This is a genomic window from Streptomyces sp. NPDC005004 (assembly GCF_053600675.1).
Genome location: NZ_JBSGAH010000013.1, coordinates 112,753 through 224,350 on the forward strand (window position 1 = coordinate 112,753; position 111,598 = coordinate 224,350).

The following is a 111,598-nucleotide window of genomic DNA, read 5'->3' on the forward strand; positions in this document are numbered from 1 at the left end:
GCCGTAGTCCAGGAAGATGCCGCGGCAGCCGTCGCACTGCTCGATCTGGATGCCGTTGCGGTTGTAGGTGCGCATGGGCGCGTGACACTTCGGGCACTGCATGGTCGGCTCAACTCCTCGCCGTAGGGTCCTGCTTGGTGTTTCCCCAGGGACAGACTCCGTCCTGCCCCGGGCGGTTGCATCGTGTTCGGGAAAATCGCAGCTCAACCGGTCGGGGACCGGCGCTCATCGAGCGGAGGCGATCATGCGGGCACAGGCGTCGACCACGGCCTGCTCGACCTCGTCCGGCGAACGGCCCGCGGCGAGCGCCTTGGTGAGCGCGAGGGCGGCGGTCTGCACGGTGAGGGCGCGGGCGGGCACGTCGAGGACCGGCCAGGGGTCGCCGTCGGGCGGTACGGCGGGGCCGCCCGCGGCGCGGTAGGCGTCCAGGAAGCGGGTCCACTCCTCGGGCGGCAGCAGCCCGCAGGCGTACCAGGCGGCGGGCCGGGCGAGGTCCCAGGCGGGGATGCCGGTGCCGAGGTCGTCCACGTCGATCAGCCGCCAGCCGCCGTCCGGCGCGGGACGGCGGACGAGCTGACCGAGATGCAGATCACCGTGGCAGAGGGCCGGAACGCCCGGAGCGGGTTCCTCGCCGCGGGCCCAGCCGGGCAGCGCGGCCCAGGCGTCCAGCACCGGCGCCGCGTCAGAGCGGGAAAGAGCCTTGGGGGACTTCTTCAGCCGGGCGATGGCGGCGGCCGCCTTGGCCGGGCCGCGCATCGGGGGCAGCCGGGTTTCCAGGGGCGCGCGGTGGAGGCGGGCGAGGAGGGTGGCGGCCGCTTCCCAGGGGGCGGCGTCGGGGTCGTCGCGGTCGACGGGGGTGCCGTGCGGCCAGTACGTGACGAGGCGGCCGTCCACGGTCTCGGGGGTGGTCCAAAGCGGGGCGAGCAGCACGTCCGGGAGACGGGCGGCCACCGTCAGGCGCCGGACGAGTGCCTCCGGGTCGGTGCCGGGGGCGTGGGCCTTCGCGACGGTGTCGCCGTGCCGGAGGACGGTGGCGTCGGGACGGTCGGCGAGGAGTCCGGTGGGGCAGGGGCAGTTGGCCGCCGCCGGGCCGGGGTGCGCGGTGGAGGTCAGGCGGGCGGTCAGGGCGTCTGGGGTCACGGTCACGGGGTCTCGGGGCTATTGGGCTGTGCGGCGAGGGTACGGGCAGTACGGGCAGCGGGCGGCGACAGCCCGCGTGAGTCCTGGCGGAGACGTGGACAGCGCAATGCCGGCGTAGCTCCCCAGCTACGCCGGCATTCGTGCCGTCCGCCGCACCCCCGTCCCCACGGGGTTTCAAGGATGGATGGATGTGCCCCGGACCGCTCTTCCGGGTCTGGAGCGCCGGTCAGCGCCCCAGCATCGCACCCACGGACGACGCCTGTGTGGCCACCGTCTCCCACCCGTCGAAGACGAGGAGGAGCAGCAGGGCCAGGGGCAGGGCCATGAGGGTCGCCACCGCGGGGTGGCGGCGGCCGGTCCGGCGGGTGCCGGGCGGGGTGCGCCTCGGTGCCGTGTGGGCCATGATCCCTCCAGGCTTTCCCTGGTCGTGCTCGGTGGTTCCTGTGTAGTTGCGCTTCGTGAGCAGCGGCGGGTGTGTGACCTCGGGGGACGAGTACCGCACCCGCCGCTTGACCTCAAATGTAGGCGCGGGGCGGTGTCCCCGGCGTCATGCCCTCGTATCGAATGGCGGGCCTCCCGGAGGATGAGCCCTTCCGCGCGGAGTACTCCCCTGGGTGGAGACCTCGCTCCGCTTCTCGGGGTCTTCCCGGAGGGGTCGCCCGTTGCCCGCTCCGGAAGAGCGCCGCACGGGTCGCTCTCCACCCACGGGTGGATACGTATGACTTCAGTCACTTTGACCTCCTCGCGGTGACCTGCGCGGTCCGGGCGCGGGGCGGCGCACGCGGTGACGGACCGCCGGAGAGAGAACCCGCGCGGGCCGTCCGCGCCGCCGACGGACCGAAGGGCGGACCTCAACCCCCTTGCCTGATTGACTTGTTGACATTCCCCGACTCCCAACAGCGCTGTAATTGACCGTCTGCTGACCGGGCTTCACCCGGTGTGGCCGTCCGCGCAATCCGTCGGTACCGGAGGGCGCGGCCTCTGCGCGCGGGCGGCCGTGGAAACGTAAGCTGGGCCCGTCACAGGGACCGGGCAGCGGGGATGAACATGGCGATGATGCGCCTGAGGCGCGAGGACCCGCGCGTCGTCGGCTCGTTCAGGCTTCACCGACGGCTCGGCGCGGGCGGGATGGGCGTGGTCTACCTCGGCTCCGACAAGAAGGGGCAGCGGGTCGCGCTGAAGGTGATCCGGCCTGATCTGGCCGAGGACCAGGAGTTCCGGTCGCGGTTCGCGCGGGAGGTGTCGGCTGCCCGGCGCATCCGGGGCGGCTGTACGGCGCGGCTGGTGGCCGCGGACCTGGAGGCGGAGCGCCCGTGGTTCGCGACGCAGTACGTGCCCGGGCCCTCTCTGCACGACAAGGTCGCCGACGAGGGCCCGCTGGTCGCGGCCGAGGCCGCGGCGATCGGGGCGGCTCTGTCGGAGGGACTGGTCGCCGTCCATGAGGCGGGCGTGGTCCACCGGGATCTGAAGCCGTCCAACATCCTGCTGTCCCCCAAGGGCCCCCGCATCATCGACTTCGGCATCGCCTGGGCCACAGGTGCCTCCACGCTCACGCACGTGGGTACGGCGGTGGGCTCCCCCGGCTTCCTGGCGCCGGAGCAGGTGCGCGGAGCGGTCGTCACCCCGGCGACGGACGTGTTCTCGCTGGGGGCGACCCTGGCGTACGCCTCGACCGGCGACTCGCCCTTCGGACACGGCAGTTCCGAGGTGATGCTGTACCGCGTGGTGCACGAGGAGCCCCAGTTGCACGGCGTGCCGGACGCGCTGGCCCCGCTGGTGCGCGCGTGCCTCGCCAAGGACCCGGACGACCGGCCGAGCACGCTCCAGCTCTCCCTGCGCCTGAAGGAGATCGCGGCGCGCGAGGCACAGGGTCTGGGCGAGGTACGCCCGCCCGCGCCGCGCACGGCGGACGGCGACCGGGGTGCCGGGCGCCTGGTGGACACCTATCCGGACCAGCAGCGCACGACCCAGCGCCGCCCCTCCCCCTCGGGTACGCCGCTGCCGCGCGGTGCCACGCCCGCCCGGGGCGGGACCCCCTCGCGGGGCGGCTCGCGGCCGGGCGCGTCCCGTACGACCCCGGCGCCGCGCCCGCGCTCCACGGGCAACGGCCGCCCCACGGGCCCCCGCAGCGGTGCGGGGCGCCCGGCGACCCGTACGACGGGCACCCGGCTGCGCCCGGCCAATCCCCGGCTGCTGCGTCAGCGGCTGTTCGTCTTCGTGGTGGTGACGCTGCTCGTGGCGCTCGGCATCGCCCTGGCGCAGGGCTGCACGGGCCCGTCCCGGGGGCTCGGCGGCACCGGCACCCACCCGGCGCACGGCCTGCCGACGGCGGGCGCGGAGCGCGGCGGGGCGTCGTTGGAGCAGGCGTACGACCCGACGCCACGGCCCGACGGACCCTCGTCCGCCGCCAAGTAGGGCACCGGCGGGGTTCTCCGGCTGGTTCTACGGCTTCCGGCAGGTCGCGTAGAAGGCCACCGCCGACGCGGCCGCCACGTTCAGCGAGTCGATGCCCGCCGACATCGGGATGCGGACCAGTTCGTCGGCCGCGTTCATGGCCGCCCGGGACAGGCCGTCGCCCTCGGTGCCGAGCATCAGGGCGAGCTTCTCGTGGTCCGCGGCGGCCAGTTCGTCCAGGGTGATGGAGTCCGGGCCCAGGCAGAGGGCGGCGATGACGAAGCCGGCCTCGTGGAGCGTGCCCGCGTCCTGCGGCCAGGAGTCGAAGCGCGCGTAGGGGACGGAGAAGACGGCACCCATGGAGACCTTGACCGCGCGCCGGTAGAGGGGGTCGGCGCAGCGGGGGGTGAGGAGGACCGCGTCCACGCCGAGCGCGGCCGCGTTGCGGAAGGCGGCGCCCAGGTTGGCGTGGTCGACCATGTCCTCGAAGACGGCCACGCGGCGGGCGGGGGCGAGGACTTCGGCGGCCGTCGGCAGGGCCTTGCGGCCCATGGAGGCCAGGGCGCCCCGGTGGACGTGGTAGCCGGTGACGCGCTCGGCCAGTTCGGGGCTCACGCAGTAGACGGGGGCGGGGAGTTCGTCGATGACGTCCCGCATCACCTCGGCCCACTTCGGGGTGAGCAGCATGGAGCGTGTGTCGTAGCCCGCCGCCCGGGCGCGGCGGATCACCTTCTCGCCCTCCGCGATGAACAGTCCCTCGGCGGGCTCGCGCCTGCGGCGCAGCTCCACGTCGGTCAGGTTCGTGTAGTCGTGCAGGCGGGGGTCGTCGGGGTCCGTGAGGGTGATGAGTTCGGCCACGGGAAGATGCTGCCTCGTTCTGAAGAGAGAAGAAAACGGTGGTGCGGGGCGCCCTCGGGAGCCGGGCCTTCAGGCGTCGGGCGTCGCCGGGCCCACCGCGACCACCTCACCGACCACGATCACCGCGGGCGGCTTCACGGCCTCGCGCCGTACCGTCTCCGCCACCGTCGCGAGCGTCGCGTCCACCCGGCGCTGGGAGGCGGTCGTGCCCTCCTGGACCAGGGCGACCGGGGTGTCCGGGGACTTGCCGTGGGCGACGAGGGTCTCGGCGATGCGGTCCATCTTGTCGACGCCCATGAGGATCACCAGCGTGCCGGTGAGCTTCGCGAGCGAGGGCCAGTCGACCAGGGAGCGTTCGTCGTCGGGGGCGACATGGCCGCTGACCACGGTGAACTCGTGGGCGACGCCCCGGTGCGTGACGGGTATCCCGGCCGCGCCCGGCACGGAGACCGAGCTGCTGATGCCGGGGACGACCGTGCAGGGGATGCCCGCCTCGGTGAGCGCCTGGACCTCCTCCATGCCCCGGCCGAAGACATAGGGGTCGCCGCCCTTGAGCCGCACCACGGACTTGCCCTGCTTGGCGTGCTCGATCAGGGCGTTGTTGATGGCCTCCTGGGCCATGTAGCGGCCGTAGGGGATCTTCGCCGCGTCGATCACCTCGACGTGCGGCGGGAGTTCGGCCAGCAGGTCGCGCGGGCCGAGCCGGTCCGCGATGACCACGTCGGCCTCGGCGAGCAGACGGCGCCCGCGCACGGTGATCAGGTCCGGGTCGCCGGGGCCGCCGCCGACCAGGGCGACGCCGGGGGTGCGGGTGCGGTGGTGGGGGGCGACGAGGGTGCCGTCGCGCAGGCCCGCCACGACCGCGTCGCGGACGGCGGCGGTGTGCCGGGGGTCGCGGTTGCGCGCGGTGGTGGTGAGGACGGCGACCGTGACGCCCTCGCTGGTCCCGGTGGCCGGGGTCCAGGCGGTGGCCGCGTCGGCGTCGTCGGAGCGTACGCACCACACGCGCTCGCGCTCGGCCTCGGCGGAGGCGGTGGCGTTGGCGACCGGGTCGCTGGTGGCGATCAGGGCGTACCAGGTGCCGTTCAGATCGCCCTCGGCGTAGGGCCGCCGCTGCCAGGTGATCTCGCCCGCGTCCGCCATCGCCTCCACGGAGGGCGTCGCCTCGGGCGAGACCAGCTGGACGTCCGCGCCCGCCGCGATCAGCGCCGGAAGGCGGCGCTGGGCGACCTGGCCGCCGCCGAGCACGACCACGCGGCGGCCGGCCAGACGGAGACCTACGGGGTAGGCGGGGTGTTCGGCCATGAGGTGCGGCTCCTCGTCCAGCTCTGCGGTCGGCGCGCTACGGCGGCGGAGCGGCCCTGACGTGCGGATTTTACGGCGCCGGGGCGGGTGACGGCACGGGCGGTCCGGTGGGTGAACACCGGACCGCCCGCCGCGCCCGTACATGTGCCCACCGCGCGGTGGGCGGTGGCCGTCTACTTCTCGGTGACGCCCGCCGAGTCGAACGTCGCGACCTCGTGCATCGCGCGCGCCGTGCTCTGCACCAGCGGCAGCGCGAGCAGCGCGCCGGTTCCCTCGCCCAGGCGCAGGTCGAGGTCGACCAGCGGGCGCAGGCCCAGCTTGTTGAGCGCGGCCACGTGGCCGGGCTCGGCGCTGCGGTGACCGGCGATGCAGGCGGCCAGCACCTCGGGGGCGATGGCGCGGGCGACGAGGGCCGCGGCCCCGGCGCTCACGCCGTCCAGGATGACCGGCGTACGCAGCGAGGCGCCGCCGAGCAGCAGGCCGACCATGGCCGCGTGCTCGAAACCGCCGACCGCCGCGAGGACGCCGATCGGGTCGGCCGGGTCGGGCTGGTGGAGTTCCAGCGCGCGCCGGACCACCTCGGTCTTGCGGGCCAGCGTCTCGTCGTTGATGCCGGTGCCACGCCCGGTGACCTCGGCCGGGTCGGCGCCGGTGAAGACGGCGATCAGCGCGGCGGACGCGGTGGTGTTGGCGATGCCCATCTCACCGGTGAGCAGCGCCTTGTTCCCGGCCGCGACCAGGTCGCGGGCGGTCTCGATACCGACCTCGATGGCGGCTCTGGCCTCCTCGCGGGTCATCGCGGGCCCGGCGGTCATGTCGGACGTGCCGCCCCGGATCTTGCGGGGCAGCAGACCGGGAGTCGCGGGCAGGTCGGCGACCACGCCGACGTCCACGACGCACACCTCGGCGCCGACCTGGCTGGCGAAGGCGTTGCAGACCGCCCCGCCGCCGAGGAAGTTGGCCACCATCTGGCCGGTGACCTCCTGCGGCCAGGGGGTGACGCCCTGGGCGTGCACACCGTGGTCACCGGCGAAGATCGCGACGGCCGCGGGCTCCGGGATCGGCGGCGGGCACTGCCGGGAAAGCCCCGAGAGCTGCGCGGAGATGATCTCCAACATGCCGAGCGCGCCGGCCGGCTTGGTCATGCGCTTCTGGCGCTCCCACGCCTCGCCGAGCGCCTTGGCGTCGAGCGGGCGGATCTGTGCGACGGTCTCGGCGAGCAGGTCGTGGGGTTCCTCTCCGGGCAGGGCGCGGCGGCCGTACGTCTCCTCGTGCACGACCCAGGACAGCGGGCGGCGCTTGGACCAGCCGGCCTGCATCAGCTCGGGCTCGTCGGGGAACTCGTCGACGTACCCGACGCACAGGTAGGCGACGACCTCCAGGTGCTCGGGCAGACCGAGCGCGCGGACCATCTCCCGCTCGTCGAAGAAGCTGACCCAGCCGACGCCGAGGCCCTCGGCGCGGGCGGCGAGCCAGAGGTTCTCGACCGCGAGCGCGGAGGAGTACGGCGCCATCTGCGGCTGGGTGTGCCGGCCGAGGGTGTGGCGGCCTCCGCGGGTGGGGTCGGCGGTGACGACGATGTTCACCGGGGTGTCGAGGATGGCCTCGATCTTCATTTCCTTGAACTGCTTCGCCCGGCCCTTGGGCAGCGACTTGGCGTACGCCTCGCGCTGGCTCATGGCGAGGTCGTGCATCGCGCGCCGGGTCTCCGCGGACTTGATGACGACGAAGTCCCAGGGCTGCGAGTGGCCCACCGACGGGGCGGTGTGCGCGGCCTCCAGGACGCGCAGCAGCACCTCGTGCGGGATGGGGTCGCCGCGGAAGCCGTTGCGGATGTCGCGGCGCTCGCGGATGACCTTGAGCACGGCCTCGCGCTCGGCGTCGTTGTACGCGGGGGCGGCGGGGCCCGCGGGTACGAGTGCCTCCGCCACGGCGGGCACGTCCTGGCTCTGCCCGTCCTGCTCGTCCTGGTCGGCGGCCCGGGTGTGCAGGTCCTCCGCGCTCTGGACGACGTCCGGCTCCTCGGTGACCTGCTCGGGCAGCCTCAGCGGCTGCGGCGGGGTCGGCGCGAGGTGCGGGGCCGTGGGAACCTGGCCGTCGACCGGCACGAACTGACCGAGCGTCCGGTCGGGCTGCGGCTCCAGCGGGACGGCGGAGGGCAGCGGGATCGCGGCCTCCTCGGCGTCCTGCGGCGGCGCGACGAGCTGGGGGCCCTGGGCGGGCGCGGGGGCCTCGGCGGCGGCGAGGGCGGGCTCGGCGGGGGCCGGGGTTGCGGCCTCGGCGGCCGGTACGGGCTCGGGTGCCTCGGGAGTCGCCTCGGCGACGGCCGGAAGGGGGGTCTCGGCCGGGGCCGGGATCTCGACGGCCGGTGCGGCGGCGGGGGTCTCGGGGGTCACCTCGGCGGCGGGCTCGGCCTCCGGCTCGACGGGGGCGACCGGCTCCGGCTGGGCCGCAACGGCCAGGTCGGGGGCAGCGGCGGTCGCCTCGGCCGGCTCGGCTTCCGCCGGGACGGCGGCCTGGGGCTCCGGCTCGACGGGCGCGGCGGCGAGCGGCTCCGCTTCGACCGGCGCGGCGGTCGGCGGCTCCGGCTGGACGGCCTCGGGGACGGGCACGGGGTCCGTCTCGACCGCGGCGGCGGCCTGGGCCGGGACGGTCGCGTCGGCCACCGGGGCGACCTCCGCCTCCACCGGCGCGGCACCCTGCGCGGGCTCCGGCTCGGCCTCGGCGGCGACCGGCTCCGCGACGGTGGGGACGGCGTCCGCCTCCACCGGCGCGACCGCCTCCGGCGTCACGGGGTAGACGGTCTCGACCGGCTCGGCCGGGGCCTCGACCGTGGCAACGGCCTCGACCGCCTCCCGCTGTTCCTGCGGCTCCTCGGCCGACGGAACGACGGCCTGGGCAGCCTCGGCCACCACAGCGGTGTCGGCGGCGACGCCGTACACCCCGTCATGGCCGTCCACCGGCTGGACCCCGTCGTGCGCGTGCACGACGCCGGTCGCCTGGGTGGCCATGCGGGCCATCGCGGCCTGGGCGGGGTCGGCGGTGGTCCCGGGGACCGGGCCAACCGTTTCGGCGGCCGGAGGCTGCACGGCGGCGGCCAGGTTCCACTGGCCGGTGCCCTGCGCGACGGGCTCGTGGAGGTGCTGGACCTCCGTGTGTTCGCCCCCGGCGGCCGGCGGGACGGGCTGTCGTACGGGCGCGCCCGCCGGACCTCGGTCGGCAAGCGAACGGACCGGGCTGGCCGAGGTGTCGGGGATGGGCGGGCCGAGGTGCAGCGGCCGGCGCGGCGGCTGCGGAGCCTGGCCGTGCGGGGCCGACAGGATGGGCGACGGCGTGACGGAGACGGGGCCCGCGTCGGGCAGCCGTACGCCGGTGAGGTCGACCTGGCCGCTGTCGCGCCCCGACGCCTCGTGCGCGCCCGGCTGGTGGACGGCCTCCACGACCGGTTCCGGTGCGGGCGGCGGCACTTCGTTGCCCCATGCGCCCTGGGCGCCCGGCAGCAGCAGGTCTTCATCCCCGGCGGGCGCCTCGGCGACGTAGGTGTAGCCGTGGGCGGGGGCGCCCGGCTGCTCCACCATGCCTGCGCTCTCCGGCTGTCCCTCGCCCGGGATCTGGCCGGTGTCGGTCATGCGTACCCCTCGCCCATCGCTTCAGTGCTCCTACGACCAGCTCACCCGGAACGGCGCACCGACCGCCCCGTAGTGAGAACGAGCGTCCGTGCCCGGCGGCACGAACGGCCGCCAGAAATGGCGACAAAGCCATTCAGTGGCATGAAAACCGCTGGTGCCATTGTCCCGCCGTCGCGCCGTCGCGACAGCGTGATCCGCGACTGCCCGTTGTGGACTGCGCCACGTCGCGCGTCCTGTGGTGTCGCCGTACCCCACCCGCCCTCAAAACGGGCGTGCGTTCCGGACATTGGCGAACGAACTCCCGGTACGCCGGTGCGGTACAACGATCGGCCAGCCTACCGCGCGCGGTACGACAACAGGATCACGGGGCGGTGGGAGCTGCCCTTTCCGCCCCGGTACGCCCCTGGCGTCAGCGCGGGGTCTCGCGGCGGGGCAGCTCGCCGCTGAGCAGGAACGCGACGCTCCGCTCGGTCTCCGTCCAGACACGGGTGTCGAGTTCGACGGCCTGGAGGAGGGCGCACTCGACGCGGTAGCCGTGTTCGGTCAGGTCGCGGCCGATGAGTTCGGCCGCGTCGCGGGTCGCGGCGTGGGTGACGATGCGCTGCGGGCGGCGGTCCGCGACGGCGGAGACGACGGCCGCTCCGCCGCCGCCGACGCGGACGACGTCGGGCTCGGGCAGGTTCTCCAGGACGTGCGGGGCCTGGCCCCTGACGATCTGGAGCTGGACCCCGTGGGCGCGTGCGACGGCGTCCGTGCGGGCGCAGGCGGCGGGGTCGTGGTCGACGGCGATGACGGCGGCTCCGGCGCGCGCCGCGTCCACGGCGAAGGCGCCCGCGCCGCAGCCGATGTCCCACACGAGGTCGCCCGTTCGGGGCCCCAGGCGCGCGAGTTGGGCGGAGCGGAGCAGTTCCGTCTCGCCCTCGCCGAGTCCGCCGCCGTACGCCTCGTCGGGCTGGGTCCAGCCGCGCGGGCCCACGGCGGGGTCGCGCCCGGCGATCCAGCCGCCGCCCTCGACGGCGCCGGGGTGGCCGCCGATGACGATGACGACGTTGGGGTCGCGCCAGGTGTGGTCGGCCGCCTTGTCGGAGGTGACGACGCTGACCCGTTCGTTGTCGGTGCCCAGTTCCTCGCAGATGACGAAGGTGCGGTGGACGCCGTCGAGGAGGAGTCCGAGTTCGGCGGGTCCGGCGCCGGGCGCGGTGAGGACGGCGACCTTGGGGTGGGCGCGGCAGACGTTGACGGCCCGGCGCAGGGTGCGGGGGTGGGCGACGACCACCTGGGCGTCGTCCCAGGGCATCCCGGCGCGGGCGAAGGCGGCGGCGACGGAGGAGACGCCGGGGACGACCTCGACCTCCAGGCCGAACTCCGGGTCGCGCAGGGTGCGGACGACGCCGAAGAACCCCGGGTCGCCGTCGGCGAGCACGGCTGCGGTGCCGCGGTGGGCGGCGATGCGGCGGGCGGCCAGGGCCAGGCTGCCGAGCCGGACGCGCTCGGCGGTGGGCGGGATCTCGGGCAGCGTCAGGTGGTGGGCGGCTCCCGCGACGAGCGTGGCGGCGCCGAGGGCGCCGCGTGCCGCCTCGGTCAGCGGCGAGCCGTCCCAGCCGATCACCGTGACCCGGTCGGCCATCGTCGTCAGTCTCCAGGTCTTCGCAGGTCGTCAGGGGGTGGCCCGAGCAGGGGCTCCGTGAGGTTACCTGGTCGGCCCGGGCGGGTGTGGGCCCGGGTGGTGTCCGGTCTCCTCGGACAGCGGAGCAGGTCAGTTCCAGTCGGAGTAGTCGGCGTAGGCGCCGAAGCCGCGGCTGTCGGAGAGCTGTTCCTCGGCGCCCTCCAGGTCCTCGGGCAGCAGGCTCCAGACGATGAAGTCGGTGCGCATGTCGGTCCAGGTGCCGTCCTCGGTGCGGACGTGCACTATGCAGGCGTTGCGCAGGACGCCCTCGCTGATGCAGCCGATCTTCTGGGCGACCTGCTGGGAGGCGGTGTTGTCGGCGGGGGTGCGGATCTCGATGCGCTCGAACTTCTGGTCGCCGAAGAGCCACCCGGCGGTGGCGAGCGCGGCCTCGGAGGCGTAGCTTTCGCCGCGGGCCCAGGGGGCGATGATGTACGACAGCTCGCTGGACCTGATCTGCCAGTCGGTCTTGGTGAGTTGGACGATGCCCACCAGGCGCTGGGTGAGGAACTCCGTGACGGCGAGGTCGAGTCCGCGTCCGGCGGTGCGTTCGGCGGGGGCGTACTCGGTGATCCAGTGACGGGCGCCCTCTTCCGTGAACGGCTGGGGCACGTCCGTCCAGGCGGCGACCTGTTCGTCGTTCATCATCTCGGCCAGTGCGGGCACGTCGTCCTCGTCGAGGGGGCGCAGCACCAACCGCTCCGTGCTGATGGAGATGTTGGGGAAGGTGCTAGTCATGCGCCGCTCCGTAACGTCGGATCGTTTCGTGAGGGGCCGTCAGGAAGCCCCGCTGAACTGCCAGCATGAAGCATGTAACCACTGAAACGCACGAGGGGCCCCTCCCCCGCCGTCCCCGTGCGTCACGGGGACCCCCTCGCGGGGTGCGGGAGCGGGGCCGTACCTGCCGTGTGCGGCGGGCCGGAGGCGGGTCAGCTTCCGCTGACCGGCAGGACCGAGCCGTGGTACTTGTCCTCGATGAACTTCTTCACCTCGGGCGAGGTCAGCAGCTTGGCGAGCTTCTTGACCCGGGGGTCCTTCTCGCTGCCGCGCTTGACGGCGAGGAGGTTGGCGTACGGGTTGTTCTTCGCGGACTCCAGGTAGATCGAGTCCTTGGTGGGGCTGAGCCCGGCGTCCTGGGCGAAGTTGTTGTTGATGACGGCGGCGTCCATGTCTCCCAGCGAGCGCGGGAGCTGGGCGGCCTCCATCTCCTTGAACGTCAGGTGCCGGGGGTTCTTGACGACGTCCGCCGGGGACGCCTGGGTGCCGGCGTCCTTCTTCAGCCCGATGACACCGCTCGCGGCGAGGAGCTTGAGCGCGCGGGCCTCGTTGGTCAGGTCGTTGGGCACGCCGACGGTGGCTCCGTCGGGGAGCTTGGTGACGTCCTTGACCTTCTTGGAGTAGACACCCATGGGCGGCAGGTAGGCGTCGACCACCGGCACCAGGTCCGTGCCCTTGGACTTGTTGAAGTCGTCCAGGAAGGGCTTGTTCTGGTAGAGGTTCGCGTCGAGCGAGCCCTCCTGGAGCGCGGTGTTCGGCAGGACGTAGTCCGTGAACTCCTTGACCTGGAGCTTGAGTCCGGCCTTGGCGGCGAGGTGGCCCTTGATGTAGCCGAGCACCTCGCCGGCCGGGACGGGGGTGGCGCCGACGACGAGTGCGCCGTCCTTGCTTCCACCACTGTCCGAGGCCGAGCCCGAGCCGCAGGCGGTGAGGCCGAACCCGAGCGGGAGGGCGGCGGCCACCGCGAGCCATACGGTCTTGCGCATGTCGGTCCCCTTGTTCGTTCGTGCGCGTCAGTCGTGCGCGTCAGTCGTGCGCGTCGCGATCAGAACGAGGGGATGACGGAGCCCTGGTACTTGTCCTCGATGAACTTCTTCACCTCGGGCGAGGTCAGCAGCTTGGCGAGCTTCTTGACCCGCGGGTCCTTCTCGTTGCCCTTCTTCACCGCGAGGAAGTTGCCGTAGGGGTTGTTCTTCGGGGACTCCAGGACGAGGGCGTCCTTGGCGGGCTTGAGACCGGCGGATATCGCGTAGTTGCCGTTGACGACGGCGGCGTCCACGTCGTCCAGGGAGCGCGGGGTCTGGGCGGCCTCGACCTCCTTGAACTTCAGGTTCTTGGGGTTCTTGGTGATGTCGGCCGGGGTCGCCTCGTTGCCCACGCCGTCCTTGAGCGTGATGAGCTTGTTGGCGGCGAGCAGCTTGAGGGCACGGGCCTCGTTGACGGCGTCGTTGGGGACGGCGATGGTCGCACCGCTCTTCAGCGCGTCGGCCTGCTTGACCTTGTGGGAGTAGAGGCCGAGCGGCTCCAGGTGCACCGTGACGACGGGCACGATGTGGGTGCCGCGCTTCTTGTTGAAGTCGTCCAGGTACGGCTGGTTCTGGAAGTAGTTGGCACCGACGGAGCCGTCCTCGGTCGCCGTGTTCGGCGTGATGTAGTCCGTGAACTCCTTGACCTGGAGGTCGAGTCCGGCCTTCTTCGCCAGGTTCTTCTTGACGAAGTTGAGGATCTCGGCGTGCGGGGTCGGGCTCGCGGCGACGATCAGCGGTCCGCTGTAGTCGGAGGAGCCGGCGGAGTCCTTGCCGGAGCCGCAGGCGGACAGCCCGAAGGCGAGGGCTCCGGCGGCGAGGACGGCGGTGGTGAGCTTGGCGGTGTTACGCACGAAAAGTGCCTTTCCTTATGGTGGTGCGACCCCGTGTACGGGTGAACGGGGAGTCTGGGGGTGCCCCTCGGGGGGACGGCCGGACGGCCGGGATCGGCTCAGGCGACCTTGGAGATGTCGGCCGCGGCAGGTTCCGTGGCCTTCAGCAGCCGGAGCTTCGGCGCGGGTCCCGAGCGTCCGCCGCGCCCGTGCAGGGAGCGGGCCGCGAAGTCGCCGACGAACTGGATGAGCGAGATGACGACGGCGAGGATGCCGACGATGATCCACATCAGCTCGGTCTCGAAGCGCTGGTAGCCGTAGCGGACGGCGAGGTCGCCGAGGCCGCCGCCGCCGACCGTGCCGGCCATGGCGGAGTAGCCGATGAGGGCGATGATCGTCGTGGTGGTGCTGGCGATCAGCGAGGGCAGCGCCTCGGGGATCAGGACCTTGCGGACGATCGTCCAGGTGTTGCCGCCCATGGCCTGCACGGCCTCGACGAGTCCGCCGTCCACCTCGCGCACGGCGGTCTCGACCAGGCGCGCGAAGAACGGGATGCCGCCGATGGCGAGCGGGACGATCGCGGCGGTCGTGCCGATGGTGGTGCCGGTGACCCAGCGGGTGAAGCTCATCAGCGCGACCATCAGGATGATGAACGGCATCGAGCGGCCGATGTTCACGATCTGGCCGAGCACCTTGTTGGCCACGACGTTCTGGAGCAGGCCGCCCCGGTCGGTGAGGACCAGGAGGATGCCGAGCGGGAGTCCGACGGCGACGGCTATCAGCGTGGACCAGATCATCATGGTGAACGTCTCGGAACACGCCTGGGTCAGCAGGGGCTCCATCTCGGACCAGGTCACTTGGCACCATCCTTCACCAGCACGGGCTCCTGGCCCTGGACGTCGATCTGCAGACCCTGTTCGCGCAGGAAGCCGATGGGCACCACGTTGTCCTCGTAGCGGCCGGGCAGCTCGATGCGCATCCGGCCGATCTGGAGACCGCCGACGGTGTCGATGGCCGCGCCGAGGATCGAGATGTCGATGTTGTAGGTGCGCGAGAGCTGGGAGATGACCGGCTGGGTGGCGGCCTCGCCGTGGAAGGTGATGTCGAGGACGGTGCGGTCGTCGCCGGACGCCTCGCCGCCCACCGGGAACAGGGCGGACGCCAACTGGGAGCCGGGGGTGGCGAGCAGTTCGCTGACGGTGCCGGATTCCACGACGCGTCCCTTCTCCATGAGTGCGGCGGAGTCGCAGATGGACTTCACGACGTCCATCTCGTGGGTGATGAGCAGGACGGTGAGCCCGAGCTGCTGGTTGAGGTCGCGCAGCAGCTGGAGGATCGAGCGGGTCGTCTCGGGGTCCAGCGCGCTGGTGGCCTCGTCGGACAGCAGGACCTTGGGGTCGCCGGCCAGGGCGCGGGCGATGCCGACGCGCTGCTTCTGGCCGCCGGAGAGCTGGGCCGGGGTGGCCTTGGCCTTGTCGGCGAGACCCACCAGGTCGAGGAGTTCCAGCGCCTTGCGCGAGCGCTCCTTGCCGGACTTGCCGAGGATCTCCAGCGGCAGTTCGACGTTGTCCTGCACGGTCCGCGAGGACAGCAGGTTGAAGTGCTGGAAGACCATGCCGATGTGCGAGCGCGCCCGGCGCAGGTCCCGTCCGGCGCGCGGTCCGCGCCCCGCGAGCGCGGTGAGGTCCTGGCCCGCCACGGTCACGGTGCCGGCGGTGGGGCGCTCCAGCAGGTTGACGCAGCGGATCAGGGAGGACTTCCCGGCGCCGGACTGGCCGATGACGCCGTAGACCTCGCCTTCGCGGACGTGGAGGTCCACGCCGTCGAGGGCGGTGACCTCGCGGCCTCGGGAGCGGTAGACCTTGGTCAGGCCCGATGTCGTGATCACAGGATTTCCGTCACTGTCGAGTGCGCGGGCGCGGGTGGGCCCGGCACGGGTGCTTGCGTTCGATGGGGACGCGGCACGGTTCTCGCGGTGGCGATGGGGACCGGGGTGGAGCCCGGGGAGAACGTCGTGTGCGCGAAAGGCGGCACGGGTCCGGTACGCCGGTGTTCCGGACGATCGGCCGCGGCTCTCGCTTCGGGGCGCGAGGCTCAGATGGTGCGGGGGCCCTCTAGAAGGCGCACATTCGACACATACAGCGAGCACCGGGCGTCATGGTCGCCTCGGTCGCAAGAGTGCGGCTGCTCGTCGTGGTCATGCGGGCCAGTAAAGCAGACGGACGCTCCTGACCGGAGAACGCTGTCCACATGCTGGACAGCCGCGGACAGTCCTGGTGGACGGGGTGGACGCGGGCGTTCCCCCTGCTCCCGCCCGCTCGGCCAAGCCGGACAAGGGCACCGGGTCACCGGCCGGCAGGGATGCCGGACCCCTGCCCCGCGCGGCCTGTGGCCAACGCCACGGTGATCACATGAGCCGCGAACGGGAGGGGGCGCAGGCCGGGGGCGGCGGCGGGCGTCCGTTTCGGCCGTAATAAGGTCTCCGCATGCTCAACGCCCTCTTGCTGGTGACCGGGGTCGCCGCGCTGCTCCTGGCCGTTTGGTGCGGCTGGGCCGCCTACCGGGACCAGCCGACGAAGGACTGGCACCTGATCGGCATGGCCGTGGTGTCGGTCCTCGCCCTGGCGCAGTTGGTGGTCGGGGTCGTACGCCTCGCCCGGGGCGAGCGTCCCGAGCAGGGCACGACGATCTTCGTGGCGTATCTGCTGGGCGCGTTCGCGTGTGTCCCCGCGGCCGGGTTCATGTCGCTGGCCGAGCGGACCCGCTGGGGCTCGGTGACCGCCGCCGCGGGCGGTGTGGTCCTTGCCGTGCTCGAAGTACGGCTCTTCGACATCTGGGGAGGCTGACGTGACGGCGCTGGAGGAGAAGCCGGCCCGGTTGATCAGCGGGCCGGGCATGTTGCTCGTGTGGTTCTACGGCGTGATGGTCGTCGGCGCGGTGTCGCGCTCGGTGTACCAGATCGCCACCGAGTTCGACCGGGCCCCGCTCGCCTACTCGCTCTCCGCGCTCGCGGGCGTGGTCTACGGCTTCATCACGTACACCCTGGTGCGGGGCGGCGAGACGGCCCGCCGGGCGGCGCTGGTGTGCTGCGCCGCCGAGCTGGCGGGCGTGCTGATCGTGGGCACCTGGACCCTGGTCGAGCCGTCCGCCTTCCCCGACGCCACCGTGTGGTCGGACTACGGCCTGGGGTACGTCTTCATCCCCGTGCTGCTGCCGCTGTCCGCGCTGTACTGGCTGCGCAAGGCGCGGCTGCGCGCGGACGTCACGCGCTAGCCGGGCGGGGCGTCACGCGGTGGCCGCGTAGGCGCCGGCCTTCTTCTCCAGCACGATCATCTCCACCCCGTCGGCGCCCTGCGAGCGCCCGACCGCCTGGTATCCGGCGCGGCGGTACAACCGCAGCCCGGCGTCGCTGCGGTGGCCGCTGTGCAGCCGGAACACGGTGGCGCCGCGCTGCTCGGTCAGGGCCGCCTCGGCCGCGCCGAGGAGCCGGGCGCCGATGCCGTGACCCTGGAGGCGGGGATGGACGCAGAGGGTGCCGATGGCGGCGGCGCCGTCCTCGGTGAGCCTGCCGCGCACCGAGCCGACGATCTCGTCGCCGAGCCGGGCGACGAAGACGCAGTCGGCGGCCACCTCCTCGCGGACCGAGTCCAGGCTCTGGACGAGCGGGTCGATGCGGTAGTTGCCGTAGCGCGCCGCCTCGCTCTGGAAGCAGAGGTACTGGAGCCTGAAGATCTGTTCCGCGTCCTGCTCGGTCGCCGCCGAGATGGTCACGCTCATGCCCATGTGCGCACGCCTCCCGCTCACCTGATCAGCCGTCGTACCTCACACCTATCCCCGCACTCCGTCGGCCGCAACCTCCGGCGCGAGCAATCGCCGCAGACATCCCAGACATCGGGAACGTTCCGGGCCGAGACTGCCCTGTGAGATACCCAACTCCCCCGCGATCTCGCGGTAGGTGGGGTCCCGCGGGGAGAGCAGCGCCTCCAGGAGCCGGGGGCAGCGTCCGGGCAGCCGCTCGACCGCCTCGCGCAGCAGGCCGTACCGGGCGGCGGTGAGGGCGAGTTGCTCGGGCCCGGGCCGGGCGTCGTCGGCGGGCTCGGCGCCGTAGGGGCGCTCGCGCCGGAGGGTGCGGCGGCTGCGGCGCGCCTCGGCGCGCACCGCCCGGCGCAGCCAGCGCTGCGGGTCGGGCGGCGGTCCGTCGGCCGCCAGGCGCTCCAGGAGCCGTACCCAGACCGCCTGTTCCAGATCTCCCGGCTCGCTTCCGCCGGCCTGTGCCTCGGCGGAAGCCTCGGCCGTGAGCAGCGGGCGCAGGGCGGCCATCAGGTCGTGCGTCATATGCGCAACGACGCGCCGTCCGGCCCTGAGGTTTCCCGGACGGCGCGCCGTCACCCCGACCGGGGAGGCGGGGGCGCGGGGTTGACGCGGGGGCTCTGCCGCCCGCGGGGAGCTCAGCCGCCGAGGAAGTCGGCGCGGGCGAGCAGGGCGGTGTCGGCGTTGTCGGTGAAGACGCCGTCGATGCCGGTCGCGAAGTAGGTACGGAAGGCGCCGAAGACGTCGCCGTAGGCGTCCGGGGCGCTGCCCTTGCGGTACTCGGCGGGGAGGAAGGGGTTCTCGTTGCGCATCGTGTACGGGTGCAGGACCAGGCCGACCTTGTGCGCGTCCGCGACCAGGGTGGTGGGCTTGTCCAGGGTGCCGTCGGACTTCTTGGGGATGACCAGGTCGAGGGTGGGTCCGATGCCCTGCGCGTAACCGGCGATCTCCCGCAGACCGGCGGGGGTGACCAGGTCCGCGGTCGTGCGCGGGTCGCCGGTGTCCACGAAGTCGTAGGGGCGGCTGTCGGCGCTGGACAGCAGCACGACCAGCGGGTTGTCGACCAGGCGGTTCATGCGCTGGATGCTGGTCGGCTCGAAGGACTGGAGGATGACCGGGGAGTTGCGGCCGTCCTTGCCGTGCTGGTGGAGGAGCTTGGCGACCCGCTCCTCCAGGCCGAGGCCGAGCTTGCGGAAGTACGTGGGGTGCTTCAGCTCGGGATAGATCCACACCTGGCGGCCCAGCTCGCGGGTGCGCCGGTCCTGCCACTGGAGGACCTCTTCGAAGGTGGGGACGGGCCAGCGCCCGTTGTAGAGGGTGTTGTGCGGCCGGTTGGCGGGGATGCGCTCGACGGCGCGCAGGGTGCGCAGCTCGGCCAGTGTGAAGTCCTCGGTGAACCAGCCGGTGGTGGACACCCCGTCGAGGAGCTTCGTCCTCTTGCGGTCCGCGAACTCGGGGTGCGACGCCACGTCGGTGGTGCCGCCGATCTCCGGCTCGTGCCGGCAGACGAGGTGCCCGTCCTTGGTGGGCACCAGGTCCCCGGCCTCCACGATGTCGGCGCCGAGTTCGAGCGCCAGGTCGTACGAGCCGAAGGTGTGCTCGGGGCGGTAGCCGCTGGTGCCGCGGTGGCCGATGATCGTCGGCTTGGGCAGGCTCTTCAGCCCGCCTCCGCCGTGCGCGGCGTTGCGGGTCCCGGCCGCGCGGGCGGTGCCGGGCAGCCCGAGGACCGCGCCGCCCGCGCCGAGCACCGCGGCACCGAGCACCGCCCGCCGTCCGGTGGCCCGGGTGGACCCGTTCGTCTGCTCGCTCTCCATGCGCGCCTCCTGCGTCGGATCGTCGAATGCGCGCCGATCGTAGGGGCGGTGGGGTGACCGGGGGGAGACCCCGGTACGAACACGCGGGTGACAGGAGCTGTCCGGTGGGGGTGGTGAGGTGATGGTTCGTCGGGTCCGTCCGAGGGGGTCGCCGAGGGGCCGTACGGGTGCGACACCTGTCACACCGTAAGCACCCTCCGTGAGGAAGACCCGCAGGTAAACCCGCGTCAACATCGCGTAAGACCTCGGTGAACCGCGCGGGCCCGACGTGCGTTTCCCCGGTTGCCGCGAGTAATGTCCTCACCTGCACGGACTCATAACGATCCCGTCGGCCTCGGAGGACCTGTTGTCCCGCTTCGCCCTCATCAAGGCAGTGCTCGGACCGATCATGCGCCTGATGTTCCGTCCTCAGGTGGAGGGCATGGAGAACATTCCCGGCGACGGGCCGGTGATCCTGGCGGGCAACCACCTCACCTTCATCGACTCCATCGTGCTGCCGGTCGTCTCCAAGCGGCAGGTCTGCTTCATCGGCAAGGACGAGTACGTCACCGGCAAGGGCGTCAAGGGCCGCGCGATGGCCTGGTTCTTCACCGGTGTCGGCATGATCCCGGTCGACCGGGACGGTGCGAACGGGGGCGTCGCCGCGCTGATGACCGGGCGGCGGATCCTGGAGGAGGGGAAGATCTTCGGGATCTACCCCGAGGGCACGCGGTCGCCCGACGGCCGTCTCTACCGGGGTCGTACCGGTATCGCCCGGCTCACCCTGATGACCGGGGCGCCTGTCGTTCCCTTCGCCATGATCGGCACCGACAAGCTGCAGCCGGGTGGGAGCGGGATGCCGCGGCCCGGGCGGGTGACGGTTCGTTTCGGCGAGCCGATGGAGTTCTCCCGGTACGAGGGGATGGACCGGGATCGGTATGTGCTGCGGGCGGTCACGGATTCCGTGATGGCCGAGGTCATGCGGTTGTCCGGGCAGGAGTACGTGGACATGTACGCGACCAAGGCCAAGGCCGCCTAGTCTGCGTTTTCGGGTGCGGGTGCGTTGTGGGTGCTCGCGCGGTTCCCCGCGCCCCTTAGAAACTCCGCCCGGCCCTAGTCGGCGAGTTTCTGCTTCCTCAGCGAGAACCATGCCGCCGACGCCGTCATCAGAAGCACCGCCGCCCCCGCTCCGCACGCCAGGTGCAGGCCGTGCACGAAGGCTTCCCTGGATGCTTCCAGGAGGTCGTGCGCGGTCGCCGGGGGCAGTTTTGTCGCCGTTTCCACCGCCGCGCCCAAGGACTCGTGGACCATCGGTGGCGTGCCCGGCGGAGCCGTGAAGTCCCGGTACGCCGCGGTCACGATCGAGCCCAGGAGGGCGATGCCCAGGGCGGCACCGAGTTCGTAGGCCGTCTCCGAGACGGCGGAGGCGGCGCCCGCCTGGTTCTTCGGCACGCTGGAGAGGATCACGTCGGCGGTGACGGTGAAGGAGAAGCCCGCGCCTATGCCGACGATCAGGAGGACGGCGCCCAGGAGCGGGTAGCCGGTGGACTCGCTGATCGTGGTGAGGGCGGCGAGAGCGAGGCCGATGGCGGCCAGGCCCGCGGAGACCACCGCGCGGACCGAGAAGCGGCGGGCGGCGCGGCCCGCGAAAAGGCCGGCGCCGACCGCTCCGACGGCGGCGGGCAGTTCGGCCAGACCGGCCTCGAACGGGTGCCTGCCCTGCACCAGTTGAAGGTACTGGGACAGGAAGAACACCAGCCCCGACATCCCCAGCACGGTGAGCAGGTCGGCCAGGACCGCCCCGCCGAAGCCCCGGCGCCGGAAGAGGCGTACGTCGAGGAGCGGGGTGGGCAGGGCGAGTTGGCGGCGTACGAAGCCGAGGAGCGCGGCGGCGCCGAGCGCGCCCGCGGCGAGGGCGGGGGCGGTGGGGCCGTGGGTGGCGGTCTCCTTGACCGCGTAGACCACGCCGAGCATCCCGGTCAGGGAGAGGGCGACGCTCGTCAGGTCCCAGGGGCCGGGGCGCGGGTCGCGGGACTCGGGGAGGGTGCGGGCGCCGACGAGGACCAGCAGGGCCGTCACCGGCAGGTTGATCAGGAAGACCGAACCCCACCAGAAGTGCTCCAGGAGGAAGCCGCCGACGATGGGCCCGACGGCCGTACCGGCGGAGGCGGTGGCGCCCCAGACGCCGACGGCGAGACTGCGTTCGCGCGGGTCGTGGAAGAGGGTGCGGATCAGGCCCAGGGTGGCGGGCATCAGGGTCGCGCCCGCCACGCCGAGCAGGGCGCGGGCCAGGATCATGAGGCCGGGGGTCGTCGCGTAGGCGTTGAGGACGGAGAGCGCGCCGAACGCGGTCGCGCCCCACAGCAGGACGCGCTTGCGGCCGACGCGGTCGCCGAGGCTGCCCATGGAGACGAGCAGTCCGGCGATGACGAAGGAGTACACGTCCCCGATCCACAGCAGTTCGGTGCCGGAGGGGTGCAGGTCCTCGCTGATGAAGGGGGTGGCGAGGCCGAGGACGGTGGCGTCCACGGCCACGAGCAGCACGGCCAGGGTCAGGACGGCGAGCGCGAGCCAGCGGCCCGGGCGGGGTTCCGTACCGGTGACGACGGCCGGCCGCAGGGTGCCGGTCATGGTTCCTCGTTCCTGAGGGCGCCGCCGAGCAGCAGCTCGGCGACCATGGTGGGGAAGTCGCGGGCGGCCACGCGGCCGTCCAGGGTGGCCCAGGCGCAGGCGGTGATCAGGCCGTAGAGCGCCTCGGTGAGCCAGGCGGGGGTGAGGTCGATGCGCAGCTCGCCCTCGCGCTGTCCGCGCCGGAAGAGCGCGCCGATCCGGGTGTCCAGGCGCTCCCAGCCCTCGTTCTGGCCCTGTCCCTCCCAGAGCTGGCTCTCGCCGTAGAGGAAGGCGACCAGTCCCGCGGCGGACTGCAGCTCGCGCACCAGGCGGCGGACGGCCTCGCTCGCGGGGCCCTCGTCGAGCCGGGCGCGGTCCAGCGCGGCCTCGCACTCCGCGATGCCGAGGGCTTCCAGCGCGCGGACGAGCGCGTCGCGTCCGGCGAAGTGACGGTGCAGGGTGGCGCGGCTGATTCCGGCGGCACGCGCGACCTCGTCCATGGTCGCGGTGGATCTGCGGGTCAGCAGGGCGGCGGCGCTGCGCAGTACGTGGTCTCGGTCCAGGGCCATGAGACAAGGGTACCTCTAGTGAGACATCAGTGTCTCATTGCAGGCATGTGTGACTCACCCGGGCCTGGTCGTGCCGGTGGCGTGACCTCAGTGCCAGGGCAGCTGTCCGCGCCGCTCCCAGTAGGCGCGCGGGTCCTCCGCGAGGGCGGCGAGACGGGCGAGCCGGTCCTCGTCCAGGTCCACGGCGGCCGCGTGCAGGTTGGAGGTGAGCTGGGCGGCGGTCGCGGCGCCGGAGAGCACCACGTCGGCCCAGGGGCGGCACAGGATCAGGGCGAGGGCGACGGCGTCGGCACCGAGACCGGTCTCCTCGGCCACCTCGCGCAGGAGCTCGGGTGCGGCGGGCCCGGCGAGCCTGCCGTTGGCCATGCCCTCCTTGACGATCACGGTCAGCCCGGCGTCGCGCGCCTCCGCGAGGGCGGCTCCCGCCGATGTCTCCAGGGCGTTGTACGTCGACTGCACACTGCGGAAGAGCCGCTCGCCGTCCACCGTGATCTTCAGTGCGGCCCGGATGGCGTCCGCCTGCGCGGGGCCGCTGGTGGAGAAGCCGATGGTGAGACCGCCCGCCGCCGCCTCCGCGAGCCGCTCGTGCAGGGCGCGGTCGGTGAGCGCCGGGCTGTCGGGGGTGACGGAGTGGATCTGGTAGAGGTCGAGCCGGTCCCCGAACAGGGCGCCGGTCTCCGCGCGCTGGCGTTCGTAGGTCGCCAGGGAGTGGTCCTTGACCTCGTGCCGCTCGGCTTCGGTCGACCAGCCGGCGGTGTAGGTGTAGCCCCACTTGCTGCCGATCACGACGTCGTCCACGTCTTCGCGTGCGCCCAGCCAGTCCGCGAGGAACTCCTCCGCCCGGCCGTAGGAGCGGGCGGCGTCGAAGTAGCGGACGCCTTGCGCGTAGGCGGCGTCGAGGAGTTCGTGGGTACGGGCGCGCAGCGCCTCGACGCCGCGGTCCGCTCCGAGATCCCGGTCCCTCCCCAGGTTGATGTAGCCGGGACGGCCCACCGCGGCGAGCCCCAGACCGATGTGGCGGGTCGGTGTCGTCGCGGCTGCGAGGCGGGCGAAGGGCATCTCGGGCTCCGTTCGGTCGGCTGCGGTGACCAACGTAACCGGTACGCCCAGGAGCTCGGGTGGTTCGGCTCCTGGGCGTCCGCGGGTGCGTTGCGGCTTGGCGCGCCCGCGCGGCGGTGGCCGCACATCGACGCAGCCCCGCGCCCCTGAAGAACTAACTGCGCCTCGCCCAATCGTGCTGGGACTCCACGTCCGTCTTCAGTTCCGCCAGCTGAACCGCCACCGCGCTCGGAGCCGTTCCTCCCCGGCCGTCGCGGGAGGCGAGGGCACCGGGGACGTTCAGGACCGTGCGGACCTCGGGGGTGAGGTGAGGGGAGATCTTGGCGAACTGGTCGTCCGTGAGGGCGTCCAGTTCCTTGCCCTCGGCTTCCGCGGTCTTGACGCACTCGCCCGCGACCTCGTGGGCGACACGGAAGGGGACGCCCTGCTTGACCAGCCATTCCGCGATGTCGGTGGCGAGGGAGAAGCCGGCGGGGGCGAGCTCCTCCAGCCGTTCACGGTGGACGGTGAGGGTGGCGATCATGCCGGTGAAGGCGGGGAGGAGGACTTCGAGCTGGTCGCAGGAGTCGAAGACGGGCTCCTTGTCCTCCTGGAGGTCGCGGTTGTAGGCGAGGGGGAGGGCCTTGAGGGTGGCGAGGAGGCCGGTGAGGTTGCCGATCAGGCGGCCGGACTTGCCCCGCGCCAGCTCCGCGATGTCCGGGTTCTTCTTCTGCGGCATGATCGAGGAGCCGGTGGAGAAGGCGTCGTGCAGGGTGACGAAGGAGAACTCCTTCGTGTTCCAGATGATGATCTCCTCGGCGATCCGGGAGAGGTTCACCCCGATCATCGCGGTGATGAAGGCGAACTCCGCGACGAAGTCCCGCGAGGCCGTGCCGTCGATGGAGTTGCCGACGCTGCCGCGCTCGAAGCCGAGGTCGCGGGCGACCGCCTCCGGGTCGAGCCCCAGGGAGGAGCCGGCGAGCGCGCCGGAACCGTACGGCGAGACGGCCGTGCGCGCGTCCCACTGGCGCAGCCGCTCGGCGTCCCGGGACAGGGACTGCACATGGGCGAGCACATGGTGGGCGAAGAGCACCGGCTGCGCGTGCTGGAGGTGGGTGCGGCCGGGCATGGCGACGTCCGGGTGGGCCTCGGCCAGGCCGATCAGGGCGTCCTGGAGGTCCGCGATCAGACCCCCGATGATCCGGGCGTGGTCCCGCAGGTACATCCGGAAGAGGGTGGCCACCTGGTCGTTGCGCGAGCGTCCCGCGCGGAGCTTGCCGCCGAGGTCGGGGCCGAGGCGTTCGAGCAGACCGCGCTCCAGGGCGGTGTGCACGTCCTCGTCGGCGATGGTGCCGACGAAGTCGCCGGACGCCACGTCCGCTTCCAGCTGGTCGAGCCCGGCGAGCATCCGGGTCAGCTCGTCCTCGGTGAGCAGGCCCGCCGTGTGCAGCACGCGCGCGTGGGCGCGGGACCCCGCGATGTCGTAGGGCGCGAGCCGCCAGTCGAAGTGGACGGACGCGGACAGCTTCGCCAGGGCCTCGGCGGGACCGTCGGCGAAACGGCCGCCCCAGAGCCGTACGTCACCGCTGTTGCTGCTCACTGCGTTGCTCCTCGGGTGTGGCTGGGTGTACGACCGCCTCCCCGCCCTGGCAGGCGAGGAGGCGGTCGTTCTGCTGCTGTCCTTCTAACGACGCTTCTTGCGCGAGGTCGCCTAAGCCAGGTCCACGTCAGGCTTCGCCCGCCAGATCACGCCGCGCGGCGATCTTCGACGACAGGCTGTAGATGTCGATGAAGCCCTTGGCCGCGGCCTGGTCGAAGGTGTCGCCGGTGTCGTAGGTGGCGAGGTTGAAGTCGTACAGCGACGACTGGGACCGGCGGCCGGTGACGACGGCGCGGCCGCCGTGCAGGGTCATGCGGATGTCGCCGGAGACGTGCTCGTTGGCCTCGGCGATGAAGCCGTCGAGGGCGCGCTTGAGCGGGGAGAACCACTGGCCGTCGTAGACCAGTTCGCCCCAGCGCTGCTCCACCTGCCGCTTGTAGCGGGCGAGTTCGCGCTCGACGGTGACGTTTTCCAGCTCCTGGTGGGCGGTGATCAGGGCGATGGCGCCCGGAGCCTCGTACACCTCGCGGGACTTGATGCCGACGAGACGGTCCTCGACCATGTCGATCCGGCCGATGCCCTGGGCGCCCGCGCGCTCGTTGAGCTGCTGGATGGCCTGGAGGACGGTGACCGGGCGGCCGTCGACGGCGACCGGCACACCGCGCTCGAAGGTGATGACGACCTCGTCGGCCTCGCGGGCCTCGGCCGGGTTGGAGGTGTACTCGTAGATGTCCTCGATCGGCGCGTTCCAGATGTCCTCCAGGAAGCCCGTCTCGACGGCGCGTCCGAAGACGTTCTGGTCGATGGAGTACGGGGACTTCTTGGTGGTCGCGATCGGGAGGTTCTTCGCCTCGCAGAAGGCGATCGCCTTGTCCCGGGTCATCGCGTAGTCGCGGACCGGGGCGATGCACTTCAGATCGGGGGCGAGGGCGACGATGCCGGCCTCGAAGCGGACCTGGTCGTTGCCCTTGCCGGTGCAGCCGTGGGCGACCGTGGTGGCGCCGTGCTTCTGGGCGGCGGCGACGAGGTGCTTGACGATGGTCGGCCGCGAGAGGGCCGAGACCAGCGGGTACCGGTCCATGTAGAGGGCGTTCGCCTTGATCGCCGGGAGGCAGTACTCCTCGGCGAACTCGTCCTTGGCGTCGGCCACTTCGGCCTCCACCGCACCGCACGCGAGGGCGCGCTTGCGGATGACGTCCAGGTCCTCGCCGCCCTGGCCGACGTCCACCGCTACGGCGATGACCTCGGCGCCCGTCTCCTCGGCGATCCAGCCGATGGCGACGGAGGTGTCCAGTCCGCCTGAGTAGGCGAGTACGACGCGCTCGGTCACGGGTTTCTCCTCACGTGCATTCGCTGTTATGCATGAGTATGCAGAACCCCGCATGATTCGTCAATCGCGGCGCACGGGTAGGCACCGGGCATGGGAAAGACATATGAGCGCATCGAGGGCAGGCTGCGGAGATTCATCGAGGACCAGCCCCTCTTCTTCACCGCGACCGCGCCCCTGGCCGGCGACGGCACGGTCAACCTCTCGCCCAAGGGTCTGCGGGGCTCATTCGTCGTCCTGGACGACCTCACGGTGGCCTACCTCGACTTCGCGGGCTCCCACGCGGAGACCGTCGCCCACCTGCGCGAGAACGGCCGGATCACCCTGATGTGGTGCGCCTTCCAGGGCCCGCCCAACATCGTCCGCGTCCACGGCCGCGGCGAGGCCGTGCTCCGCGACGACCCCCGCTTCCCGGGGCTCCTGACCTCGTTCCCGGACATCGATCCCACCCGGCACGGCCTGCGGGCCGTCATCGTCGTCCGCGCCGAGCTGATCCGCGACTCCTGCGGCTACGCCGTCCCGTACCTCGCCTACGAAGCGGACCGAGAACTGCACGCCAAACGCTTCGCCCGCGAGGACGACGCCTCGCTGAGCGCGTACTTCGCCGGGAAGGACCACATCGCCACCAGCATCGACGGCCTGCCGGGGCTGCCCCTGCCGCTGCCACCGACCGGGACCGGGCCCGGGGTGGGCGCCGACGGCTAGGGCAGCCGCACCACGAACGTCGTGCTTCCCGGCACGCTCTCCACCCGCACGCTTCCGCCGTGCGCCTCCACCACCGCCGACACGATCGACAGACCGAGCCCGGCCCCTCCTCCCGGGGAGTCCGCGAGGCGCCGGTGTTCCGCGCGGGTGAACCGCTCGAAGACGTGGGCGCGGACCTCCTCGGGGATGCCGGGGCCGTCGTCGTGCACGGAGAGCCGGACCGCGCCGTCCTCGGCGGCCAGGGTGACGGTGACCTCGGTGCCGGGCGGGGTGTGCAGCCGGGCGTTGGCCAGGAGGTTGGCCAGGACCTGGTGCAGACGGTGGTCGTCGCCGGTGACGGTGACCGGTTCCTCGGCGAGGTCGAGGGTCCAGCGGTGCTCCGGGCCCACGGCGCGGGCGTCGGTGACCGCGTCCAGGACCAGCCGGGTGAGGTCGACCGGACGGCGCTCCAGCGGGCGCCCCGCGTCGAGGCGGGCGAGCAGCAGCAGGTCGTCCACCATCGCGCCCATCCGGGCGGACTCGGCGGCGATGCGCTCCAGCGCGCGGGTGACCTCGGCCGGTACCGGGCCGGGGTGCAGCAGCGCGAGTTCCGCGTGCCCGCGCACGGAGGCGACCGGGGTGCGCAGTTCGTGGCTGGCGTCGGCGGCGAAGCCGCGCAGCCGCTCCTCGCTCGCCTGCCGCTTGGTCAGCGCGTCCTCGACGTGGCCGAGCATCCGGTTGACAGCGGTGGCCACGCGGCCGACCTCGCTGCCTGTCTCGGCGACCGGCACCCTGGGCGGGAGGGCGACCTCACCGCTGGCCAGCGGCAGCCCGCTCACCCGCACGGCGGTCGCCGCGACCCGGTTGAGCGGCCGCAGCGACCAGCGGACCCACAGCGCCCCGGCCACGCCGGTGACCACGAGGGCCGCCCCGAAGACGACCCCGGAGACCAGTTCGAGGCGGTGGACGGCCGCCTCCACCGGCTCCATGGGAAGCCCGACCACCAGGACGTCGCCGTCGCGGCCCCGGTTCGCCGCCAGCCGGTAGTGGTGCAGGGCGGACAGCCGGACCGTACGCGGGCTGCCGTCGGGCGGCAGCGCGGCCAGCGCCCGCTCGTCCGCCGGGGTCAGGGCGACGCTCAGGTCGGCGGCGGGGTCACCGGGCCGTACGAGGCCGCGATGGGTGACCTTGCCGTCGACGAGCCGGGCGCCGAAGGTGCCCGCCGCCTGCCGCCGGGTGTCGCCGTACTCGTCGCCGTCGTGGTCGTCGGGCAGGAGGCCGTGGTGTTCCAGGCTCTCCGGGAAGCGGTCGCCCGCCTCCACGAGCTGCTGGTCCAGACGCCGGGTGAGGAAGCCGTTCAGCTCCACGACCGCGGCCAGGCCCACGGCCGCGCAGCTCACGGCGAGCAGGACGACCAGGCCGGCGGTGAGGCGGGCGCGCAGGGTGCGGGGCAGCCGCGGCCGTGGCATTCTCACCGGCCCACCGGCTTCAGCACGTACCCCGCCCCGCGCACGGTGTGGATCATCGGCTCGCGCCCCGCGTCCACCTTCTTGCGCAGGTAGGAGATGTACAGCTCGACCACGTGCGCGCGGCCCCCGAAGTCGTAGGACCACACCCGGTCGAGGATCTGGGCCTTGCTCAGGACACATCGCGGGTTGCGCATGAGGTAGCGCAGCAGCTCGAACTCGGTCGGTGAGAGGTCGATCAGCTCGCCGGCGCGCGTCACCTCGCGCGCGTCCTCGTCCATGACCAGGTCGCCCACGGTCAGGCGCGGCCCCTCGTCCAGGAGGCGGGCCATGCCCGCGCGGCGCAGGAGTCCGCGCAGCCGGGCGACGACCTCCTCCAGGCTGAACGGCTTGGTCACGTAGTCGTCGCCGCCCGCCGTGATCCCGGCGATCCGGTCCTCGACGGCGTCCCGCGCGGTGAGGAAGAGCACACAGACCTCGGGCTCGATCTCCTGGAGGCGGCGCAGCACGGCGAGGCCGTCGGTGTCCGGCAGCATCACGTCCAGGACCACGGCGTCGGGCCTCAGCTCCCGCGCCGCGGCGACGGCCGAGGCGCCGTCGCCCTCCGCGCGCACCTGCCAGCCCTCGTAGCGCAGGGCTCCGGTGAGGACCTCCGCGAGGTCGGGGTCGTCGTCGACGACGAGGACGCGTAGCGGGGTGCCGTCGGGACGGGTGAGCGTGGGGCGGCCGGAGCGGGAGGTGTTCATCGCGCTCTCCAGCATCCCCGACGCGCGGGGGTGGGACGCGCGCTCCGGGCTGTGAGTTTCCTCTGAAGATCCCGGAGCTCGTTCAGAGGTCCCTCAGAGCTTCGCCCCGCACAGTGGCGGTCCGGACGGACGAAGGGACATCGCCGATGATCACCGTGGACGAGGGGCGCGCGGCGCCGCCCGTGTCACCCCCGGCCCGCCGCTCGCCCGCCGTACCGCTGCTGGTCCTGCTGTGGGCGGGCGCGGCTGCCGTGCTCGCGCTGTGGTGGACCGGCACGGACGCGGTCGTCGGCGCGGCGGGCTGGCTGACCGGCGCCGGGCGGATCACCGGCCTGCTGTGCGGGTACGCCTGCGCGGTCCTGGTCGGTCTGATGGCGCGGGTGCCGCTGCTGGAGACGCGGATCGGCTCGGACCGGGTCGCCCGCTGGCACGCCCTGGCCGGACGGTGGACGGTCTCCCTACTGGCCGCGCACGTCGTGCTGATCATCGCGGGGTACGCCGCTCAGGAGGGGGCCTCGCTGTGGCACGAGACCGTCACCGTCGTCCTCGACTACCCCGACATGCTGAAGGCGACGGCGGGCACGGCCGTGCTGTGCGCGGTGGGGATCACCTCCGCGCGGGCGGTGCGCCGCCGCACGAGCCACGAGTTCTGGTACCGCGTCCATCTGCTGACCTACGCGGCGGTGTTCCTGGCCTTCGGGCACCAGGTGGCCCTGGGCGCGGACCTGGGCGGCCGGGCGGCGAGCGCCGCGTGGTACGCGCTGTACCTCTCGGTCGCGGCGCTGGTGCTGTGGTTCCGGGTGCTGGTCCCGGTGCGGCTGAACCTGCGGCACCGGCTGCGGGTGGAGTCTGTGCGCGCGGAGGCGCCGGGGGTGTACTCCGTGGTCGTGACCGGCCGCCACCTGGACCGACTCGGCGCGCGGTCGGGTCAGTTCTTCCGCTGGCGGTTCCTCGGCGCGGGCCTGGCCGGCACCTCCACCCCCTACTCGCTCTCCGCCCCGCCGCTCCCCGGCCGGCTGCGGATCACCGCCAAGGCGCTGGGCGACCACAGCGCGCGGGCCGCCCTGCTGCGGCCGGGCACCCGGGTGTGGGCAGAGGGGCCGTACGGGTCGCTCACCGCCGAGCGGGCCACCAGCCACCGCTCGCTCCTCATCGCGGCCGGGGTCGGCATCACCCCGCTGCGCGCGCTGTTCGAGACGCTGCCCGGGGAACCGGCGCTGCTCTACCGGGCACGCGGGCCCGAGGACCTCGCGCTGCGCGGGGAGCTGGAGACGATAGCCCACCGACGCGGCGCACCGCTGCGGTACGTGCTCAACGGCCCGCACGGCGAACGCCCGCTCCTCACCCCGGAGTGGCTGCGCTCGGCGTACCCCGGGCTGCCGGGACACGACGTCTTCCTCTGCGGCCCCCACCCGTTCGCGCAGGACGTCTACGAGGCGCTGCGGGCGGCGGGCGTCCCGGACCGGCGCATCCACCACGAGTCGTTCGAGCTGTGAGACCGGAGAATCACCGTGCACCCCTTGCGCAAGAACCGGCCCCTGCGCCGTACCGTCCTGGCCTGCGCGGCCGCCGTCGCCGCGACGGTGCTGCCGCTGTCGCTGAAGCCGCACACGAACCCGGGAGCGACGGCCGTACCGCCACCGGCGTCGTCGGGCACGGGCAGCGGCAGCGGCAGCGGCAGCCGTACCGTCACCGGGGACATGGAGCGGACGCGGTGGGGGCCGGTGCAGGTGCGGATCACGCTCGAGGCCGGCAGGCTCACCGACGTGACCGCGGTCCGGCATCCGTCGGACAACCCGCGCGACCGGGAGATCAACGCGTACGCCCTGCCCCGGCTGCGTGCCGAGGCGCTGGCGGCCCAGAACGCGGACATCGACACCGTGTCGGGAGCCACCTACACCAGCACGGGCTACCGGCAGTCGCTCCAGTCCGCGCTCGACTCCGCCGCCCGCTGAACACTCCGGGCGCACCGCGCGTATGTGTGGGCCAAGGGTCAAGTCCCCCGGAGGAACCGTGACCACCACGCTTGCGGGCGGACGTGCCGCCCGCCGCCAGACGATGCGCCGCATTCGCCCGCGCCGCTCCCCGGCCGTACCGCTGCTGCTGGCCGTGTGGGCCGGGGCGGTGGCCGTGCTGTGGCTCTGGTGGCACAACACACCGTCCATCGCGGACAACACCGGCCGGATCGTGAACGCGGGCCGGATCACCGGGCTGCTCGCCGGATACCTGATGGCGCTGGTCGTGCTCCAGATGGCGCGCGTACCCGCCCTGGAGCGGCGGGTCGGATCGGACCGGGTGGCCCGCTGGCACGCGATGAGCGGCCGCTACACGCTCAGCCTGGTCCTCGCGCACGTCTTCCTCGTCATGTGGGGCTACGCGCTCCAGGCGGGCAAGTCCCTCGGGGACATCGTCCAGCAGACGATCGACTCGGTGAACCAGTTGCCCGACATGGGCAAGGCGGCCATCGGCACCGGCCTGTTCGTGGTGATCGGCCTGTCGTCCATCGGCGTCGTGCGGCGCAGGCTGCCGTACGACACCTGGTACCACGTGCATCTGCTGACGTACGCGGCCGTGTTCCTGACGTTCTGGCACCAGATCACCACCGGCAACGACTTCGCGGTCGAGCCGACGGCGAAGACCTTCTGGTACGCGCTCTACGGCGCGGTGACCGCGCTGGTGCTCTGGTACCGGATCATCGTGCCGATCCGGTTGAACCTGCGTCACCGGATGCGCGTGGAGGCGGTGATCGAGGAGTCGCCGGGCATCGTGTCGGTGCTGATCTCGGGCCGCAAGCTGCACCGGATGGGCGCGCAGGCGGGCCAGTTCTTCCGCTGGCGGTTCCTGGCTCCTGGGATGCGGTTCAGCTCGCACCCGTACTCGCTGTCGGCCGCGCCCCGCCCGGGGATGCTGCGGATCACCGTGAAGGCGATCGGCGACCACAGTGCGCGGCTGCGCGAGCTGACGCCGGGCACGCGGGTGTGGGCGGAGGGGCCGTACGGCGCGCTCACCGCGCAGCGGCGCAGCCGGGGCAAGGTGCTGCTGGTCGCGGGCGGTGTGGGCATCACGCCGATGCGGGCGCTGTTCGAGACGCTGCCCGGAGCGGCCGGTGACATCACCCTGCTCTACCGGGCCAACACCACGCAGGACCTGGCCCTGTGGGACGAGCTGGCGACCATCGCGGAGGAGCGTGGCGCCCGGCTGATGTACGCGGTGAACAGCCCGGAGGGGCAGCGTCCTGACATCTCTGCGGAGAACCTCCAGCGCAAGATCCCCGACATCGACCGCCACGACGTCTTCATGTGCGGGCCGCCCGGTTTCGCGCAGTCGGTGTACGAGGCCCTGCGCGGCGCCGGGGTACCCGCCCGCCGTATCCATCACGAGTCGTTCGAGATGTGAACAGCGCTCACCGAAGACCGTTCGCACGAGACCTGGAGCCCTGGAAGACATGAGGAAGAGCCACCCGATTCGGCGGGTCGTGCTGGCCACCGCCGCGACCGTGTCCGGTGTCGTGCTGCTGCTGTCGCTGAAGCCCGCCACCGATCCGTCCTCGGCGTCGGCGTCGGGCGCGGCACCGCAGCAGACGGCGGCCGCGCAGGAGTCGCCGCAGGGCGGCGCGGAGCAGGCCCGTGCCGACGGGACGGTGACCGGGGACGTGGCCCAGACGCAGTACGGCGCCGTGCAGGTGCGGCTGACCGTGCGCGGCGGGAAGATCACCAAGGCGGAGGCGGTCCAGGCCCCGAAGGGCGGCACCAGCGACCAGAAGACCGCGCTGTCGGTGCCCAGGCTGAACCAGGAGGCGGTGGTCGCCCAGGGCGCGGACATCGACTCGGTGTCGGGGGCGACGTACACGAGCGCGGGGTACAAGAAGTCGCTTCAGTCGGCGCTGGACAAGATCAAGACCACCCCCGCGGACTCCGGCTCCGGCTCCAAGTCCGGCACGGGCTCCAAGTCCGGCTCCGGCGGCTCCGGTTCGGCCGAGGCCGCCGCTCCCCGTACCGTCACCGGCAAGGCGGCGCAGACGCCGTACGGCGCCGTCCAGGTGCGGATCACGGTCAGCGGCAAGAAGATCACCAAGGCGGAGGCGGTCCAGGCGCCCAAGGGCGGCACCAGCGACCAGAAGACCGCGCTCTCCGTGCCGAGGCTCAACAAGGAGGCCGTGGCGGCCGGGAACGCCGACATCGACTCGGTGTCCGGCGCCACCTACACCAGTACCGGATACAAGCAGTCGCTGCAGTCCGCGCTGGACCAGGCCGGTGGCTGAGCGCGTGGCCGAGCGGGCGAAGGACAACGCGGTGCGGCACGCGGAGGAGGTCATGGGGACCGTGTTCTCCTTCGACGTGCGCGGCGGCGAGGCGGACGCGGTACGCACGGCCCTGGACGAGGTGGTCGCGGGTCTGCACCGGGTGGACGCGCTGTTCAGCACCTACCGCGAGGACAGCGAGGTCTCCCGGCTGGCCCGGGGCGAGCTGACGGTGGAGCAGTGCGCGCCGGAGGTCGCCGAGGTGCTGGATCTGGCGGCCGAGGCGGAGCGGGTGAGCGAGGGCTGGTTCAGCCCTCGCTACCGGGGCTCGCTGGACCCGACCGGGATCGTCAAGGGCTGGTCCGCCGAGCGGGCGGCGCGGGCCCTCGCTGCCGTGGACGGGGTGCGCGGGGTCAGTGTGAACGGCGGCGGCGACGTGCAGATGTGCGGCGCCCCCGAGCCGGGGCGGGCGTGGCGGGTGGGCGTGGCCGATCCGCTGCGGCCCGGCGGGCTCGCGGCGGTGATCTCGGCGGCCGGCACGGAGGAGCTGTCCGTGGCGACGTCGGGGACGGCCGAGCGGGGAGCGCACATCGTGGATCCGGGCACCGGCAAGTCCGCGGTGACCGACCTGGTCGCGGTGACGGTGGTGGGCCCCCGGCTGACCTGGACGGACTGCTGGGCCACGGCGGCGTTCGCGATGGGCTCGCGCGCGGGTCTCGCCTGGCTGGAGTCGCTGCCGGACGTGGAGGGCTTACTCATCACCGCGGGGGACGAGGTGCGCTGTACCGGGGGGCTGGCGACGCGGCTGGGCTGACCTGCCGCCGCCGTATCGCGCCTGCGCGGCGCACCGGGCAAGGGGCGTACGGGAGTTGTGTGACTCCGGTACGCCCCTTCGCCGTACGGACGCGCCATACGGACTCGCCGTGCGAACGCCCGTCAGTGTCCCTTCTGCGCCAGCTGGAGCAGATGGTCGGCGAGCGCCTGGCCGCCGGTGGGGTTGCGGCTGATGAGCAGCAGGGTGTCGTCGCCGGCGATGGTGCCGAGGATGTCCTGCAGTTCGGCCTGGTCGATGGCCGAGGCGAGGAACTGGGCCGCGCCGGGCGGGGTGCGCAGCACCACGAGGTTGGCGGACGCCTCGGCGGAGATCAGCAGCTCCTGGGACAGGCGCCGCATCCGCTCCTCCTTGGCGGACTCCCCCAGCGGGGCGCGCGGGGTGCGGAAGCCGCCCTCGCTGGGCACCGCGTAGATCAGGTCGCCGTCGGTGTTGCGGATCTTGACCGCGTTCAGCTCGTCGAGGTCGCGGGAGAGCGTCGCCTGGGTGACGCTCAGCCCGTCGTCGGCGAGCAGCTTGGCGAGCTGGCTCTGCGAGCGCACCGGCTGCCGGTTGAGGATGTCCACGATCCGGCGGTGGCGGGCGGTGCGGGTCTGCGGCACCGCGGGCCCGGCTCCCCCCGCCTGTCCGGGGTCCTGCGCCTGGCTCATCGTCGTCTCATTCTCCGGCTCGTCCGTCCTCTCGGCTTACGTCGAGGATGCCGGGCAGCGCCTGGAGGAAGGCGTCCGCCTCGTCGTCGCGGAGGTTCAGCGGGGGCATGAGCCGTACGACGTCGGGGGCGGGCGCGTTCACCAGGAACCCGGCTTCCTGGGCCGCCGCCTGCGCCTGCGCCGCGTACGGTCCGGTGAGCACGATACCCAGCAGGAGCCCCGCGCCCCGTACGTGGTCGACCAGCGGGTGGCCGAGCGCCTCGATTCCCGCGCGCAGGTTCTCGCTCTGCCGCTTGGTGTGGGCGAGGAGTCCCTCGGCCTCGATGGTGTCGAGCACGGCGAGTCCGGCGGCGCACGCGACCGGGTTGCCGCCGAAGGTGGTGCCGTGCTGGCCGGGCTGGAGCAGGTCGGCGGCGCGGCCGAAGGCGATCGTGGCACCGAGCGGCAGTCCGCCGCCGAGGCCCTTGGCGAGGGTGACGATGTCGGGGAGTACGCCGTCGTGGGCCTGGTAGGCGAACCAGTCGCCGGTGCGGCCGACGCCGGTCTGCACCTCGTCCAGGACCAGCAGGGCGCCGGTGGCGGCGGTGATGGCGCGGGCGGCCTTGAGGTAGCCGGGCGGCGGGACCACGACGCCGTTCTCGCCCTGGATCGGCTCGATGACGACCAGGGCGGTCTCGTCGGTGACGGCGTCGGCGAGGGCGCGGGCGTCGCCGTAGGGGACGTGGGTGACCTCGCCGGGCAGCGGCAGGAACGGGGTCTGCTTGCCGGGCTGGCCGGTCAGCGCGAGGGCGCCCATGGTGCGGCCGTGGAAGCCGCCGGTGGTGGCGACCATGTGGGTGCGCCCGGTCAGCCGGCCGATCTTGAGGGCGGCCTCGTTGGCCTCGGCGCCGGAGTTGCAGAAGAACACCTTGCCGTCGCGCCCGAACAGGCGCAGCAGGCGCTCGGCGAGGGCGACGGGCGGCTCGGCGACGAAGAGGTTGGAGACATGGCCGAGGGACGCGATCTGCGTACTGACGGCCTTCACCACGGCCGGGTGCGCGTGGCCGAGGGCGTTCACGGCGATGCCGCCGACGAAGTCGAGGTACCGCTTGCCGTCGGCGTCCCACACGGCGGTGCCCTCGCCGCGCACGAGGGGCAGGCGCGGGGTGCCGTAGTTGTTCATGAGGGCGCCCTGCCAACGGGCGGTGAGTTCGGCGTTGTTGGTGGTGGTGCTGGTGTCGCTCATGACTCCCCCGGGGTGTCCGGCTCGTCGTCGGGCACGACCATGGTGCCGATGCCCTCGTCCGTGAAGATCTCCAGCAGGATCGAGTGCTGGACCCGGCCGTCGATGACGCGGGCGGTGTTCACGCCGTTGCGTACGGCGTGGAGGCAGCCCTCCATCTTGGGCACCATGCCCGAGGACAGCTCGGGCAGCAGTTTCTCGAGCTGGGTGGCGGTGAGGCGGCTGATCACCTCGTCGGAGTTCGGCCAGTCCTCGTAGAGGCCCTCGACGTCGGTGAGGACCATGAGGGTTTCGGCGCCCAGCGCAGCAGCGAGTGCCGCAGCCGCCGTATCAGCATTGACGTTGTAGACATGACCGTCGTCCTCGGAGCGGGCGATGGAGGAGACGACCGGGATGCGGCCGTCCGCGAGCAGGGCCTCGATGGCGCCGGTGTCGATCTCGGTGATCTCGCCGACGCGTCCGATGTCCACGAGTTCGCCGTCGATGCGGGGCTGGTGGCGGGTCGCGGTGATGGTGTGGGCGTCCTCGCCGGTGAGGCCGACGGCGAGCGGGCCGTGCGCGTTGAGCAGGCCGACCAGCTCGCGCTGGACCTGGCCGGCGAGCACCATCCGTACGACGTCCATGGCCTCCTCGGTGGTGACCCGGAGCCCTGCCTTGAACTCGCTGACGATGCCGTGCTTGTCGAGCGCGGCGCTGATCTGCGGTCCGCCGCCGTGCACGACGACCGGCTTGAGGCCGGCGTGGCGCAGGAAGACGACGTCCTGGGCGAAGGCGGCCTTCAGGCCCTCGTCCACCATGGCGTTGCCGCCGAACTTGATGACGACGGTCCTGCCGTGGTGGCGGGTGAGCCAGGGCAGCGCCTCGACGAGGATGCGGGCCTTGGGGAGCGCGGTGTGCTTCCGCGTCGGGGTGCTCATGAGCTGTACGCGCTGTTCTCGTGGACGTAGTCGGCGGTGAGGTCGTTGGTCCAGATGGTGGCCGTCTCGGTGCCCGCGGCGAGGTCGGCGACGATGTGCACCTCGCGGTAGCGCATGTCGACCAGGTCGCGGTCCTCGCCGACGGAGCCGTTCTTGCAGACCCAGACGTCGTTGATGGCGACGTTGAGCAGGTCGGGGTCGAAGGCGGCCTTCGTGGTGCCGATGGCGGACAGGACACGGCCCCAGTTGGGGTCCTCGCCGTGGATCGCGCACTTGAGGAGGTTGTTGCGGGCGATCGAGCGGCCGACCTCGACGGCGTCCTCCTCGGTGGCCGCGTTGATCACCTCGACCTTGATGTCCTTGCTGGCGCCCTCGGCGTCTCCGATGAGCTGACGGCCGAGGTCCTCGCAGACCGTGCGGACAGCCTCGGTGAACTCCTCCTGGTCCGGGGTGATGCCGGAGGCGCCGGAGGAGAGCAGCAGGACGGTGTCGTTGGTGGACATGCAGCCGTCGGAGTCGACCCGGTCGAAGGTGACCTTGGTGGCGGCGCGCAGGGCCTGGTCCAGTGCGGCGGTGTCCACGTCGGCGTCGGTGGTGAGGACGACCAGCATGGTGGCGAGGCCGGGGGCGAGCATTCCGGCGCCCTTGGCCATGCCGCCGACGGTCCAGCCGTCGCCGTCGACCACGGCCGTCTTGTGGTGGGTGTCGGTGGTCTTGATGGCGATGGCGGCCTTCTCGCCGCCGTGCTCGCTCAGGGCGGCCGCGGCGGTCTCGATGCCGGGCAGCAGCTTGTCCATCGGGAGGTGCACACCGATCAGCCCGGTGGAGCAGACGGCGACCTCGATCGCGCCGCGCCCGAGGACCTCGGCGGCCTTCTCGGCGGTGGCGTGGGTGTCCTGGAAGCCCTTCGGTCCCGTACAGGCGTTGGCGCCACCGGAGTTGAGGACGACGACGGAGACCTCGCCGCTCTTGATCACCTGCTCCGACCACAGTACCGGGGCGGCCTTCACGCGGTTGGCGGTGAAGACGCCGGCGGCGGCGCGTCGGGGACCGGTGTTGACCACGAGGGCCAGGTCGGGGTTGCCGTTGTCCTTGATCCCGGCGGCGATGCCCGCCGCGGTGAATCCCTTGGCCGCTGTGACGCTCAAGGCGCGACTCCGATCGTGGAAAGCCCGGTGGTCTCGTCGAGCCCGAGGGCGATGTTCATGCTCTGTACGGCACCGCCCGCGGTGCCCTTGGTCAGGTTGTCGATGGCGCTGATCGCGATGACGCGGTGGGCGTCGGGGTCGTGGGCGATCTGCACGTGTACGGCGTTGGAGCCGGTGACGGACGCGGTCGCGGGCCACTGCCCCTCGGGGAGCAGGTGCACGAACGGCTCGTCGGCGTACGCCTTCTCGTACGCGGCGCGCACCGCCTGGGCGTCCACCCCGGGGCGCGCCTTCGCGCTGCACGTGGCGAGGATGCCGCGGGGCATGGGCGCGAGGGTGGGCGTGAACGACACGGACACCCGCTCGCCCGCCGCCGCGCCGAGGTTCTGGATCATCTCCGGGGTGTGCCGGTGACCGCCCCCGACCCCGTACGGCGACATGGACCCCATGACCTCGCTGCCGAGCAGGTGCGCCTTGGGCGCCTTGCCCGCGCCCGAGGTGCCGGAGGCGGCGACGATCACGGCCTCCGGCTCCACGAGGTGCGCGGTGTACGCCGGGAAGAGGGCGAGGGAGACGGCGGTCGGGTAGCAACCGGGCACCGCGACGCGCTTGGACCCCTCCAGCGCGGCTCGGGCGCCCGGGAGTTCGGGCAGGCCGTACGGCCAGGTACCGGCGTGCGGGCTCCCGTAGAACCGCTCCCAGTCCCCGGCGTCCTTCAGCCGGAAGTCGGCGCCCATGTCGATGACGAGCACGTCGGGGCCGAGCTGCTCGGCGACGGCGGCGGACTGCCCGTGGGGCAGCGCGAGAAAGACGACGTCGTGCCCGGCGAGGGTCTCGGCGCCGGTCTCTTCCAGCACCCGCCCGGCGAGCGGCACCAACTGCGGCTGCAACGCCCCGAGCCGCTGCCCGGCGTTCCCGTGCGCGGTCACGGCCCCGACCTCGACCGCCGGGTGCCCGAGCAGCAGCCGCAGCACCTCTCCCCCGGCATACCCACTGGCGCCGGCGACAGCCACGCGCACCGTCATGTCAGCCTCCTTCGTTGGCATGACTATACGTAGTGATGCACGTTTATGCAATGACGTGCCGATGGTCCTCGGCACGATCTTCGGCGCTGTTTTCAGGTGCCGGCTGCCCGAGCCCCGCGCTGCCGGGCGTGCGGGGTGGGCAGCCGGGCGTACTCCGCCGCTGTACGGACGGACCGGAGGGTGCCCGCCGCCGCGGGTGTCACGCCCCGCCCAGGTGGGACCGGCGGACGGGATGCCCCTGGGGGCCGGGGATCAGGAAGGATCCGTCGCCCAGGGGCTTCAGGTCGTAGGGGTTGGCCGCCTCGACGGTGATCTCGCCGCCGATCGTGCCCGTGCGGACGTCGACCAGGTGATGGCGGAACCACTCGTCCCCGTCCTCGGTCTCGCCGCCCAGGGTGACGACGGCCGTGTCCGGGGTCAGATAGCCGCCGGACCATTCGACGAACGTCTCCTCCGGGTCGTGGCCGAAGTCCTCGACGGAGAGGGTGAGGAGGACGGTTCCGTCGGGGTGGCGGTGGAAGGCGACGTCCGTCTGGCCGTGCTCGACGGACATGAACCGCTCCCCGCCCGGCGCGAGGTCGATCAGACAGCGGTCCGACCACGGGTAGGTGGTGAACTCCGGCACGCCGTCGGCGCCGACCGTGCCGCGCACGGTGACCGTGCCGTCCTGCCCCTCACCGATGTCGAGGTAGACGCTCCCGTCCACGGGGTGCACGTGATGGAGGGCGCCGTGTCCGGAGGTCTCCAGCTCGTGGCGGGCGAGGACCGCCCCGCTGTCGGCGTCGTGCACCACCCACTGGTCGCAGTCCCCGCGTCCCGCCATCGCGTCCGGCCGGTAGACCCACACGGTCCGTCCGTCCAGGGAGAAGGCACAGCCGGGGCGATGGCCACGGCTCTCCTGGGAGCGCGGCTCGAAGTCCGCCGCCCACACCGGGTCCCCGGCGCGGCTCAGGCAGACGACGCCGTGCGGGGTCGTGTAGACGGCCCGCTCCAGATCGTGCCGCACGGCCGACTCCACGACCTCGTCACCGGCACGCGCCGGGAAGACCGCCACGGGCTCCAGCGCCCCGAAGACGCCGGGCTCCGTCGGACGGTAGGCGCGGATCCGGCCGTCGCGGTGGCGCGTGACGGTCTGTGGAGGGGGCGTGGGAGTCATCCGCAGAGGCTAACGCCCGACGAGAACCACCGGTCGAGCGCCGCCGGTTGGCGCACCCGGCCCGCCGGCAGGCCGGCCGAGCCGGCTCGGGCGTAGCCCCGGGAGTCCCGTTCAGGACCCCGGAAGCCGTTCCACGGGACGGGGCCTGTGGCTGTACTGGACACCCCAATGGCCGTGGCTGACGAGGTACAGGGTCTCGCCGTCGACCTCGAACTCGGCCGGCGGAGGGTCGGGGACGGAGACTCCCGGGAGGACGCGTCGGTTGCCGTCGACGAAGAAGGCGCGCTCCCCGCGATGGTTCCGCGCGTCCGCCCACTTCTGGGCCCGCTCAAGGGTCCACGGGTCCTGCAGCGTCCGGGGAGCGGCCGGGTCGTGGCCGTGGCCGTTGAGACCGCGCACCAGAGCCTCGCTGTAGACCCCCTTGACCCGGAAGTTCTCCAGGTCGTCCGCCCGGACGACCATGTTGACGTACCGGCGCCCGTTGCCCCGGTGCCGCCCCACCGCACGCCACCGCTGGTGCCCGGGGTCCCAGCGAACGGGCGGAATCCACAACAGGGTCCCCGCGCGGAAGTGCTTCGTACCGTGCTGGATGTCGAGACCGCCCTCGCCCCGCACGGTCTCCCGCGACATGTTGGCCACCGGACACCAGCCCAGCAGGCCGTCCGGCACGCCGTCGTCCGTAGGTTCCGTATGGGCCACGGCGAGAATCCTGCGGCACGGGGCGGGGCGGGGGCCAGGGGTTTCGCCAGGTGAGGAGGAGATCTCCGCGCCCGGCGTCGTCGGGCACCGACGGTCGGAGCCTGACGTCGAAGGAGGAGGCGGGCCGGTACGCCGGAGGCGGGCGCCCGTAAGCTCGGGGCATGGATGTGTGGGTGCCGTACCTGGTCCTCTGCGTGGGGCTGGTGACCGTGCTGGGCGCGCTGACCCTGCTCGCCCGGTTCGTACGGCGGCGCGGCGGCGGGGGTGCCGGAGCCGTGCTCGCCGCGTACGAGGAGGCGTTCCGGGCCACGAGTCACATCGCGTATCACGAGGTCACGGCGCAGGCCCGGCGGAAGAAGCCGGTCGGGTCGCCGGACGGCCCGGGGAAGAGGTCCAGGTGAACGGCGCCCACCTGCCGGTGCCCGACGTGCTGGCCCATCTGGCCGGCCGCTGGCGCGTCACCCGCGAGGTACGCGACCTCGCGAGCGGGGACACCGGCCGTTTCGAGGGCAGCACCGTCTTCGCGCCGCTGCCGGACGGTGCACCCGGGCTGCTGCACGAGGAGTCCGGGGACTTCACCTGGCAGGGCGTGACCCGGCCCGCGACCCGCACGCTGCGGTTTCTGCCGGGGCGGACGCGGGGTACGGCGGACGTACGGTTCGCGGACGGGCGTCCCTTCCACGACCTGGATCTGCGCACCGGGCACCACATCGCGGGGCACCCCTGCTCGGCCGACTTCTACCGGGGCGAGTTCACCGTCGCCGACGCCGATCACTGGCGCTCGGTGTGGCGGGTCGGCGGTCCGGCGAAGGACCTGGTGCTGACCACCGACTACGTGCGCGAGGGCTGAGCGGACACCCCGTCCAGGTGGAGGTTCCAGCGGCCCGAGCCGCCCAGGACGGTGGTGGCGGACAGCGGGCGCACGTCGATGTTCCAGTAGGTCGCGGGCGGCGCCTTCAGCGCGTACACCAGGGCCGCGCGGATCACGGCGGGTTCGGCCACGGCGACGATCCGGCCGTATTCGTCCACCGGGCGGGTGTCGAGCCAGCCGCCGACCCGGGAGATGAACGCCAGCAGGGACTCCCCGCCGTGCGGTGAGGAGCGCGGGTCGGTCAGCCAGGCGTCCACCGCCTGCGGCTCGCGCGCCATCGCCTCCCCCAGGGTCAGCCCGCGCCAACGGCCCATGTCGCAGTCGCGCAGGGCGAGTTGGACCAGCGGGGCGTACCCGAGGGCATCGCCGGTGGCGCGGCTGCGCGGGGTCGGGGAGCAGTAGCGCAGCTCGGCGGCGGCCAGCGGGAGCAGGTATCCGACCATCCGCTGCACCTCGTCCCAGCCGGCCTGGTCCAGCGGCCGGTCGTCCCCGAAGCGCTCGGCGTACGACGGGGACCCGTGGGCGGCCGCGACGAACGTCACCCGAAGTGGCATGGGCCGATGGTGGGCCCAGGACGGTTACCGGTCAAGGGCGGTCAGGGCCGCCCTGCGCGGAGTGACCGGAAAACACCGCCGCGCCGGATGTCGGCCACCCAGTCCAGCAAGTGACTTGTCCGGGCTTCACCGCACTTCGTCATACGCCGCTCGCAGCCGCCGCACCCCCTCCGCGATCTCCCCCGTGCCCGCGACCGCCGCGAAGCTCAGCCGGATGTGGGCCGCCGGGGGTTCGGCGCTGAAGTAGGCGCGCCCCGGGGTGACCGAGACGCCCGCGCGCAGGGCGGCGCCGATCAGCGCCGGTTCCGTGACCCCCTCGGGCAGCCGGAGCCAGAGGTGGAAGCCGCCGAACGGGATGTGCGGCACGGCGAGTTCGGGGAGCCGGAGGGCGAGGGCGCCGGTCATCGCCTCGCGGCGCGCCGCCAACTCGGCCGACAGGGACCGCAGGTGGCGTGACCAGGCGGGGGAGCCGACGAGTTCGAGGGCCGCCTCCTGGAGCGGCCGGGGCACGAAGAAGCTGTCCACGATCTGGATGGCGCGCAGTCTTTCGAGGACGGGGCCGCGCGCGGCGAGCGCGGCCACCCGGAAGCTGGGTGAGGTCGCCTTGGTGAGCGAGCCGACGTGGACGACGACGCCGTCGGGGTCGTCGGCCGCGAGCGGGCGGGGCAGCGGGGGCGCGTCGGAGTGCGGGAGGCGGCGTACGTAGTCGTCCTCGATGACGAAGGCGCCCGAGGCGCGGGCGATGCGCAGGACCTCGGCGCGGCGCTCGGGGGCGAGGACGGCGCCGGTGGGGTTCTGGAAGAGCGGCTGGCAGACGAAGACGCGGGCGCCGGTGGCGCGGAAGGCGTCGGTGAGCAGGTCGGGGCGTACGCCGTCGCGGTCCATCGGCACCGGTACGGGTCTGAGCCCGGCGGCGCGGGCGAGGTCCAGCATCCCCGGGTAGGTGGGCGACTCGACGAGGACGGGGGCGCCGGCCGGGGCGAGGGCGCGCAGCGCGGTGGCGAGCGCGGACTGGCCGCCCGCCGCGATCAGCACCTCGGCGGCGGTGACGGAGCCGCCGATGCCGCGCGCGAACCATTCCCGCAGTTCGGGCAGCCCCTCCAGCGGCGGGCGGCCCCAGGCGCCGGGGCGCCGTCCGGCGCGGGCGAGGGCGGCGGCCATGGCCCCCTCGGGCTGGAGGCTCGGGTGCGGGTAGCCGCCGCTCAGCTCCAGGACGCCGGGGGGCGGGGCGGGCAGCGAGATCATGACGCCGGAGGCGTCCACGGTGCGGGGTACCACGTCGCCGGTGCCGTCGGCGCTGAGCGCGACCTCCTGCCAGGAGGTGTCCCCGGCGGGCGGGGGCGTGGCGTGCCGCCGGGCCCGGAAGGCACCGGCACCGGGCCGGGTGACGACCAGCCCCTCGGCGGCGAGTTGAGCGAGCGACCGCGAGACGGTCACCGGGCTCACGCGGAACCGCTCGACCAGGGCCCGGCTGGAGGGCAGCTTCTCGCCCGGTGAGTAGCGGTTCAGCTCCCGCCGGAGCTGTTCCGCCAGTTCGCGCACACTGCTACGCTCATTCATGAGAGCACAGAGTAGCGCTACCGCCACGACCTCGATAACGGTCACCGCGCCGCCGCGCGAGTCCCGGCTCATGGGCAGCGGTCTCGCGGCCCTCGGTGTCGTCGCCTTCTCCCTGACCTTCCCCGCCACCGCCTGGGGCCTGGAGAGCTTCGGCCCCTGGTCGCTCACGGCGGTCCGGGGTGTCCTCGCGGCGCTGGTCGCGGGCGGCTGTCTGCTGTTCCTGCGCGTTCCGTTGCCCGCCCGGCGCCATCTGCCGGGGCTGGCGGTGGTCGGGGCGGGTACGGTACTGGGCTTCCCGCTGCTGACCACGCTCGCGCTGCAGACCTCGACCACCGCGCACGCGGCCGTCGTCGTGGGTCTGCTACCGCTGACGACCGCCGCGATGTCCGCGCTGCGCGTCGGGTCCCGGCCCTCGCGCCGGTTCTGGACGGCGGCGCTCGTGGGCGCGGCGGCGGTGGTCGCGTTCACGATCACCCAGAGCGGCGGCGCCCTGACCAGGGCGGACGTCTACCTCTTCGCGGCCCTGCTGGTGTGCGCGGCCGGATACACCGAGGGCGGCAGGCTGGCCCGGGTCATGCCCGGCTGGCAGGTCATCGGCTGGGCGCTGGTGCTGTGCCTGCCGCTGAGCGCGCTGGGCGCGGCGCTGGCGCTCGGGCACGAGCCGGTACGGCTCACCGCGCACGGGGTGGCGGGCGTGCTGTGGGTCGCGCTGGGCTCGCAGTTCCTCGGCCTGGTGCTCTGGTACCGGGGCATGGCGGCGGTGGGCATCCCCCGGGCCAGCCAGTTGCAGTTGGCTCAGCCCCTGCTCACACTGGTGTGGTCGGCACTGCTACTGGGCGAGCATGTCACCGCGGCCGCTCCGCTGACCGCCGTCGCCGTGCTCGTGTGCATCGCCGTCACCCAACGGTCATGACCGTGAGGAGGGTTCCGAAGATGCGTGCGCACAAGGGGGACCACCTTGTCCAGCACGGGCGGGTGGTCGGACAGCACGACCAGGTGTCGGAAGTGGTGGAAGTGATCGGCGAGGAGGGCGAACCGCCCTACCGCGTCCGCTTCGAGGACGGGCACGAGGCCATCATGTCTCCCGGCCCGGACTGCCAGGTTCGTCACGACGAGAACAAGCCGAAGTAACCGAAGCCCAGGTGACCGAAGCAGCCGTGGCGGCCGGAGACGGGACAGCCGACGGCAACGGATGCGAACGGGGTCAGCGCGGGGGTCTCGCCGGCCGTCGGTAGTGGTCGGCGACCACCCGTGCCATCGCTCCCAGGGGGTCGCGGGCCACGTCCTGGGCGGCGAAGAAGACATGACCGCGTACCTGCGGGTAGCGCGCCGCGAACGTGAGGTGCCGGGACAGCTCCGCCGGGTCCTGCCAGGCCGGAGGCTGTCCGGCGGCACCCGCTTTGTAGAGCGCCTCGCCGATGTGAAGCCGGGTGCGGCTGCCCTCGGCCTGCCGCGCCCACCAGTCGACGAGCCTGGCGTAGTCGGCCGCCGCGAAGCCGATGTTCCAGTACACCTGCGGCACGATGTAGTCGATCCAGCCCTCCCGCACCCATTTCCTGGTGTCCGCGCACAGGTCGTCGTACGTCTGCACGCCCGCCGTGGTGTCCGAGCCGCGCGGGTCGGTCGCGGCGTTGCGCCACACCCCGAAGGGGCTGATCCCGAAGCGGGTGCCGGGGCGCACGCGGCGGATGCCGGCCGCCGTCTCCCGGATCAGCTTGTCGATGTTGGCGCGGCGCCAGTCGCCGCGGGTGGGGTAGCCCGCGCCGTGGGCCGCGTACGCCGCGTCGTCGTCGAAGGCCGCGCCGGCCACCGGGTACGGATAGAAGTAGTCGTCGAAGTGCACGGCGTCGACCGGGTAGCGGCGTACGGCGTCGAGCATGGCCCGCCGCACGAAGCGGCGGACCTCCGGCAGACCGGGGTTGTAGTAGAGCTTGCCGCCGTAGACGACGGTCCAGTCGGGGTGGACGCGGGCGGGATGCCAGGGCACCAGCCGGGCGGGGTCGGTGTGGTTGGCGACGCGGTACGGGTTGAACCAGGCGTGCAGCTCCAGGCCGCGCGCGTGGGCCTCCTCGACGGCGGTGGCCAGCGGGTTCCAGCCGGGGTCGGCGCCCTGGGTGCCGGTCAGACACGCGGACCAGGGCTCGTACGGCGAGGGCCACAGGGCGTCGGCGGTGGGGCGTACCTGGAAGATCACGGTGTTGAGGCGGTCCCGTACCGCCCGGTCGAGGTGGGCGGTCAGCTCCGCGCGCTGCTCCTCGGGCGGCAGGCCCGGGCGGGAGGGCCAGTCGCGGTTGGCCACGGTGGCGAGCCAGACGCCCCGCATCTCGGTACGGCGGCCCGGATGCGCGGGGCGGGCGTGGGGTACCCGGGCCTGGGCCGACTGGACGCCCTGGGCCGCCGCGAGGGCGGTGACGGCTCCCAGTGTGAACGCTCTGCGCGAGACCGCCGCTCCCCGCGCGCTCTGCCCGGACCCCGTCCCGGACTCCGCCCGAATCGCCATGTCCACCCCCACACGCTCCGAATCCGCCCCATGACGGACCGTTCCGACGGTACGGCTTGTCCCTACCCCGGCGATCGATCATCGATACTTGGCGGTAACGTGCACGCTCGGAGCAGGCACCGATTCCGGAGGCCCTGCGAGAGTCAAGAACCAGCGAAGGGGACGATGTGACGGACTTCCGAGCCGGAGACATCTCGCGCGTCGGAGTGGTGGGCTGCGGCCAGATGGGCGCGGGCATCGCGGAGGTGTGTGCCCGGGCGGGCCTGGACGTGAAGGTCGCGGAGACCACGGGCGACGCCCTGGAGATCGGCCGGACCCGGCTGTACAACTCCCTGGCCAAGGCTGCCGAGCGGGGCAAGATCAGCGAGGAGGAGCGGGACGCGACGCAGGCGCGGCTCAGCTTCACGACCGATCTCGGCGAGTTCGCGGACCGTGACCTCGTGATCGAGGCCGTCGTGGAGAACGAGCAGGTGAAGACGGAGATCTTCCGCGTGCTCGACCAGGTGGTGACCCGCCCCGACGCGATCCTCGCCTCCAACACCTCCTCCATCCCGCTGGTGAAGCTGGCGGTCGCCACGTCCCGCCCGGACCACGTGATCGGCATCCACTTCTTCAACCCCGCCCCCGTGCAGAGCCTGGTCGAGCTGATCCCGGCGCTCACCACCTCCGAGGGCACCCTGAGCCGCGCCCAGATCTTCGCCGAGAAGGTCCTCGGCAAGCACGCGATCCGCGCCCAGGACCGCTCCGGCTTCGTGGTCAACGCGCTGCTGGTGCCGTACCTCCTCTCCGCCATCCGCATGTTCGAGTCCGGCATCGCCAGCCGCGAGGACATCGACAACGGCATGGAAATGGGCTGTGCCCACCCCATGGGCCCCCTCAAGCTCTCCGACCTCATCGGCCTGGACACGATCGTCTCGATCGCGAACTCCATGTACGGGGAGTACAAGGAGCCGCTGTACGCCGCGCCGCCGCTGCTCCAGCGGATGGTCGAGGCGGGGCGCCTGGGCCGCAAGACGGGCTCCGGCTTCTACACGTACGCCTGACCTCCGGGTCTCCCCCTGCCGCATCACATCGAGGGCCGCTCTCCTGGTTTCCGGGGGCGGCCCTAGATGGCATGGGGCGTTGGCGAGGGCGCGATCAGCCGAGCGCTTGCGGGCCGTCGCGATCGCGTGCCGCCCGGATGCGGCCGAGCCACTCCGTGCCCAGCCTGCGGCCGTCCGGGAACTGGTCGTCACGGTCCCACCGCCATGCGGTGACCATCGCCAGGACGAGAATCCGGCACCGGCGCAGCAGGACGTGATCGACCCCGGGGTAGTGCCCGGCCACCTCCTCGGGCGCGTGGGCGAGGTCGTACTCGACGGGGCCACGGCAGCACGTCTCGAAGTCGATGAACAGCGGCCCGTCCTTCGTCGCGAGCACGTTGCCGGCGTGCGGCTCGCCGTGCAGCAACTGCTCGGCTCCCCCGCGCTCTCCGACCGCCCGTCCCAGTCGTCGCAGCGTGCCGCCCAGCAACTCCCGGTCCGCGTCGGCGAGTTCCGGGGTGCGGTCGTGATCCGCCACAAGTCGCCGGGCCCGCTCTACGCGGTCGGTGAAGCGGGGCGCGGGTACGTCGAGGGCGCGCAGGCCGACGTGCAGGCACCGGAGCGCGTGGGCGTAGCCGGCGGACGGGATCTCGTGAGGAGTCGCGTGCTCGTAGTACGTCCACAGCGTGATCACGAAGCCGTCGCGCTCGTGGACGTGCGGCTCCTGTCCGGGCGCGAGCGCGGCCACCGGGCACCCGGCCCCGGCGAGACTCCGCGCCAACTCGACCTCGAACCGGGCCACTTGCCGCGCCTTGGGCGCCACCCGGGCCACGACGCCACAGGGCAGCAGACGCAGGGTGAGCTTGTTCGAGTCGTGCAGGACGATCGCGTCGTCGGCTCGCAGACCGAGGGACGAGGCGGTCGACAGAGCGGCGGCCACCGCGCGTCGAAGCTCCGGCGCCCGCATGATCCGACCCCCTCCCCGAGCGCCGTCATGACGCTCCCACGGGTGCGATCCCCGCACCGTACCAACGGGCCGTGGAGGAGCGTGGCACGGAAAAGGGTTGGCCGGGGTGGTGGTCGGGCTGGTAGTTTGCGGGGGACCGTGACGTGGATGGAGGAGGTGAGACCCATGAACGCTGTAGTGCGGTGGGTGCTCCCTCTGCGTGTCACGGTGTGCGACTGATCCAGGTGTCGTTGGGAGCGTCTGTTCGACAAGGCATTCCTGAAAGGCGAACACCTATGGACACTGTGCACATCACGCGGGTCGCCGAGACCCGATGGGAGGCCGTTGACGACGGTCGGATCATCGGTGAGGGCGACGTCTCGCACCGGCCCGACGGGCGGCTCTTCGTCAGCGTCGACGTGTGGCAGGACGCGGTCTTCGACCGGCTCGCCACCGCGATGCTGGACGGTCTCACCGCGCCGCTCCACACCCTGGTCGGCGCGGACGACCACGAGCTGACGGCGAAGTGGGAACGGCTCGGCTTCACCCCCGGACGCCGTGAGTGGGAGTACGTGCTGCCCACCGGACCGGTCACACCTCAACTCCCGGAGGGCGTCACCATCCTGCCCGCCGGCCAGGCGGAGGAAGCCCCGCTGCGCGCGCTGAACCGGGCGGTCCGGGAGGAAGTCGAAGCCACCGTCGGCTGGCGCACCATGCCCGCCGAGGTGCTCCCCCGCCCGGCCGGGGACACCCTGGTGGACCCGTCGAAGTACGCGGTGGCGGTGCGGAACGGCGCGTACGCCGGACTGATCCGGGTCGTACCGGTCCGCAGCCGTGCCCGGATCGGCCTCCTCGCCGTACGGGCCGGGCAGCGGCGGCACGGCATCGGGCGGGCGCTGCTCACCCACGCCCTGGGCGCGCTGCACCGGGACGGGATCGACTCCGCCTGGGCCGAGGTGGACGAGACCAACATGGCGGCAATCACGCTGGTCGAAGGCGTCGGTGCCCGGCGATCGGGCAGCTACCTGGAACTGGTGCGCCACTGACACCCGCACCGCACACACCGGAACGACAACCCAGAGAATCGAGAAACGAGCGACCTTGGCAAGAACATCGAAGGGCCTGGAACTCGAAGGCACCGTCCTCGAATGTCTGCGCAACGCCACCTTCAAGGTGGAGCTGCAGAACGGCCACCACGTGCTGGCCCACATCAGCGGCAAGATCCGGAAGAACTACATCCGCATCCTTCCGTACGACCGCGTCCTCGTGGAGCTGAGCCCGTACGACCTGACGCGCGGGCGGATCCTCTACCGCTACCGCAACTGAGCACCGCGCTTGCCCTGCCGACCCGATGAGGCCCGAGGGAGTCGGGTCGCGTCACGGATGGCGTGGGCCTGGGGCTGTGCGACATCCAACCGGAACTATCCGCAGGTCAGTTGATCCGTGTTCAGGGTGCGAACGGCCGCGGGAAGTCCACCCCGCCGCCGTGTCGTCGCGGGGGCCGTGCGGCCCGCGCGGAGACGCGCGGCCGGGTGGACCGGCCACGCCGGGTACCCCCCGGCGGTGGCCGACCCGGGAGTCCGGTCCGGGCCTCTCACCCCTCCATCAGCCGCAGATGGTGCAGCAGCAACAACGCCGCCGCCATGTTCGCCGCCGGGACCTCGCCCCGGGCGATCAGGTCCGGGACGATCTTCAGGGGCACCCACTCGCGCCGGTCGGACTCGAAGTCGTCGACGGGCGGACCGACATACTCGCCCCGGTCGGACCAGTAGATGTGATGCCGGGCGTCGGTGAGGCCGTTGGACGGCTCGACGCTCATGAGGTGCCGCAGGGGGCCGGGGCGCCATCCTGTCTCCTCCTCCAGTTCCCGGGCGGCCGCGCTCGCGATGTCCTCGCCGTCCTCCACGACACCTGCGGGCAGTTCCCAGCCCCAGGTGTCGGTGATGAAGCGGTGCCGCCACAGCAGGAGGACCTCGTTCGCCTCGTTGACCACCGTGGCGACGGCGACCGGGCGCAGCCGGATCACGAAGTGGTCGAGGTGCCGGCCGTCCGGCAGCTCCACGTCCGCCAGGTTGACGCTGAACCAGCGGTTTGCGTACACAGTCTGCTCGTTCTGTTTCGTCCACTGCACGGTTCTGCCACCTTCCGCTGAGTAAGTGGCAATATCGCAGCAGGGAGAAGGACGGGCCTACCGTGCGCCCGGCCACCTGCATCCGCACGCCCCGCCTGCTTCTACAGGGGCACGCGCAGCGCCCCGTCGATCAGTTCCGCCGCCTCCGTCGCCCCGGCCGAGCCGAAGCGCACCAGATGTTCGCGTACTTCGCTGAGTCTCTCCCGCAGCCGGCGCGACTCCATGCCACGGGCCTGCTCGGCCATCTGAACGGCGGTGGCGACGGCGTGATCGGCGTCGCCCTGGCGTAGCTCGATCGTGCTGAGCATGGCGAGCCGGTGCACGCGGCCCCGGTCGTGCGCCGGGTTGTCCACCGCGGCGGCGGCGTGCTCGCGCGCGGCGGCGAGTTCCCCGAGGCTGAGCAGCGCCTCGGCCACCTGGACGTTGACCAGACCGGGCTGCACGTACCCGGTCTCGTCGGGCTCGTGACCGCGCCGGATGTGCTCGGCGGCGGTCTCCGCACGCCGGATGCAGGACAACGCGCCCGCGCTGTCCCCGAGATGGGCGTACGCCTTGGCCTGCATCGCGTACAGGTCGGAGGCGAGCGCCGGGGTGATGTGCCGCCCCGCCGCCCGCAGCGCGGCCTCCGCGAAGGCGACCGCCTGCCGGAACTCCCGCATGTGCAGGGACTGGTTGACGAGCAGCGCTATGACGTACGCCCCGAACCCCCGGTCCCCGCTGGCCTTCGCGAGGCGCAGGGCCTGGTGGAAGTAGCGCTGGGCGAGTCCGTGGGCGTCGGAGTCGTAGGCGCAGATGCCCGCGACGGCCACCAACCCGCCGGTGGCACGGTGGAGTTGGCGGCCGGTGGCGTCCGTGTAGCTGCCGCGCAGGAGCGGGGCCGCCTCGGCGTTGAGGAAGCCGACGATGCGGGTGCGGGTCGCGATGCCGCCCGCCTTGCGGTACATCTGCTCGTAGTGGGCGCGGGCGGCGCGCAGGGTGTCGAGGTCGGTCTGCGTGACCCGGTGGCGGCCACCGCGCGAGACGTCGGTGTCCTCGGGCGGGTTCTCCCACTCCCAGACCGGCATCACGGCGGGCGTACCGGTCACGGCCGGCGCCCCCAGGACGTGGGGGCGCTGCTGTTCGTCCGAGCGCCACAGCGCGGTGGCCCGCTCCACGAAGCCGGAGAGCGAACCGGCGTGGGCCACGGCCGCCTCGCCGGGCACCCCGAGCCCGATGTCGTCGAGGGTGACCGGCCGCCGCAGCCGCAGGGCCAGCACCTCGCAGATCAGGTCGGGCACCTGACCGCGCGGCCGCTGGCCCTTCAACCACCGTGCCACGGCGGTGTGTTCGTACCGCAGCACGAGGCCGCGGCCGCGACCGGCCTGGTTGACACGGGCGGCGAGACCGGCGTGCGAGACGCCCGCCTCGTCCAGGATCGCGTCGAGCAGCGTGTTGGGCTGCATGGCATCGCCCCCCGGGGTTGCCTGGTGGCGTAAGCGTAGTGCGTTCGCCTTCACACGGGGTGTGAACGGAGTACGTCCACCCGTGCGGTGTGCGCGCTGTCGCCGGGTGGGGCGCGGCGGGTTCACTGGGTGCCTCGCGCGAGGCCGGCCGGGTCGCCCGCTCCCCCTCAAACGGCGGCGGCCCGGTCTTCGCGGCCCGCGCGAGGGCCGGGGCGCGGACCTGAGACCGGTTGCCGCGCGCCCGGCGAGACCGCCCCGAGGGGGCCGGAAACGGCGGCGGCCGGCCGTGGGATCTCCCACGCCCGGCCGCCGCCGTCACATACGCTCCGCGAAGCACCTCGCGGCACTTCCCCAGGGGTCAGCCCCGCAGGACCGCCCCCGTCCGCTCGCCCGCGAGGGCGACCGCGGCGTCGCGCGCGGCGGACGCCTCGTCCACCGTCAGCGTGCGGTCGGCGGCGCGGAAGCGCAGCGCGTACGCCAGCGACTTGCGGCCGTCGCCGAGCTGCTCGGCGTTCTCGTAGACGTCGAACAGCCGGATGGACTCCAGGAGTTCACCCGCGCCGTCGCGCAGCGCGGCCTCGACCTCGGCGGCCGGCACGGGCTTGTCGACCACGAGGGCGACGTCCTGCGTGGCGACCGGGAAGGTGGAGATGCTCGGCGCCTGGGGGGTGTCGTCGCCGACGCGCTCCAGGGCGTCCAGGTCCAGCTCCATCGCGGAGGTGCGCTCGGGCAGACCGAGAGCCTTGACCACACGCGGGTGCAGCTCGCCCGCGTGGCCGACGACCCGCTCGGCGCCGTCCTCGACGACGAGCAGCTCGGCGCAGCGACCGGGGTGCCAGGGGCCGTACTGGCCCTTGCGGACGACGAGGTCGGCGCCCACCTCACGGGCGACGGTCCGCGCCGCCTCGATCGCGTCGGCCCAGTCGGCGGGGCGGCCCTTGCCCCACCAGCCGGCCTGCTCGCGCGCCCCGGCGAGGACGGCGGCGATGTGGCGCGGCTGCTCGGGCAGCGCGGCGTTCAGCGCGGCGAGCTGCTCGTCGGTGGGACGGCGGTCGACCGCCGGGTGCACGGCGGCGGCCCGCTCCGCGCGGGGCAGGAAGACCAGACCCGTCTCGAAGAGCGCCAGGTCGTGCGAACCGCGGCCGTCGTTGCGGCGCAGCGCGCCGAGCAGACCCGGCAGCAGCGTGGTGCGCAGCGCGGGCTCCTCGTCGTTCAGCGGGTTGGCGAGCTTCACGACCCGGCGGGCCGGGTCCTCGGCGTCCAGGCCCAGCTGGTCGAAGACCTGCTCGGAGACGAACGGGTAGTTCGGCGCCTCGACGTAGCCCGCGCCGGCCAGCGCGCGGCCGACCCTGCGGTGCAGCCGCTGGCGGTGGGTGAGACCGCGCCCGGAGGTGGGCCGGGGCAGCGTGGAGGGCAGGTTCTCGTAGCCCTCCAGGCGGATGACCTCCTCGGCCAGGTCGTTGGCCTCGGTGAGGTCGGGCCGCCAGGACGGGACGGTGACGATCAGCTCGTCCTGCCCGTACACGTCGCAGCCGATCTCCTGGAGACGGCGGACGACGGTCTCGCGGCCGTACGTCACGCCCGCGACCTTGTCCGGGTGGTCGGCCGGGATGGTGATGCTGTGCGGCGCGGACGGCGCGATGATCTCGGTGACCCCGGCCTCGGCGGTGCCGCCGGCGAGCAGCACCAGGAGGTCCACGGTCCGCTGCGCGGCGGCCGCGGTGGCCTGCGGGTCGACGCCGCGCTCGAAGCGCCGGGACGCCTCGGAGGACAGCTTGTGGCGGCGGGCGGTGCGCGCGACGGAGACGGCGTTGAAGTGAGCGGCCTCGATCACCACGTCGGTGGTGGAGTGCTCCTCGTCGTCGTGGTCGGCGATCTCGGTGTTGCGGCCGCCCATGACGCCGGCGAGGCCGATCGGGCCGCGGTCGTCGGTGATGACCAGGTCCTCGGCGTGCAGCGTGCGCTCGACGCCGTCGAGGGTGACGAGCTTCTCGCCCTCCTCGGCCCGGCGCACGCCGATGGCGCCCTGGACCAGCGAGCGGTCGTAGGCGTGCAGCGGCTGGCCCAGCTCGGTCATCACGTAGTTGGTGATGTCCACGGCGAGCGAGACCGGGCGGATGCCGACCTTCTGCAGCCGGCGGCGCAGCCAGATCGGGGAGCGGGCCTCGGGGCTCAGACCGGTGACGGTCCGGGCGGTGAAGCGGTCGCAGCCCATCGGCTCGGAGACCTTGACCGGGTAGCCGTAGGCGTTCGGCGCGGGCACGTCGATCAGGGCCGGGTCGCGCAGCGGCAGGCCGTAGGCGATGGCGGTCTCGCGGGCGACGCCGCGGATGGACAGGCAGTCGCCGCGGTTGGCGGTGACGGCGATGTCCAGGACCTCGTCGACCAGCTCGAGCAGCTCGATGGCGTCCTGGCCGACCTCGGTCTCCGGCGGCAGCACGATGATGCCGTGGGTGCCGTCGTCGCCCATGCCCAGCTCGTCGGTGGAGCAGATCATGCCGTGGGAGGTCTTGCCGTACGTCTTGCGGGCGGCGATGGCGAAGTCGCCGGGCAGGACGGCGCCGGGCAGGACCACGACGACCTTGTCGCCGACGGAGAAGTTGCGGGCGCCGCAGACGATCTCCTGCGGCTCACCGGTGCCGTTGGCGGTGCCGACGTCGACCGTGCAGAAGCGGATCGGCTTCTTGAAGCCCTCCAGCTCCTCGATCGTCAGCACCTGGCCGACGACGAGGGGGCCCTTGAGGCCGGCGCCGAGCTGCTCGACGGTCTCGACCTCGAGGCCGGAGTCGATGAGCTTGGCCTGTACGTCACGGCCGGTCTCGGACTCCGGCAGGTCGACGTACTCCCGCAGCCAGGAAAGCGGGACACGCATCAGATCTCCATCCCGAACGGCCGGGTGAACCGGACGTCACCCTCGACCATGTCTCGCATGTCTTCGACGTTGTGGCGGAACATCAGCATCCGCTCGATGCCGAACCCGAAGGCGAACCCGCTGTACTTCTCCGGGTCGACGCCGCAGGCGGTCAGCACCTTGGGGTTGACCATGCCGCAGCCGCCCAGCTCGATCCAGCCCTCGCTGGAGCAGGTCCGGCACGGCCGGTCGGGGTTGCCGACGGACTCGCCCCGGCAGACGTAGCACACCATGTCCATCTCGGCGGACGGCTCGGTGAACGGGAAGAAGTTCGGCCGCAGCCGGGTCTTCATGTCCGGGCCGAACAGCGCCTGGACCATGTGGTCCAGGGTGCCCTTGAGGTCGGCCATGGTCAGGCCCTCGTCGACGGCGAGCAGCTCGACCTGGTGGAAGACCGGGGTGTGGGTGGCGTCCAGCTCGTCGGTGCGGTACACGCGGCCGGGGCAGATCACGTAGACCGGCGGCTCGCGGTCCAGCAGGGAGCGGATCTGCACGGGCGAGGTGTGGGTGCGCAGCACGACGCCGGAGTCGGTGCCGCCCTTCTCGTCGCGGACGAAGAAGGTGTCGGCCTCGCCGCGCGCCGGGTGGTCCGGGCCGATGTTGAGCGCGTCGAAGTTGAACCACTCGGCCTCGGCCTCAGGGCCCTCGGCGACCTCGTAGCCCATGGCCACGAAGACGTCCTCGATGCGCTCGGAGAGCGTGGTCAGCGGGTGGCGGGCACCGGCGGGGACGCGGTCGTACGGCAGTGTGACGTCGACGTCCTCCTCGACCAGCACGCGGGCGTCCCGCTCGGCCTCCAGCTCCGCCTGGCGGGCGGCCAGCGCCTTGTTGACCGCGCCGCGGGCCATGCCGACGCGCTTGCCGGCCTCGGCCTTGGCGTGCGGGGGCAGGGCGCCGATCTCGCGGTTGGCGAGGGACAGCGGGGAGGCCGGGCCGGTGTGGGCGACCTTGGCCTCGTGGAGCGCGTCGAGGGAGTCCGCGGCACGGAAGGCGGCGAGCGCCTCGTCCCGCATACGCTCGATCTCTTCCGGTTTCAACGCCTCGACCTCGACAGGGTCGTACGACTTATTCGGTGCCGACATCTCTTCCTGTGCTTCCGATTGGCCCCCAGCTACGGCTGGGAGGTGCCCCGGCTGATGGTCCCCGTCACCGGCTCCGGGACTCGCCAGGGCCGTGTGCGGACACAAAGGTGCCAGGGGCCGAGTCTAACGGGGACGGGGTGGACGAATGGCCCGCGGGCGCCTAGGCCAGATAGGCCGGGGCGCTCACGGGCAACGTAAATCGGAACTGCGCGCCGCCGCCGGGGGCGCGGCCGACCGTGATGGAGCCGCCGTGGGCTTCCACGATGCCCTTGACGATGTAGAGCCCGAGACCGGTGCCACCGCGCTTGCTGCCCCGCCAGAAGCGGGTGAAGACGCGGTTCATGGATTCCTCCGGGATGCCGGGCCCCTCGTCGCTCACCGTGACCGACGTGCCTGTCTCCTCGCCCTCGCGCGGGGAGGGCGCGGGCGTGACGTCGATTGTGACGGTTCCGGCGCCGTGGCGCACGGCGTTTTCCAGCAGGTTGCTCAGCACCTGGTCGACCTTGTCGGGGTCGGCCCACAGGTCGGGCAGCGGGTTCTCCACGCGCAGCAGGAAACGGTCGGCGGACTGGCCCGCGGCCACATGGGCCTGGATGTGCCGTCCGACGGCGGCGCCTATGTCGACGGGCTGGCGGCGGACCTCCAGGCGGCCGCTGTCGATGCGGGAGATGTCGAGCAGCTCGGCGATCAGCCGGGTGACCCGGTCGGCGTCGGCGTCGACGGTCTCCAGCATCAGCCGCTTCTGGTCGTCGGTGAACCGCTCCCACTTGGCGAGCAGGGTCGCGGTGAAGCCCTTGACGGAGGTGAGCGGGGAACGCAGCTCGTGGGCGACGGTGGCGATCAGCTCGGCGTGGCTGCGCTCGGTGCGGTGCCGGGCCTCGGTGTCGCGCAGGGTGACGACGAGGCGCTGGACGGGTCCGAGGGGCTCGGCGCGCACGTACCGCGCGGAGACGAGGACCTCGCGGCCGCCGGGCAGCAGCAGGTTGCGCTCGGGCTGGCGGACGCGGATGGCGAGACCGCCGTAGGGGTCGGTGAGCTGCCACCAGCGTCTGCCCTCCAGGTCCTCCAGCGGGAGGGCCTTCTCCAGGGGCTCGCCGAGCGCGTCGGCGGCGCGGACGGCGGTGACGCGGGTGGCGGCGGCGTTGAAGCAGACGACCCGGCCGTGCTCGTCGGCGACCACGAGGCCGTCGGGCAACTGGTCGGGGTCTATGGCGGCGGCCTCCCCGGACAGGGGCACGGGCGCGGGGCGCGCCGCACGTCCGTCCGGCGCGGTGCTCGTGCCGACCACACTCATCCCCGTACCCCACCTCTCAGGCTGCGCAGGGCCCCGAGTGGGTCACCCTACTAGCTGTTGGTGACGGAACGGCACCCTCCGGGGGCGCGCTGTGCACGGGCCGACGCGTAGAGACATACGGCGGCGGCGGTGGCGAGGTTCAGGCTCTCGGCCTTTCCGTGGATGGGGACGCTGACCACGGCGTCGGCAAGGGCGCGGGTCTCCTCCGGGAGGCCCCATGCCTCGTTGCCGAACACCCAGGCGGTGGGGTCGCCCATGGCGCCCTTGTCCAGTTCCTCGTCCAGGTCGCGGTCCCCGGCGCCGTCGGCGGCGAGGATGCGCACCCCGGCGTCCTTCAGACCCTGGACGGCCTGCTCGACGGGGACGCCCACGGCGACGGGCAGATGGAACAGGGAGCCGACGGAGGCGCGGACGGCCTTGGGGTTGTACAGGTCCACGGAGGCGTCAGTGAGGATCACGGCCTCGGCGCCCGCGGCGTCGGCGCAGCGCAGGACGGTGCCCGCGTTGCCGGGGTCGCGGACGTGGGCGAGGACGGCGACGAGCTTGGGGCGGGCGGCGAGGACGTCCTCGAACGGGGTGTCCAGGAACCGGCACACGCCGACGAGCCCCTGGGGGGTGACGGTGGTGGAGATGTCGGCGATGACCTCCTCGGAGGCCAGGTGCACCCGGGCTCCGGCGTCCCGCGCCCCGGCCACGATGCCGGCGTAGCGCTCCGCGGCCTCGACGGTGGCGAACAGCTCGATCAGCGTCGCCGCACCGTCCGCTCCCCGGTGCGCGGCCGCCTCCCGCACGGCCTGCGGACCCTCCGCGAGGAACAGCCGGTCCTTGCCCCGGAAGTTCCGCCGAGCCAGCCGCCGGGCGGCACTGACGCGCGAGGACCGGGGGGAGATCAGCTCGGGGGTGGCATCGGGGGTTTCGGGGGCCATCGGAAGTTCCACCTCATTCTTTCCCGTCGCTACGGCGCTCGGCCACGACGGCGGATTTCGACGGTGCCGAGCCAGCCCGCACCACACAGAGAACGGACCCGCGGGCCGAAGCCCGCGGGTCCGTACAGTCACGTCGGCTCAGAGCCGGCGCAGCAGCGTCACGCGGCCTTCGGCGCGTTGACGTCGGCCGGGAGGGCCTTCTGCGCGACCTCGACGAGCGCGGCGAACGCACCGGCGTCGTTGACGGCCAGCTCGGCCAGGATCTTGCGGTCGACCTCGACGTTCGCGGCCTTCAGACCCTGGATGAGGCGGTTGTAGGTCATGCCGTTCTGGCGGGCCGCAGCGTTGATGCGCTGGATCCACAGCTGACGGAAGTCGCCCTTGCGCTTCTTGCGGTCGTTGTAGTTGTAGACCAGCGAGTGGGTGACCTGCTCCTTGGCCTTGCGGTACAGGCGCGAACGCTGACCGCGGTAGCCGGAGGCCGCCTCGAGGATCGCCCGGCGCTTCTTGTGGGCGTTGACTGCCCGCTTGACGCGTGCCACTTGTTTAACTCCTTATGCGGGGCCGTGGAGTGGACTCAGACTCACACGACCCGGAAACGATTGGGTCCCGGTGAAGACGTACGGCGCTGGGGTCAGCGCCGGGGCGTCACTTGCCGAGAAGCTTCTTGATCTTCGCGGCGTCGCCCGGGGCCATCTCGGCGGTGCCGGTGAGGCGGCGCGTCACGCGGGACGACTTGTGCTCGAGCAGGTGGCGCTTGCCGGCGCGCTCACGGAGCACCTTGCCGGAGCCGGTGACCTTGAAGCGCTTGCTGGCACCGCTGTGCGACTTGTTCTTCGGCATAGCGCCGTTATCTCCTCGTCGGTGGCGCTCCGGTGCCCGGTCGTGAAACCGGGCACGGTGGAGCGTCGCTCTTGTATGGGGTTGCGTCCCCGGGGCTCGCGCCCCCGGGATCACGCCTCGGCGGGGGCCTCGGCGGCGTCCTCGGCAGGAGCCTCGGCGCTCTCGGCGTTCTCGACGCTGTCGGCGTCCGCGGCGTTCTGCGACTTGCCGGGGTTGGCCTTCGCGTCCGCCTTGCGGGCTTCCTGCGCCTGGCGGGCCTCGGCCATCGCCTCGGTCTTCTTCTTGTGCGGACCGAGGACCATGATCATGTTTCGGCCGTCCTGCTTCGGGTTCGACTCGACGAAACCGAGGTCCTGGACGTCCTCCGCGAGGCGCTGAAGCAGTCGGTAGCCCAGCTCGGGGCGGGACTGCTCACGGCCACGGAACATGATCGTGATCTTGACCTTGTCGCCCTGCTTGAGGAACCGGACGACGTGACCCTTCTTGGTGTCGTAGTCGTGCGGGTCGATCTTCGGCCGGAGCTTCATCTCCTTGATGACCGTGTGCGCCTGGTTCTTGCGCGCCTCACGGGCCTTCATGGCCGACTCGTACTTGAACTTCCCGTAGTCCATGAGCTTGCACACGGGCGGACGGGCGTTCGCCGCGACCTCGACCAGGTCCAGGTCGTACTCCTGCGCAAGCTCCAGTGCCTTGGCCAGCGGGACAATGCCCACCTGCTCGCCACTGGGACCGACAAGTCGCACCTCGGGAACGCGAATCCGGTCGTTGATGCGGGGCTCGGCGCTGATGGATCCTCCTCGGTAGCACCACACGGCGGTCTGGCGGACAGCCGCGTAACGTCTGTGTTCGTAAGACCTAACCGCGCCGAAGCACAAAAAATGCCCCGGACGATCACAGGCGGGTTCCTCGAACTACCGGAACACCGCCGCGACGATCGCGGGGCGCGCTTCGGACGGACGCCGTCGGCAGAGCCGCGGTCCGTCTGACCGGTGACCCGCCGCCCGGAAGGCGGTCAGGTGGGAGTTCGAAGCCTCCACTTGTGGGCCGGATCGCTCGCCGCTGGGCGTGCTTGTCCGGCCGGTCGGATACCAGGTTAGCAGGCTTGCTTTCCCGGCACTAATCGGGGAACGCCCGACCAGCCCTGATCGTGCCCGGCTGGAAGCCGGCACCACCCCGCCGCCTATCGTGTGGGGTATGAGTGAAACCCCTCCTGAGAACCCCGATTTCGACGAGATGACGCGCGACATCGCCGAGGTCCCCGCCGTCGAGGTGATCGTCACGGTCGCCGTCAACCTGATGAGCGCCGCCGCCGTGAAGCTGGGGCTGAGCGAGGAGGGCGAGAAGTACAAGGACCTGGACGAGGCCCGCAAGCTGATCACCGCGCTCGCCGGGCTGCTCGACGCCAGCGCGACCGAGATCAGCTCCTTCCACGCGGCCCCCCTGCGCGACGGCCTGAAGTCGCTCCAGCTCGCGTTCCGCGAGGCGTCGCTGGTCCCGGACGACCCGGGCCAGGGGCCGGGCGAGAAGTACACGGGACCGGTGTACGGCTAGGGCCTGTCTCACAATCCCCGTCGTCGCCCGGAGGGCGGCCGCGCGGCAGACGAGAATGGTCGGACAGGACTTAGCCCTTCGGGCTCAGTCGCGTACGTACAAGGGCTCGCCCGGAGGCGTGGTCCCGGCCGGCAGCAGTGCCAGGTCGAGGCCGCGCACCAGGCGGGCCCTCAGCGTGTCGTCGGCCGCCAGGCGCCCGGCGACCGCGCGGGCGGCCTCGGCGGGCGCGGCGGCGGGGTCGAGGACGAGGACGAGGGTGCCGTCGGCCTGTCCGGGGCCGAGGTGGGCACGCAGCACGGCGGGCTCGGCGGCCACGGCCGTGCGGACGGCGGCCACGACAGCCGGGTCGGTGAGGGGGTCGACGCTGGTCCGGCCCTCCGCGAGCGCGAGCAGCGCGGGCCCGGTCAGCTCGAAGGGCACCGGCCCGGCCAGGTCCAGCACGACCGTGTCGGCCTTCTCGTGCGCGGCGGCCTGGAGCGCCTGGTGCAGCGGTACGGCGACGGGCCGCGCGGCGGCGTCCCAGCGGGCGAGCGACTCCGTGGACGTGAAGGCGGGCAGCGCGGTGCGCCCCTGCGCCTTCAGCGTGGGCACGGCCATGTCGCTGGTCTTCTCCCGGCGCAGCCCGCCCACCCGTCGCCCAGCACCGCCCTTCCGAGGAGCTTCGCGCCCCTCCTCACTGTCCTCCTCGACCTCGCCGAGGACGGCGACGACGGGCACCAGCAGCCGGGCACCCTTCAGGGCCTCCAGTACGGGTCCGACGGCGGTGCGGTCCTCGGCCCAGGCCGCGAGCGCGGCGGTCAGCCGGGGGTCGGCGGAGCCGTCGTCGTCGGAGAAACCGGGGTCGGGAATGTTCTTGTTCGCCACGGTGCCCGAGCCTAGCGGGGGCGGGGCGGGGCGAAGTCGGCGGGTTTGTGCCGGGCGGTAACCCGTTCGTCACCGGGCGCACAGGAAGCCGGGATTCGCCGACCTGTCTCTAACGTCCGCCTAACGGAACGCACAGCCGGCGCCCCGAGCATCGCGGGCATGGAGTCCTCTCGGGGTGGCCGGGGCCGCCGTCGCCGTCGTGTCCGCCGCCGCCCGCTGCTGTACGCCGCGCTGGTGGCCGTCGTGATCGGCGGGGTCACGGCGGGCGGCACGGTCTATGTGAAGGCGCGGGCGCACGACGGCGGGCGGGCCGTATCGTCGGCGGCGTCGCCGCCGGGCTCGTCCCCGGCAGTCGAGGAGGAGGCATCGGTGGAACCCGTGACGCAGCCCGCCGTGGACCGTACGGCGCTGCTCGGCAGGGCGATGAAGGCGGTGAGCCTGCCCTCGGGCGCGGCCGTCTCCGCGGCGGTGCTCGACCTGGGCTCCGGGCGGAGCGCCGTGTACGGCGAGGGGGACTTCGCCACCGCGAGCATCGTGAAGGTGGACATCCTCGCCGCGCTGCTGCTCCGGGCCCAGGACGAGGGACGGCACCTGACGGCCGCGGAGAAGGCGTACGCCGTGCGGATGATCGAGGCCAGCGACAACGCCTCCGCGACCGCGCTGTGGCAGGTCGTCGGCGGGGCGGACGGGCTCGACGCGGCCAACAGGCGCTTCGGGATGACGGACACCTCGGCAGGGGCGGACGGGCTGTGGGGCCTGACCCGTACGACCGCCAAGGACCAGCTCGCCCTCCTCCAGCAGGTGTTCGGCACCGACTCGCTGCTGAGCACCGTCTCGCGGGCGTACGTGCGCGCGCTGATGGAGTCCGTGAACGCCGATCAGCGCTGGGGTGTCTCGGCAGCCGCCGAGGGCGGCACCACGGCCCTGAAGAACGGCTGGCTGCCCCGCAGCACGACGGGTCTGTGGGTGGTGAACAGCATCGGCCGGATACGGGCCGCCGACGGCACCTCCTACCTGGTCGCGGTGCTCTCCAGCGGGACGACGACCCAGACGCAGGGGATCTCCCTGGTGGAGTCGGCGGCGGGGGCGGCGGTGTCGGCGTTCACCACGAAGTGACCGTCAGCGGGGTGTGCCGGTGTCAGCCCGGCCGCTGGAGGAAGTCGGCGAGAAGGGCCGTGAGTTCGGCGGGGGCGTCTTCCTGGACGAGGTGTCCCGCGCCGGCGATCGGTTCGAGCCGTGCGCCCGGGACGCGGGCGACGAGTTCCCGTCCCTTCGCCACGGGAATCCAGGTGTCGTCCTCGCCCCAGCAGACCAGCGTCGGGATGCCGATCTCCCCGTACCGGTCCTGCACCTCGTCCGTGTAGCGCTGGCCGGCCTGGGCGATCTGGCGGTAGAAGGCGGCCTGGCCGGGGTCCCCGAGCCAGGGCTCGACGAGCCGTTCGAGGACGGCGGGGTGCAGACCCGGACTGCTGGCCGAGGTGACGTACTCGCGGACCAGCGCGTGGTGCAGGGCGGGCGGCAGTTGCTCGAAGACCTCGGGGTGCCGGCCCACGAGCCGGAAGAACGGGGAGCCCCACGGGGACAGCGCGACCGGGTCGACCAGAGCGAGCGCACGGTAGCGCGCTCCGTGCAGCAGATGCGCCCGCAGGGAGACGGCACCCCCGAAATCGTGAGCCACCACCGACGGCTCCTCCAGACCCCAGTGCGCCAGCAGCTCGGTGAAGATCCTCCCCTGGGCGGCCAGGGAGACGTCCTGTCCCGCGGACTTCTCCGACGCCCCGTACCCCGGCATGTCCCACACGAACACCTCGTGGCGACGGGCGAGCGCACGGGCGACGGCACGCCAGACGTACGACGAGAAGGGCGTGCCGTGCAGGAGCACGACCGGATCCCGTCCCGAGGTTCCGAGGCGCGCCCAGCGGACATCGCCCGACGTGCTGGGGAACGTCTCGGAAAGCTGCCATTCGGTCACGGGGGTTGTTCCTCTCCGTCGGCGCCGGGTCCGGCAGGGACTCATACCCCGGGGACTCCTGAAGGCACGCGGTGCGCCGCCAGGGGACGTCTCTCCGATCTTCGCGGAGACGCCCCCTAGGGGATCAGACTCCCGCTGTTCTCCCTCCGGCCGCGCCACAGCACCACCGCCGCCACCAGCAGCACCCCGCCCGTGCCGCCCGCGAGCGGTGCCGCCCAGTCGGTCGCGCTGCCCGCCGACCTGGGGGCGTCGGGGCCGGTGCCGAAGTACCTGCCGCCGTAGGCAGCCGAGTTCAGACCCTGGGTCTTGAGGCCGGCGGCGGACTTGAGGGCGGCGGCCGGGTCGATCATGCCGAAGCCGCGTGAGTCGTCGCGGCCGCCGGCCGGGGCGTTGCGGGCGGTGTCCTCCAGGAGCTTCTTGACCTGGGCCGGGGTGAGATCGGGGTGGGCCGCCTTGATCAGGGCGGCGGCGCCGGAGACGAAGGCGGAGGCGGCGGAGGTGCCCCAGCCCTCGTAGTAGCGGTGGTCGGGGTCCGCGATCACGACGTCCACGCCGGGCGCGCTGACCGTGGCGTACCAGCGGCGGGTGGAGAAGGAGGCGCGGGTGCCGTAGCGGTCCACGGCGGTGGCGACGACGACGCCGGGGTAGGCGGCCGGGTAGGAGACGTGGTCGCCCTTGTCGCCGCCGTTGCCCGCCGAGGCGACGACGACCACGCCCTTGCGCAGGGCGTACTGCACCGCCTCGTCCTCGGTGGGCTCGGGGTGCGCGGAGTCGGAGTCGTCGCCGAGGGAGAGGTTGATGACGTCGGCGCCGTGGTCGGCGGCCCAGCGGATGCCCTCGGCGAGGGCGTTGGCGCGGGTGGTGCGGGCCTTGGCGCGGGCGGGGTCGCCGTCCTCCAGGATGACCCGTACGGGAAGGATCTTCGCCTTGGGCGCCACGCCCATGACCCCGGCCGCGTTGCCGGGACCGTGGCCGTGCCCGGCGATGATGCCCGCCATGGCGGTGCCGTGCCGGGCCCAGGCGCGGTCACCGGGTCCGGCGCCGAAACCGATCATGTCCTTGCCGGTCAGCACGTTCCCGGCGAGGTCGGGGTGGTCGTCCTCCACCCCGGTGTCCAGGACGGCGACGGTGACGCCCTGGCCTTGCGTCGTACGCCACGCCTCGTCCAGGTGGAGGGCGCCCAGGCCCCACTGCTGGGCCCGGATGCTGTCCGCGTGGGCGGCGGTCGCCGGGAGCAGCGCGAGGGAGGCGGCGGCGAGCAGGCTGAGTGCCGGACGCGTGACGGCGCGGGCGGCGCGGGCGGCGCGGGCGGCGCGCGTGCGACGGACGGTGGGGTTGGGGCGGGTGGGGCGCCTCATGCGGTTTTCTCCGTGGCCGGTCCGACTCTCTGCCGCAGCCGCCGTTCGACACGGTCGGCCAGGCCCTGCGCCTCGTTGCCGAGACCCGCCTGGGCCGGTGCGCTGGTGGCACCGGCGCGTACGGCGTCCGCCGCGGGCTCCGGCGCGTCGACGCCGCGGCCGTCGGCCCAGCCGGAGACGGCGAAGGCGACGACCGGGGCGTCGGTGAGGACGTCGATGGTCCAGCTCGCGCGCTGCGCGTCCCCGAACCTCGCCGCCGCGGTGCCCTTGGCGGCGTAAGGGCGGGGCAGCAGGTCGGTACGGCGGTCCAGGTGCTCGCCGCGGAAGCGGTTGGCGAGCGAGGTCATGGCGGCGGGGTCGGCCTTGGTGAACAGCAGGCCGACGGTGGTGACGTAGCTCTGTGTGGCGTCGGTGTAGGTGGCCCGCAGCAGTCTGCGGCAGCCGACGGGCGCGAGTACCTTGCGCAGCAACGGGTCGAAGGCGTCGGCGCAGCCGCTGTCGGGGGCCACGGCGATCCGGGTCCAGGTGCGGTCGGCCCCACCGGGACCGGCGCCCTTGCCGTCGAGGGTGGGTGGGAAGAGCTTGTCCACGGGCACGCTGTGCCACAGTCCACCGGCGGCCTCGTAGGCACTCGCGGGCGCGGGGGCACCCCCGTCGCCGCTGAGCCAACTCCCCACGGCGGCACCGCCGATGAGCCCGAGCCCGAGCACGACACAGACGGCGGCCCCGACGACACGCCCGCGCGCCCACGCCATCGGCCGCGCTGCTCCGGCTCCGCTCCCGCCCCCGAACGGCTCCGGCTCCCCGAACGTCCCCAGCGACCACGCGGGCGTCCCGGCGCTCCAGGAGTAGGAGGGGTCGGGCGCGGGCGGGGGGCTGCCGATGTGGGGTGCGGTGGGTGCGGTGGGGCTCCAGGCGGTACGGGGGCCGGGGTCGGTGGGCGCCGGTGCGGTGGGGACTGCCGCAGGGCGGGCACCGGTCGCGACCGCCTCGCCGTGCAGGGTCGTTGCGGGCTCGGTCACCTTGGGCGCGGGCCGTAGGGGACGCAGCCGGGTGGTGGTCTCCTCGGGGGTCTCGGCGGGAGGGGTGGGCCGCGAGACGGGGCGGGGCGGGGTGGCGGGGGTGGCCGGAGCGGCGGCCCGCGCGGCGGGACGCGACGGACCGGCAGCCCGCCCGGCCGAAGGCGGGGAGACGGGCGGGGCATCGGGGAAGCGCGCCGAGGCGGGCGGCGGAGGCGGACTCGTCGGCGCGTCCGGGGCGGGCACGGCGGCCGTCGGCTTCTTCTCCACACGCGGGCGAGGGGTGAACACGGAGGGCTCCGCGGGCTCCCCCACCACACCGCTCTCGGCGGTACTCGTGGACGGACTGCCGGAGTCGTCGGCCTCGGAGGACGGGGCGCGGCGCGCTTCCGTGCTCATGCACCCCCCGTTTCCTGTTGCCCGGGCCGACTGCTCGTGCGCGGGCCGTTCTGACTGGTCGGCCGGGCCCGGCGGGCGAGTTCCGTCCGGGCACGCATACCCGTACGGCCGGACGGCCATCCCTGTTCAGCCGATGCGGCCGGGGGCGCTCCGCCGTACGTGCGCGTCACTCTACGGGCTGCCACCCCCACGGACGGAACCAGTCCGCGCCCCCGCGGCATCTGCCCGGAACGTCCCCCTACCCTGCGGTAATCGCGTCTGGCAGGCTGCCGTCATGACTGCGCGTGCCGCCGACAGGGCCCGGTACGACCGGGCCACCGCCGCTCTGGATGCCCCGCTCGCTCTGGTGGATCTGGATGCCTTCGATGCCAACGCGGACGACCTGGTGCGCCGGGCTCAGGGGAAACCCGTGCGGGTCGCCTCCAAGTCGGTCCGGTGCCGGGCGCTGCTTGAGCGGGTGCTGGCGAGGGACGGGTTCCAGGGGATCATGTCGTTCACGCTGGCGGAGTCGCTGTGGCTCGCGCGTTCCGGGTTCGACGACGTGTTGCTGGCCTATCCGTCCGCCGACCGTGCGGGGTACGCGGAGCTGGCGTCCGACCCGAAGGCGGCAGCGGCCGTCACGGTGATGGTGGACGACGTGGCGCAGCTGGATCTCATCGACTCGGCGCGGCAAGGGGGGCGTGAAGTCGTCCGGGTCTGCCTGGAGTTGGACACCTCGCTGCAACTGCTGGGCGGCCGGGTGCGGATCGGCGCGCGACGATCGCCGTTGCACTCCCCCGCTCAACTGGCGGAGCTGGCAAGGTCGGTGGCGCGGCGGCCGGGTTTCCGGCTGGTGGGGATCATGGCGTACGAGGGTCATGTCGCGGGCGTGGGGGACGCGTTGGCCGGGCGCCCCGCGCGGTCGCGGGCGATCCGGCTGATGCAGGCGGCGGCGCGGCGGGAGTTGGCCGAGCGGCGCGGGGCGGCAGTGCGTGCCGTCCGGGCGGTGGCGCCGGAGCTGGAGTTCGTCAACGGCGGCGGCACGGGGAGTGTGCAGTACACGGCGGCGGAGGACGCGGTCACCGAGATCGCGGCCGGCTCGGGGCTGTACGTGCCCCGCCTCTTCGACAACTACACGTCGTTCAGGGGCCGTCCGGCCGCCCTGTTCGCGCTGCCCGTCGTACGGCGCCCCGGTGTCGGGGTCGTCACGGTGCTCGGCGGCGGCTATCCGGCGTCCGGCGCGGCGGGCCGGGACCGGCTGCCTGAGCCGTATCTGCCCGAGGGGCTGCGGTACGACCCGCAGGAGGGGGCCGGCGAGGTGCAGACCCCGTTGCTGGGCTCGCCCGCCGACGATCTGCTGATCGGCGACAAGGTGTGGTTCCGGCACGCGAAGGCGGGCGAGCTGTGCGAACGGTTCGACGTGCTGCACCTGTTGGAGGGGGACACGGTCACGGAGACCGTGCCCACCTACCGGGGCGAGGGGCACACGTTCCTCTAGCCGACCCCTCAACAGGCCCTGTCCGTGAGCCGGCAGGTCAGTACACGGTGTCCGCCTGGTCCGGCACCACCGAGCCGTCCGGACGCCGCACCGGCGCGCGGCTGCCGTCGGGGGCGTTGTAGGCGGTGGTGGAGCAGGCGTACGGATCGGACTTGCGGGGCAGCGGGTCGATGAACATGGGGTTGATCACCCAGCGTCCGTCGGCGTTGTCGTAGGCCCGGCACATCACCTCGGCCTTGTTGCGGTTGAGGACGAGGTGGGCGCCGGTGGCGTCGCCGACGAAGGTGACGTCGGTGTCCGCGTCGCCGCCGCCGATGGCGATGCGCTGGGCGGCGGGCTGCCTCTTCCAGGCGGCGGGACCGTGGATCTTGTAGATGTCCTGGTTGATCCAGCACCGCTTGCCGTCGATGTACGGGATCGCGGTGCCCTTGCCCGCCGGGACGCCGCCGCAGCCCTCGTTGGCGTAGGTGATGCGGCCGTGGCGGTCGAGGACGGAGCGGATGGCGATGGTGTGCGCGGCGTCGACGCCGATGGCGCGGGACCAGACCTCGGTGACCGGTTCGGAGCCCGCGGAGACGATGTAGACGCGGAATCCGGCCCGTTGGAGGGTGCGGACGAGGTCGCGCTGCTGGTCGTAGTAGCGGACGTAGGCGGGGACGGTGTGGGTGCCGAGGGTGCGGGTGGCGCCGACGGGGGCGGCGAGTGCCTCGCGGCGGGCGGCGCTCGCGTAGGAGGTGAGCTGGGCGACGGTGCGCCCCGCGAAGAGCTGGGGCACCCAGGCGTACTGCGGGACGGTGTGCCGGTGGTTCCAGGTGCCGGCGAAGGCGGGGGCGCCGCTCATCGTCCTGGCGTTCTCGCGGATCTCCAGGATCTCGTCGGTGCAGCGGGGCAGCTTCGAGGTCCGCAGGGAGACGCCCGCGCCGGTGCCGCAGGCCGCCGTGAGCGCGCGGTCGGCGGCGTCGGTCATCCAGGCGCTGGTGTCCTTCCAGCGGGCCGGGCGGGGCAGGACGTCGTGGCGCAGCGCCCAGGAGATGGTCGCGTCGGTGACGTCGTTCTTGGTGATGGTGTTGTCCCAGTCGAACGCGGCGACCGCGCCCCGGTGTCCGGTGCAGGTGCCGTACGCGTCGATGACGTGTTGCAGTCGGGCGCGGTTGTCGCCGTACCAACTGGTGCTCAGTCTCGGGCAGTTGGAGTCGGCTGCCGCCGCGGTGGGGGCGAGGGGCGGGGCGGCCGCCAGGGCGGCGGCCGCGGCCAGGGTCCAGGCGAGAAGCTGTCGCATAGGACGGGGACCGTACACCGTTCTGCTACAGGGGTGTTACGTACGCGCCGGAGATTCCTCCGTCCACCAGGAAGTCGGTGGCGTTGACGAAGGAGGAGTCGTCGCTGGCCAGGAAGGCGACGGCGGCGGCGATCTCGTCGGCCTCGGCGAAGCGGCCGAGCGGGATGTGGACGAGGCGGCGGGCGGCGCGCTCGGGGTCCTTGGCGAACAGCTCTCGCAGGAGCGGGGTGTTGACGGGTCCGGGGCACAGGGCGTTGACGCGGATGCCCTCGCGGGCGAACTGCACGCCGAGTTCGCGGGACATGGCGAGGACGCCGCCCTTGGAGGCGGTGTAGGAGATCTGCGAGGTGGCCGCGCCCATCCGGGCCACGAAGGAGGCGGTGTTGATGATGGAGCCCTTGCCCTGGCGGCGCATGTAGGGGATCGCGGCCTTGCAGCACAGGTAGACGGAGGTGAGGTTGACCTCCTGGACCCGCTTCCACGCCTCGAGGCCGGTGTCGAGGATGGAGTCGTCGTCGGGCGGTGAGATACCGGCGTTGTTGAAGGCGACGTCGACGCTGCCGTAGGTGTCGAAGGCGGCCTGGAACAGCGCCTCGACCTGCTCGGGATCGGTGACGTCGGTCTGGACGAAGAGCCCGCGGGTCTCCTCGGCGGCGGCCTTTCCGGCGGTCTCGTCGATGTCGGCGCAGACGACGTGCGCGCCCTCGGCGGCCAGGCGACGCGCGGTGGCCAGGCCGATGCCGCTCCCGGCTCCGGTGACGACGGCGGTACGGCCGACCAGGCGGCGGCAGACAGGGTTCTCGGTCACAGTGCGGGGCCCTCCGTGCTGATGAAGACGTTCTTGGTCTCGGTGAAGGCGGTCAGGGCGTCGGGGCCGAGTTCGCGGCCGAGTCCGGACTGCTTGAAGCCGCCGAACGGGGTCCAGTAGCGGACGCTGGAGTGGGAGTTGACGGACAGGTTGCCCGCGCGGACGGCCTGGGTGACGCGCAGGGCGCGGCCGAGGTCGCGGGTCCAGACGGACCCGGAGAGCCCGTAGGGGGTGTCGTTGGCGAGCCGGATCGCGTCCCGCTCGTCGGTGAAGGGCAGCAGGACGGCGACGGGTCCGAAGATCTCCTCGCGGGCGGCCGGGCTGTCGGGGGTCGCGTCGGTGAGGACGGTCGGCGGGAACCAGAAGCCGGGTCCTTCGGGCGCGGTGCCGCGCAGGGCGGGGGCGCCGTCGGGGACGTAGGAGCGGACGCGGTCGAGCTGGGCGCGCGAGATCAGCGGGCCCATCTGCGTCTTCTCGTCGGCGGGGTCGCCTACGACGACGGCGGCGAGCGCGTCGGCGAGGAAGGCGCGGGCCTCCTCGTAGACCTCCTCCTGCACCAGGACGCGGGTGCGGGCGCAGCAGTCCTGGCCGGAGTTGTCGAGGAAGGAGAAGGGGTCGAGGGCGGTTTCGAGGTCGGCGTCGGCGAAGACGACGTTGGGGCTCTTGCCGCCGAGTTCCAGGGTGACCGGCTTGACCTGCCGGGCACAGCGTTCCATCACCTCGCGGCCGGTGCGGGTGGAGCCGGTGAACACGATCTTGGCCACACCGGGGTGCTCGACCAGGGCGCGTCCGGCGGTGTGGCCGTAGCCCGGCAGCACCTGGAAGAGGTGCTCGGGCAGACCCGCCTCCAGGGCGAGTTCGGCCAGGCGGAGCGCGGTGAGCGGGGTGGCCTCGGCGGGCTTGAGGACGACGGCGTTGCCCGCGGCCAGGGCCGGGAAGGAGCCCCAGGCGGCGATGGGCATGGGGAAGTTCCAGGGGGCGATGACGCCGACCACGCCGAGCGGTTCGTGGAAGGTGACGTCCCAGCCGCCGGGCACGGGGATCTGCTTGCCCAGGAGCCGTTCGATGCCACCGGCCGCGTAGAGGAGGAGGTCGCGGGCGTTGCCGGCCTCCCAGCGGGCGTTGCCGATCGTGTGACCGGCCTCGCGGACCTCGATGCGGGCGAGCTCCTCGGTGTGGGCGTCGACGGCATCGGCGAAGCGGCGCAGCAGCCGGGCACGGTCGGCGGGGGCGAGGGCGGCCCAGGTCTCCTGCGCGCGGGCGGCGCGGGTGACGGCGGCTGCCACGTCGTCCTCGCTCGCGGCGGGAACGGTGGCGAGGAGTTCCTCCGTGGCGGGGTTGACCACCTGAAGTTCTTGCGGGTCCGTCAAGGGGTGACCTTTCGGGGAGGGCGGTTCACGGGGGTGGGGCGAGGAGGGGGGTTCACAGGGGCTCGGCGGGCGGGGGCGGTTCACAGACGCCGGATGGGCGAGACGATCCACGGGCCGCGGAGTGGGCGGGGCGGTTCACAGGCGCCTGGCAGCCGGCGCGGTTCACAGGGGCTCGGCGGGGAGAACGGTTCACGGCGTCCTGACGGCCGACGCCGCTCACAGGCGTCTGGCACACGGAGCAGTTCACACGCCCCGATCAGCGTGTACCGGCCGTCACCCCTGCTCCCCGTGAACCCGGTTCACAGCCGTTCGAACGATCGCCGCAGCTCCCAGTCCGTCACCGCCGCGTCGAAGGCGGCCAGTTCCACCCGCGCCATGTTCAGGTAGTGCGCCACGACCTCCTCCCCGAACGCCTCCTTCGCCAGTGCGCTCGCCGCCCACACGTCGGCGGCCTCGCGCAGGGTCGCGGGCACGTGGTCGTACTCGGCGGCGTAGGCGTTGCCCGCGCACGGCTCGGGCAGTTCGAGCCCCTGCTCGATGCCGTACAGCCCGGCCGCGACGAGCCCGGCGACAGCGAGGTACGGGTTCACATCGCCGCCCGGCAGCCGGTTCTCGAAGCGGAGCGAGCGCCCGTGGCCGACCACCCGCAGCGCACAGGTCCGGTTGTCGTACCCCCACGCGACGGCGGTGGGCGCGAAGGAGCCCGGCTGGAAGCGCTTGTACGAGTTGATGTTGGGCGCGTAGAGCAGGGAGAAGTCCCGCAGCGCCGCGAGCTGTCCCGCCAGGAAGTGCCGCATCACGTCGGACATCCCGTCGGGCCCCGCCATCGCGTTGCCCCCGGAGGCGTCGGCCAGCGAGAGGTGGATGTGGCAGGAGTTGCCCTCGCGTTCGTTGAACTTCGCCATGAACGTCAGGGACACCCCCTCCTGCGCGGCGATCTCCTTCGCGCCGGTCTTGTACAGCGCGTGGTGGTCGCAGGTGACCAGAGCCTCGTCGTAGCGGAAGGCGATCTCGTGCTGGCCGGGGTTGCACTCGCCCTTGGCGGACTCCACGGTGAGCCCGGCGCCCGCCATGTCGTTGCGCAGGCGGCGCAGCAGGGGCTCGACGCGGCCGGTGCCGAGGATGGAGTAGTCGACGTTGTACTGGTTGACCGGGGTGAGGTCCCGGTAGTTGGCGTCCCAGGCCCGCTCGTAGCTGTCCTTGAAGACGATGAACTCCAGCTCGGTGCCGACCTGGGCGGTGTAGCCGAGCGCGGCGAGCCGGTCGAGCTGGCGGCGCAGGATCTGGCGCGGGGCGGCGGTGACCGGGGTGCCGTCCTCCCAGGCGAGGTCGGCCAGCAGGAACGCGGTGCCGGGGTGCCAGGGCAGACGGCGCAGGGTGGCGGGGTCGGGACGCATGGCGAAGTCGCCGTAGCCGCGGTCCCAGGAGGACATGGCGTAGCCGTCGACGGTGTTCATCTCGGTGTCGACGGCGAGCAGGTAGTTGCAGCCCTCGGTGCCGTGGCCGAGGACCTCGTCGAGGAAGAAGCGCGCGGCGAACCGCTTGCCCTGGAGCCGCCCCTGCATGTCGGGGAAGGCGAGGACGACGGTGTCGATCTCGCCGCCGGCGACGAGCGCCCGCAGTTCCTCGACGGTCAGCGGGGGTGTGCGGTCTGCCACCAGAAAAGCCTCCTTAGGCTCCTTCGCGCGGTGCGGCCGGTCCGGTGGCCATAAGGTATTGCCGGAGACCATTGCTTGGGAAGGGGGCGCGGCCGGATGCCGCGGGACACCGACATACGGGACACCCACGTACGGGAGACTCGCCCACCGGAGACTCACGCCCCGGGAGCCGGCGCTTGCGAGCCCGCCGACCGCCTCGGCGCCGTGCTGCGCCCCGTGCGCGCGGGCAACGGTTTCGAGGAGGCTCTGGAGCAGATCCTCCAGGTGGTCCGCCTCGGACTGGTGCCCGGTGGCGACCGGCTGCCCGCGGAGCGGGAGTTGGCCGAACGTCTCGGGATCAGCCGCGTCACCCTGCGCGAGGTCCTCAAGGTGCTGCACGACCAGGGCCTGGTCGAGTCGCGGCGCGGCCGGTACGGCGGCACGTTCGTACGGCCCCGCGCGGACGCGGGCGGCGAGGACGAACTGCGGCGGCGCGTCAGCGAGGTCGACATCGAGGACGTCCTCCGCTTCCGCGAGGTGCTGGAGACCGGCGCGGCCGGACTCTGCGCGGCGCACGGGCTCACCGAGGACGGCGCTGTCCGGCTGCGGCGGGCCCTGGAGCGCACCCACGACGCCCCGCTCGCGGACTACCGCCGCCTGGACACCCTGCTGCACCTGACCCTGGCCGAGCTGTGCGGCTCTCCGTCGCTGGCGGCGCGGTACGCGGCGGTACGGGCGAGCGTCAACGAACTCCTCGACTGCATCCCGCTGTTGGTGCGCAACCTGGAGCACTCCCAGCGCCAGCACACCGCCCTGGTGGAGGCGGTGCTCACCGGCGACGCGGAGGCCGCCCGGGAGATCGCGCGCGAGCACTGCGCGGGCACGGCGGCGCTGCTGCGGGGCTTCCTGGCGTGAGCCGGGTTCTGCAAAGGTAGGAGACGATACCTTTGTACGACGGGAGCGCAGCGTGACCGGACAGCCGCCCTTGATCGGCGTGAGCACCTACCTGGAGGGCGCCGCCCGCTGGGGTGTGTGGGAACTCCCCGCCGCCCTGCTGCCCGCCGCCTATCACCGCCTGGTGCAGCGCGCCGGAGGCATCGCGGCCCTGCTCCCGCCGGACGGTCCCGAGCGCGCCGCCGCCGCGGTGGCCCGCCTCGACGGGCTGGTGATCGCGGGTGGCCCCGACGTGGACCCGGCCCGCTACGGCGCCGAGCGCTCCCCCCGCACGGGGCCGCCCGCCCACGAACGGGACACCTGGGAACTGGCGCTGATCGAGGCGGCGCTGGAAGCCCGCGTACCGCTCCTCGGCATCTGCCGGGGGATGCAGCTCCTGAATGTCGCCCTCGGCGGCACCCTCGTCCAGCACCTGGACGGTCACGTGGTGGAGACCGGCGCCTTCGGCACGCACCCGGTGACCCCGGTCGAGGGCACGCTGTACGCCGAGGTCGCCCCGGAGGAGACGGCCCACGTGCCGACGTACCACCACCAGTGCGTCGACCGCCTGGGCCGGGACCTGATCCCCTCCGCTCACGCGGAGGACGGCACGGTGGAGGCGGTCGAACTCCCGCCGGCCGAGGGATGGGTGCTCGGTGTGCAGTGGCACCCCGAGATGGGCGAGGACCTACGGGTCATGCGGGCACTGGTGGACGCGGCAGCCTCCTGACCCCGGCCCGCCCCGGCCCATCTCGGCCCACCCCGCCGCCTCGGCCCACCCCGCCGCCTCGGCCCGCCTCGCCCCCGCTCCGGCTCAACTCCGCGTCAGCGCCAGCAGCTCCCGCGCCGGACCCGTGGGCCGGTGCCCGACCGGCCAGACCGCCCGCAACTCCCGCCGCAGCGCGAGCCCCGCCACCGGAACCCCCACCAGCCGCCGGGTCGCCAGCTCCTCCCCCACGGCCAGCTCGCTGAGCACGGAAGGCCCGGCCCCGCCCACGGCAGCCGCCTTCACCGCCGTGGTGGAGGACAGCTCGATCAGCGGCCGGGCGAGGCCACCGAGGGCCGCGTCCAGGACCTGCCGGGTGCCGGAGCCGCGTTCGCGCAGGATGAGCGGGGTGGCGGCGAGTTCCTCGGGGGCGAGCGGGCGGCTGCGGCGGGCCCACGGATGGGTGGGTGCGGTGACGACGACCAGGCGGTCCCGGGCGACGACCGCCGAGTCCAGCGCCGTCGGCACGGTCAGCCCCTCCACGAAGCCGAGGTCGGCCTCGCCCGCGAGCAGGAGTTCGGCGACCCGCGCGGAGTTGCCGGCGAGCAGCGAGACCGCCGTCCCCGGGCGTCCGGCGTGCAGGGCGAGCAGCCAGCCGGGCAGGAGGTACTCCGCGATGGTCATGCTGGCCGCCACCCGCAGCCGCGAGTCCCGCCGGTCACGCAGGGCCCGCGCGCCCGCGTCGAACGCCTCGGCCGCCTCCACCACCCGTCGCGCCCAGTCGGTGACCAGCGCGCCCGCGTCGGTGAGGCGCGAGCCGCGCGGCGAGCGGTCCACCAGGGCCACGCCGAGCTGCCGTTCCATGGACCGCAGCCTGCTGCTGGCGGCGGGCTGGGTGATGCCCAGCTCCCGCGCCGCCGCGCCCAGACTGCCGAGCCGCGCCACGGCGAGCAGCAGCTCCAGCGCGCCCAGATCGGGCACCCGGTGCGCCAGCGGAACCTCGCTGTCACTCATAAACCCAGCTTATGCCCCGATAAGGACGAGGTCCCTGGTCGGTCCCGGTAGGGGCGGCGAAGCTGACGTCATGGTCACCCCTGTCCTCTGTCCACCCGCCGTCCCCGGCGAGGGCGCCGTACGGGCCGCCCGCGTCCGGCACCTCGGTCCCCCCTGGTACTCCGTCGTCATGGGCACCGCCGCCCTCGCCGGAGCGGGCGCCGCACTGCCCGCGCGCGTCCGGCCCCCGCAGCCGGTCCTCGCCGCCGCCTGGGCGCTGTCCCTCGTCCTCCTGAGCGCGCTCCTCGCCGCCCGCGTCCTGCACTGGACGCACCACCGCGACCAGGCCCGCGCCCACCTCCTCGACCCGGCGACGGCGCCGTTCTACGGCTGTCTGTCGATGGCCCTGCTGGCGGTCGGCGGGGCCGCCCTGACGGCGGGGCGGGGTCTGCTCGGCGCGGGGACGGCCGTCGCGCTGGACACCGTGCTGTTCTCGGCGGGTACGGCGGTGGGGCTGGTGGCGGCGGTCGCGGTGCCGTATCTGATGGTCGTACGGCACCGGATCGAGCCGGCGCAGGCCACCCCGGTCTGGCTGCTGCCGCTGGTCGCCCCGATGGTGTCGGCAGCGCTGGGACCGGCCCTCGTACCGTGTCTGCCGCCGGGGCAGCCGCGCGCGACCCTGCTGCTCGGCTGCTTCGCGCTGTTCGGGCTCAGTCTGCTGGCCGCGCTGCTGATGCTGCCGCTGATCCTCGCGCGCCTCCTCCTGGCGGGCCCGCTGCCGCTCGCGCTCACCCCGGCCCTGTTCCTGGTGCTCGGCCCGCTGGGGCAGTCCACCACCGCGACCGGCGCCGTCGCGGACCTGGCGCCCGGGGTCGTACCGGAGCCGTACGCGCACGGGCTCGCGGTGTTCGCCGTGCTCTACGGGGTCCCGGTCATGGGGTTCGCGCTGCTGTGGCTGGCGTTCGCGGCCGCGCAGGTGGTCCGGGCGCGGCGGCGCGGGATGGGGTTCTCGCTGACGTGGTGGGCGTTCACCTTCCCGGTGGGCACGTGTGTCACGGGCGCGGCCTCGCTCGCCCGGCACACGGGGCTGACGGCGTACGCGGTCCTCGCGGCCGGGCTCTACGTCCTGCTCCTGGCCGCTTGGGCCGCCGCCGCGTCCGGCACCCTGCGCGGTCTGCTCAGCGGACGGCTGCCCGCAGCGCCCCGGCCAGCGCGTCCGGAGCCTCGGCCAGTGACGGCCCGTACCAGGTCAGGTGCCGTCCGCTGACGAGGGCGCAGGGCAGTCCGGGGAAGGCTTCGGGTCCGTCGTCGGCGGTGAAGCGGTAGGGCTCGTCGGGGAGGACGACGAGGTCGGGGGCGGTGGCGCACAGCTCGGGCAGCGGGATGCGGGGGTAGCGCTCGGGGTGGCCGGCGCAGGCGTTGCGGATGCCGAGGCGGGCCAGGACGTCACCCGCGAAGGTGTCGCGGCCGAGGACCATCCAGGGGCGGCGCCAGATCGGCACGACGGCGGCGGCGGGGGGCGAATCCGGCGCGGGGAGCGCGGTCCAGGCGGATTCCGCCTCGTCGAGCCAGCGGGGCCGGGTGCGGGCGCCGCAGGCGGTGAGGACGCGGTCCAGTTCGCGGAAGGCCTGTGGGAGGGTGCGCACCTCGGTGACCAGTACCTCCAGGCCCGCGGCGCGCAGGGCGGCGAGGTCGGGGGCGCGGTTCTCCTCCTCGTTGGCGATGACGAGGTCGGGGGCGAGGGCGGTGATCCGCGCGATGTCGGGGTTCTTTGTGCCGCCGACGCGGCTGACGGCCAGGCCGGCGGGGTGGGTGCACCAGTCGGTGGCGCCGACGAGGGCGCCCGGCAGGGTGGTGGCGACCGCCTCGGTGAGGGACGGGACCAGGGAGACCACCCGCACCGGGGACACCGCCCCCACTAGCGGGACCGGTCCTTGACCGCCTCGATGTGCTCGGCGACGGCCACGACGATCACCCGGGTGTCCGGCACGGTGGCCCGCCAGCGGTGCCGTACGCCGCCGGTCAGATAGAGGGTGTCGCCCCTGCCGAGGCGATAGGCGCGTCCCTCGGCCTCGATCTCCACCGCGCCGTCGGCGACGTACATCAGCTCGTCGTTGCGGTGGCGGAACTCGCGGCCCGCGTCGTGGTCGCCGGTGAACTCGGAGGCGTGCAGCTGGTGGTGTCCGCGCACCAGGGGGCGCGTGCGCGGCTCGAAGTCGCCGTCCTCGACATGCTCGGCGCGTACGACGTCGACGCTGCACGCGGGGTCGGCCGCGGCGAGGAGTTCGACGGCGGTGGTGCGCAGGGCGTCGGCCAGCTTCTCCAGGGAGGTGCGGCTCGGGCGGGCCCGGTCGTTCTCCACCTGGCTGAGGAAGGGCACCGACAGGCCGCTGCGCTCCGACACGACCGCGAGGGTGAGTTCGAGGGCACGGCGACGCCGCCGGACGGCCGCGCCGACCCGCACGGGCTGTCGCTCTTTGTGGTCGCCCATCGCTGCGGCTCCCTCCTTCAGGCGTCGCGCGGCTGCCCGGGTACCCATTCGGCGGCACCCGTGTCCCAAAACGTTGTCCGCAAGGTTGTCTGCACCCTACGCATGTTCGGCAAACCGTTTCGCGCGTCTGTCGCATCGATGTCATACCGGTCACGACCGACGCGACGGTTCACGCCACGGGTCCGGCCGGGGCGCCGTGGGGCCGGTGGCCGTCGGTCGGTCGCCCGGGAGTCGGGCACTCCTTCCTCCGGTGTCCGCCGGGCACCCTCGGCTGTACCTTTCAATGCCGTCGCCGCCGCGGGTGTTCCCTGGTGCGCGCGGTCCGCCCGGCACCTGGGAGCGGTGCCGGGCGGACGGGTGGGGTGAGACGCTCGGGGCTGCGCCTCGCGCTGTGTGGTTGGCCGGATTCTTTCCGTGCGCGGGTTACCGAGTCGTCACTGCGGGGTCATGCGCCGTACGACGTCCGGGTGCTGCCCGACCCAGGCGGCGACGGCCTGTTCGGTCTTGCCCTGGCCCGCCTTGGTGATCCGTGCCTCCAGGCTGCCCAGCTCGTCCTCGCTCATCTTGAAGCCCTTGATCCACTTCGTGAGCTGCGGGTACTGCTCCGGGAACTTCCGGCTGGAGATGGTGCGGATGGTGTTGCCCACGCCGAATTCCTTCTTCGGGTCGGCCAGCTTGGTCAGGTCGTACTCGCTGTACGCCCAGTGCGGCGACCACAGCACCACGGCCACGGGCTCCTTCTTGGCGTAGGCCCGCTTCAGCTCGGCCAGCATCGCCGGGGTGGAGCCGTCGACGACCTTGTACTCCTTGTCCAGGCCGTATCCGGGCAGGACCTTGTTCTTGAGCAGGTTCATCTCGCCGGTGCCGGGCTCGATGCCGATGATCTTCCCGTCGAACGTCGAGGACTTGCCCTTGAGATCGGCCAGGGACTTCACGCCCTTGACGTAGGAGGGGACGGCCACTTCGAGGGAGGTGGGCTTGTACCAGGTGCCGAGATCCTCGAGCCGGTCCTTGCTCTTGTCCCAGAAGTTCTTCTGGGCGTACGGCAGCCAGGCGTCGAAGTTGACGTCGAGGTCGCCGGAGGCGAGGCCGGTGTAGACCGGGCCGACGTCCATCTGCTTGAGGTTCAGCTTGTAGCCGCGCCGCTCCAGGGCGTTCTTCCACAGGTAGGTGACGGCGACGTCCTCGTCCCAGGGGAACCAGGCGACGTTCACGGGGCGCTTTGCCTCGGCGGGCGTGGCGCCGCCCGCGTTCTTCACCGGGGCGAGCTTGTCGACGACGCCGGGGTTCTTCTTCAGCCAGGCGCGGACGGCGTCCTGCTGCTTGCCCTTGCCTGCCTTGTTGATCTCGGCTTCCAGACCGGTGAGCTGCTTCTCGCTCATCCGGAAGTCCTTCAGCCACTTGGCGACGACGGGGTCGTCGGCGGCGAAGCCCTTGCGGCTGAGGGTGTGCACGCCGTCGCCCTTGCCCCAGGCGCCCTTGGGGTCCTTGAGCTTCTTCAGGTCGTAGTCGCTGTAGGCCCAGTGCGGGGACCAGAGCGTGACGACGATCGGCTTCTTCTCGGCGTACGCGCGCTTCAGCTCGGCCAGCATCGCCGGAGTGGAGCTGTCGACGACCTTGTACTCCTTGCCGAGGCCGTAGGCGGGCAGGATCTTGGACTTGAGCAGGGCCATCTCTCCGGCGCTGGACTCGATTCCGGTGATCTTGCCGCCGAACTCCGACGCCTGGCCCTTGAGGTCTGCGAGCGAGTCGATGCCCTTCATGTAGGAGGGCACCGCGAGTTCCAGCGAGGTCTGCCCGTACCAGGAGCCGAGGTCGTCGAGCTGCTTTCCGTACTTCTTCCAGTACTGCGCGTGGGTGGTGGGCAGCCAGGAGTCGGTCTCGAAGTCGACGTCGCCCTGGGCGAGGGAGGTGTAGAGCGGGCCGGCGTCGAACTGCTTGGCGTCCACCTGGTAGCCGCGCCGCTCCAGGATCTCCTTCCAGAGGAAGGTGGAGGCGACGCCCTCGTCCCAGGGGATGTAGCCGATGCTGATCTTCTTGCCCTGGCCGACGTTTCCGGCGTCCGCGGCGGTGGTGGTGCCCTGGCTGCCGCCGAAGATCCCCATGCCGCCCGCGACCAGCGCGAGCACGACGATGCCGATCACGGCGACGGCCGGACGCGGCCGGTAGGAGCGGATGCGCACCCCGCGCACGGCGCGCAGCTTGGCGGCGGCGCGGCGGCCCATCGGGGAGACCTGGGTGCCGAGCGCGCTGGTCATCCGGTCGAGGTAGATGGCGAGGATGACGATGGCGATGCCCGCCTCGGAGCCGAGGCCGACGTCGAGCTGGCCGATGGCCTCGTTGACGTCGCCGCCGAGGCCGCCGGTGCCGACCATGCCGGCGATCGCGGCCATGGACAGGCCGAGCATGATCACCTGGTTGACGCCGGCCATCACGGTCGGCAGGGCCAGGGGGAGCTGGACCCGCAGCAGGGTGTCGCGGGGCGTGGTGCCGAACGCGTCGGCCGCCTCGACCAGTTCCTTGTCGACCTGGCGGATGCCCAGCTCGGTCATGCGCACGCCGGGGGCGAGCGCGAAGATCAGGGTGGCGACGATGCCGGCGGGGGCTCCGGTGCCGAAGAACAGGATGGCCGGGATGAGGTAGATCATCGCGGGCAGCGTCTGCATGAAGTCGAGGACGGGCCGGATCAGACCGCTGACGCGGTCCGAGCGGGCCGCCCACACGCCGACGGGCACCGAGATCACCAGGGCGATGATCGTGGCGACGAGCACCAGCGACAGGGTGACCATCGCGTCGTCCCACAGCCCGAGGGAGTCGATGAAGGCGAACCCCACGAAGGTGAGCACTCCGGCGACGCTGCCGCGCAGCCAGAAGGCGACGATCGCGAGGATGCCGGCGAGGATCAGTGGCTGGGGCGCCTGGAGGACGGTGTCGATGCCGTCGTAGGTGCCCTGGAAGACGGTCTTGAAGAAGTCGAACAGCCACGCCATGTGGCCGGTGAGCCAGTCGACGACGTCGTTGACCCAGGTGCCGAGCGGGATCCTAGGCATGGGCGGTCACCTTCTTCCCGCCCTGGTCGCGCCGGTTGTCGCAGGGTTCGGGGCTGCCCTCCTCCTCGCCGAGGAACCCGACGAGCCGCTGCCGGGGCACGACCCCGACGAGCTCGCGCGAGGCGTCGACGACGGCCACGGGGTGCGAGAGCCGGGCGCTGATCGCGCACAGGTCGGTGAACGGGGTCTCGGGGGTGGCCGTCTCGCAGGCGCAGTCGGCCTCGTCGCCGCGCACGTCGGTGTCCATCACGGTCCCGGCGGTCAGCACCCGGGCCCGGTCGACGTCCTGGGTGAAGGAGGCGACGTAGTCGTCGGCGGGGCGCAGCAGGATGTCCTCGGCGGTGCCGGTCTGGACGACGCGGCCGTCGCGCATGACGGCGATGCGGTCGCCCAGGCGCATGGCCTCGTTGAGGTCGTGGGTGATGAAGACGATGGTCTTGCACAGCGTCTTCTGCAGTTCCAGCAACTGGTCCTGCATGTCACGGCGGATCAGCGGGTCGAGCGCGCTGAACGACTCGTCCATGAGGAGCAGGTCGGCGTCGGTCGCGAGCGCCCGGGCGAGGCCGACGCGCTGCTGCATACCGCCGGAGAGTTCGTCGGGCCAGGAGTCCTCCCAGCCGGCCAGGCCGCACAGGGCGAGGGCCTCGTCGGCGCGGCGTTCGCGCTCGGCGCGGGGCACGCCCTGGACCTCAAGGCCGTAGGCGGCGTTGGCGCGGACGCTGCGGTGCGGGAAGAGCGCGAAGTGCTGGAAGACCATGCTGATCTTGCGTGCGCGCACCTCGCGCATCTGGGACGCGGTGAGCCGGGTGAGGTCCTGTCCGTCGAAGGAGACGTGACCCGAGGTCGGCTCCAGCAGACCGTTGAGCATCCGCAGCAGTGTGGACTTGCCGGAGCCGGACAGGCCCATGACCACGAAGATCTCCCCCGGCTCGACGGCGAAGGAGGCGTCGATGACGGCGGCGGTGACGCCTTCCGCCCTCAACTCCTCACGGTCGGCGCCCTGTTCGAGCCTCTGCACTGCCTGGTCCGGTTCTGGTCCGAACACCTTGTACAGGTGCTCGGCGGCAAGTCTGGAGGACATGCATACCTCTCGTCTCGGCGGCAAGGTGAGGAGACGAGCGGTCGTTCTGTTGTTTACATGAGCAACTACTCCACTCCGTGGCGGCGCCTGCCCGGACGCCCACACGGCAAACGCAAGAGTGATCCAGCTCACATTCCGGGCGACCTCCCCGTCGCCGTCCGGCATGAGCCGTGCTGTCGGTGCCGTACGGCATGATGCGAGCGTGACCGGACGACTCATGCTCCTCGACACCGCCTCGCTCTACTTCCGCGCCTACTTCGGCGTGCCGGACTCGGTGCGGGCGCCGGACGGCACGCCGGTGAACGCCGTGCGCGGGCTGCTCGACTTCATCGACCGCCTCGTGAAGGACCACCGGCCGGACCGGCTCGTCGCCTGCATGGACGCCGACTGGCGCCCGGCCTGGCGCGTGGAGCTGATCCCCTCCTACAAGGCGCACCGCGTCGCCGAGGAGCAGCCGGCGGGACCGGACACCGAGGAGGTGCCGGACACCCTGACTCCTCAGGTCCCGGTCATCGAGGAGGTGCTGGACGCGCTCGGCATCGCCCGCGTCGGCGTCGCCGGATACGAGGCCGACGACGTGATCGGCACCTTCGCCGCCCGCGCGGACGGCCCGGTCGACATCGTCACCGGCGACCGCGACCTCTACCAACTGGTCGACGACGCCCGCTGCATCCGTGTGCTCTACCCCCTCAAGGGCGTCGGCACCCTCCAGCTCACCGACGAGGCGGTCCTGCGCGAGAAGTACGGCGTCGACGGCCGCGGTTACGCGGATCTGGCCCTGCTGCGCGGCGACCCGAGCGACGGCCTGCCCGGCGTGCCCGGAGTCGGCGAGAAGACCGCCGCCAAGCTGCTGGCGGAGTACGGCGACCTCGCCGGGATCGTCGCGGCCGCCGAGGACCCCGCCTCCCGGCTCACCCCGGCCCAGCGCAGGCGGCTGACCGAGGCGCGCGGCTACCTGGACGTGGCGCCGAAGGTGGTCCGGGTGGCCGGCGACGTCCCGCTGCCCGCCGTGGACACCGCACTGCCGCACACCCCGCGCGACCCGGCGGCGCTGGAGGCGCTGGCCGCCCGCTGGGGTCTGGGGGGTTCCCTGCAGCGGCTCCTGGGCACGCTTGGCGAGTGACCCCGACGAGAGCGGGGGCGCCCTGGGCGCCGGGGGCTACCGGACGGAATGTCCCGGACATGGCCGTCGACTCCCCCGCAGGGAGCGTGCACCTCGGACCAGGATGCTAGCTTAGGTAAACCTAACCAAGGCAGCAGGAGGCCGTCATGGCAGAGCGTCCGGGGCGAAAGCCGCGCAAGCTCCATACCGCCCAGGTGGTGCGCACCGAGCGGCTGACCCCGCACACCCAGCGTGTCGTGGTCGGCGGCGACGGCCTCGCCGAGTTCTCCGCCGACACCCACACCGACCACTATGTGAAGCTGCTCTTCGCCCCCGACCCCGGGATCGTCTACCCCGAGCCCTTCGACCTGGACCGGATCCGCGCCGAACTCCCGCGCGAGAGCTGGCCGGTGACACGCACGTACACCGTGCGGGACTGGGACGCCGAACAGCGGCTGCTCACGCTGGACTTCGTCATCCACGGCGACGAGGGCGTGGCCGGACCGTGGGCCCTGCGGGTACGCCCCGGCGACACGCTGCGCTTCATGGGCCCCGGCGGCGCCTACGCCCCCGACCCCGCCGCCGACTGGCATCTCCTCGCGGGGGACGAGAGCGCGCTGCCCGCCATCGCCCGCGCCCTGGAGACGCTGCCGTCGGGTTCGCGCGCGCACACCTTCGTGGAGGTGGCCGGGCCCGAGGAGGAGCAGAAGATCGACTCCGACGTGGAGGTCGTCTGGCTGCACCGCGGCGACCGCCCGGTGGGCGAGGCCCTGGTGGAGGCCGTCCGGGCACTGGAGTTCCCCGAGGGCCGCCCCCACGTGTTCGTGCACGGCGAGGCGTCCTTCGTGAAGGAGCTGCGCCGGATGCTGCGCGTCGAGCGGCAGCTCCCGCGCGAGGATCTGTCGATCTCCGGCTACTGGCGGCTGGGCCACGACGAGGACGGCTGGCAGGCGTCCAAGCGGGAGTGGAACGCCCGCATCGAGGCCGAGCAGGAGGGCGACGGCACCGCCGCCTGAGCCCTCCCCCGGCCCGCCGATCCGGCGGGCCGCGTCAGCGCTCGTGCACGCGTGCGTGCAGATGCATGTCGTGCCAGCCGTCCTGGTGCAGGACGTAGCTGCGCCGGGTGCCCTCCAGGTCGTACCCGGCCTTGGCGGCGACCCGGCAGGACGCCTCGTTGGCCGTGGAGTGCGTGAGTTCCAGGCGGTGGAAACCGATCTCCTCGAACGCCCAGCGGGTGAGCGCCCCGGTCGCCGTCACCGCGACGCCCCGCCCGCGCGCTCCGGCCACCGTCCAGTAGGCGACCTCCGCGCAGCCGTCCTCCAGGTGGATCTCGCGCAGCGCGACCCTGCCCACCACCTCGCCGGTGTCCGTGTCCGCCACGGCCCAGGAGGCCCGGCTCTCCTCCGCCCAGTCGCCCAGCCAGTTCTCGATCCAGACCTCGGCCTCGTCCTCGGACTCGGTGAACCTGCCGTGCCACTGGCGCTGCGCCGGGTCCTGGAAGGCGGCGTGCACGCCCGGGGCGTCCTCCTTCCGCCAGGGACGCAGGAGCAGGCCGTCGGCGGCGGGGATCACGGGCTGGGGAAGACGCGCGAGGGCGCCGGCGGGCAGGACGGGGGGTACGAGTATCGGCATGAGCGGCATCCTGCCAACGTCCCGCCCGCCCGCGCACCGCATTTCCGGCCCGGGCCGCCCCCGTACCCTGGGACCCGATGAGACGCCGCACCCCGCCCCCGCCCGCCCCGCTCCCCCAGCGCGGGGGAATCGACCCGGTGCGGGTGCGGCTGCCCGCCGCCGGGGCGTGGGCCACCGTGCGGGAACACCTGGTGGAGCGGCTGACCGGCGCGGGGCCCGGGAAGATCGCCGCGATGTTCGAGGCCGGGCTGATCGTGGGCGCCGACGGGCGCCCGGTGGCGCCGGACGCGCCGTACGAGCCGGGGATGTACGTGTGGTTCCACCGCGAGCATCCGGCGGAGACGCCGGTGCCGTTCCCGGTGGAGGTGGTCTACCGGGACGAGCACATCGTGGTCGCCGACAAGCCGCACTTCCTCGCCACCACCCCGCGCGGCAGCCATGTCACCGAGACCGTGCTGGCCAGGCTCCGCCGCGACCTCGCCCTGCCCGCGCTGAGCGCCGCGCACCGCCTGGACCGGCTCACCGCCGGGCTGGTGCTGTTCACGGTGCGGTCCGAGGAGCGGGGCGCCTACCAGACGCTGTTCCGCGACCGTCTGGTGCGCAAGGAGTACGAGGCGGTCGCGCCGTACGATCCGCGGCTCGTCCTGCCCCGGACCGTGCGCAGCCGGATCGTGAAGGAGCGCGGCACGCTGGCCGCGTTCGAGGTGCCGGGCGAACCGAACGCCGAGACGCTGGTGGAGTGCGCCGCGCACCGCGAGCGGGACGGCCTCGCCCGGTACCGGCTGGTGCCGCGCACCGGGCAGACCCACCAGCTACGGGTGCATCTGAACGCCCTCGGCATCCCCATCCTCGGCGACCCCCTCTACCCCGAGGTGGCCGACCCCGAGCCGCCCGGTGTCTTCCGGCGCCCGCTGCAACTGCTGGCGCGCGAGCTGGAGTTCACCGACCCGGTGACGGGGGCGCGGCACGCGTTCACCAGCGGCCGCACGCTGCGGGCGTGGTCCTCCCCGGCCGCGTGGGCCGAGGAGGACTGACCCTCACTCCCCGACCCACCAGCGCATCAGCCGCCGCCACACGCTCTCCCGGCCGGACTCTGTGCCGGAGACCGCCGCGCCGACCGGCTCCGGCGTCCGCACGGACTCCCACACGCGCACCGGCTCGGCCGCCGGCCGCACCGGTTCCTGCCGCGGCTCCGGCACCGGGGCCGGCGCCACCGCCCTCGCCTGGGCCGCGATCTGCCGCTGTTCGCGCGGGCGCGGGATCGGGGACTGGCTGGGCGGCAGGGAGACGTCCTGCTGGAGCTTGGGCTCGAACCGCACCGGCAGCGAGACCAGGTGACGGGAGGCGATGGACGAACGCCAGCGCAGGTCATCCTCCGGGCAGTCCAGGCGGATGTCCGGCAGCCGGGTCAGCAGGGCGTCCACGCCCACGTCCGCGATGGCACGCCCGATGTCCTGTCCCGGGCACTCGTGCGGGCCGCCGCCGAAGGCGAGGTGGGAGCGGTTGCCCTTCATCTGCGCGCGGGGATCGGACCGTACCCGGGGGTCGACGTTGCCGGGGGCGGGCGCGAACAGCAGTCCGTCGCCCCGGCGGATGCGCTGGCCGCCCAGCTCCGTGTCCTGCTTGGCGTAGTAGCCGAGGACGGTGCTGAACGGCGGCTCGTCCCACAGCGACTGCTCGATGGCCTCCGGCACCGTCATCTGGCCGCCGTTGAGCCGGGCGCGGAAGCCGGGCTCGGTGAGCACCATGCGCAGGGCGTTGGCGAGCAGGTTGGCGGTGGCCTCGTAGGCGGCGAAGAGGACGAGCCGCAGATGTTCGCGGACCTCGTCGTCGCTCAGCCCCGCCTCGTGGGTGACGAGGTGACTGGTGAAGTCGTTCTCGGGGCGGGCGCGGCGGCGCAGGGCGAGCCGGCCGAGCGCCTCCATGACGTAGGCGTGGCTCTGGATGGCGGTGTCGGTGCCCTTGAGCGCGTCGCGGGCGGCCTGCACCATCCGGTCGTTGTACTCCTCGGGCATCCCGAGGATCGCGCACAGCGTGGCCATCGGCAGATGCTCGGCGAACTGCGGGACGAGGTCGGCGTGGCCGCGCTCGCAGAAGGCGTTGACCAGGCCCTGGGTGTAGCGGCCGATGGTGCGGCGCATCTCGCGGTTGTCGATGGTGGCCATCGCGGAGGTGACCGCGTCGCGCAGCCGCTGGTGCTCGTCGCCCTCGGCGTGCGAGCAGATGGGCTGCCAGGCGATGTGCGGCATCAGCGGGTGGTCCGGCTTGACCTGGCCGTCGAGCAGCGGGGTCCAGATGCGGCTGTCGCGGGTGTACTGCGAGGGGCTGCGCACCAGTTGGAGGTTCTCGGCGTGGCCGAGGACGACCCACATCGGCACGTCCTCGTGGAGGAGGGCGGGGGCGACCGGGCCGTACTGCTCGCGCAGGCACTCGTAGAGGTCGTCCAGGTCCTCGGCGCCGGGGCCGTGGAGGCGGTGCAGGGCGCCGGGGCCGAGGTGGTGCGCGGGGCAGCCGGGCGGCGGTCCCGCGCCGGGGTCGTGGGTGCCCGTCGGGGGGTGGGATTCAGGCGTCACAGTGTCGCTCCGGGAACGGATGGGAGGCGGGTCGGTGGGCCCGCGCGGGTCAGACGAGGGCTCCGGAGAGCGCGAGCGAGTGCAGGAACCGCATGAGGGTCAGCAGCACGTCCTTGCTGGAGGCACGGCGTCGTACGTCGCACTCGACGATCGGGATGTCCTCGGCCAGGTCGAGCGCGGTGCGCAGTTCCTCGACGGGGTGCCGGGGCGCGTCCGGGAAGGAGTTGACGGCGACGATGAAGGGCACGCCGCGCTCCTCCAGGCGGCCCATGACGTCGAAGCTGACCTCCAGGCGCCGGGTGTCCACCAGGACGACCGCGCCGAGGGCGCCCTCGAAGAGCCGGTTCCACAGGAACCAGAAACGCTCCTGGCCCGGGGTGCCGAAGAGGTAGAGCACCAGTTTCTCGGTGATGCCGATGCGGCCGAAGTCCATGGCCACGGTGGTGGCCGTCTTGGAGTCGGAGCCGTAGTTGTCGTCCACGCCGATGCCGGCCTGGGTCATGGTCTCCTCGGTGGTCAGCGGCCGGATGTCGCTGACGGAGCCGACCATGGTGGTCTTGCCGACGCCGAAGCCGCCCACGATCACGATCTTCACGGCGGCCTGCGCCGTGTGCGGGAGCCGGTCCTCGGTGCGCGGGCCGGGGATCGGGGCGCTCCGGGTGTCAGAGCCGTTGAAGTCCATGCATCACCGCTTCGAGGATGGAACGGTCGGGCCTCGCCTGCCGGACGATCGGGGCGCGCACCTGCACCAGTTCGGCCGTGATCAGCTCGGTGATCAGTACGGTCATCGCGCTGAACGGCAGTTTCAGATAGGCCGACAGTTCGGCCACGGACAAGGGGTTGCCGCAGAGCCCGAGCACGGCCGCCTGCTCGGGGGTGCCCGAGCGCGGCGGAGCGGAACGCGCCACGACCAGGGTGACCAAGTCGAGGTCCATCCGTCCGCCGTCGCTGAGCCCGGTGAGGGCGTACAGCCGCTCCGGGTTGCCCGGGCTCTCCTCGCCCTCCGCCGGCGCGGCGGGCGCGGGCGCGGGGACGGGCGGCGGCGAGGGTGGTTCCTTCGGTGCCCGCCGGGTGCGTCGCGGTGGAGTCATACGGTCTGCCCGTTCCGCCGGGGCGGACTGGTGAGGTGGGCGCCGATCCGGACGACGAGGTCGCGCATCATGCCGCTCATCCGGCCCGGTTCGCACACCACGTCGGCGAGCACGGCGAGATAGGCGTTGTCGCCCGCGGCCATCAGATAGAAGTAGCCGCCGTCGATCTCGATGACGACGAGCTTCATCTCCCCGCTGCTGCCCGGCAGTTCCTGCGCCACGGCACCCGCGAGGCTCTGCACGCCGGCGCAGGCGGCGGCCATGCGGTCGGCGGCGTCCGGGTCGCCGCCGTAGCGGGCGATGCGCAGTCCGTCCGCCGAGAGGACCACGATCATCTCGATGCCCGGCACACCGTCGTGCAGCTGCTTGAGCATCCAGTCGAAGTTCGCGCGCTGCTGGATCACTTGAGGTCCCCCTCGTCGCCGGCTTCCGTGTCGGCCGAGTCGTTGATCAGGTGCAGATACGCGGTCGGGTTCCGCGTGAAGTCGGTCGGGTGCACGCCCGGGTTGTCCTTCTTCAGCCCCTCCCAGAAGGCGTCGACCCACAGGCCGGGCTCCCTGTCGAGCAGCTTCTGCCGCTCGGGGTCGATCTCGGGCTCCGGTTCGGGTTCCTGCCGCTGGGACCAGATGGTGGGCCTGCCCTCGGCCTCGGCGCGCTCGATGGCCTCCTGCTCGGCGTACCGCTGGGCGAGCGGGGTCTTCACCCGGCTGCGGCGCTGCGGCAGCCCGCCCGGCGTCCACTCGGTGACCTCCGGGACGTCGTCCTCCAGGGAGACACCGGCGGGGATGCGGGGGCTGGTGGGCCGGCGCTTCTTGGGCGGCCGCTTGGGGCCTTCCAGGGCGCCGAGTTCGGGCATGGGGACGGCGGTGGCGCCGATGCCGTGGGCGACACCCACACCGGGTTCGGTGGTGGTCATGTTGCGCGGCACCATGAGGATGGCGCGGACACCTCCGTACGCGGAGGCGCGCAGCGAGACGTCCATGTCGAACGAGGTGCACAGCCGGCCGACGACCGCGAGGCCGAGCCGGGGGTTCTCACCGAGGGAGTCGGCGTCGTCCGCGTGCTTGGCGTCGTCGATCATCTTCTCGATGCGGGCCCGGGACTCCTCGCTGAGGCTGACGCCCGCGTCCTCGATCTCGATGACGACACCGCTCTGCACCTCGACGGCGGTGACGTGCACCTTGGCCGTGGGCGGCGAGTAGCGCGTGGCGTTGTCGAGGAGTTCGGCGGCCGCGTGGATGATCGGCTCGACCGAGGTGCCCTTGATGTTGATGTTGACGATCGAACTCAGGTTGATGCGCGGGAACTCCAGGATGCGGGACATCGCACCGCGCAGCACGCTGTACAGCGACACGGGCTTGGGCCACTGCCGCCCGGGCCGTCCGCCGCCGATGACGGAGATGGTGTCGGCGAGACGGCCGATCAGCGCGGTGCCGTGGTCGATGCGCAGCAGGTCGTCGAAGACCTCGGGGCTGCGGCCGTGGTCCTCCTCCATCTCCCGCAGTTCCTTGGCCTGTTGGTGCACGATGGCCTGGACGCGGCGGGCGATGGTGACGAACGCGCGCTCGGAGGCGTCGCGCATGGAGATCTCGCGGTCCACGGCGCGCAGCGCCGCGTAGAGCAGGTCGCGCTGCGAGCGCGGCATGTTCCGCAGTTCGGGGTCGTTGTCGACGACCTTGGGCAGCACTTCCCGGAGCAGGTCACCGCCGCGCAGCCGGTACACCGCCGTGGGCAGCACATCGGTGGTCAGCCGGTCGAGCTGGGCGTCGTGGGCGGCGACGCGTTGCTCCAGGTAAGCGGTGTGCCGGGCGTGTTCGGCGCGTACCGTCCGCAACTCCCGCCCGCGCCGCACGGCTTCACCGGCCGTGACGAGCACCAGCACCGTGGCCACGGCCCCGCAGCAGGCGACGGCGACACGGGCGGCGGCCGGCGTCAGGGCGACGGCGGCGGCGGTCACGGCGATCATCAGCAGACCGGGGGGCAACAACACGCGTGCGTAAGGACGTTCACGGACACCGGGAGGTTTCTGAACACTCACCATGGATGCCTTCTGGGGCGAATCGTATGTTTGGGTACAGGCACCCGAATTCATCTCAACCGGGTGCGCCGCGGGCGAGCTTAGTCCGACCGGATCATCGCGGTGTCATATTCGGCAAGCACCTGAAATCGCCGCGATACCAGGAGTAACCTCAACCCCATTTGCACGCAGGGAAGTTATTCGAACACAGTAAGTAGCCACGTGCGGGCATACGAAAAGGCCGGCCGCCCCAACTCAACACAGAGCAGGACAGCCGACCTGAAAGGGGCGCGGGGAACTGCGCGACAAGCCGCGGACAACCCGCAGCCGCCGGACGACAGCTACCCCACGGACGAGTAGGCCACCACGCCCCGCAGCAACTGATCAACAGCCTTACGGGCGTTCTTTGCCACCGTCGATCCCTCCGAAGGAGGAGCCGCCGCCGAGATCTGCCCGAGAACGTCGATCACCTGCTTGGTCCACCGTACGAAGTCACCCGCCGGCATCTCCGCCTCGCGCAGCACCTCGTCGAGCCCCTTCCCCGAGGCCCACTGGTGGGCGACCCAGGCGAACCCGAGGTCCGGCTCCCGCTGCCCCACACCCTCGGTCTGGCTGATCCGGAAGTCCTCTTCGAGCGCGTCGAGGCGCCCCCAGATCCGCACCATCTCGCCGAGCGCCGCCTTCGCCTTGCCCGCGGGCAGCTTGGGTGCCATCGCGTCGTCACCGACCCGCGACTCGTACACCAACGCCGAGACGCACGCGGCGAGTTCGGCGGGGCTGAGCCCCTCCCAGACGCCCTCGCGCAGACACTCGCTGGCGAGCAGGTCGAGTTCGCCGTAGAGCCGGGCGAGACGCCGCCCGTGCTCGGTGACCTCGTCGCCGCGCAGATAGTCCAGCTCGGTCAGCAGCGCCACGATCCGGTCGAAGGTCCGCGCGATGGTGTTCGTACGGCCCTCGATGCGCCGCTCCAGCTGCGAGGTGTCGCGCTGGAGCCGGTGGTAGCGCTCGGCCCAGCGGGCGTGATCCTCGCGGTCGTCGCAGCCGTGGCAGGGGTGCGCGCGGATGGCCGTGCGCAGCCGGGCGATCTCCCGGTCGTCGGCGGCCTGGGAGCGCTTCTTGCGGGCCCGCTCCGGCGGGATGTGCCCGGCCTTGGTGCGCAGCGCGGAGGCGAGGTCCCGGCGGGACTGCGGGGAGCGCGCGTTGAACGTCTTCGGGATGCGCATCCGGTCCAGCGCCTCCACCGGCACGGGGAAGTCGATGGACGCCAGCCGCTTGACCTGCCGTTCGGCGGTGAGCACCAGCGGACGGGGCCCGTCGTGCTGGTCGAAGCCGCGGTGGCCGCCGGTCCGCCCGGCGGGCAGGCCGGGGTCGAGCACGAGCGCGAGGCCCGCGTACTTGCCGGTGGGCACGTGGATGATGTCGCCCGGCTTGAGCTTCTCCAGTGCGACGGCGGCCTCCGCGCGCCGCTGGTTGGCGCCCTGCCGGGCCAGCTCGGTCTCACGGTCCTTCAGCTCGCGGCGCAGCCCTGCGTACTCGTCGAAGTCGCCGAGGTGACAGGTCATGGAGTCCTTGTAGCCCTCCAGTCCCTCCTCGTTGCGCTGCACCTGCCGGGAGATCCCGACGACCGACTTGTCGGCCTGGAACTGCGCGAACGACGTCTCGAGGAGCTCGCGCGAGCGGTGCCGCCCGAACTGCTCGACCAGGTTGACCGCCATGTTGTACGACGGCTTGAAGCTGGAGCGCAGCGGATAGGTACGGGTGCCCGCGAGCCCGGCCAGGTGCTCGGGGCTCATCCCCCGCTGCCACAGCACCACGGCGTGGCCCTCGACGTCGATGCCGCGCCGTCCCGCACGGCCGGTGAGCTGGGTGTACTCGCCCGGCGTGATGTCGGCGTGCTGTTCGCCGTTCCACTTGACGAGCTTCTCCAGCACGACCGAGCGGGCGGGCATGTTGATGCCGAGCGCCAGGGTCTCGGTGGCGAACACGGCCTTGACCAGGCCGCGCACGAACAGCTCCTCCACGACCTCCTTGAAGGTCGGCAACATGCCCGCGTGGTGGGCGGCGATGCCCCGCTCCAGGCCCTCCAGCCACTCGTAGTACCCGAGGACGTGCAGGTCCTCCGGCGGGATGTTGGCGGTGCGCTCCTCGACCAGGGCGCGGACCTGTTCGCGCTCGTCCTCGTCGTTGAGCCGGAGCCCGGCGTACAGGCACTGCTGGACGGCGGCCTCGCAGGCCGCGCGGCTGAAGATGAAGGTGATGGCGGGCAGCAGGCCCTCGGCGTCGAGGCGCTCGATGACCTCGGGCCGGCTCGGCGTCCACACCCGCGAGCGCTGCCTGCGCTCGCGCTCCCGGTCGGCCTCGCGCATGGCACGACCGCGCCTGCGGTCCTGGTACGAGGGCCGGGTGGCCTCCATGCGGGCGAGCCGGACGAGGTCGGGGTTGACGGCCTTCTTGTGGCCCTCGCCCTCCTCGAACAGGTCGTACATCCGCCGTCCGGCGAGGACGTGCTGGAACAGCGGCACGGGCCGGTGCTCGGAGACGATCACCTCGGTGTCGCCGCGCACGGTGTCCAGCCAGTCGCCGAACTCCTCGGCGTTGGACACGGTGGCCGACAGCGAGACCAGTGTGACCGACTCGGGCAGGTGGATGATCACCTCTTCCCAGACGGCGCCCCGGAAGCGGTCGGAGAGGTAGTGCACCTCGTCCATGACCACGTAGCCGAGGCCGAGGAGGGTCTGGGAACCGGCGTACAGCATGTTCCGCAGCACCTCGGTCGTCATGACGACGATCGGGGCGTCGGAGTTGACGCTGTTGTCACCGGTGAGAAGGCCGACCTTGTCCGCGCCGTAGCGGCGGCACAGGTCGGCGTACTTCTGGTTCGACAGCGCCTTGATGGGCGTCGTGTAGAAGCACTTCTTGCCCTGCTCCAGGGCGAGGTGGACGGCGAACTCGCCCACGATCGTCTTGCCGGAGCCGGTGGGGGCGGCCACCAGGACGCCCTTGCCGCCCTCCAGCGCCTGGCAGGCCTCGATCTGGAAGGGGTCGAGGCCGAAGTCGTACATCTCGCGGAAGTCCGCGAGCGCGGTGGCCTGCTCGGCGGCCCGCACTCGGGACGCCGCGTACCGCTCGGCCGGTGAGAGGTCCTCTGTCATCGTGCTTTCGAGCGTACCGGGCCGCACCGACAACAGGACGATCATTATCCGGAAGTCGGGGGATCCTTGAAGATCCGGAAAGCTCCGGGCGGGGCCGGGACGCAGGATGCCCCCGTCCCAGGTGGGAGGGGGCATCCGGTGACGGTGCGGCGGCGCTCGGCGCTCGGCACCGCTCGGCGCGGCAGCGCTCACCTCACGTCAGGTCACGTCGTCGTAGTCGCCCGACCGCTCCCCGCTCGCCTGCTCGGGCAGGGCGCGCCCGGCGCGGACGGGCTCGACCTCGTCTATGGCCTCGGGGGTGAGGTCCAGCTCGGAGGCCTCGTCGTCGTCGGGTCCCGCGGCCAGGCGGCGGGCCTTGCGCCGGTCGTTGAGCAGCGACAGGACGACCGCGCCGAAGTACAGCACCCAGATCGGGGCGGCGAGCGCCAGCATGGTCAGCGGGTCGGTGCTGGGGGTGGCGACGGCGGCGAACACGGTGATGCCGAGGATCATGCCCCGCCACCAGCCGAGCATCCGCTTGCCGGAGAGCACGCCGGTCATGTTGAGCATGACCAGCAGCAGCGGCAGCTCGAAGGAGAGACCGAACACGAGCACCATGCGCATGACGATGTCGAGGAGATCGTCCAGCGGCAGCAGGTTGTCGGCGTTCTGCGGGGTGAAGCCGATCAGGACCTTCGCCGAGGTGGGCAGCACCTTGTAGGCGAAGTAGGCACCGGCGAAGAACAGCGGGGCTCCGGTGGCGACGAAGCCGAGGGCGTACTTCTTCTCGTGCCGGTGCAGACCGGGCGCGATGAACGCCCAGAGCTGGTACAGCCACACCGGGGAGGCGCCCACGACACCGGCCATGAGGGAGACCTTCAGCGCGAGCGTGAACGGTCCGAGCAGACCGTTGACCGTGATCCGCGCGCAGGTGTGGCCGTCGGGCGACTTCGCCAGTTCCGCGAAGGACTTGGTGCAGCCGACCGAGTCCATGATCGGCCTGGTGACGACGTTGATGATGTCGTTGTAGTAGAAGGCGGCGACACACGTCACCACGGTGACGGCCAGCAGCGCCTTCGCAAGCCGGTTGCGCAGCTCACGCAGGTGGTCCGCCAGGGGCATCCGCCCCTCGGGGTCCTTCTCCTGCTTGCGGGCAGACTTGAGCAACCCACGTCCTCATCTCGTGCGGCAGGCCGGGGGTCCGGCCGCGGGTCAGCGCTGGGTGGTGTCCGTGGGCTCGTTGACCGGGCGCGCGCTGTTCACGTCGCCCGGGGCGGCCTGGATGGTGCGCTGCGCGGCGGGCTGCTCGCCGTTGGACGGGCCGGCCTGGTTGCTGCCGCCCTCTTCCTTCATGGCCTTGGCCTCGCTCTTGAGGATGCGTGCGGACTTGCCGAGCGAGCGGGCCATGTCCGGAAGCTTCTTCGCGCCGAACAGCAGGATGATGACGACGAGGAGGAGAATGATCTCGGGGGCTCCGAGCCTTCCGAACATAAGTCTTTACCTTCTCACCGAGGCGGCTGGGTGGGGGCTGTCCGACCAGTCGGGCAGGCGTCCGAGCGATCGTGGTCGCGGCGATCGTAACGCTCAGAGGTGAACGCGAAGCGATCCCCGCGCATCGTCCCGGTCCGCGATGCGAGCCTCGATCTGCGCACCGCGAGAAGCAGCGTACCTGCCCGCCCCGGTCGTCCGACAGGGAGGAGGGCCGCCCCGCCCTTGGTACGGCCGGGACCCGCGGGCCCGGAGATGGCGGACGTCACAGCGTGTCGGCGGCCCGTGCCGCGCTCACCGCGGCCCGCTCCAGGTCCTCCGCGGCCCGGCCGATGCGGTCGGCCGACCGCGCGACCTGCTCTCCCAGGCCCCGCGCCGCCAGGAACACCCGGACGGCGAGCACCCCGAGGACGACCAGACCCAGGAAACCCATGGCTACCGCGAACATCGGCCAGAACATGCCGAAGAGCCTAGACGGTTCCGGACGGCCGTCGGTTCACGGTCCCGTTCACGCGGTGGAGTGCAGCCGCAGGGTGCGTACCCCGCCGCCGGTCAGCAGCTCCACGATCCGCTCCCCGGCGGGCTTGCGCACCGCGGCCCCGCAGCCGGGGCAGGTGAAGGCGTAGAAGGTGGTGCGGCTGGAGGCTCCGACGGCCAGGCGCAGCGCGCTCGCGGCCAGTTCGAAGCGGCCCCGGCAGTCCGGGCAGCCCGCCTTGAACACCACCGGCACCACGCGTCGCATCCCGGCGAAGGCGGCGGCGACCGTCATCCCCCGGACCCCCGCCCCCCGGCCACCGCCCGCCGTCCGTGCCTCGGACACCGAAACCTCGCTCACAGCCCGCGCTCCCCCCGCTCGTACGTCCCGTCCGCGCCGCCGGACACCCCCTCCGGCACGCCGTCGGCGCTGTCGTCGGCGCCGTAGGACTCGTACGCCGCCAGCGCCTCGCGGGCCGCCCGGCGGGCGCTGTCGGCCAGTTCGGGCGGCGAGACGATCCGGCCGTCGCGGCCGAGCCGCAGGGCGAGCCGCCGCAGCGAGGCCGGATCGGGGGTGCGCAGAGTGATACGCAGCCCGCCGTCGGGAAGCTCATCGGCGCTGTCGTGCGGGTAGTACTCGGCGACCCAGCGGCCGCCCGGGCCCACCTCGACCACGACCTCGGGGTCCTCGGCGGCCGGCTGCACCAGCGCCTCGGAGAGGTCGCGGGGTGCTATCTCGGGCGGCGCGGACGGCTCGTCGAGGATGCGGATCTCGGCCACGCGGTCGAGGCGGAAGGTGCGGCGCGCCTCGGAGCGGCGGCACCACGCCTCGACGTAGGTGTGTCCGACGCTCACCAGCCGGATCGGGTCGATCTCGCGCTCGGTCAGCTCGTCGCGGGCCGGGGAGTAGTAGCGGATCCACAGCCTGCGGCGCTCGGAGATGGCCCGGTCCACGTCGGCGAAGACGCCGCCCTCGGACTCGAAGGTCACCGAGAGCCGCGAGCTGGCCCCGGCCGCGTCGCCCGCCGAGGTCTCCACCTTGGCGGTGGCGCGCAGCAGGGCCTGGCGGTCGCTCTCGCGCAGACCGGGCAGGGTGGCCACCGCGCGGGCGGCGACCAGCAGCGCGGTCGCCTCGTCGGCGGCCAGCCGCAGCGGTTCGGCGGCGTCGGCGCCGAGGGCGGCGGGGTTGTGCCACCAGATGCGCTCGCCGTCGGTGTCGATGTCGAGGAGGTCGCCGCCCCGGAAGCTGGTGCCGCACATGGGCAGCACGTCGAGGTCGGAGACCAGTTCGTCCTCGGTGATGCCGAAGGCGCGTGCCACGTCCGCGATCCGGGCGCCGGGGCGCTCGCGCAGATAGGTCACCAGGGACAGCATCCGCCGGGTCTGGTCGATGGCGTTGGCGGGCCTGACCGCTTTTCCTGCCATGGTTGTGCTCAGCTCCCCCATCAGCCCTTGGCCACGGCGCGCAGCCGGTCCACCACGTCCGCGCGCAGCTCGGCCGGTTCCAGCACCACCACGTCGGGCCCGAACTCCACCAGCCAGGCGTCCAGGCCGTGCCCGTACGGAATCTCCAGCTCGTCCCAGCCGTCGCCGAGGTCGCGGACCTTGGCGGCCTTCGCGCGCAGCGGATATCCGGCCCCCGAGCGCAACCGGATCAGCGCGGAGCGGTCGGCGCTCTCGCCGGCCCACCCGGCCACGGTCTCGCGCACGGTGACGACGTCGGGCACCGGCGCGGTGAAGCCGGTGCCGCGGGCGCGGACCTTTCCGGTGATCCGGGAGAGCCGGAAGACGCGCTCGGCGCCCCGGTCGCGGTCCCAGCCCGCGAGGTACCAGTGGCCGCGCCAGCACTCCAGCGCCCACGGCTCGACGTGCCGGGGCTCGGGGTGGGCGGCGGATGCCTTGCGGTAGTCGAAGAGCACCGGGCGGCGGTCGCGGCAGGCGAGCATCAGCGGCTCGAAGGCGGCCTCGTGCACCGGGATGCGCGGCTCCAGGGCGCTGTGCGCGCCGTAGGGGTCGACGTCCTCGGGCAGTCCGGCGGCGCGCAGCTTCTGCAGGGCGCCGCTGGCCGCACCGGCGAGCCGGGCCTGCTGCCAGACCTTGGCGGCGAGCCCGAGGGCGGCGGCCTCCTCGGCGTCCAGGGTGATGGGCGGCAGCCGGTTGCTGTCGCTGCGGGCGAGATAGCCGACCTCGCCCTCGATGTTCTCGACGGTCTCGATGACGAGTCCCAGCTCGCGCAGATCGTCCTTGTCCCGCTCGAACATGCGGTTGAAGGAGTCGTCCGAGCCCGCTTCCAGGTACGCCTCGATGGACTCGCGCAGCTCGCGCTTGCTGAGCGGCCGCCGTGTGCCGAGCAGGCACAGCGCGAGGTTCATCAGCCGCTCGGCCTTGGCAATGGCCATCGACGCCCTTCGCCTTCCTCTGGTGCTTCCGATCGTCGACCGTACCGCCCAGCGGTGGCGCGGCAAAAGCCAGAACAAAGAAGAAGGGCCATTACGGACAGCAAAGGTCATAAAAGAAGGGCCCGTACACGGAGTACGGGCCCTTCCTCGATCAGATCCGGTCGATCACCGGGTCAGCGCTTGTTCACGCCCACCAGGTCGCAGACGAAGATCAGGGTCTCGCCCGGAGCGATCGCCCCACCGGCGCCACGGTCGCCGTAGGCGAGGTGCGCGGGGATGGTGAGCTGGCGGCGGCCGCCGACCTTCATGCCCTGCACACCCTTGTCCCAGCCCTGGATGACCTGGCCGACACCGAGCTGGAACTCCAGCGGCGTACCGCGGTTCCAGGAGGCGTCGAACTCCTCGCCGGTCGAGAAGGCGACACCCACGTAGTGGACCTTGACGAAGTCCTTCGCCTCGGCCACCTCGCCGTCGCCCTCCCAGATCTCCTTGATCTCGAGGTCCGCCGGCGGCTCGCCGCCCGGGAAGTCGATCTCCGGCTTGTCGATGTTCACGTCAAAGCTCCTGCTTGTGTACGACACGTAACACGGACAGTCTTTCATTGCTCACGGCTCCGCCGCCCCTCGCGGGGCATCCGGCGCGCCCTACATCGCGGCGAGGATGTCCACCGTGAAGACGAGCGTGGAGCCCTTCTTGATGTCGCCCCCGCCGGGCGGGTTGTCGCCGTAGGCGAGGTCCGGCGGGACCACGACGAGCACCCGGCTGCCGATCTTCTTGCCGGTGATGCCCTGCGCCAGACCCTTGACGACCTGCTCCATCTGCTCCACCGAGAACTGGCTCAGCCGCCCGGTGCCGTACGTCTGCTGGAACACCTTGCCGCTGTCCCACACCAGACCCTGGAACTGGCACAGCACCGTCTGGTCCTTCTTGACCGCCTGGCCGTCGCCCTCCAGCACGTAGTTCGACACCAGCTTCTTCGGCGGCGCCGACTTCGGAATGGTCACCTTCGGAGCGGCGCCGTCGGTGTTCGTGGCGACCTTCGGCAGCGCCGCGTCGTTCTGCGGGACGGGCTTGCCCTTGGCCGAGCTCTTGGAGTTGAAGGAATCGATCACGTCGATGACGAACACCAGCGTGTCCGTGCCCTTGATCCCCGCCTGCGGGTTGCCCGACTCGCCGTACCCCCACGTCGGCGGCACCGCGATCTCCACCCGGCTGCCGGTCTTCTTGCCCGCCAGCCCGTACCGCCAGCCGTCGATGATGCTGCCCTGCGCCAACTGGATCACCAGCGGCTGCCGGTCGTAGGAGTTGTCGAAGACCTTGCCCGAGCTCCAGATCTGACCCAGATAGTTCGCCCGGATGAAGTCGTTCTCCACGACCGCACGGCCGTTGCCCGCGATGACCGTGCGCACCGCCAGGTTCTTCGACGGCTCCCCCTCGCCCTTGGCCACCGTCGGCTTCTGACCGAACTCCTTGCCCGCCGTGATCGCCGGCAGCGGACCGTCCACGATCTTCGGCGGCGGAGCGGACGACGCCGACGGAGACGGAGACGCGCTCGCCTTGCTGGACTTCGAATCCCCGTCGCCGCACCCGGCGAGCGTGACCAGTCCTGCGGGAACGGCGGCGAGGAGCAGTGAACGTCGGCGCACGGAGATGCCTCGTAATCGGTCGATCTTGCGGTTGGCGTGCGCGCAACTCTACGGCGTGAGAAGGGCGCCGTACGGGAAACGTACGGCGCCCGTGTGGCGATCCGTCAGACACCCACGGAAAACCACCCTTCACGCGGAGGCACTACATTCCCGCGATCAGCTTCTCCACCCGGTCGTCCACCGAACGGAACGGGTCCTTGCACAACACGGTGCGCTGCGCCTGGTCGTTGAGCTTCAGATGCACCCAGTCCACCGTGAAGTCCCGGCGCTGCTCCTGCGCGCGCCGGATGAAGTCACCACGAAGGCGCGCCCGAGTCGTCTGCGGCGGCACCGACTTGCCCTCGAAGATCTTCAGGTCGTTGCAGATCCGCGCCGCCTGCCCCTTCCGCTCCAGCAGGTAGTACAGCCCACGACGACGGTGAATGTCGTGATACGCGAGGTCTATCTGCGCGACCCGCGGATGCGACATCGTCATGTTGTGCTTCTCGCGGTACCGCTCGATGAGCTTGTACTTCATCACCCAGTCGATCTCGGTACCGATCCGGTCGAGCTCCTCGGTCTCGATCGCGTCCAGCGTGCGGCCCCACAACTCCAGGACCTGCGCCACCGTGCCCGTACGGATGCCCCGCCGGTCGCAGAAGTCGACCGCCTTGTCGAAGTACTCGCGCTGCACCTCCAGCGCGGACGCCTCGCGGCCGCTGGCCAGGCGCACCTTGCGCCGCCCGGTGATGTCGTGACTCACCTCGCGGATCGCCCGGATCGGGTTCTCCAGGGTGAGGTCGCGCATCACGGTGCCCGCCTCGATCATGCGCAGCACCAGGTCCGTGGCGCCCACCTTGAGCAGCATGGTCGTCTCGGACATGTTCGAGTCGCCCACGATGACATGCAGACGCCGGTAGCGCTCGGCGTCCGCGTGCGGCTCGTCGCGTGTGTTGATGATGGGCCGCGAACGCGTCGTCGCCGACGACACGCCCTCCCAGATGTGCTCCGCGCGCTGGCTGACGCAGTACACCGCGCCCCGCGGCGTCTGGAGCACCTTGCCCGCACCGCACAGCAACTGCCTCGTCACCAGGAACGGGATGAGAATGTCCGCGAGGCGGGAGAACTCACCGTGCCGGGCCACCAGATAGTTCTCGTGGCACCCGTACGAATTGCCCGCCGAGTCGGTGTTGTTCTTGAAAAGGTAGACGTCGCCCGCGATTCCCTCCTCGTGCAGGCGTCGTTCCGCGTCCACCAGGAGTCCTTCGAGAATGCGCTCGCCGGCCTTGTCGTGAGTGACCAGCTCGGTCACATTGTCACACTCGGGTGTCGCGTATTCCGGATGTGAGCCCACGTCGAGATACAGCCGGGCGCCGTTTCGCAGAAAGACATTGCTGCTGCGACCCCATGACACGACACGGCGGAAGAGGTACCGCGCCACCTCGTCAGGAGACAGACGCCGCTGTCCCCTGAACGTGCACGTGACGCCGTACTCGTTCTCCAGCCCGAAAATGCGGCGGTCCATGCATGAACATTACGCCCGATCCCCTGAACTGAAACGGGGTTGGGCAGCACGATTCGGATCATTTTCCGAGGACACCACCACGACCCCGCCCCCCGCAGGGGCCGTCAGCACCCGCCCCGTGGCCAGCAGGACCAGCAACGACACGGCCCCCGCCACACTCGGCAGCGCGAAACCCCACAGCGCCCCGCCCGCCTCCACCACAGGACCGGCCAGCCCCGTACCCACCGACGCACCCACCACGAACGTCGTCACCAGCCACGAGAAAGCCTCCGTGACCGTCCCCGCCGGAGCATGTCGGTCCACGATCACGAACGCGCACGCGATGCACGGCGCCAGGAACACCCCCGCAAGCACCGACAGCAGCACCATCGGCACCGGACCCGGCATCAGCGTCAGCGGCACGTAACACACCGCCAGCAGCGCCACCAGCACCCGCAGCCGCCGCTCCGGCGCCCCCGCCCAGCGCCGCGCCCCGTACACCGTGCCCCCGGCCAGCGCGCCCAGACCGACCCCCGCCATCATCCAGCCGTACACCGCGTCACCCCCGTGACCGTCCGCGTACGACACCGCCGCCACCGCGATCGACCCCATCGCGATACCCACGAACAAGAACGCCGCCAGCAGCGCCAGCAGCCCCGGCGAGCGGAGCGCGCCCAGCCAGTGCGCCTCCCTCGGCTCCGAACGCCACTCCCGCGACGGCCGCGAGAGCACCACCGACAGCGCCCCGAGCACACCCAGCCCGTTCAGCACCAGCAGCGCCGCCCGCTCCGACCACAGCGACACGCACAACGTCACCAGCAACGGACCCGCCGTGAACATGACCTCCTGCGCCACCGCGTCCAGCGCGTACGCCGTGTGCACCTGGTCCTCCCGGCGCAGCACCGAGGGCCACAGCGCCCGCAGCCCGCCCTCCAGCGGCGGCGTGAACAGCCCCGACGCCGCCACCAGGACGTACGCCTGCGGCAGCGGACCGATGCCCGCGAAGGCGAACCCCGCCATCGCCAGCGCCGACAGCACCGCCGCAGGCAACTGCACCCGGGGCTGGCCGTAGAGATCCACCAGACGGCCGAGCAGCGGCTGCCCCACCGCGTTCGCCACCCCGTACACCGCCGCCAGCGCCCCCGCCAGGCTGTACGAACCCCCCTCGGCCCGCACGAACAGCAACAGCGCGATCGACGCCACCGCGTTGGGCAGCCGGCCCACCAGCGTGCCGGTCAGCAGCCGCATCGCGTGTTTCGCCCGCAGGATCTCCAGATACCCCGTCGCCATGTGCAGCCCTTCACCCAAGCCCCTCCGGGCCGCCTCGACGCCTCCGAAGTGTTACGTATAACTAACGCATTCATACGTACCATGTGCGCTGTTCACCCGTCCACACGAAGGAGCAGGCCCACGGTGGCACGCAGCAGCAGCACGCGCCCGACCAGCCGTGACGTGGCCCAGGCAGCCGGAGTCTCCCAGGCCGCCGTCTCCCTCGTCCTCGGCAACAAATGGCGCGGCCGCGTCTCCGAGACCACCGCGGAACGCGTCCGCGAAGCCGCCCGCACCCTCGGCTACCGCCCCAACCTCGCCGCCCGCAACCTCCGCCTCGGCAGCACCCGCACCGTCCTCCTCGTCGTCCCCGCCCTCACCACCGAATTCTTCGCCGGCGTCTACACCGGCGCCGCCCGCGTCGCCGCCGCCCACGGCTTCGGCGTCGTCCTCTACCCCTCCCCCGAAGGCGTCGGCCCCGCCCGCGACCCCTTCGCCTCCGCCGAAGCCGCCCTCGACGGCGTCATCGCCTCCTCCATGGCCGCCGACGCCCTCACCGCCATCCGCGGCGACCAACTCCCCCTCGTCATGCTCGACAGCGACCCCCACGGCAGCCTCGGCGCCGCCACCGTCAACCTCGACATCGCCGACGGAGTCCGCCAGGTCGCCGAACACCTCCTCGGCCTCGGCCACCGCCACGTCCTCCACCTCGCCGCCGACATCCCCTCCTGGACCTTCCGCGCCCGCGCCCGCGAACTCGCCGACCGCCTCGCCGCCGTACCCGGCACCCGCCTGCGCACCGCCACCGCCCCCATCACCATCGAAGGCGCCCGCGCCGCCACCGAAGCCGCCCTCACCGCGCCAGGACCCCGCCCCACCGCCGTCGTCTGCGACGACGACAAACTCGCCGCCGGCGCCTACAAAGCCCTGCGCCGCCTCGGACTGCGCGTCCCCGACGACATCTCCGTCACCGGCCTCGACGACCTCGCCCTCGCCACCGCCATCGACCCCGAACTCACCACCGTCCGCCTCGACGCCGAACTCTTCGGCGAACGCGGCATGGAAGCCCTCCTGGCCGTCCTGGACGGCCGCGCACCCATCGACGGGGACATCCCCGTCCAGCTCGTCGTACGAGGCTCCACGGGCCCCGCCAGAGGCGCCTAGCCGCCGACGCCCGGCAACCGGTGCCCGGAAACACGGAAAACCCCGGCCGGAGAACCGGCCGGGGCACACCCGCCTCGCACACCTGGAGGTCGCGGGAACCTCACTCCTCGTCGGAGTCGTCCTCCGCGCTCTTCGACAGCGTCGACGCACCGTCCCCCGCCAGCAGACGACCGAGCTGACGGCCCACGATCCGCTTGAACTTCCGCTTCTGCGGACGCGTACGGTCCAGCACCGCCACCTCGAGGCGCTCGGCCGGGATCTCCCGCTCGCTGCCATTGGTGTCCCGCGACAGCGCCTGCACCGCCAGCTTCAGCGCCTCCGCCAGCGTCATCCCGTCCCGGTGCCGCTGATCCAGGAAGGTGCTGATCTGCTCCGCGTTGCCGCCCACCGCGACCGAACCGTGCTCGTCCACGATGGAACCGTCGTGCGGCAGCCGGTAGATCTGATCGCCGTCCGGCGTCTCACCGACCTCCGCCACCACCAGCTCCACCTCGTACGGCTTCTCGGCCGCCGAGGAGAAGATCGTGCCCAGCGTCTGCGCGTACACGTTCGCCAGACCGCGCGCGGTCACGTCGTCGCGGTCGTAGGTGTAACCACGCAGATCCGCGTAGCGCACACCGCCGATGCGCAGGTTCTCGTACTCGTTGTACTTGCCGGCGGCCGCGAAGCCGATCCGGTCGTAGATCTCGCTGAACTTGTGCAGCGCACGGGACGGGTTCTCACCGACGAACACGATGCCGTCGGCGTACTGCATGACCACCAGGCTGCGACCGCGCGCGATGCCCTTGCGGGCGTACTCCGCGCGGTCCGCCATGGCCTGCTGGGGTGAGACATAGAACGGCGTCGACACCGGTTATCCGTCCCTTTCTGTCATGGTCACTGGATCACCTCGGATGAAGAAGACCGGCCGGGAGAACCCCGGCCCGCGCTCAGAGCAACGCGGCCCGCGGGCCGTCCGGCTCCTCGAGACGCCGCTGGAGCACCGCGCGGGAGATCTCCGACGCCTCCTCCTCGGTCAGCCTGCGGAAACCGTCGTCCGTGATCACGGTGATGATCGGGTAGATCCGGCGGGCGACGTCGGGACCACCGGTCGCCGAGTCGTCGTCGGCAGCGTCGTACAGCGCCTGCACGACCAGGGTGGTGGCCTGCTCCTCGGTCAGGTCGTCCCGGAACAGCTTCTTCATCGCACCCCGCGCGAAGACCGAGCCGGAGCCCGTCGCCGCGAAGTTGTGCTCCTCGGAGCGGCCGCCGGTGACGTCGTAGGAGAAGATGCGGCCCTTCTCCCGGTCCAGGTCGTACCCCGCGAAGAGCGGGACCACGGCCAGGCCCTGCATGGCCATGCCCAGGTTGGAGCGGATCATCGTCGACAGGCGGTTCGCCTTGCCCTCCAGCGACAACTGGGCGCCCTCGACCTTCTCGAAGTGCTCCAGCTCCAGCTGGAAGAGCTTCACCATCTCCACGGCGAGACCGGCTGTGCCGGCGATACCGACGGCCGAGTACTCGTCCGCCGGGAACACCTTCTCGATGTCCCGCTGCGCGATGACGTTGCCCATGGTGGCCCGGCGGTCACCGGCCAGCACGACACCCCCCGGGAACGTCACGGCCACGATGGTCGTCCCGTGCGGAGCCTCGATCACCCCCTGCGTGGGCGGCAACGTCCGCTTGCCGGGCAGCAGCTCGGGCTGGTGGTCGGCGAGAAAGTCCATGAACGAGGAGGACCCCGGCGTCAGGAAGGGAGCTGGTAGACGCCCGGTGCCACGAGTATTGGCTTCCACGAGATTCCTTCCAGATAGGCGGCGGCCCGGCGTACGGCCTCGGGGTCGTCCCCCAGCTTGCCAATGGCCGAATTGCAGTTGAAGCACAGTACGCCACGGACCCTACCCGTCCTGTGGCAGTGATCCACATGTGCGGCGGGGGCGTTCAGACAGATCACACAGAGCCCCCGCTGCGAGGCGATCATGGCGTCCCGTTCGGCCAGGGTGAGACCGTACTGACGCTTGAGGCGACTTTCCTCGTTGCGCCTGGCGCGGCACGAACGGCAGTAGCTGGACCAGCCGTCGGACGAGGATTTGTTGCGCTCCCAATCCGAATGAGGCTTCACGACGGTGCACTGCGGGCATCGCTTGTGTCCCGGGGGAACTGGTACCTTCTCCCGCACTTTCTTGCCCTTGGCCTCCTGGCGCTGCCGGTAGTACTCGGCAGAGCACTCCCGGCAATACGCCTGGAGGCCGTCGGGCATGGCCCTGTTGCCGGCGAACGCATCCCTGGAGAGAAAACGCTTGCACCGCGAACAGCGCCGCTCCCCCACCTCTTGATTCACCGTGACTCCCGAACCTCACCTTCGATCCAAAGGCGAGATCACTCTCCACCCTTCTGAACGAAGGACCTCACGAAGTCCTCGGCATTCTCTTCGAGCACATCATCGATTTCGTCGAGGACGGAGTCCACGTCGTCGCTCAGCTTTTCCTGGCGCTCCTTGAGGTCCTCGGAGCCCTGTGCGTCCTGCGTCTGCTCCTCGACCTCTTCGGTGGAGCGTGTGGCCTTCTGCTGGCCGCCGCCGGTGTCCTTGGTCGCCATAACCCTCACCCCGCTCAGTTCGCCGTTCGGTGATGATCAGACCCTACAAGCCGGGTCCGACATCGGCCCCGTAGTTCAGGGAACGTACGGGGGCCATCTCGATGATTCCCTGACGCCGGGTTTTCCACCCTGCGAAAAGAACCCAATCCATGCCCCAAGCAGGGGTTTCAATTGCCGGAGAGCACCCTGACCAGCTCGTCCGCCGTGCGGCAGCGGTCCAGCAGCTCCTTGACGTGATTTCGCGTTCCGCGAAGCGGTTCCAGGGTCGGCACCCGCTGGAGCGAGTCGCGGCCCGGAAGGTCGAAGATGACCGAGTCCCAGGACGCCGCGGCGACATCGTCCGCGTACTGCTCCAGGCACCGCCCGCGGAAGTACGCCCGGGTGTCCTCCGGCGGCGCCGTACGCGCCCGCTCGACGTCGTCGTCGGTCAGGAGGCGCTTCATGCGTCCCCGGGCCGCCAGCCGGTTGTACAGGCCCTTCTCGGGGCGCACGTCGGCGTACTGGAGGTCGACCAGGTGGAGCCGGGCGGCGTCCCAGTCGAGGCTGTCGCGGCGGCGGTAGCCCTCCATCAGCTCCCGCTTGGCGACCCAGTCCAGCTCGCCGGCCAGGCTCATCGGGTCGTTCTCGAGCCGGGTGAGGGTGTCCTCCCAGCGGGCGAGGACGTCCTTGGTCTGGTCGTCGGCGTCGGCGCCGTAGCGCTCCTCGACGTACTTGCGCGACAGCTCGAAGTACTCCATCTGAAGCTGGACCGCGGTGAGCGTGCGGCCGCTGCGCAGGGTGACGAGGTGCTTGAGCGAGGGGTCGTGCGAGACCTGGTGGAGCGTGCGTACGGGCTGGTCGACGGCGAGGTCCACCGCGATGAAGCCGTCCTCGATCATGGAGAGGACCAGCGCCGTGGTGCCGAGCTTGAGGTAGGTCGAGATCTCGGAGAGGTTGGCGTCGCCGATGATCACGTGCAGCCGGCGGTACTTCTCCGCGTCCGCGTGGGGTTCGTCACGGGTGTTGATGATGGGTCGCTTGAGGGTGGTCTCCAGACCGACCTCGACCTCGAAGTAGTCGGCGCGCTGGCTGAGCTGGAAGCCGTGTTCGTGGCCGTCCTGCCCGATGCCGACGCGTCCGGCGCCCGCGAAGACCTGGCGGGAGACGAAGAAGGGCGTCAGGTGGCGCACGATGTCCGAGAAGGCGGTCTCCCGCTTCATCAGGTAGTTCTCGTGCGTGCCGTAGGAGGCGCCCTTGTTATCGGTGTTGTTCTTGTAGAGGTGGATGGGCTGGGCGCCGGGCAGCGCGGCGGCCCGCTCGGCGGCCTCGGCCATGATGCGCTCGCCCGCCTTGTCCCAGAGGACGGCGTCGCGCGGGTTGGTGACCTCGGGGGAGCTGTACTCGGGGTGGGCGTGGTCGACGTAGAGCCGGGCGCCGTTGGTGAGGATGACGTTGGCGAGGCCGATGTCCTCGTCGGTGAGCTGGCTGGAGTCGGCGGCCTCCCGGGCGAGGTCGAAGCCTCGCGCGTCGCGCAGCGGGTTCTCCTCCTCGAAGTCCCAGCGGGCCCGGCGGGCCCGGTGCATCGCCGCCGCGTAGGCGTTGACGATCTGGGACGAGGTGAGCATGGCATTGGCGTTGGGGTGGCCGGGGACGGAGATGCCGTACTCCGTCTCGATGCCCATTACTCGCCGTACGGTCATGCGGCCCTCCTTGCCCGGCGGCGCCCTCGGTGGTGGGCGCCGCTCGCGTACCGCTGGCGCTCCGGTGCGTGTGCGGTGCCCGTCCCCGCACTGCGCGACTCGGCGGTAGGAAAGAGCCTAGAACGCCTTTGCGCTGGTGTGGAGATCATTTGCGTCTTTGCCTGCTGCGGTGGCGGTCCGGAAAGCAGGCGGCTGCGGGTGCCCGCCGTGGGGCACCCGCAGCCGGCCGGCCTTTTTACAGGTACTGACCGGTGTTCGCCACCGTGTCGATGGAGCGTCCGGTGTCCGCGCCCTGCTTTCCGGTGATGAGGGTGCGGATGTAGACGATCCGCTCGCCCTTCTTTCCGGAGATGCGTGCCCAGTCGTCCGGGTTGGTGGTGTTGGGCAGGTCCTCGTTCTCCTTGAACTCGTCCACGCAGGCCTGGAGGAGATGGGAGACGCGGAGGCCCTTCTGGGTCTTTTCGAGGAAGTCCTTGATCGCCATCTTCTTGGCGCGGCCCACGATGTTCTCGATCATGGCGCCGGAATTGAAGTCCTTGAAGTACAGGACTTCCTTGTCGCCATTGGCGTAGGTGACTTCCAGGAAGCGGTTTTCCTCGGATTCGGCGTACATCTGCTCGACCGCCGTCTGGATCATGCTCTGGACGGTGGTCGCCTTGTCGCCGCCGTGCTCGCCGAGGTCGTCGGCGTGCAGCGGGAGGCGCTCGGTGAGGTACTTGCCGAAGATGTCCTTGGCGGCTTCGGCGTCCGGGCGCTCGATCTTGATCTTCACGTCGAGGCGGCCGGGACGCAGGATGGCGGGGTCGATCATGTCCTCGCGGTTGGAGGCGCCGATCACGACCACGTTCTGCAGGCCCTCCACACCGTCGATCTCGGCGAGGAGCTGGGGGACGATGGTGTTCTCCACGTCCGAGCTGACGCCGGAGCCGCGGGTGCGGAAGAGGGATTCCATCTCGTCGAAGAAGACGATGACGGGGGTGCCCTCGCTGGCCTTCTCGCGGGCTCGCTGGAAGACGAGCCGGATCTGGCGTTCGGTCTCGCCCACGTACTTGTTGAGGAGTTCGGGGCCCTTGATGTTGAGGAAGAAGCTCTTGCCGGCGGCCTGTCCGGTGACTTCGGCGACCTTCTTGGCCAGCGAGTTGGCGACGGCCTTGGCGATGAGCGTCTTGCCGCATCCGGGGGGTCCGTAGAGGAGGACTCCCTTGGGCGGGCGGAGTTCGTGCTCCTTGAACAGGTCGGGGTAGAGGTACGGCAGCTCGACCGCGTCGCGGATGGCCTCGATCTGGCCGCCGAGGCCGCCGATCTGCTCGTAGCCGATGTCCGGGACCTCTTCGAGGACGAGTTCCTCGACCTCGCTCTTGGGCACCACTTCGTAGACGTATCCGGAGCGGGGTTCGAGCAGGAGGGCGTCGCCGGGGCGGATGGTGATGCCCAGCAGGGGTTCGGCGAGCCGGACCACGCGTTCCTCGTCGGTGTGGCCCAGCACCAGGGCGCGTTCGCCGTCCTCGAGGATCTCCTTGAGGGTGACGATGTCGCCGACGCTCTCGAACTCCATGGCCTCGACCACGTTGAGAGCTTCGTTGAGCATCAGCTCCTGGCCGCGCCTGAGTTCGTCGAGTTCGACGCCGGGGCTCACGTTCACGCGGAGTTTGCGGCCGCCGGTGAAGATGTCGGCGGTGCCGTCCTCGTTGGCCTGGAGGAAGACTCCGAAGCCTGCGGGGGGCTGGGCGAGCCGGTCGACCTCTTCCTTGAGGGCCACGATCTGGTCGCGGGCCTCACGGAGTGTGTTGGCCAGGCGTTCGTTCTGCGCGGAGACGCCGGCCAGGTTGGTCTGCAGCTCGACGATCCGCTCCTCGAGAATCCTCGTGTGCCGCGGAGAGTCGGCGAGCTTGCGTCGCAGGACGGCGATCTCCTGCTCAAGGTAAGCGATCTGCCCGGCCGGGTCGTCGGACCCTCGTCCCGGGCGGATGCCGCGGTTCATGTCGTCGTCGTGGGCTGCCACGGTCCTCACCTCCTCCAAGGGGAGCTGGACGCTTCCAGACCCTACCTGGGTGGGTGTCGATTGAAACCCCTAGATCACAAAGACTGTCAAGGTGTGTCGTCGGTCACCCGGTGCGCTCCCTCTCGCACGGAGGGGATACCCACTCAACGTGATTCGGAAGCCGCTTGTTCCGTGCCGGGTGTGGTCAAGACCCTTCAGGAGTGGCTGGAGTTGTCCGGTGCGGGTCGTCCGGCCGGTTCCTGGGCAGGAGTACGGAAGTTCGTACGATGATCACACAGAGCGATGACGAGGGTGGCCGGGGTGATGCGAGGGGACATCGGGGACCGCTCGGGGCGGCTTGATTTCGCCGGTGCCCGGTGGCGTCCGACCGCGTGCGCCGTCCCGGCCGTGCGCGGGGAGAAACCCCCGCACCCCGGCGCACAGGAGGGAAAAGCGGGCGGGAGGTAGGGTCGGGGTGTTCATGAGCGGCCGGTACCGACCGGGCCGGGGCGCGCCCCCGGACCGTGGTCCGGCGAACCGACGGCAGGAGAGGTGACCGTGCAGCAGGAGGCCCCGGGCGGCGAGGCGCTGGAGGTCTGGATCGACCAGGACCTGTGTACCGGCGACGGCATCTGCGCCCAGTACGCGCCGGAGGTGTTCGAGCTGGACATCGACGGGCTGGCCTATGTGAAGAGCGCCGACGACGAGCTGCTCCAGGAGGTGGGGGCCACCACGGGTGTGCCGCTGCCGTTGCTGACGGACGTGGTGGACTCGGCGAAGGAGTGTCCGGGCGCGTGCATCCATGTACGCCGCGTTTCGGACAAGGTCGAGGTGTACGGCCCCGACGCGGAGTGAGCGGGGGCCGGGCGGACCGGCATGGTGAGGCGCGCGTGCGTACCGGTGGAGGCCGGCGGCACGCGCGCGCGTGTGTGCGCGTGCGGGTGGAGGGGGAGGCGGTCAGACGCTGTGGGACGCCGTCGGCGTCGAGCGTATGAACGCGTTGCCCTTCCACTGCCACTGGGCGGGCTTCTTCACGTCGGGACAGCACCTGGGCACGTCGTTGGTGGAGTAGCCGAGCAGGGTGGCGGTCACGGTACGCGCGCGCAGGGCGAGGTCGGTGACAGTGATGCGGTCCTTGGGGTCGACCAGGGTGGCGACGACGCGGGAGCCGGTGCCGTCGGCGTCGTGGGTCAGGACGTAGACGCCGTCGGGCGGGGTGCCCATGGGGGCGTCGCAGTGGACGACCGCGACGGTCTCCGGGTTGCCGTCCCCGTCGAGGTCCCCGGTGGTCTTCTTGGCGACCACGGGCTTGACCGGGCCGCACTGAAGCGGGAAGGCGACGCCCTCGGTGGGCGGGGGCGCGGCGGTGGTGCGGGCGGGCGCGGGCGCGGGTGTCGCGGGGGTCGCCTGGGCGGCGGTGGCCGGACCGGGCTGCACGAGGGAGCACAGCGCGATCACCCCGGCGACCGCGGTTGCGGTGCCGACCCAGTGGATGGGACGGGGGTGGGCGTGGGCGAGCTCCGGGACGGCGGATTGCTGCACTAGGAGTGTCTCCTGTGAGGGCTGTGCCGAGGGGGTGGCCAGCATGGTGCCACAGGTCACTGTGCGGGGGGAACGGCGGGGTGGGGGCCGGTTTCCAGTGGTGGCGGGCGGGGTGCGTGCG

Annotated in this window: 107 protein-coding genes (1 of these 107 cut by a window edge); 28 read left to right on the forward strand and 79 right to left on the reverse strand. The window is 72.2% G+C overall.

Features of this window, described 5'->3' with window-relative positions:
* The 3 genes from ACWEEU_RS20220 to ACWEEU_RS20230 form a co-directional block, all read right to left on the reverse strand.
* Positions 1-102: the 5' end (the start) of a TFIIB-type zinc ribbon-containing protein gene (locus ACWEEU_RS20220; RefSeq protein WP_356103182.1), read on the reverse strand. It extends 186 nt beyond the left edge of the window; only the first 102 of its 288 coding nucleotides appear in the window; it begins with the start codon at positions 100-102; its stop codon lies off the left edge, out of view.
* Positions 103-225: 123 nt separating this feature from the next.
* Positions 226-1,146 (reverse strand): aminoglycoside phosphotransferase family protein, encoded by a 921-nt coding sequence (locus ACWEEU_RS20225; protein WP_451733986.1) that lies wholly within the window; start codon positions 1,144-1,146, stop codon positions 226-228.
* A gap of 220 nt (positions 1,147-1,366) precedes the next feature.
* Positions 1,367-1,543: a hypothetical protein gene (locus tag ACWEEU_RS20230; protein ID WP_385745118.1), complete on the reverse strand. Its 177-nt coding sequence runs from the start codon at positions 1,541-1,543 to the stop codon at positions 1,367-1,369.
* A 638-nt stretch (positions 1,544-2,181) separates the two neighbouring features.
* Here ACWEEU_RS20230 and ACWEEU_RS20235 point away from each other — a divergent pair.
* The gene (locus tag ACWEEU_RS20235; protein WP_385745119.1) at positions 2,182-3,555 is read left to right on the forward strand and encodes a serine/threonine-protein kinase; all 1,374 of its coding nucleotides are present in this window, start codon (positions 2,182-2,184) and stop codon (positions 3,553-3,555) included.
* A 27-nt stretch (positions 3,556-3,582) separates the two neighbouring features.
* On the opposite strand, the gene ACWEEU_RS20240 is transcribed toward ACWEEU_RS20235, so the two are convergent.
* From ACWEEU_RS20240 to ACWEEU_RS20280, 9 genes are all read right to left on the reverse strand, one after another.
* A complete protein-coding gene (locus tag ACWEEU_RS20240) occupies positions 3,583-4,392 on the reverse strand; it encodes a TrmH family RNA methyltransferase (protein WP_385745121.1) in 810 nt (269 codons plus the stop codon).
* A 69-nt stretch (positions 4,393-4,461) separates the two neighbouring features.
* The gene (gene cobA / locus ACWEEU_RS20245; protein WP_385745123.1) at positions 4,462-5,697 is read right to left on the reverse strand and encodes a uroporphyrinogen-III C-methyltransferase; all 1,236 of its coding nucleotides are present in this window, start codon (positions 5,695-5,697) and stop codon (positions 4,462-4,464) included.
* Positions 5,698-5,870: 173 nt separating this feature from the next.
* Positions 5,871-9,326: a nicotinate-nucleotide--dimethylbenzimidazole phosphoribosyltransferase gene (gene cobT / locus ACWEEU_RS20250; protein ID WP_451733988.1), complete on the reverse strand. Its 3,456-nt coding sequence runs from the start codon at positions 9,324-9,326 to the stop codon at positions 5,871-5,873.
* Positions 9,327-9,735: 409 nt separating this feature from the next.
* On the reverse strand, positions 9,736-10,953 hold the full coding sequence (gene cbiE / locus ACWEEU_RS20255; protein WP_451733990.1) for a precorrin-6y C5,15-methyltransferase (decarboxylating) subunit CbiE: 1,218 nt from the start codon (positions 10,951-10,953) through the stop codon (positions 9,736-9,738).
* A 129-nt stretch (positions 10,954-11,082) separates the two neighbouring features.
* Positions 11,083-11,730 (reverse strand): GNAT family N-acetyltransferase, encoded by a 648-nt coding sequence (locus ACWEEU_RS20260; RefSeq protein WP_451733992.1) that lies wholly within the window; start codon positions 11,728-11,730, stop codon positions 11,083-11,085.
* 191 nt (positions 11,731-11,921) lie between these two features.
* A complete protein-coding gene (locus tag ACWEEU_RS20265; RefSeq protein ID WP_451733994.1) occupies positions 11,922-12,755 on the reverse strand; it encodes a MetQ/NlpA family ABC transporter substrate-binding protein in 834 nt (277 codons plus the stop codon).
* A gap of 59 nt (positions 12,756-12,814) precedes the next feature.
* The gene (locus ACWEEU_RS20270) at positions 12,815-13,648 is read right to left on the reverse strand and encodes a MetQ/NlpA family ABC transporter substrate-binding protein (protein ID WP_385745133.1); all 834 of its coding nucleotides are present in this window, start codon (positions 13,646-13,648) and stop codon (positions 12,815-12,817) included.
* Between the two features lie 98 nt (positions 13,649-13,746).
* Positions 13,747-14,484, reverse strand: coding sequence for a methionine ABC transporter permease (locus ACWEEU_RS20275; RefSeq protein ID WP_451733996.1), 738 nt, complete (start codon positions 14,482-14,484; stop codon positions 13,747-13,749).
* Positions 14,481-15,515: a methionine ABC transporter ATP-binding protein gene (locus ACWEEU_RS20280; protein ID WP_356103205.1), complete on the reverse strand. Its 1,035-nt coding sequence runs from the start codon at positions 15,513-15,515 to the stop codon at positions 14,481-14,483. The genes ACWEEU_RS20275 and ACWEEU_RS20280 overlap by 4 nt, the downstream gene beginning before the upstream one ends.
* Before the next feature lie 598 nt (positions 15,516-16,113).
* On the opposite strand from ACWEEU_RS20280, the gene ACWEEU_RS20285 reads away from it, so the two are divergent.
* Together ACWEEU_RS20285 and ACWEEU_RS20290 are read left to right on the forward strand one after the other, a co-directional pair.
* The gene (locus ACWEEU_RS20285) at positions 16,114-16,473 is read left to right on the forward strand and encodes a hypothetical protein (RefSeq protein ID WP_451733998.1); all 360 of its coding nucleotides are present in this window, start codon (positions 16,114-16,116) and stop codon (positions 16,471-16,473) included.
* Position 16,474: 1 nt separating this feature from the next.
* Positions 16,475-16,900, forward strand: coding sequence for a hypothetical protein (locus ACWEEU_RS20290; protein WP_385745141.1), 426 nt, complete (start codon positions 16,475-16,477; stop codon positions 16,898-16,900).
* A gap of 12 nt (positions 16,901-16,912) precedes the next feature.
* Here ACWEEU_RS20290 and ACWEEU_RS20295 read toward each other — a convergent pair whose 3' ends face one another.
* The 3 genes from ACWEEU_RS20295 to ACWEEU_RS20305 form a co-directional block, all read right to left on the reverse strand.
* Positions 16,913-17,410 carry a GNAT family N-acetyltransferase gene (locus tag ACWEEU_RS20295; RefSeq protein WP_018549075.1) on the reverse strand — a complete coding sequence of 166 codons (498 nt, stop codon included), beginning with the start codon at positions 17,408-17,410 and terminating at the stop codon, positions 16,913-16,915.
* Between the two features lie 45 nt (positions 17,411-17,455).
* The gene (locus ACWEEU_RS20300) at positions 17,456-17,962 is read right to left on the reverse strand and encodes a sigma-70 family RNA polymerase sigma factor (RefSeq protein WP_451734001.1); all 507 of its coding nucleotides are present in this window, start codon (positions 17,960-17,962) and stop codon (positions 17,456-17,458) included.
* Between the two features lie 113 nt (positions 17,963-18,075).
* Positions 18,076-19,251: a glycerophosphodiester phosphodiesterase gene (locus tag ACWEEU_RS20305; RefSeq protein ID WP_385745144.1), complete on the reverse strand. Its 1,176-nt coding sequence runs from the start codon at positions 19,249-19,251 to the stop codon at positions 18,076-18,078.
* Between the two features lie 388 nt (positions 19,252-19,639).
* On the opposite strand from ACWEEU_RS20305, the gene ACWEEU_RS20310 reads away from it, so the two are divergent.
* Positions 19,640-20,269 carry a lysophospholipid acyltransferase family protein gene (locus tag ACWEEU_RS20310; protein WP_237525710.1) on the forward strand — a complete coding sequence of 210 codons (630 nt, stop codon included), beginning with the start codon at positions 19,640-19,642 and terminating at the stop codon, positions 20,267-20,269.
* A 74-nt stretch (positions 20,270-20,343) separates the two neighbouring features.
* Here ACWEEU_RS20310 and ACWEEU_RS20315 read toward each other — a convergent pair whose 3' ends face one another.
* From ACWEEU_RS20315 to ACWEEU_RS20335, 5 genes are all read right to left on the reverse strand, one after another.
* Positions 20,344-21,861, reverse strand: coding sequence for an MFS transporter (locus ACWEEU_RS20315; protein WP_385745146.1), 1,518 nt, complete (start codon positions 21,859-21,861; stop codon positions 20,344-20,346).
* A complete protein-coding gene (locus tag ACWEEU_RS20320) occupies positions 21,858-22,409 on the reverse strand; it encodes a TetR/AcrR family transcriptional regulator (protein ID WP_385745148.1) in 552 nt (183 codons plus the stop codon). The genes ACWEEU_RS20315 and ACWEEU_RS20320 overlap by 4 nt, the downstream gene beginning before the upstream one ends.
* Before the next feature lie 87 nt (positions 22,410-22,496).
* Positions 22,497-23,468 carry an aldo/keto reductase gene (locus tag ACWEEU_RS20325; RefSeq protein WP_451734004.1) on the reverse strand — a complete coding sequence of 324 codons (972 nt, stop codon included), beginning with the start codon at positions 23,466-23,468 and terminating at the stop codon, positions 22,497-22,499.
* A 154-nt stretch (positions 23,469-23,622) separates the two neighbouring features.
* A complete protein-coding gene (gene argH, locus ACWEEU_RS20330) occupies positions 23,623-25,047 on the reverse strand; it encodes an argininosuccinate lyase (protein WP_451734006.1) in 1,425 nt (474 codons plus the stop codon).
* A gap of 127 nt (positions 25,048-25,174) precedes the next feature.
* Entirely contained in the window at positions 25,175-26,377 is a 1,203-nt protein-coding gene (locus ACWEEU_RS20335) for an argininosuccinate synthase (protein WP_385745154.1), read from the reverse strand.
* Between the two features lie 90 nt (positions 26,378-26,467).
* Here ACWEEU_RS20335 and ACWEEU_RS20340 point away from each other — a divergent pair, with 90 nt between their 5' ends.
* The gene (locus ACWEEU_RS20340; RefSeq protein ID WP_451734008.1) at positions 26,468-27,079 is read left to right on the forward strand and encodes a pyridoxamine 5'-phosphate oxidase family protein; all 612 of its coding nucleotides are present in this window, start codon (positions 26,468-26,470) and stop codon (positions 27,077-27,079) included.
* Here the strand turns inward: ACWEEU_RS20340 and ACWEEU_RS20345 are convergent.
* Positions 27,076-28,527: a sensor histidine kinase gene (locus tag ACWEEU_RS20345; RefSeq protein WP_451734010.1), complete on the reverse strand. Its 1,452-nt coding sequence runs from the start codon at positions 28,525-28,527 to the stop codon at positions 27,076-27,078. The two genes, ACWEEU_RS20340 and ACWEEU_RS20345, sit on opposite strands and share 4 nt — an antisense overlap.
* 2 nt (positions 28,528-28,529) lie before the next feature.
* The gene (locus tag ACWEEU_RS20350) at positions 28,530-29,270 is read right to left on the reverse strand and encodes a response regulator transcription factor (RefSeq protein ID WP_385745160.1); all 741 of its coding nucleotides are present in this window, start codon (positions 29,268-29,270) and stop codon (positions 28,530-28,532) included.
* Positions 29,271-29,416: 146 nt separating this feature from the next.
* Between ACWEEU_RS20350 and ACWEEU_RS20355 the strand changes: the two genes are divergently transcribed.
* The 5 genes from ACWEEU_RS20355 to ACWEEU_RS20375 are packed head-to-tail and all read left to right on the forward strand — an operon-like array spanning position 29,417 to position 34,324.
* On the forward strand, positions 29,417-30,766 hold the full coding sequence (locus ACWEEU_RS20355) for a ferredoxin reductase family protein (protein WP_451734013.1): 1,350 nt from the start codon (positions 29,417-29,419) through the stop codon (positions 30,764-30,766).
* A gap of 15 nt (positions 30,767-30,781) precedes the next feature.
* Positions 30,782-31,225, forward strand: a complete 444-nt coding sequence (locus tag ACWEEU_RS20360; protein ID WP_451734015.1) for an FMN-binding protein — start codon at positions 30,782-30,784, stop codon at positions 31,223-31,225.
* A 58-nt stretch (positions 31,226-31,283) separates the two neighbouring features.
* Positions 31,284-32,666, forward strand: coding sequence for a ferredoxin reductase family protein (locus ACWEEU_RS20365; protein WP_385745166.1), 1,383 nt, complete (start codon positions 31,284-31,286; stop codon positions 32,664-32,666).
* A 49-nt stretch (positions 32,667-32,715) separates the two neighbouring features.
* On the forward strand, positions 32,716-33,531 hold the full coding sequence (locus ACWEEU_RS20370) for an FMN-binding protein (protein WP_451734017.1): 816 nt from the start codon (positions 32,716-32,718) through the stop codon (positions 33,529-33,531).
* Between the two features lie 52 nt (positions 33,532-33,583).
* Positions 33,584-34,324, forward strand: coding sequence for an FAD:protein FMN transferase (locus ACWEEU_RS20375; RefSeq protein ID WP_385745192.1), 741 nt, complete (start codon positions 33,584-33,586; stop codon positions 34,322-34,324).
* Between the two features lie 122 nt (positions 34,325-34,446).
* Here ACWEEU_RS20375 and ACWEEU_RS20380 read toward each other — a convergent pair whose 3' ends face one another.
* From ACWEEU_RS20380 to ACWEEU_RS20410, 7 genes are all read right to left on the reverse strand, one after another.
* Positions 34,447-34,992 (reverse strand): arginine repressor, encoded by a 546-nt coding sequence (locus tag ACWEEU_RS20380; protein ID WP_385745170.1) that lies wholly within the window; start codon positions 34,990-34,992, stop codon positions 34,447-34,449.
* Positions 34,993-34,999: 7 nt separating this feature from the next.
* Positions 35,000-36,217 (reverse strand): acetylornithine transaminase, encoded by a 1,218-nt coding sequence (locus ACWEEU_RS20385; RefSeq protein ID WP_451734019.1) that lies wholly within the window; start codon positions 36,215-36,217, stop codon positions 35,000-35,002.
* On the reverse strand, positions 36,214-37,131 hold the full coding sequence (gene argB, locus ACWEEU_RS20390) for an acetylglutamate kinase (protein ID WP_451734021.1): 918 nt from the start codon (positions 37,129-37,131) through the stop codon (positions 36,214-36,216). Before argB ends, ACWEEU_RS20385 begins: the two co-directional genes overlap by 4 nt.
* The gene (gene argJ / locus ACWEEU_RS20395) at positions 37,128-38,279 is read right to left on the reverse strand and encodes a bifunctional glutamate N-acetyltransferase/amino-acid acetyltransferase ArgJ (RefSeq protein WP_451734023.1); all 1,152 of its coding nucleotides are present in this window, start codon (positions 38,277-38,279) and stop codon (positions 37,128-37,130) included. The genes argB and argJ overlap by 4 nt, the downstream gene beginning before the upstream one ends.
* Complete coding sequence (argC, locus tag ACWEEU_RS20400) at positions 38,276-39,304, reverse strand: N-acetyl-gamma-glutamyl-phosphate reductase (protein ID WP_451734025.1); 1,029 nt, start codon at positions 39,302-39,304, stop codon at positions 38,276-38,278. Before argC ends, argJ begins: the two co-directional genes overlap by 4 nt.
* Positions 39,305-39,503: 199 nt before the next feature.
* On the reverse strand, positions 39,504-40,460 hold the full coding sequence (locus ACWEEU_RS20405) for a hypothetical protein (RefSeq protein ID WP_451734027.1): 957 nt from the start codon (positions 40,458-40,460) through the stop codon (positions 39,504-39,506).
* A gap of 111 nt (positions 40,461-40,571) precedes the next feature.
* The gene (locus ACWEEU_RS20410; protein WP_451734029.1) at positions 40,572-41,159 is read right to left on the reverse strand and encodes a hypothetical protein; all 588 of its coding nucleotides are present in this window, start codon (positions 41,157-41,159) and stop codon (positions 40,572-40,574) included.
* 161 nt (positions 41,160-41,320) lie between these two features.
* On the opposite strand from ACWEEU_RS20410, the gene ACWEEU_RS20415 reads away from it, so the two are divergent.
* Together ACWEEU_RS20415 and ACWEEU_RS20420 are read left to right on the forward strand one after the other, a co-directional pair.
* Positions 41,321-41,560, forward strand: coding sequence for a hypothetical protein (locus ACWEEU_RS20415; protein WP_385745184.1), 240 nt, complete (start codon positions 41,321-41,323; stop codon positions 41,558-41,560).
* Positions 41,557-42,009, forward strand: a complete 453-nt coding sequence (locus ACWEEU_RS20420; protein WP_385745186.1) for a DUF6314 family protein — start codon at positions 41,557-41,559, stop codon at positions 42,007-42,009. Before ACWEEU_RS20415 ends, ACWEEU_RS20420 begins: the two co-directional genes overlap by 4 nt.
* Here ACWEEU_RS20420 and ACWEEU_RS20425 read toward each other — a convergent pair.
* Together ACWEEU_RS20425 and ACWEEU_RS20430 are read right to left on the reverse strand one after the other, a co-directional pair.
* The gene (locus tag ACWEEU_RS20425; protein WP_385745188.1) at positions 41,991-42,584 is read right to left on the reverse strand and encodes a histidine phosphatase family protein; all 594 of its coding nucleotides are present in this window, start codon (positions 42,582-42,584) and stop codon (positions 41,991-41,993) included. The two genes, ACWEEU_RS20420 and ACWEEU_RS20425, sit on opposite strands and share 19 nt — an antisense overlap.
* Before the next feature lie 126 nt (positions 42,585-42,710).
* Positions 42,711-44,144 (reverse strand): aminotransferase-like domain-containing protein, encoded by a 1,434-nt coding sequence (locus ACWEEU_RS20430; RefSeq protein WP_451734031.1) that lies wholly within the window; start codon positions 44,142-44,144, stop codon positions 42,711-42,713.
* Between ACWEEU_RS20430 and ACWEEU_RS20435 the strand changes: the two genes are divergently transcribed.
* Positions 44,143-45,057 (forward strand): DMT family transporter, encoded by a 915-nt coding sequence (locus ACWEEU_RS20435; protein WP_385743063.1) that lies wholly within the window; start codon positions 44,143-44,145, stop codon positions 45,055-45,057. The genes ACWEEU_RS20430 and ACWEEU_RS20435 overlap by 2 nt on opposite strands.
* A 20-nt stretch (positions 45,058-45,077) precedes the next feature.
* Positions 45,078-45,275: a DUF1918 domain-containing protein gene (locus ACWEEU_RS20440; protein ID WP_385743065.1), complete on the forward strand. Its 198-nt coding sequence runs from the start codon at positions 45,078-45,080 to the stop codon at positions 45,273-45,275.
* Between the two features lie 73 nt (positions 45,276-45,348).
* On the opposite strand, the gene ACWEEU_RS20445 is transcribed toward ACWEEU_RS20440, so the two are convergent.
* Positions 45,349-46,644, reverse strand: a complete 1,296-nt coding sequence (locus ACWEEU_RS20445) for a glycoside hydrolase family 10 protein (RefSeq protein WP_451734034.1) — start codon at positions 46,642-46,644, stop codon at positions 45,349-45,351.
* Between the two features lie 167 nt (positions 46,645-46,811).
* On the opposite strand from ACWEEU_RS20445, the gene ACWEEU_RS20450 reads away from it, so the two are divergent.
* A complete protein-coding gene (locus tag ACWEEU_RS20450) occupies positions 46,812-47,687 on the forward strand; it encodes a 3-hydroxybutyryl-CoA dehydrogenase (RefSeq protein WP_385743069.1) in 876 nt (291 codons plus the stop codon).
* Between the two features lie 94 nt (positions 47,688-47,781).
* Here the strand turns inward: ACWEEU_RS20450 and ACWEEU_RS20455 are convergent, their stop codons facing one another.
* A complete protein-coding gene (locus tag ACWEEU_RS20455; RefSeq protein WP_451734036.1) occupies positions 47,782-48,633 on the reverse strand; it encodes a phosphotransferase enzyme family protein in 852 nt (283 codons plus the stop codon).
* A 275-nt stretch (positions 48,634-48,908) separates the two neighbouring features.
* Here ACWEEU_RS20455 and ACWEEU_RS20460 point away from each other — a divergent pair, with 275 nt between their 5' ends.
* Both ACWEEU_RS20460 and infA read left to right on the forward strand, forming a co-directional pair.
* Positions 48,909-49,658, forward strand: a complete 750-nt coding sequence (locus ACWEEU_RS20460) for an N-acetyltransferase family protein (protein ID WP_451734038.1) — start codon at positions 48,909-48,911, stop codon at positions 49,656-49,658.
* A gap of 55 nt (positions 49,659-49,713) precedes the next feature.
* Positions 49,714-49,938: a translation initiation factor IF-1 gene (gene infA, locus ACWEEU_RS20465; protein ID WP_018549108.1), complete on the forward strand. Its 225-nt coding sequence runs from the start codon at positions 49,714-49,716 to the stop codon at positions 49,936-49,938.
* A gap of 268 nt (positions 49,939-50,206) precedes the next feature.
* Here the strand turns inward: infA and ACWEEU_RS20470 are convergent, their stop codons facing one another.
* From ACWEEU_RS20470 to infC, 9 genes are all read right to left on the reverse strand, one after another.
* Positions 50,207-50,743, reverse strand: a complete 537-nt coding sequence (locus ACWEEU_RS20470) for an NUDIX hydrolase (protein ID WP_385743075.1) — start codon at positions 50,741-50,743, stop codon at positions 50,207-50,209.
* 101 nt (positions 50,744-50,844) lie between these two features.
* A complete protein-coding gene (locus ACWEEU_RS20475) occupies positions 50,845-52,185 on the reverse strand; it encodes a transcriptional regulator (RefSeq protein WP_385743077.1) in 1,341 nt (446 codons plus the stop codon).
* A 358-nt stretch (positions 52,186-52,543) separates the two neighbouring features.
* Positions 52,544-55,057, reverse strand: coding sequence for a phenylalanine--tRNA ligase subunit beta (pheT, locus tag ACWEEU_RS20480; RefSeq protein ID WP_451734041.1), 2,514 nt, complete (start codon positions 55,055-55,057; stop codon positions 52,544-52,546).
* Positions 55,057-56,178, reverse strand: coding sequence for a phenylalanine--tRNA ligase subunit alpha (pheS, locus tag ACWEEU_RS20485; protein WP_385746248.1), 1,122 nt, complete (start codon positions 56,176-56,178; stop codon positions 55,057-55,059). Before pheS ends, pheT begins: the two co-directional genes overlap by 1 nt.
* A 160-nt stretch (positions 56,179-56,338) precedes the next feature.
* Positions 56,339-57,472, reverse strand: coding sequence for a sensor histidine kinase (locus ACWEEU_RS20490; RefSeq protein WP_385746246.1), 1,134 nt, complete (start codon positions 57,470-57,472; stop codon positions 56,339-56,341).
* Positions 57,473-57,522: 50 nt separating this feature from the next.
* A complete protein-coding gene (locus ACWEEU_RS20495; protein WP_385746244.1) occupies positions 57,523-58,398 on the reverse strand; it encodes a TrmH family RNA methyltransferase in 876 nt (291 codons plus the stop codon).
* Positions 58,399-58,556: 158 nt separating this feature from the next.
* Positions 58,557-58,940 (reverse strand): 50S ribosomal protein L20, encoded by a 384-nt coding sequence (gene rplT, locus ACWEEU_RS20500; protein ID WP_162469411.1) that lies wholly within the window; start codon positions 58,938-58,940, stop codon positions 58,557-58,559.
* 106 nt (positions 58,941-59,046) lie between these two features.
* Positions 59,047-59,241: a 50S ribosomal protein L35 gene (gene rpmI, locus ACWEEU_RS20505; RefSeq protein ID WP_018549118.1), complete on the reverse strand. Its 195-nt coding sequence runs from the start codon at positions 59,239-59,241 to the stop codon at positions 59,047-59,049.
* 110 nt (positions 59,242-59,351) lie between these two features.
* The gene (infC, locus tag ACWEEU_RS20510; protein WP_385746241.1) at positions 59,352-60,053 is read right to left on the reverse strand and encodes a translation initiation factor IF-3; all 702 of its coding nucleotides are present in this window, start codon (positions 60,051-60,053) and stop codon (positions 59,352-59,354) included.
* 382 nt (positions 60,054-60,435) lie between these two features.
* Between infC and ACWEEU_RS20515 the strand changes: the two genes are divergently transcribed.
* A complete protein-coding gene (locus tag ACWEEU_RS20515) occupies positions 60,436-60,792 on the forward strand; it encodes a DUF1844 domain-containing protein (protein WP_199585879.1) in 357 nt (118 codons plus the stop codon).
* Between the two features lie 84 nt (positions 60,793-60,876).
* On the opposite strand, the gene ACWEEU_RS20520 is transcribed toward ACWEEU_RS20515, so the two are convergent.
* Positions 60,877-61,656, reverse strand: a complete 780-nt coding sequence (locus tag ACWEEU_RS20520) for an SseB family protein (RefSeq protein WP_385746239.1) — start codon at positions 61,654-61,656, stop codon at positions 60,877-60,879.
* A 159-nt stretch (positions 61,657-61,815) separates the two neighbouring features.
* On the opposite strand from ACWEEU_RS20520, the gene ACWEEU_RS20525 reads away from it, so the two are divergent.
* Positions 61,816-62,772, forward strand: coding sequence for a serine hydrolase (locus ACWEEU_RS20525; RefSeq protein WP_451734046.1), 957 nt, complete (start codon positions 61,816-61,818; stop codon positions 62,770-62,772).
* 22 nt (positions 62,773-62,794) lie between these two features.
* Here ACWEEU_RS20525 and ACWEEU_RS20530 read toward each other — a convergent pair whose 3' ends face one another.
* The 3 genes from ACWEEU_RS20530 to ACWEEU_RS20540 all read right to left on the reverse strand — a co-directional run bounded on the left by ACWEEU_RS20530 (position 62,795) and on the right by ACWEEU_RS20540 (position 66,404).
* On the reverse strand, positions 62,795-63,628 hold the full coding sequence (locus ACWEEU_RS20530; protein WP_451734048.1) for an alpha/beta fold hydrolase: 834 nt from the start codon (positions 63,626-63,628) through the stop codon (positions 62,795-62,797).
* Between the two features lie 116 nt (positions 63,629-63,744).
* Positions 63,745-64,986 carry a type VII secretion-associated serine protease mycosin gene (mycP, locus tag ACWEEU_RS20535; protein WP_451734050.1) on the reverse strand — a complete coding sequence of 414 codons (1,242 nt, stop codon included), beginning with the start codon at positions 64,984-64,986 and terminating at the stop codon, positions 63,745-63,747.
* Entirely contained in the window at positions 64,983-66,404 is a 1,422-nt protein-coding gene (locus ACWEEU_RS20540) for a hypothetical protein (protein WP_385746231.1), read from the reverse strand. The genes mycP and ACWEEU_RS20540 overlap by 4 nt, the downstream gene beginning before the upstream one ends.
* 274 nt (positions 66,405-66,678) lie before the next feature.
* On the opposite strand from ACWEEU_RS20540, the gene ACWEEU_RS20545 reads away from it, so the two are divergent.
* Positions 66,679-67,881 carry an amino acid deaminase/aldolase gene (locus ACWEEU_RS20545; protein ID WP_451734052.1) on the forward strand — a complete coding sequence of 401 codons (1,203 nt, stop codon included), beginning with the start codon at positions 66,679-66,681 and terminating at the stop codon, positions 67,879-67,881.
* 37 nt (positions 67,882-67,918) lie between these two features.
* Here ACWEEU_RS20545 and ACWEEU_RS20550 read toward each other — a convergent pair whose 3' ends face one another.
* The 4 genes from ACWEEU_RS20550 to ACWEEU_RS20565 all read right to left on the reverse strand — a co-directional run bounded on the left by ACWEEU_RS20550 (position 67,919) and on the right by ACWEEU_RS20565 (position 72,996).
* Entirely contained in the window at positions 67,919-69,160 is a 1,242-nt protein-coding gene (locus ACWEEU_RS20550) for a haloacid dehalogenase-like hydrolase (RefSeq protein WP_451734054.1), read from the reverse strand.
* A gap of 25 nt (positions 69,161-69,185) precedes the next feature.
* Positions 69,186-69,968: a 3-oxoacyl-ACP reductase gene (locus tag ACWEEU_RS20555; RefSeq protein ID WP_451734056.1), complete on the reverse strand. Its 783-nt coding sequence runs from the start codon at positions 69,966-69,968 to the stop codon at positions 69,186-69,188.
* Positions 69,965-71,338 (reverse strand): aldehyde dehydrogenase family protein, encoded by a 1,374-nt coding sequence (locus ACWEEU_RS20560; protein ID WP_451734058.1) that lies wholly within the window; start codon positions 71,336-71,338, stop codon positions 69,965-69,967. The genes ACWEEU_RS20555 and ACWEEU_RS20560 overlap by 4 nt, the downstream gene beginning before the upstream one ends.
* A gap of 299 nt (positions 71,339-71,637) precedes the next feature.
* Positions 71,638-72,996, reverse strand: a complete 1,359-nt coding sequence (locus ACWEEU_RS20565; RefSeq protein ID WP_451734060.1) for a glutamine synthetase family protein — start codon at positions 72,994-72,996, stop codon at positions 71,638-71,640.
* A gap of 96 nt (positions 72,997-73,092) precedes the next feature.
* Between ACWEEU_RS20565 and ACWEEU_RS20570 the strand changes: the two genes are divergently transcribed.
* Together ACWEEU_RS20570 and ACWEEU_RS20575 are read left to right on the forward strand one after the other, a co-directional pair.
* Entirely contained in the window at positions 73,093-73,890 is a 798-nt protein-coding gene (locus ACWEEU_RS20570) for a FadR/GntR family transcriptional regulator (RefSeq protein WP_451734062.1), read from the forward strand.
* Between the two features lie 52 nt (positions 73,891-73,942).
* Positions 73,943-74,638: a gamma-glutamyl-gamma-aminobutyrate hydrolase family protein gene (locus ACWEEU_RS20575; protein ID WP_451734064.1), complete on the forward strand. Its 696-nt coding sequence runs from the start codon at positions 73,943-73,945 to the stop codon at positions 74,636-74,638.
* Between the two features lie 84 nt (positions 74,639-74,722).
* Here ACWEEU_RS20575 and ACWEEU_RS20580 read toward each other — a convergent pair whose 3' ends face one another.
* Entirely contained in the window at positions 74,723-75,628 is a 906-nt protein-coding gene (locus tag ACWEEU_RS20580; protein WP_385746210.1) for a LysR family transcriptional regulator, read from the reverse strand.
* A gap of 70 nt (positions 75,629-75,698) precedes the next feature.
* On the opposite strand from ACWEEU_RS20580, the gene ACWEEU_RS20585 reads away from it, so the two are divergent.
* On the forward strand, positions 75,699-76,874 hold the full coding sequence (locus tag ACWEEU_RS20585; RefSeq protein ID WP_451734066.1) for an SLAC1 family transporter: 1,176 nt from the start codon (positions 75,699-75,701) through the stop codon (positions 76,872-76,874).
* Here ACWEEU_RS20585 and ACWEEU_RS20590 read toward each other — a convergent pair.
* The 4 genes from ACWEEU_RS20590 to ACWEEU_RS20605 form a co-directional block, all read right to left on the reverse strand.
* Positions 76,786-77,517 carry a helical backbone metal receptor gene (locus ACWEEU_RS20590; RefSeq protein WP_451734112.1) on the reverse strand — a complete coding sequence of 244 codons (732 nt, stop codon included), beginning with the start codon at positions 77,515-77,517 and terminating at the stop codon, positions 76,786-76,788. The genes ACWEEU_RS20585 and ACWEEU_RS20590 overlap by 89 nt on opposite strands.
* Positions 77,518-77,525: 8 nt before the next feature.
* A complete protein-coding gene (locus ACWEEU_RS20595) occupies positions 77,526-78,098 on the reverse strand; it encodes a helix-turn-helix domain-containing protein (protein ID WP_385746204.1) in 573 nt (190 codons plus the stop codon).
* Positions 78,099-78,532: 434 nt separating this feature from the next.
* A complete protein-coding gene (locus tag ACWEEU_RS20600; protein ID WP_451734069.1) occupies positions 78,533-81,148 on the reverse strand; it encodes an ABC transporter permease/substrate binding protein in 2,616 nt (871 codons plus the stop codon).
* Entirely contained in the window at positions 81,141-82,229 is a 1,089-nt protein-coding gene (locus ACWEEU_RS20605) for a quaternary amine ABC transporter ATP-binding protein (protein ID WP_451734071.1), read from the reverse strand. Before ACWEEU_RS20605 ends, ACWEEU_RS20600 begins: the two co-directional genes overlap by 8 nt.
* A 202-nt stretch (positions 82,230-82,431) precedes the next feature.
* Here ACWEEU_RS20605 and ACWEEU_RS20610 point away from each other — a divergent pair, with 202 nt between their 5' ends.
* Complete coding sequence (locus tag ACWEEU_RS20610) at positions 82,432-83,352, forward strand: 5'-3' exonuclease (RefSeq protein ID WP_451734073.1); 921 nt, start codon at positions 82,432-82,434, stop codon at positions 83,350-83,352.
* 146 nt (positions 83,353-83,498) lie between these two features.
* On the forward strand, positions 83,499-84,347 hold the full coding sequence (locus ACWEEU_RS20615) for a siderophore-interacting protein (protein ID WP_451734075.1): 849 nt from the start codon (positions 83,499-83,501) through the stop codon (positions 84,345-84,347).
* Between the two features lie 34 nt (positions 84,348-84,381).
* Here the strand turns inward: ACWEEU_RS20615 and ACWEEU_RS20620 are convergent, their stop codons facing one another.
* Entirely contained in the window at positions 84,382-84,963 is a 582-nt protein-coding gene (locus tag ACWEEU_RS20620; RefSeq protein ID WP_385746193.1) for a GNAT family N-acetyltransferase, read from the reverse strand.
* 77 nt (positions 84,964-85,040) lie between these two features.
* Between ACWEEU_RS20620 and ACWEEU_RS20625 the strand changes: the two genes are divergently transcribed.
* Positions 85,041-85,997 carry an RluA family pseudouridine synthase gene (locus ACWEEU_RS20625; RefSeq protein ID WP_451734078.1) on the forward strand — a complete coding sequence of 319 codons (957 nt, stop codon included), beginning with the start codon at positions 85,041-85,043 and terminating at the stop codon, positions 85,995-85,997.
* A gap of 3 nt (positions 85,998-86,000) precedes the next feature.
* Here the strand turns inward: ACWEEU_RS20625 and ACWEEU_RS20630 are convergent, their stop codons facing one another.
* From ACWEEU_RS20630 to ACWEEU_RS20705, 16 genes are all read right to left on the reverse strand, one after another.
* Entirely contained in the window at positions 86,001-87,536 is a 1,536-nt protein-coding gene (locus ACWEEU_RS20630; RefSeq protein ID WP_451734080.1) for a cytochrome P450, read from the reverse strand.
* A gap of 49 nt (positions 87,537-87,585) precedes the next feature.
* Positions 87,586-88,218, reverse strand: coding sequence for a GTP-binding protein (locus tag ACWEEU_RS20635; RefSeq protein ID WP_385746187.1), 633 nt, complete (start codon positions 88,216-88,218; stop codon positions 87,586-87,588).
* A complete protein-coding gene (locus ACWEEU_RS20640) occupies positions 88,199-88,627 on the reverse strand; it encodes a DUF742 domain-containing protein (RefSeq protein ID WP_385746185.1) in 429 nt (142 codons plus the stop codon). The genes ACWEEU_RS20635 and ACWEEU_RS20640 overlap by 20 nt, the downstream gene beginning before the upstream one ends.
* Positions 88,624-89,031: a roadblock/LC7 domain-containing protein gene (locus ACWEEU_RS20645; RefSeq protein WP_018549147.1), complete on the reverse strand. Its 408-nt coding sequence runs from the start codon at positions 89,029-89,031 to the stop codon at positions 88,624-88,626. The genes ACWEEU_RS20640 and ACWEEU_RS20645 overlap by 4 nt, the downstream gene beginning before the upstream one ends.
* Entirely contained in the window at positions 89,028-90,668 is a 1,641-nt protein-coding gene (locus ACWEEU_RS20650) for an ATP-binding protein (protein ID WP_385746184.1), read from the reverse strand. Before ACWEEU_RS20650 ends, ACWEEU_RS20645 begins: the two co-directional genes overlap by 4 nt.
* Before the next feature lie 317 nt (positions 90,669-90,985).
* Positions 90,986-93,841 (reverse strand): DEAD/DEAH box helicase, encoded by a 2,856-nt coding sequence (locus ACWEEU_RS20655; RefSeq protein ID WP_385746182.1) that lies wholly within the window; start codon positions 93,839-93,841, stop codon positions 90,986-90,988.
* Between the two features lie 153 nt (positions 93,842-93,994).
* Entirely contained in the window at positions 93,995-94,942 is a 948-nt protein-coding gene (gene tatC / locus ACWEEU_RS20660) for a twin-arginine translocase subunit TatC (RefSeq protein ID WP_385746180.1), read from the reverse strand.
* Positions 94,943-94,987: 45 nt separating this feature from the next.
* Complete coding sequence (tatA, locus tag ACWEEU_RS20665) at positions 94,988-95,266, reverse strand: Sec-independent protein translocase subunit TatA (RefSeq protein ID WP_385746178.1); 279 nt, start codon at positions 95,264-95,266, stop codon at positions 94,988-94,990.
* 262 nt (positions 95,267-95,528) lie between these two features.
* Positions 95,529-95,723, reverse strand: coding sequence for a hypothetical protein (locus ACWEEU_RS20670; RefSeq protein ID WP_199585906.1), 195 nt, complete (start codon positions 95,721-95,723; stop codon positions 95,529-95,531).
* Between the two features lie 48 nt (positions 95,724-95,771).
* The gene (locus ACWEEU_RS20675; RefSeq protein WP_385746252.1) at positions 95,772-96,032 is read right to left on the reverse strand and encodes a hypothetical protein; all 261 of its coding nucleotides are present in this window, start codon (positions 96,030-96,032) and stop codon (positions 95,772-95,774) included.
* Positions 96,033-96,094: 62 nt separating this feature from the next.
* Positions 96,095-97,162 (reverse strand): helix-turn-helix transcriptional regulator, encoded by a 1,068-nt coding sequence (locus tag ACWEEU_RS20680; protein ID WP_451734084.1) that lies wholly within the window; start codon positions 97,160-97,162, stop codon positions 96,095-96,097.
* A 20-nt stretch (positions 97,163-97,182) separates the two neighbouring features.
* Positions 97,183-98,136, reverse strand: a complete 954-nt coding sequence (locus ACWEEU_RS20685; RefSeq protein ID WP_385750697.1) for a helix-turn-helix transcriptional regulator — start codon at positions 98,134-98,136, stop codon at positions 97,183-97,185.
* 173 nt (positions 98,137-98,309) lie between these two features.
* A complete protein-coding gene (locus ACWEEU_RS20690) occupies positions 98,310-98,690 on the reverse strand; it encodes an FKBP-type peptidyl-prolyl cis-trans isomerase (RefSeq protein WP_385750694.1) in 381 nt (126 codons plus the stop codon).
* Between the two features lie 90 nt (positions 98,691-98,780).
* Entirely contained in the window at positions 98,781-99,782 is a 1,002-nt protein-coding gene (locus tag ACWEEU_RS20695; RefSeq protein ID WP_451734087.1) for an FKBP-type peptidyl-prolyl cis-trans isomerase, read from the reverse strand.
* Between the two features lie 142 nt (positions 99,783-99,924).
* Complete coding sequence (pafA, locus tag ACWEEU_RS20700) at positions 99,925-101,286, reverse strand: Pup--protein ligase (protein ID WP_161182302.1); 1,362 nt, start codon at positions 101,284-101,286, stop codon at positions 99,925-99,927.
* 9 nt (positions 101,287-101,295) lie between these two features.
* Positions 101,296-102,555, reverse strand: coding sequence for an MFS transporter (locus tag ACWEEU_RS20705; protein ID WP_451734089.1), 1,260 nt, complete (start codon positions 102,553-102,555; stop codon positions 101,296-101,298).
* Between the two features lie 81 nt (positions 102,556-102,636).
* On the opposite strand from ACWEEU_RS20705, the gene ACWEEU_RS20710 reads away from it, so the two are divergent.
* On the forward strand, positions 102,637-103,698 hold the full coding sequence (locus ACWEEU_RS20710; RefSeq protein WP_451734091.1) for a LacI family DNA-binding transcriptional regulator: 1,062 nt from the start codon (positions 102,637-102,639) through the stop codon (positions 103,696-103,698).
* Positions 103,699-103,798: 100 nt separating this feature from the next.
* On the opposite strand, the gene prcA is transcribed toward ACWEEU_RS20710, so the two are convergent.
* From prcA to arc, 6 genes are all read right to left on the reverse strand, one after another.
* The gene (gene prcA, locus ACWEEU_RS20715; protein WP_385750683.1) at positions 103,799-104,548 is read right to left on the reverse strand and encodes a proteasome subunit alpha; all 750 of its coding nucleotides are present in this window, start codon (positions 104,546-104,548) and stop codon (positions 103,799-103,801) included.
* A 79-nt stretch (positions 104,549-104,627) separates the two neighbouring features.
* Positions 104,628-105,473, reverse strand: coding sequence for a proteasome subunit beta (gene prcB / locus ACWEEU_RS20720; RefSeq protein WP_385750680.1), 846 nt, complete (start codon positions 105,471-105,473; stop codon positions 104,628-104,630).
* On the reverse strand, positions 105,425-106,018 hold the full coding sequence (locus tag ACWEEU_RS20725) for an endonuclease VII domain-containing protein (RefSeq protein ID WP_385750677.1): 594 nt from the start codon (positions 106,016-106,018) through the stop codon (positions 105,425-105,427). The genes prcB and ACWEEU_RS20725 overlap by 49 nt, the downstream gene beginning before the upstream one ends.
* A gap of 38 nt (positions 106,019-106,056) precedes the next feature.
* Entirely contained in the window at positions 106,057-106,275 is a 219-nt protein-coding gene (locus ACWEEU_RS20730; protein ID WP_161182296.1) for a ubiquitin-like protein Pup, read from the reverse strand.
* Positions 106,276-106,442: 167 nt separating this feature from the next.
* Positions 106,443-107,954: a depupylase/deamidase Dop gene (dop, locus tag ACWEEU_RS20735; protein WP_451734094.1), complete on the reverse strand. Its 1,512-nt coding sequence runs from the start codon at positions 107,952-107,954 to the stop codon at positions 106,443-106,445.
* A gap of 235 nt (positions 107,955-108,189) precedes the next feature.
* The gene (gene arc / locus ACWEEU_RS20740) at positions 108,190-109,956 is read right to left on the reverse strand and encodes a proteasome ATPase (RefSeq protein ID WP_385751432.1); all 1,767 of its coding nucleotides are present in this window, start codon (positions 109,954-109,956) and stop codon (positions 108,190-108,192) included.
* A 531-nt stretch (positions 109,957-110,487) separates the two neighbouring features.
* On the opposite strand from arc, the gene ACWEEU_RS20745 reads away from it, so the two are divergent.
* A complete protein-coding gene (locus ACWEEU_RS20745) occupies positions 110,488-110,790 on the forward strand; it encodes a ferredoxin (protein ID WP_385751434.1) in 303 nt (100 codons plus the stop codon).
* Positions 110,791-110,892: 102 nt separating this feature from the next.
* Here ACWEEU_RS20745 and ACWEEU_RS20750 read toward each other — a convergent pair whose 3' ends face one another.
* The gene (locus ACWEEU_RS20750) at positions 110,893-111,477 is read right to left on the reverse strand and encodes a hypothetical protein (protein WP_385751436.1); all 585 of its coding nucleotides are present in this window, start codon (positions 111,475-111,477) and stop codon (positions 110,893-110,895) included.
* Between the last annotated feature and the right edge of the window lie 121 nt (positions 111,478-111,598).

Coding starts and splice junctions, on each gene's coding strand:
- ACWEEU_RS20230 (WP_385745118.1), bottom strand. CDS start 1,543: ATGGCCCACACGGCACCGAGGCGCACCCCGCCCGGCACCCGCCGGACC.
- ACWEEU_RS20235 (WP_385745119.1), top strand. CDS start 2,182: ATGAACATGGCGATGATGCGCCTGAGGCGCGAGGACCCGCGCGTCGTC.
- cobA (WP_385745123.1), bottom strand. CDS start 5,697: ATGGCCGAACACCCCGCCTACCCCGTAGGTCTCCGTCTGGCCGGCCGC.
- cobT (WP_451733988.1), bottom strand. CDS start 9,326: ATGACCGACACCGGCCAGATCCCGGGCGAGGGACAGCCGGAGAGCGCA.
- cbiE (WP_451733990.1), bottom strand. CDS start 10,953: ATGGCCGACCGGGTCACGGTGATCGGCTGGGACGGCTCGCCGCTGACC.
- ACWEEU_RS20260 (WP_451733992.1), bottom strand. CDS start 11,730: ATGACTAGCACCTTCCCCAACATCTCCATCAGCACGGAGCGGTTGGTG.
- ACWEEU_RS20265 (WP_451733994.1), bottom strand. CDS start 12,755: ATGCGCAAGACCGTATGGCTCGCGGTGGCCGCCGCCCTCCCGCTCGGG.
- ACWEEU_RS20285 (WP_451733998.1), top strand. CDS start 16,114: ATGCTCAACGCCCTCTTGCTGGTGACCGGGGTCGCCGCGCTGCTCCTG.
- ACWEEU_RS20295 (WP_018549075.1), bottom strand. CDS start 17,410: ATGGGCATGAGCGTGACCATCTCGGCGGCGACCGAGCAGGACGCGGAA.
- ACWEEU_RS20300 (WP_451734001.1), bottom strand. CDS start 17,962: ATGACGCACGACCTGATGGCCGCCCTGCGCCCGCTGCTCACGGCCGAG.
- ACWEEU_RS20305 (WP_385745144.1), bottom strand. CDS start 19,251: ATGGAGAGCGAGCAGACGAACGGGTCCACCCGGGCCACCGGACGGCGG.
- ACWEEU_RS20310 (WP_237525710.1), top strand. CDS start 19,640: ATGCGCCTGATGTTCCGTCCTCAGGTGGAGGGCATGGAGAACATTCCC.
- ACWEEU_RS20315 (WP_385745146.1), bottom strand. CDS start 21,861: ATGACCGGCACCCTGCGGCCGGCCGTCGTCACCGGTACGGAACCCCGC.
- ACWEEU_RS20320 (WP_385745148.1), bottom strand. CDS start 22,409: ATGGCCCTGGACCGAGACCACGTACTGCGCAGCGCCGCCGCCCTGCTG.
- ACWEEU_RS20325 (WP_451734004.1), bottom strand. CDS start 23,468: ATGCCCTTCGCCCGCCTCGCAGCCGCGACGACACCGACCCGCCACATC.
- ACWEEU_RS20340 (WP_451734008.1), top strand. CDS start 26,468: ATGGGAAAGACATATGAGCGCATCGAGGGCAGGCTGCGGAGATTCATC.
- ACWEEU_RS20345 (WP_451734010.1), bottom strand. CDS start 28,527: ATGCCACGGCCGCGGCTGCCCCGCACCCTGCGCGCCCGCCTCACCGCC.
- ACWEEU_RS20350 (WP_385745160.1), bottom strand. CDS start 29,270: ATGAACACCTCCCGCTCCGGCCGCCCCACGCTCACCCGTCCCGACGGC.
- ACWEEU_RS20355 (WP_451734013.1), top strand. CDS start 29,417: ATGATCACCGTGGACGAGGGGCGCGCGGCGCCGCCCGTGTCACCCCCG.
- ACWEEU_RS20370 (WP_451734017.1), top strand. CDS start 32,716: ATGAGGAAGAGCCACCCGATTCGGCGGGTCGTGCTGGCCACCGCCGCG.
- ACWEEU_RS20375 (WP_385745192.1), top strand. CDS start 33,584: ATGGGGACCGTGTTCTCCTTCGACGTGCGCGGCGGCGAGGCGGACGCG.
- ACWEEU_RS20380 (WP_385745170.1), bottom strand. CDS start 34,992: ATGAGCCAGGCGCAGGACCCCGGACAGGCGGGGGGAGCCGGGCCCGCG.
- ACWEEU_RS20385 (WP_451734019.1), bottom strand. CDS start 36,217: ATGAGCGACACCAGCACCACCACCAACAACGCCGAACTCACCGCCCGT.
- argB (WP_451734021.1), bottom strand. CDS start 37,131: ATGAGCACCCCGACGCGGAAGCACACCGCGCTCCCCAAGGCCCGCATC.
- argC (WP_451734025.1), bottom strand. CDS start 39,304: ATGACGGTGCGCGTGGCTGTCGCCGGCGCCAGTGGGTATGCCGGGGGA.
- ACWEEU_RS20405 (WP_451734027.1), bottom strand. CDS start 40,460: ATGACTCCCACGCCCCCTCCACAGACCGTCACGCGCCACCGCGACGGC.
- ACWEEU_RS20415 (WP_385745184.1), top strand. CDS start 41,321: ATGGATGTGTGGGTGCCGTACCTGGTCCTCTGCGTGGGGCTGGTGACC.
- ACWEEU_RS20425 (WP_385745188.1), bottom strand. CDS start 42,584: ATGCCACTTCGGGTGACGTTCGTCGCGGCCGCCCACGGGTCCCCGTCG.
- ACWEEU_RS20435 (WP_385743063.1), top strand. CDS start 44,143: ATGAGAGCACAGAGTAGCGCTACCGCCACGACCTCGATAACGGTCACC.
- ACWEEU_RS20430 (WP_451734031.1), bottom strand. CDS start 44,144: ATGAATGAGCGTAGCAGTGTGCGCGAACTGGCGGAACAGCTCCGGCGG.
- ACWEEU_RS20440 (WP_385743065.1), top strand. CDS start 45,078: ATGCGTGCGCACAAGGGGGACCACCTTGTCCAGCACGGGCGGGTGGTC.
- ACWEEU_RS20445 (WP_451734034.1), bottom strand. CDS start 46,644: ATGGCGATTCGGGCGGAGTCCGGGACGGGGTCCGGGCAGAGCGCGCGG.
- ACWEEU_RS20455 (WP_451734036.1), bottom strand. CDS start 48,633: ATGCGGGCGCCGGAGCTTCGACGCGCGGTGGCCGCCGCTCTGTCGACC.
- ACWEEU_RS20460 (WP_451734038.1), top strand. CDS start 48,909: ATGGACACTGTGCACATCACGCGGGTCGCCGAGACCCGATGGGAGGCC.
- ACWEEU_RS20475 (WP_385743077.1), bottom strand. CDS start 52,185: ATGCAGCCCAACACGCTGCTCGACGCGATCCTGGACGAGGCGGGCGTC.
- pheT (WP_451734041.1), bottom strand. CDS start 55,057: ATGCGTGTCCCGCTTTCCTGGCTGCGGGAGTACGTCGACCTGCCGGAG.
- pheS (WP_385746248.1), bottom strand. CDS start 56,178: ATGTCGGCACCGAATAAGTCGTACGACCCTGTCGAGGTCGAGGCGTTG.
- ACWEEU_RS20490 (WP_385746246.1), bottom strand. CDS start 57,472: ATGAGTGTGGTCGGCACGAGCACCGCGCCGGACGGACGTGCGGCGCGC.
- ACWEEU_RS20495 (WP_385746244.1), bottom strand. CDS start 58,398: ATGGCCCCCGAAACCCCCGATGCCACCCCCGAGCTGATCTCCCCCCGG.
- rpmI (WP_018549118.1), bottom strand. CDS start 59,241: ATGCCGAAGAACAAGTCGCACAGCGGTGCCAGCAAGCGCTTCAAGGTC.
- ACWEEU_RS20515 (WP_199585879.1), top strand. CDS start 60,436: ATGAGTGAAACCCCTCCTGAGAACCCCGATTTCGACGAGATGACGCGC.
- ACWEEU_RS20525 (WP_451734046.1), top strand. CDS start 61,816: ATGGAGTCCTCTCGGGGTGGCCGGGGCCGCCGTCGCCGTCGTGTCCGC.
- mycP (WP_451734050.1), bottom strand. CDS start 64,986: ATGAGGCGCCCCACCCGCCCCAACCCCACCGTCCGTCGCACGCGCGCC.
- ACWEEU_RS20540 (WP_385746231.1), bottom strand. CDS start 66,404: ATGAGCACGGAAGCGCGCCGCGCCCCGTCCTCCGAGGCCGACGACTCC.
- ACWEEU_RS20545 (WP_451734052.1), top strand. CDS start 66,679: ATGACTGCGCGTGCCGCCGACAGGGCCCGGTACGACCGGGCCACCGCC.
- ACWEEU_RS20550 (WP_451734054.1), bottom strand. CDS start 69,160: ATGCGACAGCTTCTCGCCTGGACCCTGGCCGCGGCCGCCGCCCTGGCG.
- ACWEEU_RS20570 (WP_451734062.1), top strand. CDS start 73,093: ATGCCGCGGGACACCGACATACGGGACACCCACGTACGGGAGACTCGC.
- ACWEEU_RS20580 (WP_385746210.1), bottom strand. CDS start 75,628: ATGAGTGACAGCGAGGTTCCGCTGGCGCACCGGGTGCCCGATCTGGGC.
- ACWEEU_RS20585 (WP_451734066.1), top strand. CDS start 75,699: ATGGTCACCCCTGTCCTCTGTCCACCCGCCGTCCCCGGCGAGGGCGCC.
- ACWEEU_RS20595 (WP_385746204.1), bottom strand. CDS start 78,098: ATGGGCGACCACAAAGAGCGACAGCCCGTGCGGGTCGGCGCGGCCGTC.
- ACWEEU_RS20600 (WP_451734069.1), bottom strand. CDS start 81,148: ATGCCTAGGATCCCGCTCGGCACCTGGGTCAACGACGTCGTCGACTGG.
- ACWEEU_RS20605 (WP_451734071.1), bottom strand. CDS start 82,229: ATGTCCTCCAGACTTGCCGCCGAGCACCTGTACAAGGTGTTCGGACCA.
- ACWEEU_RS20615 (WP_451734075.1), top strand. CDS start 83,499: ATGGCAGAGCGTCCGGGGCGAAAGCCGCGCAAGCTCCATACCGCCCAG.
- ACWEEU_RS20620 (WP_385746193.1), bottom strand. CDS start 84,963: ATGCCGATACTCGTACCCCCCGTCCTGCCCGCCGGCGCCCTCGCGCGT.
- ACWEEU_RS20625 (WP_451734078.1), top strand. CDS start 85,041: ATGAGACGCCGCACCCCGCCCCCGCCCGCCCCGCTCCCCCAGCGCGGG.
- ACWEEU_RS20635 (WP_385746187.1), bottom strand. CDS start 88,218: ATGGACTTCAACGGCTCTGACACCCGGAGCGCCCCGATCCCCGGCCCG.
- ACWEEU_RS20640 (WP_385746185.1), bottom strand. CDS start 88,627: ATGACTCCACCGCGACGCACCCGGCGGGCACCGAAGGAACCACCCTCG.
- ACWEEU_RS20650 (WP_385746184.1), bottom strand. CDS start 90,668: ATGGTGAGTGTTCAGAAACCTCCCGGTGTCCGTGAACGTCCTTACGCA.
- ACWEEU_RS20655 (WP_385746182.1), bottom strand. CDS start 93,841: ATGATCGTCCTGTTGTCGGTGCGGCCCGGTACGCTCGAAAGCACGATG.
- tatA (WP_385746178.1), bottom strand. CDS start 95,266: ATGTTCGGAAGGCTCGGAGCCCCCGAGATCATTCTCCTCCTCGTCGTC.
- ACWEEU_RS20670 (WP_199585906.1), bottom strand. CDS start 95,723: ATGTTCTGGCCGATGTTCGCGGTAGCCATGGGTTTCCTGGGTCTGGTC.
- ACWEEU_RS20675 (WP_385746252.1), bottom strand. CDS start 96,032: ATGACGGTCGCCGCCGCCTTCGCCGGGATGCGACGCGTGGTGCCGGTG.
- ACWEEU_RS20680 (WP_451734084.1), bottom strand. CDS start 97,162: ATGGCAGGAAAAGCGGTCAGGCCCGCCAACGCCATCGACCAGACCCGG.
- ACWEEU_RS20685 (WP_385750697.1), bottom strand. CDS start 98,136: ATGGCCATTGCCAAGGCCGAGCGGCTGATGAACCTCGCGCTGTGCCTG.
- pafA (WP_161182302.1), bottom strand. CDS start 101,286: ATGGACCGCCGCATTTTCGGGCTGGAGAACGAGTACGGCGTCACGTGC.
- ACWEEU_RS20705 (WP_451734089.1), bottom strand. CDS start 102,555: ATGGCGACGGGGTATCTGGAGATCCTGCGGGCGAAACACGCGATGCGG.
- ACWEEU_RS20710 (WP_451734091.1), top strand. CDS start 102,637: ATGTGCGCTGTTCACCCGTCCACACGAAGGAGCAGGCCCACGGTGGCA.
- ACWEEU_RS20730 (WP_161182296.1), bottom strand. CDS start 106,275: ATGGCGACCAAGGACACCGGCGGCGGCCAGCAGAAGGCCACACGCTCC.
- dop (WP_451734094.1), bottom strand. CDS start 107,954: ATGACCGTACGGCGAGTAATGGGCATCGAGACGGAGTACGGCATCTCC.